The organism is Clostridium sp. 1001275B_160808_H3, from assembly GCF_015550425.1.
GTDB lineage: Bacteria > Bacillota > Clostridia > Clostridiales > Clostridiaceae > Clostridium.
The window spans coordinates 1-115,343 of sequence record NZ_JADNAT010000012.1 but is presented as its reverse complement, the minus strand read 5'-3'; the positions used below and the strand labels follow the sequence as shown (position 1 = coordinate 115,343).

Here is a 115,343-nt window from a genome sequence, read left to right as displayed (position 1 = left end):
GAAATAAAATCCACAATGAAATCACTTATATTTATAGAGGAAGATTATAATGAATTACATTGGGCTCAAGGTAAATTTTATGCATATATATATTCTATTCAAAATAAATTAGAAGAAATAAGCGTAAGATTAAGTTATTTTAATATAGAAACTGAAGAAGTAAAAAGCTTTGATAAGAGATTTAAATTTAATGAATTAGAAGAGTATATTGATTTTATAATAAATGAATATAAGAAATGGATATTATTAAAGTCTAAATTAAATAGTCTAAGAAATGAATCTATAAAAACATTAAAATTTCCCTTTGATAATTATCGAAAAGGTCAAAAGGAGTTAGCAGTTACTTGTTTTAATACAATAAAGGAAAATGCTGTGCTATTTGCTCAGGCACCTACAGGAATAGGTAAAACAATATCTACTATATTTCCTGCCGTGAAATCTTTAGGAGAAGATAGAGGAGAAAGAATAGTATATTTAACTGCTAAAACAATAACTAGGACGGTAGCAGAAGAGGCAGTGAATAAATTAAAGGATAATGGACTTAAATGCAGAAATATTACATTAACATCTAAGGAAAAAATATGCTTTAAAGATAAAACTAATTGCAATCCAGAGAATTGTGAATATGCAGTAGATTACTATGATAAAGTAAATAATATTATATTTGATATGCTGGGAAAAGAAGATGATTTTACGAGAGGAAAAATCGAAGAATATGCGAGAGATAATAAAGTATGCCCCTTTGAGTTATCATTAGATTTGAGTTTATGGTGTGACATAATAATATGTGATTATAATTACGCTTTTGATCCTAGGGCTAAACTGAAACGCTTTTTTGAGGAAGATGTTGATAAAAATATATTACTTGTGGATGAAGGTCATAACCTTGTGGATAGAGCTAGAAATATGTTCAGTGCGGAGATTTATAAGGGTAAGATAATGCAAGCAAGTAAACTTATAAAGGGTAAAGTACCTAACTTATATAAGGTACTAAATTCTATTAATAAGGAATTAATAGAAATACGAAGGGAAGTTCAAGAAAGTGAAAGTAATAGTATTTATAAAAAAGAGCAGTATAAAGATTTATATAAATTGCTGAGAATATTTTTAAAGGAATGTGATGAATACCTTATAAAGTCTGTAAATACAGAAGGCTATGATGAAATAAGAGATTTATATTTTGAAGTAAGAAGTTTCATATCAATTTCAGAACTATATAGCGATGAATACGTAACTTTAGTAGAAGTTACTAAGAATGATGTTAAGGTTAAGTTGTTTTGTGTTAATCCATCTAAGAATTTATCTAAAGTCGTACAGGGAAGTTATTCTACTACAATTTTTTCGGCAACACTAACACCAATTAATTATTATATAGATTTGCTTGGGGGCAATGAAAAGAGCTATAGAATGAAATTACCATCACCATTTAAAAAGGAAAATTTAAAAATCTATGGTCATCCGCTTAATATGAGATTTAAGCAAAGGGAAAATAATATTGATAATCTATGTGAATTGATTTACAAATTTGCAAATGAACAAATTGGTAATTACATGGTGTTTTTACCTTCTTATCAATATTTAAAGCAGATATATCAAAGATACATAGAGTTATATGGTGATAATAATACTATTTGTCAGGATGAAGTCTTAACTGAATCTCAAAAGGAGGATTTCATAAATAAGTTTCAAGATGGTGCAAATATACTAGCTTTTTGTGTTATAGGAGGAATTTTTTCTGAGGGGATAGATTTGCCAGGGAATAGGCTAATAGGAAGTATAATAGTTGGAGTAGGATTTCCTAAAATATCTAACGAAGGAGACATAATAAAAGATTATTATGAGGAAAAGGGATTTGATTATGCATATATATATCCAGGAATAAATAAAGTAATGCAAGCTGCTGGAAGAGTTATAAGGACTGAAACAGATAAGGGGAGAATATTACTCATAGATGATAGATATTTTACTTTAAAGTATAAGAATTTACTTCCAAAAGAGTGGGATATAATTAAATAAAATAATAAAGGGAGAGTATAAATGAGAGTTATTGATTTAAGTCACACTATAAATAAGAATATGACTACATATACAAAAGATGAGAAACCTGAAATATATAATATAGCTACAATTGAAAAAGATGGATTCAATGAGAAACTCTTGAGACTATGTACGCATACAGGAACTCATATAGATGCACCAAGTCATATGATTAACAAAGGAAAAACCATTGAAGAATTTAATATAAGTGAATTTATAGGAATAGCATTTATGATTGATATTTCTAATATTAAGGAAGTAAAGATTAGTGATTTAATTCAATATGAAGAAAAATTGAGAAATTGTGATTTCTTAATATTAAAAACAGGATGGGAGAATTATTGGGGAACCCAAAATTATTTTAATGACTTTCCAAGCCTAACAGAAGAGGCAGCTAAATGGATTTGTGATTTTAGTTTAAGAGGTATAGGAATAGATGCTATTTCAATTGATAAATTTGATAGTATAGATTTTGAAATACACAATGTTGTGTTATCTAGAGGTAAACTCATAATTGAGAATCTAACGAATTTGGATAATATAAATGCTGATGAATTTACTTTAGTAGCTACTCCGTTAAAGATAGAAGATGGAGATGCTTCACCTGTTAGGGCAATCGCATTAACGAATTAATGTTTAAAAAGTACAAATACAATTATAATTTAATTGTAAAATTAGAAATATAGGAAATATCGATAACAGTTATTAAGTATATACCTGTTATCGATATTTTATATTTAATATGAATTAATATAAGTTTCGGTTCTATAAATTAAAGGTTAGTTTATAAAATTGATAGTTATATAGTTAGCTAAAGATTATTTTATATATAAGTTGTAACTAGCAGTAAAGGATTCTCCAACACTAAGTTTTTGAATTCCCTCCTTATCTTTAAACTCTCCATCAAAATTATCAAAATCTGAGTGCCCATACCAAGGCTCTATACAAACAAAAGGCGCTCCTGTTGGTTTAGTCCATATAGCTAAATAAGGAAAACCTGAAAAATCCATAGATAAACTTTTATTATGATTCTTAGATTTTAAACTTATTATATTTGAATCTAAATCACCAAAAACTATAGCATCATCTTTAAATAAATCTAAAGATAAGTTTATAATACTTTCATTATTAAAAAATGGTTTTTTAATACCTGTGAAGTAGCCAGAGTTACCGTTAAGTTCCATTGAATCAGAATTTTCTTTCTTGTTGAACTCAAAGTAATAATCTTCAAATTTTTCTCCGTCCATTAATGGGCACATAAATGCAGGATGTCCACCAATTGAGAAGTAGATATCTTTGTTATCAAGATTTGTAACATTATAACCAACCTTAACTCCATTATCTAAAAGTTCATATGAAAGCTTTAAAGAAAACTTATATGGATATACTTTTAATGTATCTTCAGACCATAAAAGTTCAAATACAATATGATTATTGTCTTTTTCAATCATATTAAATTCTCTAGTCCTTGCTAGACCATGTTGTGGTAATTCATATTTTTTATTATCAACAGTATATTCTCCATTTTTAACTTTTCCAACTATAGGGAATAATATTGGAGAATGATACTTCCAATACTCTGCATTTCCATTCCATAAGTATTCAATTGAATCTTTTTTGCTAATTAAGTTATTAAGTTCTCCACCAAAGGTATCAGCAGAAATTTTTATGTTTTCATTTTCTAATATATAATTCATCATAACACCCTTTCCATTTTAAATAGTTTACATGGAAATTATACTATATTGGAAGTTTTTTAGAAAGAAATAGATAGCTTTGCTTATATATTTTAAATTATTGTAGTATTATATATAAAGTAACAAAAATAAGATAGAATATTATAAATTAATATATTTAATAAATTTGATATATAATATAAAATATTAAATAATAAATAATGTGGTGGTTTAATGAGTAAGGATAAGAATGAGAATAAGAGGTCTGTTATAGATAGCATAATATATTTCATTGTAAAAATTAATAATGATGATATATTTGCTTTAGGGGCTCAACTTGCATATTATTTGATATTAGCTTTTTTCCCATTTTTAATATTTTTATTAACATTAATAGGATTTAGTAGATTAAATTCAGTAGATATTTTAGATGGATTAAGGGCTATATTGCCAAATAATGTTTTTACTTTGGTAGATACTACAGTAATCGAGATAGTAGATACTCAAAATGCAGGCTTATTAGGAGCATCTATTGCTATTACAATGTGGTCTGCATCCTCAGGATTCAGAGCTGTAATAAAGGGCGTTAATAAGGCTTATGATATTAGGGAACATAGATCTTTTATAAAAAGAGCATTTATAGCAATATTTTTTACATTAGCTTTAGCATTAATAATAATGTTAACTTTAGCTATGTTAGTATTTGGAGAAGTAATAGGTAAATATTTAATATCAGTATTTCCATTTCATAATATAATAAAGAATATATGGAATATAAGCAGGTATATAATAGTAATACTTGCGATGATATGGATATTTGCATGTATATATAGATACACTCCAGCTAAAAAGATTCCTTGGAGAGAGGTTTTTCCAGGTGCTATCGTAGTTACTTTGGGATGGATAATAGTTTCGTTAGCATTTTCATATTATATTAATAATATAGCTAATTATTCTAGATTATATGGAAGTTTAGGAGCAGTATTTATATTAATGACTTGGCTCTATATTACATCAATGATATTAATTCTAGGAGCTGAAATAAATTCAGTTTTATCAATAACAAAAATAAAGTAGTTTCAAAAGTTAAGAATCTAAATGGTTTCTTAACTTTTAACTTAGAATAAAATATTTACTTAAAATGAATAATATTTTGTTTATTTTTGTATAGAAAAATACTAAGTGGATATACTCAAAGAAGAAATATTCAGGAGGTGCAAAAATGAATAAAATAGTTTTATTAGGAAAATTAATAAAGGACCCTGAACTTAGAGCATTAGAGGGAAGCGATAAAGTATTTACTAGATTTATAATTGCTGTAGATAGAAATTTTAAGGCGCAAGATGGCACAAGAAAGGCAGATTTAATCCCAGTTACAGTTTGGGGAAGAAAAGCAGAGGTAGTCTGTCAATATATGAGGAAAGGAAGTTATATAAGTTTAAGTGGAAGATTAAGAACTGGAAGCTATGAAGATAAGGACGGAAATAAAAAATATATAGCAGAAGTTGTTGCAGAAGATTTTAAATTCGTAGGAAATAGAAGGCTTGATAAAGAATTAGAACAAACCGAGAATTTAGATAATTTTGCAAATTAAAGCTTAAAATATAAATTAAAATAAATAGTGTAAAAGGGTAAGCAATAAAATAGAGCTTACCCTTTTACATTTAGTATGGTACTTCAAATTAAAATTTATATTGTACCTTTACTTAATACAGTTGACTTATCTTCTTCATTTTGAATTCCATTTATTATTTTAACTGAAGAAGATATATCACCAATTAGTATTCCGCCTACAAGTTTATTGTTAGCAAAGAATAGTTTTGAATATTTATTATTAGCATTATCAACATAACCTATTTTTTCTAAAGTAGGATCATCGAAGTTTATAGTTCCAGCAGAGAATATTTGAGTATTCATTGCTGCAAAGACTGTTGATGAAACAAATTTTTCGAATTTAATATTATCACCAGTAGCATTAGCACCAGCAACTTTTCCCATTTCTATTGCAGCTGGCCAGTTTCCATAATAAACTCCATCTAGTTCAGCTACATCACCACAAGCATAAATATCTTCTACGTTTGTTTGCATATATTGGTCTACAACAATACCTCTATTACATTCAATTCCTACAGGTTGAGCTAAGAAGATATTAGATCTAACTCCAACTGAGTATATAATAGTATCTACATCAATTATCTTTCCACTCTTTAGTTGAATTGATTTAACTCCAGTTTCATCTGCATTTATGAAATCAACAGCTTCTCCTAATAGTACATTGACTGAAGTTTTATTAACTAAGCTTTCAAATAATTTAGAGCCTTCTGTGTCTAATTGACGAGGAAGCATTCTTTCTGCTAACTCAACTACTGTAACATTAATATCACGTTTTTGAATCTCCCAAGCAGCTTCTAATCCTAATAATCCACCACCAATAACAACAACATTTTTTGAATTTGGCAATTCATTTTTTAGGTTTTCTACATCAGATAGTTTTTTGATTGTATGAATTCCCTTAATAGTAGTATAAGTCCAAGAATTTATTTCTACGTCTGAATCATTTAATTTAACTTTAGTTGGAGGAACAAAGTTGTAGCTACCGTTTGCTAAAACTAGTTTATCATAACGAATTCCTTGTTTATTATCTAATTTTATTGTTTTTGTTTCTTTATCTATGCTATCTACATTAGCTCCAAGAATTTCAATTATATTATTTTCTTTATACCAATTCTCTTTTGCAAGATAGAAAGTATCATCAATTTCTTCTGTTATTAAATCAGAAAGTTGAGTTCTAACATATGAATGTTCTGGTTCATTTGATATAAGCTTAATAATAGCACTAGAATTTCTTTCTTTTATAGCTTTCGCAGCATAGAACCCTGCAGCACCATTACCTATGATTACGTAGGTCTCTTCTGTATCAATTGAGTAATTTGTTTCTTCCCTCTTAATTTCAATAAATTGATCGCTTCCAGCTCCGCATACAGGACAAATTTCAGGAACTGTTTCAGATTCGAAGATTTCTCCGCAAATTACGCATTTCCATAGCTTTAGGCCACCTTCTGTAGGGATTTCTTCCACAGTTGTTTTAGTCTTTGTCATAGGTGTAAAAGTCTTCTTACCTACAATAATTTCTCCAAATCCTAATCCGAAATCATAAGCTTCTTTTAATTCATCATCTGATGGTTTGAAATTTATTTTTAGGCTAGGTCCATAAAGTTTCATATTTAATTCTTTAAATCTTGCTTCCATCCTAGGGATAGCTTCGCCACTCCAACCGTATGATCCAAATGCAGCGGCTAATTTTCCACCGTGAACAATTGGATTTAATTTTGAAAGTATATCACGAATTGGCTCAAGTAATTCACCAACTATAGTAGGTGAACCGCATAATAATCCGTCAGATTCTCCTATACTGTTAATTATATCACCCATTTCATGATGTATAACGTTGAATAGTCTAACTTCAATATTTCCAGCAGCTTCTATACCTTTAGCTATTTCTTTAGCTAATGTTTCAGTGTAGCCATATGCTGAAACATAAGGGATTGTAACAATTTTCTTTCCATCTTCAGCTGGACTTGCAGGAGTACTCCACTCTCTATAAGTTTCAACTATTTTCATTGGTTCCTCAACTAGAACTGGACCATGTCCTGGTAAAATCATATCAATTTTTAAGTTTTCAATTTTATTAATAGCTTTTAATACATATGGCTTATATGGTCCAAAAATACAATCGAAGTAGTATTTTAGTGCTTCCATATAATGATCTTTATTTTCAACTTTACTATTTATTATTGCTTCGGATGAATAGTGAGATCCAAATGAATCACAAGTTATTAAAATTTCATCTTCAGGAACATAAGTGTAGATTGAATCTGGCCAATGTAGGAATGGAGCTGAAATAAATTGTAAAGTTTTATTTCCTAAACTTAAAGTATCTCCATCTCCAACTGTTATAGATTCAAAATCTCTATTTGCAATTTTTTTCATGAATTTAATTGCGGGAGCGGAACCTACTACTTTAGCATTTGGTGAAATTTCTAACAACTTAGCAACTGATCCAGCATGATCAGGCTCTGTATGGTCAACGACAATATAGTCAATATTAGAAATATCTATATCTAAATCTCTTAATCTTTCTATATATTCATCAAAAAACTCAGCCTTTACAGTTTCAAATACAGCAGTCTTTTCACTACCTTTAACTACGTATGAGTTATAGCTTGTTCCATAAGGTGTGTACATAATAATATCAAAAATTCTCAAATTTGGGTCAAGAGCTCCAACCCAGTGTATATCCTTTTTAAGCTCTAAAGATTTCATAAATCAACACCTGCCTTAAAATTAATATTATATAATAATAATTATCACAAAAATTATTATATGTCTAATTATTAACAATATCAATAACTATTTAAAATATTTATTATAAATTTACATTTTATATTCTTACATTATATAAAATATTTTTTTTATATTTAAATACTAGCATTAAATATATTTTAACAATAATAAGCTAATATTATTACTAAATCAGCAATATAACTATAAATTAGATAAACCGAATAATGGGAAAAAGACCAAATTCGACAAACGATAAACGATATTTTTAGACAAATATTTTATTTAACTTAATAAAATGTGGATATTTTAAAATTGTTGAGAAAATAATGTAAAAAATTAGAGGAATATTTTGCAAACACGACAAACAATGTTTGACATTCTTTTGATATTATCTATGTTATGTTTTTAATGTAATAGTTAATTGTTCTATTTAGTAGCTTATGAAGGGGGAAATGAAATGTATATTGTTGATAGCTTGTATAATGTTATAAAAAGTGAAGAAAAAGAAAGTAGATATGCTTATAGGATGATAAGTGAGGATTTTTATGGTGGACAAGCTTTTGGTATAGAAGCGGAAAGGCAAGATTTAATAGAAGGAAATGTAATAAATATAGAAAGGGATGAAATTAAGAAGATTTCAAATATAGAAGAAAAAGTTAAAGATCTTCTTAGTTTGATACATGATAATCAAGTATCTCCAATACACCTTGTTGACATATTAGGAGAATATGTTGATGAATATGTATCAGATTTTAATTTGTAATTTTAAAGTAACAGTAAAAATCATATAAAATCTAATATTTATAGTAAAATATAATTAGAGGTGATTTTTATGATAATTGGAATAGGAACGGATATAATTGAAATAAATAGAATAGAAAGAGCTGTAGAAAAGACAAATGGTTTTTTAGAAAGGGTATTTACAAATAAAGAAATAGAAATGTTTAAAGAAAGAAACATGAGGGCAGAAGTAATTGCAGGAAATTTCGCAGCTAAAGAAGCAATAAGCAAATCATTTGGCACAGGCATAAGGGGGTTCTCGTTAAGAGAAATAGAGGTTTTAAGAGATGAGTTAGGGAAACCAGTAGTATTTTTAAGTGATAATATAGATAAATTAATAGGAAAAGAATATAAATTGAATTTATCAATATCACATAATAATACATCAGCAATAGCTTTTGCTATTTTGGAGGAATCATAATGTATATAATGTCAACAAATAAATGTAAAAAAGTAGATAAATATACTATAGATGAGATTGGTATACCAAGCATAGTTCTCATGGAAAATGCAGCAAATGAAGTAGTAAATAAGGTGATTAATTTAAGGGGAAAATTTATTGTTTTTTGTGGAAACGGAAATAATGGTGGGGATGGATTAGCCATTGCAAGAAAATTAATTTTAAATAACAAAGATGTTCATGTAGTTATTATAAGTAGAAATAGCAAATATTCTAAGGATTTTTCTATTAATCTAAATATTTTAAAACAAATTACTACTAATATTACTTATGTATCTACTGATGAAGACATTAAAAGTTTAATACCCATAATTAGTAATTACAACATTACGATAGATTGTATTTTTGGAGTAGGATTAAACAGAAATTTAGATTCTTTTTATGTAAAATTAATTAATATTATAAATGAATGTTCTGATATGAAAGTTAGTATTGATGTTCCTTCAGGGTTAAATGCAGATAGTGGGGAGATAATGGGAGCATCTATAGAAGCTGATATAACTTATACATTTGAAGTGGTAAAAAGGGGATTTATTGAATATAAAGCATTAAGTTATTTAGGGGAACTTAATGTATTAAATATAGGTATCCCAGAGTATGTAAAGAGAGTGAATTCGGAAAATATATTTATTTTAAATAGGGATCAATATTCAAAATTATTGAAAAAGAGAAGTTTATATGGTCATAAAGGAAAGTACGGAAAAATTGCGATTTTAGCAGGTAGTAAGGGATATACAGGAGCAGCATATATAGTTACTGAATCATGCGTTAAATCAGGAGCTGGGTTAACAACTTTAGTATCTTCAAAATATGTACAAGATAAATTAAGTTGTAAGTTGATTGAAGCGATGACTTTAGATATAGAGGAGGTTGATAAGGTAAAAAAAATATTGAATGATTCTGATGTAATTGCAATTGGCCCTGGCATGACTGAAGAAAAAGTATATAAGGATATATTGAGTGATATAGGGAGTTATGGGGATAAGTTTTTCGTAGTTGATGCAGGTGCACTTCAATTAATGTCAAGAGATAAGAATATTATGAATGTTTTAAAGGGGAAAGCGATATTTACTCCACATCCGGGAGAAATGGCAAGGATTATAGGGAAATCTATATCTTTTGTTGAGGATAATAGAATAGAGGTAGCTAAGAGATATGCAAAGGAAAATGAGATTATAGTTGTATTGAAGGGATATAATACTGTAATCACAGATGGTAATGATGTTTACATAAATAATTCAGGTAATAGTAAAATGGCTTCAGGGGGGATGGGGGATTGTCTAACTGGAATTATTTCAGCCTTAATAGGGCAGAGACATTCACTTATAAATTCAGCCTTACTTGGCACATATATACATGGATTAGCAGGAGAATTTGCATCTCATGAAAAATATTGTACAGTAGCATCTGAAGTTATAGAAAATATATCTAAAGTTATGAATTATATAGTTGGTTAAGGATTAAAGTATGAATAAAATCTGATTAAAGCTAATATTAGTAATTATAAATAGTAAAGCTTTAGGAGGATTTATGAAAAAGAAATTATTATTAATACTTATGGTATGTATACCTTTTATATCAATTATTTTAGTAATATTATTTAGAGCTACAGCAGAACCAACTAATGAGGAGATAATAAAATCATTAAAAGAAATAGAATGCTATAGTACAAGAGTAGAATATATAGTGAAAAATGCTAGAGGAGAAGAGAGAGAGGAAACTACACAATATTATTTAAAAGATATTGGTGGAAGAATTGATTTTGGGGAAGATAGATCAAAAATATATAAAGATAATAAAGTTATAGTGAAAGATAGTATTTCAAATAAAGAATATGCTATGGAAGATGATATGGATGAGATACATTCATTAGCCTTTTTAAATAAATTATTATCATATCCCATAGATGAAAATGGAATTAAAGAGGGACAAGAAGAATGGGGAGATACAGCTTATATAGAGTTTACATGTGAAGTGTTTTTAAAAAATGATCATTTAGATAAAATTAAAATTTTTATTGATAAACAAGAAAAAACTCCAATAGGAGCTATTATTTATGATAAGGATGGAAAAGACAGAATAAGAATTGTATATAGAGATTTTGAAAAATTAAAGCAATTAGAAAGCGGATTGCTAGAGTAAATAAAATAAAAATAACCAGTTCAATATTTAAATTTGATATTAGTACACGTTAAGAAGTTAAAGAAAATGGAGTACATAAGTATAAAAAATAGTTTTCACATTAAGAAAAAATAAAAAGCCAGGTAGATAAAAATCAAACAAATATAAAAAAGGGGAAGAAAATAATAATTATAATATTTCTCTTTTAATAAGCTATAAAAATACAAAAAAATATAAAAATAGAAAATTAATCAAAAAAAGTGAAACATAAGTTTTGACAAAGTGACATAATTTGCAATATAATTTATTCATACATAGATTTTTACTACCTGGAGGCAAATTATGTCTAAAAATGTTAAAAACCTACATTTTATAAAAAATGCAGTTAAAATTAAAAAAAATAGTCAATTTATTGAATGTAATTTAATAGAATATAATGAAAATCAATTTAATATGGAATTTTTAAAATTAATGAAAGCTGGCTATGAAGAGATGGCAAAAATTAATTTGGAGCTTTCACAACTTCCTTTCGAGTGCGGATGTGCAGATATTAATGAATATGAGAACTGGCTTTGCGGAGTGTGATATTTCTAATGACGACTATGGTAGTAAAAAGAGGGGATATTTTTTATGCAGATTTAAGTCCTGTTATTGGTTCAGAGCAAGGTGGAATTAGACCAGTTATAATAATTCAAAATGATATAGGTAATAAGTATAGTCCAACAGTTATAGTAGCAGCTATAACATCACAGATTAATAAGGCAAAGTTACCTACTCATGTTGAAATTTCTTCAGAAGAATATGGATTAAATAGAGATTCTGTTGTTTTATTAGAGCAGGTAAGGACTTTGGATAAAAAAAGATTAAAAGAAAAAATAGGGCATATGACAGATGCTGACATGAAAAAAGTTAATAAAGCTTTATTAATTAGTTTAAATCTTGCATAAAGTTTTATTTATTATAAAAGAGTATATTAAATACTTAAGGAACCCACAATGGGTTTCTTTTATTTTTATATAAAAAAGAATAAAGTGATATACTATATGGTAATAGTATATCACTTTTAGCGAAAATATATATCTTATTATAAAAAATAAAATAAATAGTATATACAAAAGAATTATATTATGCTAAAATAATTTTAGAAAATATAGCACAATATAGTTACAGGTAAATTAAAATCTTAGGAGGATATAAAATGATTAAAAATGTTGAAGAATTAAGGTCATTAGCTAAAACTGTACGTGGAGATATAGTTTCAATGTTGACAGAATCATGTTCAGGGCATCCAGGTGGTTCATTATCAGCGGCAGATATACTAACTACATTATTTTTTGGAGAAATGAACATAGATCCGAAAAATCCTAAGGATGCAGAAAGAGATAGATTTGTTTTATCTAAAGGTCATGCAGCTCCTGTTTTATATAGTGTATTGGCGAGAAGCGGATATTTTCCTGTTGAGGAGTTAAATACTTTAAGAAAGATTGGATCAAGATTACAAGGACACCCAAGTATGAAATGCTTACCTGGAGTAGATATGTCTACTGGATCATTAGGTCAAGGTATTTCAGTAGCTGTAGGAATGTCTTTAGCCGGAAAGATAGATAATAAAAATTATAGAGTTTATACACTTTTAGGCGATGGAGAGCTTGAGGAAGGTCAAGTTTGGGAAGCTGCTATGTCAGCAGCTCATTATAAGTTAGATAATTTAACTGCATTTATTGATTTTAATGGATTACAAATAGATGGAGATATAACAAAAGTTATGAATCCTTCACCAATAGATAAAAAGTTCGAAGCTTTTGGTTGGAATGTTTTGGTTATAGATGGTCATGATATAGATGAAATACTTAATGCAATAGAAAAAGCTAAAAATTGCAAAGGAAAGCCAACTGTAGTTGTATGTAAGACAATAAAAGGAAAAGGTGTTTCATTTATGGAGAATCAAGCAGCATGGCATGGAACAGCACCAAGTAAAGAACAATGTGAGCAAGCACTAGCAGAAATTGGAGGTAACAATTAATGAGTAAGAAGATTGCAACAAGAGAAGCTTATGGAAAAGCGTTAGCATCATTAGCAAACGTAAATGAAAATATAGTAGTTTTAGATGCAGATCTTTCGAAATCTACAAAAACTGCAGATTTTAAAGCTGTTTGCGAAGAAAGATTTTTTAATATGGGAATAGCAGAAGGAAATATGATGGGAGTTGCTGCAGGTTTATCTACTTGTGGTAAAGTACCTTATGTGAGCACTTTTGCTATGTTTGCAGCAGGAAGAGCATTTGAGCAAATTAGAAACTCTATTTGTTACCCAAAGTTAAATGTTAAAATATGTGCAACTCATGCTGGATTAACAGTAGGAGAAGACGGGGCATCTCATCAAGCTATAGAAGATTTAGCTTTAATGAGAAGTATTCCTAATATGACTGTAATATGCCCTGCAGATGCTGTAGAAACTGAAGCAGCTATTAAGGCAATTGCAGAATATGATGGGCCATGTTATGTTAGATTGGGAAGAGCAGCAGTGAATGTTATAAATGATGAAAAAACTTATGAATTTAAAATAGGAAAAGGTGTAACATTAACTGAAGGAAATGACGTGACAATAGTTGCAACAGGAATAATGGTAGATGTTGCATTAGAAGCAAAGGAAGAATTAAAAAAAGAAGGAATTAATGCAAGGGTAGTGAATATTCATACATTAAAGCCTATAGATAGAGAAATATTAGTTAAGGCTGCAAAAGAAACAGGTGCTATAGTTACTGTTGAAGAGCATAGCATAATTGGAGGTCTTGGCTCAGCAGTATCAGAAATAATAACAGAAGAAATTCCAGTACCAGTATTAAAGGTTGGAGTAAATGATGTATTTGGAGAAAGTGGATTGCCAAACCAATTATTAGAGAAATATGGATTGACAGCTACTAATGTTGCAGAAAAAGCTAAAAAAGCAATTTCTTTAAAAAAATAATAAGCTTACTATAATAATTTAAAATAGATCACTAAAAATAGCTATATTTACCACTAAAGCTGTAGAATTATCTACAGCTTTTTATTTTAAATTTTAAATTACAATTAATAAAATTAGTAATATAATAGTAAATGAAGTTTATTTAATTATTGTAAGAAAATATTAATATAAGGTTTGGATAGAAAATAATAAAATGAGGAAAAATAATAAAAATTCTCTAAGAAAGGGGGATATATATGAATGATAAAATAAAAGAATATGTATTAATATTGCTAGGGGTATTCTTAGTTGCACTATCTTTAGAATATTTCTTTATACCTAACAATATTGCAGCAGGGGGGCTAACAGGTCTTGCAATAGTAATAAATTATTATATACCAGCTATATCAACTGGGCCTTTAGTATTTATTATGGATTTGTTGTTGTTTGTTGTTGGGTTTATTTTTCTTGGAAAAAATTTTGGAGTAAAGACTATAGTTTCAAGTTTTAGTTTAGCGGGAATGATGACTATAATTGAAAAATTCTTTAATCCTCAAGCTATAACAAATGATTTAATGTTAGCTTCAATATTTGGAACTTTAATTACTGCAATAGGTATGGCTATAGTATTTAATGCTAATGCATCAACTGGAGGTACAGATACAATAGCTAAGATACTAAATAAATTTTTTCACATTGATATAGGTAAGTCTTTATTAGCTGTAGATTTTATAGTAACCTTATTGGGGGCTATTACTTTTGGTATAAATATAGGGTTATATGGACTTCTTTCAGTAATAATTAATGGAATTGCAATTGATAAGGTGATTGAAGGATTCCATGCATGTAAAGAAGTAACGATTATAAGTAGTAAGCATAAAGATATTGCAAAGTTTATAATGAATGACTTAGAAAGAGGATGCACATATTTAAAAGGTGTTGGTGGCTTTACAGAAAAAGATATTTACGTTTTATATGCAGTTTTAGGAAGAAGCGAGTTTATAAAATTGAAGCAATACATAGGAAAAGTAGATGAAAAAGCATTCATAACAGTTGGTGAAGTTCATGAGGTTATGGGAGAAGGTTTTAAAAATATACAATAATAGTTGAGGATGGGACTATTTATTTAGGAGGAGAAGAACAGGACGTATGAAAAAATTAAAAGAATATATTTTATCTACAATAGGAGTAGCAATAGTTGCTTTTGGACTAGAATATTTTTTCTTTCCACTCGATATAGCAGCAGGTGGAGTTTCAGGTTTAGCTTTAGCTATAAACCAATTAATAGATATTAATCCAAGTATATTAGTTCTTATATTTAATTTTATTTTATTTGCTCTTGCATTTTTCTTAATTGGGGGATCTTTTGGAGCAAAGAGTATATATGCGACCATAATGATGTCAGTAATAATGTGGTTTTTTGAAGCGTTTTTTGAGCCAAAAGCAATAACAGATAATTTGTTTTTAGCTTGTGTGTTTGGTTCAGCAGTATTAGCGTTTGGAACAGCAATTACTTTTTATCAAGATGCCTCAACAGGTGGAACTAGTATAATAGCTAAAATTATTAATAAGTTTTTTCATTTACCAATAGGGCAAGGATTATTATTAGCTGATTGTACAGTAACTTTGCTTGCTATATATTCATTTGGTGTAGAAAAGGGGTTATTCGGACTTTTAAGTGCAATATTAATAGGAATATTGGTTGATAAATTTATCGCTGGATTAAATCCTGTTAAGCAAGTATTTATAATTACAAATAAGGAAAAGTTAGTTGTAGATTTTATAAATAATGATATTGATAGAGGATGTACAATATTAGTGGGAAAAGGTGGATATACAAAAGAGAATATGACGGTAGTGTATACTGTATTATCATCAAAGCAATTTATAACTCTAAAGCAATTTATAAAAAATAACAACCCAGAAGCATTCTTAACGGTAAGTGAATCAACGGAAGCACTAGGTAAAGGCTTTGCAGATTATTAAGAATTAATGAAAATTTTGAAGAAAACTGAATAAATATAAGTTTTCTTAGCTATAAAATCATAAAAAAAGTTTTTCCTTAGACTTTGTTATGCTATAATAACGCTATGGGTTTAACAACTTTAAAATAATACGCTGATGCGAGGTGTTGTGAAATGATAGAATTTAAGAATGTATCTAAGCTATATGATAATAATGTTAAGGCTTTAGCAGATGTAAATATAAATATAGAGTCAGGTGAATTTGTATTTTTAGTTGGACCTTCAGGAGCAGGGAAATCAACTTTTATTAAAATGTTAATTAAAGAAACTGATCCAACAGTTGGTGATATAACAGTTGCAGGAAAAAAGCTTTCAACAATAACAAGAAGGCAAGTGCCTTATTATAGAAGAAAGATAGGTATGGTTTTTCAGGATTTTAGATTGATACCTACATTAAATGTATATGAAAATGTTGCTTTTGCAATGAGAGTTGTAGAAGCCTCTCAGAAGGAAATTAGAAAGAGGGTTCCTATGGTACTATCTCTTGTTGGGCTTTCTCATAAGTATAAAATGTTTCCAAATGAATTATCAGGGGGAGAACAGCAAAGAGTTGCATTAGCAAGGGCAATAGTTAATAATCCATCAGTTTTGATATGTGATGAACCAACAGGTAATTTAGATCCAGAAACTGCTAAAGAAATAATGGATTTATTAGAGGATATAAATAGAGCTGGTACAACCATATTAATGGCAACTCATGCTAAAGATATAGTTGATAATATGAAGAAGAGAGTTATTGCTATAGAAAAAGGATGTATAGCAAGAGATACCAAGAGGGGGATGTACGAAAATGAAGATTAATACATTAAAGTACTTTTTTATAGACGCTTTAAAAAGTCTTAAAAGAAATAGAACATTAAGTATAGCAGCAATGATTACTGTACTAATAACATTCTTTATATTTGGTACATTTACTTTATTAGGGTTAAACTTTAATAAGGCAATAGAAGATGTTGCGTCAAAGGTTGAAATTAAGGTTTTCTTAAAAGATGATATAAAGTTATTGGATCAAAGAGAAATAGAAATGAAACTAAATGAACAAGAAGGAGCTAAAGAAGTAATATACGAATCTAGAGAAGAAGCTTTTATAAATTTTAAAGAAAGCTTAAAAGATAATCCAGGATTATTACAAGGATATGATTTACAAAATAATCCACTTCCAAGTTCATTTATAGTAAAACTAGAAGACCCTGAATATGCGAATGGTATTAGTAATGCTGTAAAAGATATGAGTGGTGTAGAAAATATATCAAATCAACAAGATATGATAAATACTATAAGCAAATTTGTTGGTGGGGTTAGGGTAGCTGGTTTAGTATTATTTGCTGTATTTATAGGGGTATCTATATTCCTAATAACTAATACAACAAAAATTACAGTATATTCAAGAAGAAAAGAAGTTGGAATAATGAAGTTTGTAGGAGCTACTGACTGGTTTATAAGATGGCCATTTATAATTGAAGGGATGATAATTGGGACAATTGGTTCATTACTTTCAAGCTTATTATTATATGTATTATATAAATGGGCTTATGGATACATAGTATCAAATATGTTCTTAGTTACATTGGTTTCTCCAGTGTTCGTACTTGGAACATTAACTTGGGTATTCCTTTTAGGTGGGATGATAGTTGGAGCTATAGGAAGTATAGTTGCGTTAAGAAAATTCTTAGATGTATAAAATATTAAATAAAAAGAGAAAATAATTGATATAATTTAAGTGGAGTTTATCTCCACTTAAAACATATTTAAAGGAATCTAGGAGTATAGATAATGTATATATAAGTTAAGAGAATTTTATGAAAGGAAGTATTAGGATATGGAGGATAATAACAGTAGAAGAAGAAGCAATAAATTTAAAAAGCCACTAATTATAGTAGGAATAGTTATAATATTTTTATTTTCAAATGTAATGTTTTTCTATATGGGAAATGTATTTGCATTTAATGGATTAAGTTTAAAAAATGTAAGTGAAGATGTTGCAAAAGATTTAACTGACATCAAAGATGTGAAAAAATATGATTTATTGTTTCAAGTAAGGGATGCACTTCTTGCAAAATATGATGGAGAAATAGACGATAATTCTCTTTTAGAAGCTGCAATTAAAGGGATGACACAGTCACTAAAAGATCCATATACAGTATTTATGAATGCAGATGAATATAAGTCATTTGTAGAGCAAAGTGAAGGTCATTTTGTAGGAATAGGAGCTCAGCTTGGAATTAAAGACGATAAAGTAACAGTTGTCGCACCTATAGAAGGTTCACCTGCAGAAGTTGCAGGATTAAAAAGTGGAGATGTTATATTAAAAGTTGATGGTACAGATATAACAGAACCAAATGTAGAGAAAACAATATCTATGATAAAAGGTGAACAAGGAAATCCAGTAACATTAACAGTTGCTAGAGCAAACTCAAAGGACCTTGACATAACAATAGTTAGAGATGTAATTAAAGTAGTTTCAGTTAGAGGCGAAATAATAGATGAAAATATAGGATATATACAAATATCTTCTTTTGATGAGGATGTAGCAAAGAACTTTAAAGAAAAGATAGTTGAACTAAAAGGTAAAGGTATGAAGGGGATTATTCTGGATTTAAGAGGAAATCCAGGTGGTTTCTTAGGAGAGGCAGTTAACGTAGCTTCACAATTTATACCAAAAGGAGAAGTTGTAACTTATACTATAGATAAATACGGTAATAAACAAGAATCAAAATCTATAGGTGGAGAAGCAGAAGGTGTGCCTTTAGTAATATTAATAGATGGAGGTAGTGCATCAGCATCAGAAGTAGTTACTGGAGCATTAAGAGATTATGGTGCTGGAACTATAATTGGAACAACAAGTTTTGGTAAAGGTGTAGTTCAACAGTTAATAGAATTTAAAGACGGAAATGGTGGATTAAAAGTAACAACTTCGAAATATTATACTCCTAATGGAGAAAATATACACAAGATTGGAATAAAGCCTGATATTGAAGTGACAATTCCAGAAGAAATTTTATCAAAGGAATATGATAGAAGTATAGACCCACAATTTAATAAAGCAGTAGAGGCAATGAAAGATAAGTTAAAATAGGAGGCTCACAGATGGAGTTAGTACTATATACATTAAGAACAGTAGCATATGCCATAATTGAGCCAATGCACATAGTGATGCTAGTAGTTTTAGGAGTAATGTTCTATTTAAAGAACAAAAGAATAACAATAATGCAGAAGATGACTATTGGGGAGAGTATTAACTCCCCTTTAGAACTTACTTTATCACAAATTTCTTTAGGGATAATAGGTGGGGCTATAGTAAGTCTAATTATGAGTAGTTTAGGAATAATATTTAATGAGAATTCTGGGATAGAAATAATGTTTATGATATCAATTTTATTACTATTTATAAAAAAGAGATTTATATGTTTTTCTTATTCTGGAGCAGTCTTAGGAATAATAAGTATTTTATCGGGAATTTTAGCTAATGTAACCAATACTGAATCATATATCAATGTAAACATATTATCACTTATGACATTCGTTGGAATTATGCATGTAGTTGAAGGATTATTAGTTATTTTTGATGGTAGTAGAGGTGCTATACCTGTCTTCTCTAATAGAGACGATAAAATAGTAGGTGGATTTGCATATAATAGATATTGGGCTTTACCAGTGGCTATATTTATAGCTTTTTCAGGAAGTATTTCAAGTGTTACAACATCAGCTGTGGATACTCCAAATTGGTGGCCGATAATAAATAGGGCAGAAACATTATTGATTTTAAGTACTGCTATAATAGGGGCAATACCGTTATATGGAGTTATAGGCTATAATTCTGTATCATTCACTAAAGATAAAATCAAAAAGCCTATTTATTCAGGAATTGGAATATTTATTTACGGAGTCTTATTAACTTTAATAGCACAAGTTTCACAGTTTGGGGTAATTGGACAAATTATTGTCATAGTATTTGCACCATTAGGTCATGAAATAATGATTAAAATTCAAAATAAAATTGAAGAGGCTGGAAAATATCTTTATGTAACAGATAATGATGGAGTTTCTGTATTAGAAGTAGCACCAACTTCACCTGCTTATGAGGCTGGTATAAGAAGAGGGGATAAAATAATAGAAATTAATAATATGAAGACAGTTTCAGAAGTAGAAATATTTAAAATAGTTAGAGATAGCATCCAAAATGTTTCGGTTAAAATTAGAAAAATTTCCGGGGAAATAGTCGATTTAACTATAATACCGAAGAATAAGAGGTTAGGATTGCTTCTTGTGCCGAAAATGGTTAAAGTAGATGATACATTGAGTGTAGATAATAATGATTTTAAAAAAGTATTAGAGCAAATGAAGAGAAAGCGATAAGCTTTCTTTTTATTTAATAAAAAGATTATTATTGATTGTATAAGGCAAATATAAAGGATAAAATATAAACATAATAAATAAAATTTATGGGGGTGAAAAAGATGCCAGAATTTAAGATTGAATCAAAATTTAAGCCAACTGGAGATCAGCCACAAGCTATAGAAAGTATAGTAAATTCAATAAAAAGGGGAGATAGAGGTCAGACTTTATTAGGGGTAACTGGATCAGGTAAAACATATACAATGGCTAATATAATACAAAGAGTTCAAAAGCCAACAATTATTCTAGCTCACAATAAAACATTAGCAGCTCAACTGTGTTCTGAATTTAAAGAATTTTTTCCTAATAATATTGTAGAATACTTTGTGTCATACTATGACTACTATCAACCCGAAGCTTATGTACCACAAACTGATACATTTATAGAAAAGGATGCATCTATAAATGATGAAATAGATAAGCTTCGACATTCAGCTACATCAGCTTTATTAGAAAGAAGAGATGTAATAATAGTTGCGTCTGTGTCCTGTATATATGGTTTAGGTAATCCAGAAGAATACAAAAAGCTAACTATTTCTTTAAGAACAGGAATGGAAAGAGATAGAGATGAGATAATGAGAAAGCTTATAGAGATACAATATGAAAGAAATGATATAGATTTTGCAAGAGGAAGCTTTAGAGTTAGAGGAGATTCCTTAGATATAATTCCTGCATCATCTTCTAACAAAGGAATTAGAGTAGAGTTTTTTGGAGATGAAATTGAAAGAATTAGGGAGTTTGATGTTTTAACTGGAAACATATTAGGAGAAAGAAATCATGTCTCAATTTCTCCGGCATCTCACTTTGCTACTTCTCCAGAAGTTTTAGAAAAAGCTATAAGTAGAATTGAAGATGAATTAGAAGATAGATTAAGAGAACTTAACAGTCAGGAAAAATTATTAGAAGCTCAAAGGTTAAGACAAAGAACTAATTATGATATAGAAATGATCAGAGAAATGGGATATTGTAGTGGAATAGAAAACTATTCAAGAATACTAGATGGTAGGGCTGCGGGAACTCCACCTCAGACACTACTTGATTATTTTCCTGATGATTATTTGATGTTTATAGATGAGAGTCATGTTACTTTACCACAATGTAGAGCTATGTATGCAGGTGATAGATCTAGGAAGGATACATTGGTTGAATATGGATTTAGATTGCCATGTGCATATGATAACAGACCATTAAAATTTACAGAATTTGAAGATAAAATGAATCAAGTGGTTTTTGTAAGTGCAACTCCAAGTCAATATGAAATAGATCATTCAACTAATATAGCAGAGCAAGTCATAAGACCGACAGGATTAATAGATCCAGTTATAGAGATAAGACCAGTGGAAGGTCAAATAGATGATTTATATGCGGAGATTAAGAGGACTACAGAAAAGGGATTTAGAACTCTTATAACAACTCTAACAAAAAGAATGGCAGAGGATTTAACTAAATATTTAAAAGATTTAGGTATAAAAACTACATACATGCATTCAGATATTGAAACAATAGAAAGAATGAAAATTATAAGAGATCTGAGACTTGGAGAATTTGATGTATTAGTTGGGATAAATCTTTTAAGAGAGGGATTAGATATTCCTGAAGTTGCATTAGTAGCAATATTAGATGCTGATAAAGAAGGTTTCTTACGTTCAGAAACTTCATTAATTCAAACGATAGGTAGAGCTGCAAGAAATTCTGAAAGTAAAGTAATAATGTATGCTGATAATATCACTAAATCAATGAATAAAGCCATAAAGGAAACAGAAAGAAGAAGAGAAATCCAAATGAAGTATAATGAGGAACATGGAATTATTCCTCAAACTATAATTAAAGATGTTAGAGAAGTTATTGAAGCTACAAAGATATCAGAAGATAAAGTTGAATATAAGTCTGAGGGTGATAAGAAGGTCTCAGAAAAGGATAAGAAGAAATTAATCAAGAAATATACTGAAGAAATGATGGAAGCAGCTAAGAACTTACAGTTTGAAAGAGCTGCAGAATTGCGTGACATAATTAATGATTTAAAAGGTAAAAAGTAAAAGTATTTATCATGTGAATTGTTAAATTTAGTAATAGAAGGATATAAATATTATACGACAGTGACTTGGAGCTAATCCAAGTCACTGTCGTATAATATTTTTATAGCCTTATTTTTATTGTTACTTGGAAGAATATATTGGATACTAGTTGATTTTTTTAGAATCACTTTTATCAAAAGAGTTATGATCTGTACTTTTTGCTATGCCAAGAACGGTACACATAGTCTTAATATCATGGTGTATTTTATTACAATATATATATTTTATTATTTAATCTAGTTTTTTTGTTACAAATTCTGCTAAGCTAATCCCAGCCTTAAATAAGTCTAATATCATATCTTTATATTCTTAATCAAATCTTCTGCCTTTATTCATAGTGGATATATCCTTTCTTAACTAATTATTATTTTACTTAGTTCTAATAATTGTGACCATTACTTTATACTAACATTAATAGGAAAAATAAGACCATTTTTATCGATAAAAATGGAGAAATTTACATATATGTTTTTACTTATATATAATATAAAAAAAGAGTATTTAACTAATTAGCATAATGTATGTATAATAATTATTGCTTAGCAAATGAGAGTTTTACTTATAAGTAGAAGATAAGATAAATAACAAAATTTTCATGTGAATTATATTAATTAATTTTGAGCAACCTAGGAATAACATAGTAATTATTTTATAGTATACAAATATGTTGCGACAAGAAAAAATTTGAAAGGTAAGGAAGGATAAAGATGACACAAAACAAAAAAAACTTAAATAATAAAAGATATTTTATTGTATTTATTTGCTTTTTAATTCAAGCAATACCATATTGTATATCACAAAACTTGCAAGCTCAAATGCAAGTTCCAGTATCAGAATCAGGAATTATTTCTGAAATAGGATTTACAATGCTATATTTCTCAGGAACAATACCGGTTTTATTTAACCCTTTATTAGCAAAACTATATGATAAGTTTAAAATTAAATATATTTATGTAGCAGGTTTAATTATTGCTGGTTTATCTTTTGCATCTTACGGACTTGCACAAAATGCATTTATGTTTAATGCAAGTGCATTCGTAACTCAAGTTGGTACATTATTATTTACTGGATTATCATTACCTATTATGATGAGTCATTGGTTCCCAGGTGAAGGTAGAGGTACTGCATTAGGAATAGCTTTAGCCGGAGGATCAATCGGTAACGTATTCCTACAACAAATTGTTGTTAAATTCCTTGGAAATTATGGTTGGCAAAAAACTTATATGATCTTAGGTGCACTACTTATGATCGTAGGTATTCCTTTAGCGCTATTATTTATAAGATACCCTAAAGAAAATGAAATTGTAAGAGAAGAAGCTTCTACTACTAATTCAAAAGCTAAGAGAGTAACTTATGAAGGTTTATCAGATGCAGAAAATATGAAAAATAAATATTTCTGGATGTTCTGTGTAGGTGCATTATTTATATGTTTTGCAGCAGTTACTTTAGCAACACAAGCTATACCAGTTTTAACTACTAAAGGATTCTCAGCTTCACAAGTAGCAATGGCTGGATCTGCATATGGAGTTGCTTGCTTAATTGGTAATGTTGGTGGAGGAAAATTATTTGATAAATTAGGTTCATTTAAGCCAATGATGATATCATGTGTAGGGGTATCACTAGGATTATTAGTAATAATTTTCATGCCAGAAGCTAGTGCATTAGGATACTTAGTACCTATATTCTCAGGATTAACAGTATTTACAATAACATCAGGTCCAGCATATATGCCTGCTGATGTATTTGGACATAGAGATGGTACACAAAAATTTGCTAAAGTAGGTATGTTCTATGCTTTAGGTAGTGCTGTATCACCATTATTATTCACAATAGCATCTACTAACTTAGGATTATCAACAGCATCTATAATATTCTTAGCTGTGGGATTAGTAGGATATGCTTTAAATGGATATGCTATTATCAAATCTAAACAAATGTTTAGTAATACAAAATAAATTAAATTTTATTTAATATATGTGTATATAAATTGATTAGTATAATAATATTTTGATTATGTTTTAGTAATAACTGAAAAGTAGTGCTTGTAGAAAAAAGAGGAAAAGAGGCAAATAGTATGGAAAAAATAATATATTACAATGGAACAATTTTAACTGTAAATGATGAAATGCCTACAGTAGAAGCTGTTTTAGTAGAAAATCGACAAGTTAAAAAGGTTGGAACTAAAAATGAAATATTATCATTAAAAGATGATAATACACAATTAGTAGATTTAGAGGGAAAAACTATGTTACCAGGATTTATTGATCCACATGGTCATATTGTTGCAATAGCTCAAACTTTAATGATAACTGATTTAAGTGGAGCAAAATCTAAAGAAGAATTTATTGAAATATTAAAGAAAAAGATGGCTGAAAATCCTCCAAAAGAAGGAGAATGGTTAATTGGATTTGGCTATGATAACACTAAATATGAAAATGAAGAGCATCCAACTAAATTCGATTTAGATAAAATAAGTACTACTACTCCGATATATATAAGCCATGCATCAGGACACATAGCAGTAGTTAACTCAAAGGCTTTAGAGGCTTTTGGATATGTTGGTGAAGATTACGAAGTACCAGAAGGTGGTATAGTTAGAACTGTTGAAGGAAGCAAGGACCCAAATGGTATTTTAGAAGAAAATGCTTGTTTAGATCCAGAAAAGAAAAAATGTATTCCAGCACCATCATTTGAAACTCTTATGAATTGTGTTAAAAAAGCACAAGAAATATATGCTTCATTTGGTATAACTACATGTCAAGATGCAAGTGTTGATGAAGGAATGAATCAATTATTACAAGGCGCTGCTCAAGCAGGTGCATTAATGCTTGATATAGTTGGCTTTGCAGTTCAACATACTACAATGAAGTTATTAAAGAATGAAGGTACTCCTAAGAGAAATTATGTAAATCATTATAAATTATTAGGAGGAAAAACTTGGTTAGATGGTTCACCACAAGGAAAAACTGCTTGGTTAACAAAACCATATTATGAAGTACCAGCAGGAAAAGATGCAGATTATTGTGGATATGGAACTCAAGAAGATGATGTAGTTATAGATTACTTTAAGACTTTAATTGACAACAACATACAAGTGAATGTTCACTGTAATGGTGATGCGGCATCAGATCAATTTATAAGATGCTATAGAAAAGCTTTAGAGTTATCAGGAAATACTACTGACTTAAGACCAGTAATGGTACATTGCCAAACAGTAAGAGAAGATCAATTAGATGAAATGAAAGAACTTGGAATACTTCCAACATTCTTCTTAGATCATATTTACTTCTGGGGAGATTATCACTATGAATCTGTTTTTGGACCTGAAAGAGCTAATAGAATTAGCCCTGCTAAATCAGCTTTAGACAGAGGAATGAATTTTACATTACATCAAGATCCACCAGTAAAAATGCCTAATCAAATGTTAGCAATACACAATGCAGTAAACAGAAAAACTCTAGGTGGTAGAGTCTTAGGAGAAGATTTAAGAATTCCTGTAATGGATGCTATAAAAGCTGTTACAATAAATGGAGCTTATCAATACTTCGAAGAAGACACTAAAGGTTCTATTGAGGAAGGAAAGGTTGCAGACTTTGTAATCTTAGATAGAAACCCATTAGAAGTTAATAAAGAAGAATTAAAAGATATAAAAATATTAGAAACAATAAAAGAAGGTAAAGTAATTTACAAAAATAAATAGATCTGTATATAATAAAAGAAGTTTAATCTATATTAGATGAAACTTCTTTTATTATTTTATAGTATAAGTAAATTGGATGTACTAGCCTTTTATAATTACAATAAGGGATTACATTTATTAATTTATATGGTAAAAAAGTTTGAAGGTATTTGGAGTGATAATTAGTGGAATTACTAGAAAATTGTAATTTATGTCCAAGAAATTGTGGAGCAAATAGGTTAAGTGATAAAAGAGGGTTTTGTGGAGCCGGAGATAAAATAAGAGTAGCAAGAGCTGCCCTTCATTATTGGGAAGAACCATGTATATCTGGAGATGTTGGTTCTGGAACTGTATTTTTTTCTTATTGCACACTAAAATGTGTCTTTTGTCAAAATTATAATATAAGTCAATGCGAATGGGGAAAGGAAATAACTGTAGATAGATTAGCAGGAATATTTATAGAGTTGCAAAACAAAGGTGCTTTAAACATAAATTTAGTTACGCCTACTCATTATGTTCCTCAAATTATTGAAGCTATTAGTATATCTAGAAAAAGTGGTCTAAAGCTTCCTATAATTTATAATAGTAGTGGATATGAAAAAGTTGAAACTATAAAATTATTAAAAGGATATATAGATGTGTACTTACCAGATATGAAATACTTTGATACAAAATATTCAATGAAATATTCTAAGGCTAAGGATTATTTTAAATATGCTAAGGAAGCAATTAATGAAATGGTAAAGCAAGTTGGAGAAGCTAAGTTTGATGAAAGAGGAATAATACAAAAAGGTGTAATAATAAGGCATCTTATGTTGCCAGGATTATTATTTGATTCAAAAAAAATAATAGAACATATTCATAACATGTATGGTAATAAAGTTTATATTAGTATTATGAATCAGTACACACCTCTTGAGCACGTAAAAGCTTACCCAGAGTTAAATAAACCATTAAATGAAAAACATTATGATGCAATGATAGATTATGCATTGAGTATTGGGGTAGAAAATGGATTTATACAAGAAGATGGAACGGACAAGGAAAGTTTTATTCCATTATTTAATTTTGAAGGAGTTTAGAAAAGGGCAAATGCACTTTTCTAATTTTTTTATATTAAATTTTTAAGAGGACTTTATATTTTTATAATTAAGAAGGCATTATTAATGAAAAAAGAAAGAATTAAAAGTGTGAAAAAATTTGATGATGTCTTATTAAGCAACCTTAAAAAAGATTACTTTAAAATATACCAATAGATTATTTGCATTAGTGAGCAGAATTAACAAAGCTTTTATAAATAATTTATTATATAATTGACAATAATTATAATAAAATTTAGAATATAATAAAGAACATTTGTTCGAGGTTAATTTTATAAAAGAAATGAAAAACTAATGTTATAAAATAAGAAGGGGCAAGTTAATATGAAAGATAAAATTATTATAAGAGGTGCAAAGGTACATAATTTAAAAAATGTATCATTGGAAATACCAAGAGATAAATTAATTGTATTTACTGGTCTATCAGGATCAGGGAAGTCTTCTTTAGCATTCGACACTTTATATGCAGAAGGACAAAGAAGATATGTAGAATCATTATCATCATATGCAAGACAATTTTTAGGACAGATGGATAAGCCTGATGTAGAGTATATAGAAGGTTTATCTCCAGCAATATCTATAGATCAAAAAACTACAAGTAAAAATCCACGATCAACGGTTGGAACTATAACTGAAATATATGATTATTTAAGGTTATTATATTCAAGAATAGGAAAACCGTATTGTCCAAAATGTAAAATTCCAATTGAGCAACAATCTGTTGATCAAATTGTGGATAGTGTAATGTCCATTGGGGATAGAACTAAAATTCAAGTTTTAGCTCCTATGATAAGAGGAAAAAAAGGACTTCATGAAAAGGTGCTAGATAACATTAAAAGAAGCGGATTTGTTAGAGCAAGAATTGATGGGTCTATATATGAATTAGCTGAAGAAGAAGTTACATTAGATAAGAATAAAAAGCATAATATAGAAGCTGTTGTTGATAGAGTAATTATTAAAGATGGTATAGAAGGAAGACTAGCTGATTCGATTGAAACTGCATTAAAATTAGCAGATGGTTTAGTAATTATAAATGTAATAGATGGAGAAGATCTATTATTTAGTGAAAATTTTGCCTGCCCAGAATGTGGAATGAGTATAGATGAACTAGCACCTAGATTGTTTTCATTCAACTCACCTTTTGGTAAATGTGATTACTGTGATGGCTTAGGAACTTTGATAGAATTGGATGAAGATTTAATAATTCCTAATAAAGACTTAAGTATATTAGAAGGTGCTATTGCTACCTGGGGAGAAGGTAGATTAAAAGAAGATTCTTGGACTTATGCAATATTAAAAGCATTAAGTGAAGAATATGATCTAGACTTAAGTAGACCAGTCAAGGAACTTAGCAGAAAAGAATTAGATTTATTACTATATGGTACTAACGGTAAGAAAATGAAAGTTATTTACACCAAAGATGGCGTTAAATCACAATATTCATATGCATATGATGGTGAAATAAATTCATTAAAAAGAAGATATAGAGAGACTAACTCTGATATTATAAAGACTGAAATTGAACAATATATGAGTAATAATAAATGCCCTAAGTGCAAAGGTGCAAGGTTAAAAAATGAAGCGCTAGCAGTTAGAGTTGGTGATAAAAATATTTATGAATTCACAACATTATCAATAAAAGAAGAGTTTGAATATATTAATTCTTTAGTTTTATCTGAAAAAGATGAAATAATAAGTGATCAAATAATTAAAGAAATTAAAAATAGACTTAAGTTTTTAATTGATGTAGGACTAGATTATTTAGACTTAGCAAGAAATTCTGGTACATTATCTGGTGGAGAAGCTCAAAGAATAAGACTTGCAACTCAAATAGGATCTGCACTTATGGGTGTGCTATATATTCTAGATGAACCAAGTATAGGACTACATCAAAGAGATAATGATAGATTGATAGGTACTTTAAAGAACTTAAGAGATATAGGAAATACTGTAATAGTAGTTGAACATGATGAGGATACTATAAAAGAAGCTGATTTTATAGTTGATATAGGACCAAGAGCTGGAGAGCATGGGGGAGAGATAATTGCAGCAGGTACTGTGGAAGATATAAAGAAGTGTAAAAACTCTATAACAGGTCAATACTTAATAGGAGAGAAGAAAATCGAAATTCCAAGTGAAAGAAGAACAGGAAATGGAAACTTTATAACTGTTAAAGGTGCTAAAGAAAATAATTTGAAAAATGTAAATGTAAAATTCCCTTTAGGAACACTAACTATGGTAACCGGGGTATCAGGTTCTGGAAAAAGTACGTTAGTTAATGAAATATTATATAAAGGATTAAATAGGTTAGTCAATAGAAGTAAAACTCCTGTAGGAAATCACAAGGAAATAATTGGATATGAAAGTATTGATAAAATAATAGATATAGATCAAAGTCCAATAGGAAGAACTCCAAGGTCAAATCCTGCTACTTACACAGGAGTTTTTGATATAATAAGAGAACTATTTGCATCAACTCCAGAAGCTAAAATGAGGGGATATAAACCAGGAAGATTTAGCTTTAATGTAAAGGGTGGTAGATGTGAAGCTTGTGCTGGAGATGGAATAATAAGAATAGAAATGCAATTTTTATCAGATGTATATGTTCCTTGTGAAGTATGTAAAGGAAAGAGATATAATAGAGAAACTTTAGAAGTTAAATATAAAGGAAAATCAATAGATGATATACTTAATATGACTGTTGAAGAGGCTTTGAAATTCTTCGAAAATCTTCCAAGAATAAAGAATAAGCTAGAAACTTTAAATGATGTTGGGCTTGGATATATAAGGCTTGGGCAACCTTCGACTCAATTATCAGGAGGAGAAGCTCAAAGAATAAAATTAGCATTTGAACTTTCAAAGAGAAGTACTGGTAAAACATTATATATTTTAGATGAACCAACAACAGGGCTTCATATAGATGATGTAAGTAAACTTGTTGAGATACTACAAAGGCTTGTTGAGGCAGGAAATACAGTTGTAGTTATAGAGCATAATTTGGACTTAATAAAGTGCGCAGATCATATAATAGATTTAGGTCCAGAAGGTGGAGATAAAGGTGGAACTATAGTTGCAACAGGGACTCCAGAAGAAGTGAGTGAAGTAAATAATTCATATACTGGGAAATATCTTAAAAAGATGTTAAGATAAGTTAAGTATACTTGTTATTTTTGACTAGAAGTTTTAATATATAATGGTAATAAAATACTGATTTTGAGGTGAAGAGATGGGTTTTTCAAAGCTAATGACATTAGTTTTTGGTGTAGCATTTATGATAATACTTTATTTTATAATTTATTATGCACTAAAAATAATGTACAAGGATGTAAAAGGCAGTGGAAGAAGAAAGCAACCTTCTGCTAAAAAGAATTATGGCATAGAAGTATTGAGCACAGGTGAGAACTCAAACCTAGAAGAAGGATCTATTTTATTGTTAAGAGGAACTATAACTATAGGTAGAAAAGAAGGAAATACAATAAAATTAGATGATCAATATGCTTCTGGAAATCATGCGAAAATCATAGTTAAAAATAATGAGATAGTAATAGAAGATTTAAATAGTACTAATGGCGTTTTTATAAATGATGAAAGAGTTAACGGATATTCAAAGATAAGAGCTAACGATCTTATAAGAATAGGTAGCGCTACATTTAAGGTTATAAGAGCAGAGAAGAACTAGAGGTGAGTTTATGAATAGTGCATTAAAGTTAGAAAAAAGAGTTCTGAAATTAATTTATTTACTATGCTTACTTCTGTTTACTAATTTAGCCTTACTAAAAAAACCATTTGATACTAAAGCATTAATTATAGGTATTATTTTGTGCATAATAATAGGATTTTCACACTATCTAGTGAGACGGTTTTATCCTGATGGGGATAAGTTTATGCTTATATTTTCAAGTATATTAGCTGTAGTTGGAATAGCAGTACTATATAGATTGGAACCTAGTTTTGCTATAAAACAATTAATATGGGCAGTACTTGGAATGATATCATATATAGTCATAGTTGTAGCATTACCAGATTTAAAAAGTTTTGCTAAGTATAAAAAAATATATATGATTATTACTTTAATATTTATGCCCATGGGATTGATATATGGGCTTATATTTAATGTAGAAACATATGGAGCTATGAATTGGGTTTATATAGGACCATTTGGATTCCAGCCATCTGAATTTGGGAAAATAGCACTAGTTTTATACTTAGCGTCTTCGCTTATGACATATGAAAGCAAAAATGTAATTAAAGAAGATTTTAAACAACTAATAGAGCCTGCTGTTGTTGTTATGTATTCATTAGTTTGCATGGTGCTTCAAACTGATTTAGGATCAACTTTAATATTTTTTGGTATATCTGTAACTATGCTATATATAGCAACTTCAAAGAAAAAATATGTTTTTACATGTTTAGGGCTTTCTGCAATAGGAGCAGTAGGAGCTTATGGAGTTTTTGGACACGTACAAAGAAGAGTGAAAATTTGGCTTGATCCATGGAAGTATGCAAGCAATGAAGGATATCAAATAGTTCAAGGTCTATATGCTATAGCATCAGGTGGATTATTTGGAGTAGGGTTAGGTAATGGATATCCTGACTTAATATTCGCAAGCGAGAGTGATTTCATATTTGCTGTCATTTGTGAAGAATTTGGAATGATATTTGCAGTAGGATTAATGATAATATATTTCTTATTGTTTTATAGAGGAATAAGAATAGCATTTTTAACTAATGATAAATTCAGCCAGTTAGCCGCTGTTGGATTTAGTACAATGATAGCTTGCCAAACTTTAGTTATAATAGGTGGAATATTTACTGTTATACCACTTACAGGTATAACTCTGCCACTGATAAGTTATGGCGGTAGTTCTATGTTGACAATGTTCTTTGCATTAGGTATATTGCAAAAAATATCAGAGGAGTATTAAAATATAGAAAAATATATAAAATTGGAATAAAATGTAGTATAGTATAATAAAAGGTAATGATGAGAATCATTACTTTTTTTGTTGTATAATTAGCTATTATAATTTCAAGAAAGAAGTATTTATGGATTTATGGGGGGGAGTATTTTGTCTAAAAAAAATAAAAAAATTACAGATGAAAGGAAAGCTAAAAAGAAGATTAAAGTTAAAAGTAGTAGAAAGTTGATGGCTGGTAATAAAAAAAGATTAACCATAACTCAAAAAATATTACTATTTCTTATTACAATTACTTTAATATCTAGTCTTTCATTGGCTATATATTCATCAGTAATATCCTATAAAAATGAAACAGGTAGGGTTAATGAGGTTTTAGATCAAACAAAGGGATTTGGGAAAAGTTTAACTAGTAAAACAATTGTTGATTTCGAGGATTTAATATATTCTTTAGAAAATGGGATAAAAGATAAGGATAGAGCAAGTAGTTTTATAGATTCATTTATGAAAAATAATTCAGCTGTAACCTCTATAGCTGTTAAAAATGAAAAGAATGAATTTATAACATATTCAGGAGGCTTAAGTAGAGCGTACATAGATGGATTAACCTTTGTTGAAGGTGGGTCAAGGGGAGTATCTTGGTCTAACTCTATAATATCAGGTGATAAAGGTTTTATTACTATTAAAGTTAATATAAATAATAAAGATTATTTTCTTCAGATTTCAACATCAATTTTTCAAGATCAAATTGATGTAATAAATATAGAAGGGATAGAAGTTAATTTAACCGATAGTTTTGGAACAATAATTGCAAGTAATAATAAAGAAAAAATAGGCACAAAAATTAATGATGAGCTTAGTAAAATAATTGATCAAGATAAAGAAGTAAATGAAGTTGCTATAGGTAATAATGAAAAAATATTTACTTATCATAAATTCACAAATGATTTTAAGTTAACAAGTGCATATGATAAGGGTATTTTAATGAAAAGCATTATTATAAATATAGTATCTACGTTAATACTAGCTATAGTATTTTCTGCTATTATAATAGGTATTGCTTCTATTATAATAAAAAAATATTTGAATGCTATAATTGATATAAATAATATGAGTAAGTCAATGGGGAAAAAAGATTTTACTCAAAGATCAAAGATAGATTTAGATGATGAAATTGGTGATGCTATAAAGGAATTAAATAATTCTTTTGATATTCTTACAAAAGTAATGAAGGATAATATTTCTTTATCAGAAGTTTTAACTAAGAACACTACAAAGATAGATGAATCATCTAATGAAATGTATGAAGCTTCTAAGCAAGTTGCTACATCTATTGAAAATATTTCGGTAGTAACACAACAACAGGCCAATAGTATGACTAACATATCCAATAATATCAGTGCTTTAGGAGATTCTATAAAAGAAGTGTCTAAAACTATTGATGTGTTAAATAATTTATATTCAGTATTAAGTACAAATGCGAAAAGTAATAATGAAGGAATGCAAGAGTTATTAGTAGACAATTCAGAACTTCAAAAGTCTATAGGGGATTTATCTAAAGACATATTAGATATATCAGTAAGTATGAGTAAAATAAATGATTTTGTAAATATAATAGATGACATAGCAAACAGTATTAATTTAATATCTATCAATGCATCTATAGAAGCTGTACATGCAGGAGAGTTTGGAAAAGGTTTTGCTGTAGTTGCAAAGGAAATTAACAATTTAGCAGAAAACTCTAAAGGGGCAACTGAGATAATAAAAATTACAACATCAGATATTCATAAAAAGATAAATAGAACGGTTGAAATATTGGAGAAGACGAGAAATGTTTCTATAAAAGAAAGTAATAGTGTGAAAAATACTGTTGATTCATTAAAAGTTATAAGTGATGAGATTATGGTTATGAGGAGTGCTATAGAGTCTATAATAAATTCTAATAGTATCGTAACATCTAAAAAAGAGGAGATATTATATATAGTGGAGAGTAGCGCAGCTTCGATGGAAGAAATTGCAGCTACAACAGAAGAAATTACAGCAATAACAGAAGAGCAATTTGGCTCAACAGAAAAAATATCAAATATGGCTACAAAGCTAAAAGAATTAGCAAAAAAGATGGAAGAAAGTATTGGAGAATTTAAAGTATAATTAAAACTTTTGATGTATAATATAAAAGGAGTATTGCAATATTTACAATACTCCTTTACCTATTACTTAATATGATATATATTTTTGATTTTACAGTTTAAATATATAATTTTATAGTTATAATGATATTAATAGGTTTTACAAAATAAGGAGGGCTTTATGAACGATTTAGCAAAAAGTATAAGAAACATTATGGTGATATTTCTTTTTTGCTTTATAGCATTAATATCATATATAGCCTATTTTCAAGTGTTTAAGGGGCCTGATATAGCAAATGATTCAGGAAATAAAAGACTTTGGGCAAGAAGAAATGAAATTTTAAGAGGAACTATATATGATAAAGATGGAAATCCACTAACTAATAGTATCAGATTAGATAAGTTTAATCAGAGCAGAGAATATGTATATGGAGATTTATATGTTCATGCATTAGGATATATAGATGAAAGATTTGGGATTACTGGTCTAGAGGAAGAATATGATGACGAGTTATCAAAGTACAGTAGTTTTTCAAATGGAATTAGAAATCTACTAAAAGATTATGATTTAAAGAAAGCATTTGAAAATAGAAATGAAGAGAAAGTAGGAAATGGTATAGTAACTACATTAGACTATAATCTTCAAAAAGTAGCTTATGATGCAATGGGAGATTTAAAAGGAGCTGTAGTTGCATTAAATCCAAAAACTGGTGAAGTATTAGCTATGGTGTCAAAACCTACATATGATCCGACTAATTTGGAGCAAGCTATAGAAGATGCGAATACTGGTGTAGATATAGAAAGCAAGTTATTAAATAGAACAATAAATGGACTATATCCTCCAGGATCTGTATTTAAAACAGTAACATTAGCTGCAGCTCTAGAAAATGATCCAAGTATAACTGGAAGAAAATTTAATGATACAGGAAAAATAACTTTTAATGATGGCACAGAACTAAATAATTATATGAAGCAAGCTCATGGTAATTTGGATCTACAGATGGCATATAGAGTTTCAAGTAATGTAGTTTTTGGAACACTAGCAATGGAAATGGGAAATGAAAAGTTGAAGGAAGTAGCAGAAAGATTTGGATTTAATTCTAGAGTGCCAGGTATAGGAATGTCTATTTCTGAAAGTATATTCCCTTCTTTGCAAGATTATGAATTAGGAAACATAGCACAAAGTGGGATAGGTCAGGCAAGTGTATTATCAAGCCCAATGCAAATGGCAATAGTAGCCGCAACAGTTGCAAATGATGGAGTGCTTATGGAGCCTAAGTTAGTAAACAAGATAGTAGATAAGGATGGAAATACAATTAAGGAAATGCCGAGTAAAACTCTAAAAAGTGATGTTATTTCAAAGGAAATAGCAAGTACAATAAAGGATTATATGGGGTATCTAGTTTCTAATAATATATATAGATGGCCAGCTTTTGAAGGAACTAATGCTGGAGGTAAAACAGGTACAGCAGATTATATGTTAGATGATGGCTCAGAAGGAATACCTCATGGATGGTTTATATCAGCAGCTCCATTAGATGATCCTAAAATTGCAGTTGCGGTAATAGTAGAAAAAGGTGAGAATGGTGCAGGTTCAGCAGCTAATATAGCTTCACAAGTTGTAAGGGCAGCTGTTCTTGGGGAATAATAAAGTAAAAGGTCAAGAATTTATTTCTTGCCCTTTTTTTTCTACAAAATTTTAGTTTTTACTTTCATTTTCTCACTATTTAACTTTTACCTCATATATTAAAATAAGGACTTAATTCTTATACTTTCTTTCTAGAAAGCTAAATAACTTCAGAGGTAAAAAGGAGATTTTAGACTATGTTTAGAGTTAAACAATTAGATGTTGAAGGATGTTACTTAATAACACCAACTGTTTCTATGGAAAGCACTTGTGATTTAATTAAAGTTTTTAATGATACTCAATTTAATATATATGGATTAAGCACAGAATTTAAGGAAGAATATTATGCAATAGTAAAGCCTGGAGTTGTAAGAGGAATGCATTTTCAGTTACCTCCAGAAGAACATGATAAACTTATAACTTGTATAATAGGAGAAATACAAGATGTAGTAGTTGATTTAAGAAAAGAATCTAAAACTTATGGAAAGTACACTATGGTTGAGTTAAACGAAGATAATAAGAATCTGATATACGTTCCAAGCGGATGTGCGCATGGATATTATGTAAAAGGTGAAAAGGATACTTTAATTTATTATAAAGTAACAAAACAATTCGTAAAAGAGTTGCGGGGGGGAATACATTGGAGTTCTTTGAATATTCCTTGGGATTTTGACGATGAAGTTGAGGTTGAAAGTGAAGATAAACTTTGGCCTAAATTTGAGGATTTTAATTCACCTTTTTAATAACGAGTAGTTAATAATATGTAATGAATAATTAAGGGATAAACTTATATAGGATATTATTCCTTAATTATTGATTATTGACTATCAGAGTATTAATTGTAAAGAAATTTCCTTTGTTTACTTTCTTATATAGTGATAAAATTTATATTACAAGAAATGCAATTGAAGGGAGGAGTTTGATGTTTGATTTTGATTATCATCTTAAGAATTTACCAGAAAAACCAGGAGTTTATATAATGAAAAATTCTCTTGGTGAAATTATTTATGTTGGTAAGGCAAAAATTTTAAAAAATAGAGTGAGAAGTTATTTTCAAAACTCAAAGAATCACTCAGAAAAAGTTAGAGTTATGGTTAAAAATATTTCTGAGTTTGAATACATAGTAACTGATTCCGAAATGGAAGCCTTGATTTTAGAGTGTAATTTAATTAAAAAACATAGTCCGAGATATAATATAGCATTAAAAGATGATAAGTTTTATCCCTTCATCAAAATAACTACAAATGATGATTATCCAAGGGTATTTGTAACGAGAAAATATGCAAAAGATGGAGCAAAATATTTTGGGCCATATACAAATGGAACTGCCGTTTATGAAACAATTACTTTGATTAATAAAATTTTCCCGATAAGAACCTGTAAATTATTAATAAATGAAGGTGGGGAAAAAGTTAGGCCGTGTTTAAATTACCATATAAAAAAATGTGTTGCACCATGTGCTGGATATGTAACAAAAGAACAATATGGAGAAATGATTAATGATATCATGGATATACTTAATGGTAAGGATAAAACAATAATAAAGGCTTTAAAAAGTGATATGGAAGATGCATCGATGAATCTTGAGTTTGAAAAAGCAGCTAAGTATAGAGATAAAATTCTTGCTATTGAAGCAATAGTAGAAAAACAAAAGATATTTAAAACTATGGAAGGCGATGAAGATTTTATAAATATATATCAAGATGAGAAGGATAGCTGTATCCAAGTGTTCTTTTCTAGGGATGGGAAGGTTACTGGACGTGAACATTTTATTTTTGAAAATACAGCAGATGATAAAATTGGAGAAGTGTTAGAGGATTTTATAACATCCTTTTATGGTGGGACAGCTAAGATCCCTAAAACAATTTATTTACCAGATATAGATGACTCAGAGTTAATAGAGGACTTCTTAACTATAAAAAGAGGTGCTAAGGCTTGGGTTAAAATACCCCAAAAGGGTCAAAAGAAAGATATGCTAGAGATGGTTAGGAATAATGCTAAAATAACTTTAGAGCAATTTAAAGATAAATTCCTTCAAGAAAAAGAAATAAATAGAATATCTTTAGAAGAATTACAATATTTATTAGATCTAGATGAAGCTCCTTTCAGAATAGAGGCATATGATATTTCAAATATACAGGGTGTAGATTCAGTTGGAACAATGGTTGTATTTGAAGAAGGAAAATCTAAGAACAGTGATTATAGAAGATTTAGGATTAAATCTGTAAAGGGAGCTAATGATTATGATAGTATGAGAGAAATATTAGAAAGAAGATTTTCTCATGGATTAGAAGAAATAAAAAAGATTCAAGAGAGAAACTTAAATTTTTCAAGTGGTAAGTTTTCGAGTTTCCCAGATCTTATAATGATGGATGGTGGAAAGGGTCAAGTAAATGTTGCTTTAGAAGTTTTAGAAAAGTTGAATATAAATATTCCAGTTTGTGGGTTGGTTAAAGACGATAAGCACCAAACAAGAGGGATTATATATAATAATAAAGAGCTTATAATAAATAGAAGCTCAAACTTAATGCAAATGATTAGAAGAATACAAGATGAAGTGCATAGATTTGCTATTACTTATCATAGAACATTAAGAGATAAGAGAACGTTACATTCCATACTTGAAGATATCCCTAATGTAGGTGAAAAAAGAAGACGAAACCTACTTATGAAGTTTGGAAGTGTTGAAAATATTAAAAATGCAACTTTAGATGAATTATTAGAAACGCCAAGTATAGATAAAAAAGCAGCTCAGAGTATAATTGATTACTTTACAACTAAGGAAAAATAGTGACAAAATGGTTACAATTTAAGTATTATATATAAATATGCATTTAATGGGTTGTTTATTCAAGAATTTTAATTTATACTATGAAAAGATATTACTACGTGTATTTTATAAGGAGTTAGGTATGAATAAATATAAAGTGTTTGAAGACTTATTTAAAGAATTTTACAAAAGCGAAAATATTATTCTTGATGCAGAAATGAAAAATTACGTTCACTTTAGAGTAGGCGGACCAGCAGATATCCTTTTAATTCCAGAAAAGAAGGAAGAAGTTATAAGAACAATAGAGATTTGTAAAGAAAAAAACATACCTTTCTACGTAGTTGGAAATGGATCTAACTTATTAGTAAAAGACGGTGGAATAGAGGGCGTTGTTATAAAGTTAAATGAAGTGAAAAACATAAAAGTTAATGGAGATATAGTTGAAGCCGAGTGTGGAGCTATGTTAAAAGATGTTTCTAATGCTGCTTTGAAAAGTTCTTTAACTGGATTTGAATTTGCTTGTGGAATTCCTGGAACTGTAGGTGGGGCTGTATTTATGAATGCCGGTGCATATAATGGTGAGATATCAAATGTAATAGAGAGCGCAGAAGTCATTAATAATGAAGGTAAAATATTAACTTTATCAAAAGATGAACTTGAATTAGGATATAGATCTTCTGTAGTAATGAAAAAAAATTATATTGTTTTATCCGCAAGGTTTAAATTACAAAATGGTGATGAGAAGGAAATTAAAGAGGTAGTTGATGATTTAACTTGTAAGAGAGAATCAAAACAACCATTGGAGTATCCTTCTGCTGGAAGTACATTTAAAAGACCTGAAGGATATTTTGCAGGAAAGTTAATACAAGATGCTGGACTAAAAGGGTATAGTATAGGCGGAGCAGCGGTTTCTGAAAAGCATTCCGGATTTGTAATAAATAAGAATGGTGCTACGGCTAAAGATATATTAGATTTAATAGCATATATACAAAGTGAAGTAAAAAGGCAATTTAATGTAGAATTGCATCCGGAAGTTAGAATAATAGGCGAAGATAAAAGATAAATATAATACGATTAAAAGGTTCAAGAGGATTCTTGAGCCTTTTTATTTTAATAAGCATCTATTTAAGTTGGATTATTAAAAAATAAGTAAGAGGTTATTGACAATTTAAATATGGTATAATATACTATATTTAAAGTTAAATAAAAATATATTATATTTTAAGGGGTGCGTGATTTATGAGAAGGTTTTATATTAAAGAGAGGCTATTTTCAATAGGAGCTAAATTTGATATTTTAGATGAATATGACAATATAGTATTTATTGCAGAGGCAGATAAATTTGATATAGGGAAAAATATTAGCATATATGATTCTAATAAAAGAAAAGTTCTATATATGAGGCAACAAATAAGGTTAGGAGCTCATAAGTATATTGCTTATGATGAAAATATGAGAGAAATAGCAACTATAAAAAAAGAATTTATGGTGCCAGAATACAATATTACAGGAACTGTAGGTACAATGAGTATGGAGTCAAATAGCATGTTAGGAAGGCACTATACAATAAAAAAGAATGGCGTAGATATAGGAAAAATTGATAAAGAGCTAACTTTAGGAAGAGACAGATATTCTTTAGAAGTATTAGATGAAAGCTACAATATATTTTTTATAGGGTTATTAGTAATGATAGATATGGTAAGGTTTCATAGTGATAATTAAAAATAAATAGTGCCAATATAAGTCTAATAAAATATTATGATTAATAAAATATTATAAAATTTAATAAAGAGAGGGAAATAATAATGGCTCATGAAGTAGATTATGAAATTTTAGGGAATGAAATGCAGTATGTGGAAATAGAACTAGACCCAAGAGAAACTGTGGTTGCGGAAGCGGGAGCAATGATGATGATGGATAATAGTATTACTATGGAAACAATTTTTGGAGATGGAAGTCAAAAATCTCAAGGAGGCTTCTTGGGGAAACTTGGAGGAGCAGCAAAAAGAGTAATGACTGGTGAAAGTTTATTTATGACATCATTTACAAATTCGGGAGTTTTAAAACAAAAGGTAGCCTTTGCAGCACCTTATCCAGGAAAAATAATGGCAATGGATTTAAGAAAATTTGGTGGTAGATTAATTTGTCAAAAAGACTCATTCCTATGTTGTGCAAAAGGGATTAGCGTAGGAATAGCATTTACTAAGAAACTAGGAACAGGATTCTTTGGTGGAGAAGGGTTTATATTACAAAAGCTAGAAGGGGACGGCTTAGCTTTTATACATGCAGGTGGAACTATTGTAAAGAAAACACTAATGCCAGGAGAAACTATAAAAATAGATACAGGTTGTTTAGTTGCTATGACTCAAAATGTAAATTATGATATACAATTTGTAGGTGGTTTCAAAAATGCTGTATTTGGAGGAGAAGGATTATTTTTTGCAACATTAACTGGTCCTGGAGATGTATGGATTCAAAGTTTGCCATTTAGTAAATTAGCATCAAGAGTATATTCAGCTGCGCCACAAAATATGGGGAAATCAGTTGACCAAGGAAGTGTTCTCGGGTCATTAGGAAATCTCTTTGAAAATTAGTTCTGGAATATTTAACCTTATGTATATATAATTATTTTAAGTTGTTAAATAAATTAAAATTACAACAATAAATAATAAAGGGGGATAGTCCAGAAACTGGACGAAAAAATGAAGTTTAATGTTAGAGATGAAGTTAAAAGATTAGGAAAATACGTAGCAGGAAAGCCAATAGATGAAGTGAAAAGAGAATTTGGAATAGATAGGGTCGTCAAGCTTGCATCTAATGAGAATCCTTTAGGAACTTCGAATAAAGTTAAAAAACTGATGACTGAATTAGTAAATGAGATGAATATGTATCCAGATTCATCTTCCTATGATTTTAAGCAAGCTTTAAGCAGTAAGCTTGGAGTAAATAAGGATATGATATTTTGTGGGGCGGGATCAGATTCTTTAATAAATGTAATATGTGAAGTATTTTTGGATAAAGATGATGAAAGTATAATGGCGGAAATTACTTTTCCTAGATATGAGAGCAATACAATTCTTATGGGTGCAAAACCAATAAAGGTTCCATTAAAAAATAATGGGTTAGATTTAGAAGCTATGGTGGATGCGATAACAGACAAAACAAAGTTATTATGGTTATGTAACCCTAATAATCCAACTGGAGGTATGTTCACTAAACAGGATTTAGATAAAGTATTATATAAAATACCAGAAAATGTAATTATAATAATGGATGAGGCTTACTATGAATATGTTAATTCAGAAGAATATCCTGATTCATTAGAATTATTGAAGGTATATCCTAATATGATAATATTAAGAACTTTATCTAAGGCTTATGGATTAGCTTCGTTAAGATTTGGATATGGAATTGCTAATGAGGAAATAGTAGATTATATTAATAGGGTTATAAATGCATTTGATGTTAATTTATTTGCTCAAAGGGCAGCAGTTGTAGCTATAGAAGATGAAGAGTTTATAAATACTGTTAAAATCTTTAATAAAGAGCAAAGAAATTATTTAACAAAGAAATTTAATGAAATGGGATTAGAATGTATAGAATCGCAGGCTAATTTCATAATGGTTAATGTAAATGGTGATGATAAACCAATACATGAATATCTATTAAGACATGGATATATAATAAGGCCAGGATACTTACTAGATATGCCTGGATGGATAAGAGTGAGCATAGGGACTAAAGACCAAAATGTAGAGTTTTGCAAGTTACTATATGATGCTATAAAAGAAAGAGATAAAGAATAGTTTCAGTAGAGAAGAGTGATAGCTTTTCTCTATTTCTATTTTAAAATAAAAGTAATTTAAATTTTCATATAGTTAGTTTTCTATATATAATAGATACATAGTTAGGTATAAGTATAATATTTATTATAACTTATATAAATAAACTTGATATGTTATAATTTAACTATATAATCTTTGAATTATAAAAGGAGGCATTATCATGAGATTTATAATAGTTACAGGACTATCAGGAGCAGGGAAAACAGAAGCAACAAGAAGCCTTGAAGATATGGGATACTTTTGTGTAGATAATCTTCCTCCAAAGTTAATACCAAAGTTTGCGGAAGCCTGTGTTCAAAGCCAAGGAAAAATAAATAAAGTTGCATTAGTAATAGATATAAGAGGCGGAATTTTCTTTGATGATTTATTTGAAAGCTTAAATTATCTAAAAAAACAAGATTTTAAATATGAAATACTATTCTTAGATGCAACAGATGAAGTATTAGTAAAAAGATTTAAAGAAACGAGAAGAAGTCATCCATTAGCACCTGGAAGCAGAGTTATTACAGGGATTAATGAGGAAAGAAATAGACTAAGAGAAGTAAAAGACAGAGCAGATATAATTATAGATACATCAAAATATGCAATTAGAGATTTAAGGGAAGAAATGAATAAAAATTATGGAGATGTAAAGCAGCCAGAAAAGCAACTTTCTGTAACTGTATTAAGTTTTGGTTTTAAATATGGAATACCAGTTGATTCTGATTTAGTATTTGATGTTAGGTTTATACCAAATCCATTTTACATTCCAGATCTTAAACCATATTCAGGTAATGATGAACCAGTAAAAAAATATGTTCTTGAGCAAGAAGAAACTAAAGGTTTTATAGAGAGAGCAGATGATATGTTGGACTTCTTAATACCTAATTATAAAAAGGAAGGAAAGAGGCAGCTTATAATATCTGTTGGTTGTACAGGGGGAAGACATAGATCTGTAGCTATAGCTAATGCTTTATATAAGAAACTATTAGAAAGAAATTACAATGCTTCTGTTGAACATAGAGATATAAGAGAAGACGTGCATCAAGGAGCTAAAAAGCTATGAGTATAAAGGATTGGTTGAAACCAGGAGTTAGAATTAAAAGATGGCTTTTCTTTGGAATATTTGGGATTCTTTTAATTGCATTTGGATTCACGGAATTAGCAGTACGAAGAGTATATGATTTTTATTATAAAATATTTTATATATTTTTAAATATAACAGGAGTATTTGTTATATATATATCTGTTATAGAAAGTATGAAGTCAATAATAGCGCTTACAAATAAAGGATACATTCACTTATCATTAGATAGTAGAAAGATGGAGAATCTTATATATGAAAAGAGATTACTAGTAAAAGGACCTAAAATTGTAGTTGTTGGTGGTGGCACAGGGTTATCAACTATGCTAAGGGGACTAAAATACTATACATCAAATATAACTGCTATAGTAACAGTTGCTGATGATGGAGGAGGTTCAGGTGATTTAAGAGAAGATTTAGGTATGTTACCGCCTGGAGATATAAGAAACTGTATATTAGCGCTTGCAGATACAGAGCCACTAATGGAGGAATTGCTTCAATATAGGTTCCCAGATGGAAGATTAAAAAATCAAAGTTTTGGTAACTTATTTTTAGCTGCTATGGATGGAGTAAGTGACAATTTTGAAGATGCTGTCCAAAAAATGAGTTCTGTATTAGCTGTAACTGGAAAGGTATTGCCAGTCACATTGGAAGATATGAAATTAATTGCAGAGCTTGAAAATGGTAATAAAGTAGTGGGAGAATCGCAAATTCCTGATGAAGTATTAAGACAAAATTCAAGAATAAAAAAGCTAATGATAGAGCCAAAGGATGCAAAGCCATTGGAAGATGCTATAAAAGCAATAGATGAGGCTGATGCAATAGTATTGGGACCGGGAAGTCTATATACAAGCATAATACCAAATTTATTAGTAAAGGATATTTCAGAAAGTATAAGGAAAAGTGATGCAATAAAGATATATATATCTAATATAATGACTCAGCCGGGAGAAACTCATGGATTTAAAGCTTCAGATCATATAAAGATATTAAAAAAGTATGGTGGAAGAGGAATTGTAGATTATGTGATTGCTAATAGAGGAGATATTCCAGATGATATAAAGAAAAGATATTCATTAGATAATTCTCAATTAGTAGAGTTAGATTCGAAAGAAATAAAGAGTCTAGGAGTAGATGTAGTTGAGGCTTCTTTAGCCAAAATAGAAAAAGGTTATGTAAAGCATGATTCAGAGTATTTAGCTGAAGTTTTAGTAGATACAATAATGGAGAAGAAGTTGCTATATGATAGAAAGAAAATAATAGAATATATGTATGTATCTCAAAGAATTAAAGAGAGAGATAAAATGAATAAAATTAATAAAGGTACTGTACCAAAATAAATTTTGATATTAGCTGATACAAAGGGAAGTTCTAATTCGAGCTTTCCTTTTTGCGTATATAATAAGTAATAAAATAAATTGCTATTTAAGTTTAAAAGATATTTTAAGTAAGTAAAATCAATGGTTTAAAAGAGGGTCGCGAAACGCGACCCTCTTTATAAAAATAAGAGATTAAATTTTATATTAAATAGATTTAAGAGACTACTCATTTTTAAAAGCAATATATTGTAATATTAATGCATAATATGGAAAAATATATAATAATTTGCTAGAATATAGTGTATAGCTGGGAAAAAATATATTGGGAGGTTAAAGTTACAATTAAATTTATTCCAAGCAAATTTATGGGGATAGAGGATGTATTTTATGGATGTATTGATGATATTTATAGAAATGATGTTGGTGGTTCTCTTATATAATGCGGTATTTAATAAAAGTAAAAAGGGTAACTTGCTAAAATATTTTATTATAGTAGTAGTTTGTAGTATCTTATTTTATAATTTAAAAAGTATAAATGGAGTACTAGTTTATATAATATTACTATTAGCAGAAATCATTGCAATAGCGGTGGTTGATAGGAAAGATAAAAGCTTAGTGATAACAGAAATGGTTATATGTGTTGTTATAACATTTATATTACAAACTACATTAGTAACTGTATTATATTTATTTACTAAAAAAACAAAGGAATTAGTTTTTGTGCAGTTAGTTCTTTTTGCTATTAATATATTATTAATTATTATATTTTCTAGGAGATATACAAAAAAGAAAAATTTAGATTTGGAAGAATATATTGAAGATAACCTTTTAATATCAAACATATTTTTAAATATATTTATGTTTTTTATGATATATAAAATTATTTATGATAGTGGAGAATTTTCAAGTTTAATTGTTATAGAAATAAATCTACTTATCTTCATAAATATATTTTTAAATATAAGTTTTTATAGGTCATTACATAAAACTATACTAAAGAATAAAAGTATAGAGGTTAAGAATGCTTACAATCCATTATTGGACGACATAATACAAAATATAAGAGCAAATGAACATGAATATAAGAATCACATAAATATACTATATTCAATGATACAAGTGTCAAAAGATATTCCAGAGTTAAAGAACAGAGCTAAAAAGTATATAGGTGGGTTGGATAATACGAATATATTAATTTCTGTAATAGATATTGAAAGCACGATACTAAAAGCTATTTTATATAGCAAATTAGTTGAATGCGAACAACATGGAATAAAGTTAAACTATTTTATTGATTTTAATATAGAAGAAAGTTGCTTAGATGACTCGGAGATAACAATAATATTAAGTAATTTATTAAATAATGCTATTGAAGCTACTAAAAACTCACTAAAAAAAGAAATTACAATACGGATTAATAAAAGTGAAAAAAATAAAATAGAAGTTATAAATAGTATTTGTGGCTTAAACATATCAAATGAAGAGATAGATAATTTTTTTAAAAAAGGATTTTCTAGTAAAGGAAAGGGCAGAGGATATGGCTTATATAATGTGAAAAAAATAGTAAAAAAATATAAGGGTGATATAAACGGTAGAATAGTTGGAGAAAATTTAGTTATAGAAATATCAATTTAAATTAATATTTAAAGCTATAATTTACATCTAAATTTTTATTATTATTTATGATATAATTACATGATAAGAATAGATAATAAGGAGAAATAGGCCATATGTCATTTTCATCAAAGGTAAAAGGAGAAATTTGCAGACATTCTGAATTAACCAAAGAAGAAGCATTAGCTGAGATTTCAGCAATAATGAAAGTAAGTGGAACAATATCCTTTAGTGGCTTAGGGTTAGCGTTTAGGATTACCACTGAAAATCCAGCATCTGCAAGACATATATTTAGTTTATTAAAAGAACATTTTAATATACATTCAAAACTTATGGTTAAGAAAAGTAATTCATTAAAAAAAAATAATATATATATGGTGCTTATAGAAGAATCTATGGGGGTTAGAGATCTTTTAAGAGATACTGGAATACTAACAGAGGTAGAAGGAGTATTAACTTTAGACTACAGAATAGATGAAAATATGGTTAAGACAGAAGATTTAAAAAGAGCATATGTAAGAGGAGCGTTTATAGGTGGGGGAAGTATAAGTAACCCTGAAAAAACTTATCACTTAGAATTCGTTACTCATAGTGAAGATTATGCTAAGGATTTATCGGTTTTAATAAATACTTTTGGACTAAATTCAAAAGTAATACAAAGAAAAAATAGTTATATTATTTATCTAAAAGAAGGGGAGCAGATTTCAAATCTTTTAGGAATAATAGGAGCACATACATCATTATTAGAGTTAGAAAATATAAGAATAATGAAGGAAATGAGAAATAATGTTAATAGGCTTGTAAACTGTGAAACAGCAAATTTAAGCAAGACAGTAAACGCTGCAGTAAGACAGGTGGAAAGCATAAAGCTAATTCAAAGAGAAATAGGGCTTCAGAGATTGCCTAAAAACTTAAGGGAAATAGCAGAACTTAGATTAAGCTATCCAGATGAGTCCCTTAAGGAACTTGGTGAAATGTTAGATCCTCCTGTAGGAAAATCAGGCGTCAATCATAGATTAAGAAAAATAGAAAAAATTGCTGAAGAAGTTAGGTCAGGAACATATTAAATAATTAATAATTGACAATTAAAAATGGATAATTGATGAGATAATCCAGCTTAGCTAGATTATAACAATATATAATAGATGATTGATGATGCATGATTAAAGATATAATATATTGTATTTAGACTATATTAATTAAGGAAATTTCATTAGGACTTCTTCCTAAATTATGAATTATGCATTATCAATTATCAATTGAAAGGACGGTGTTTTAGTTGAGTAAAAAATTTACCCATCTACATCTCCATACTGAATATAGTTTGCTTGATGGTTCAGGAAAAATAAAAAAAATAATAAGTAGAGCTAAAGAGTTAGGAATGGAAAGTATAGCTATTACTGATCATGGTGTTATGTATGGTTGCGTGTCTTTCTATAAAGAAGCTATAGAACAAGGGATTAAACCTATACTTGGATGTGAGATATACGTAGCTGCAAAGTCTATGGATATTAAAATGAATGATAAGGAAAATAGTACCCATCACCTAGTATTATTGGTTAAAAATGAAGAAGGATATAAGAATCTTATGGAAATAGTATCTCAGGCATCTATAAGAGGATTTTATTATAAACCAAGAGTTGACCATGAGTTTTTAAGAAGTCATAGTAATGGACTTATTGCTTTAAGTGCTTGCTTAGGGGGAGAGGTTCAGTCATGGCATCTTAAGGATAATTATGAAAAAGCTAAAGAAGTGGCTCTTTTGTATAAAGATATTTTTAAAGATGGATTTTATCTAGAGATACAAAATCATGGAATGGATGAACAAAGAAAAGTTACAGAAGCAAACATTAAGTTATCGAAGGAAACAGGAATTCCTTTAATTGCTACTAATGATGTTCATTACATAAATCAAAGAGATTCTGAGTCACATGATGTACTTATGTGTATTCAGACAGGAAAGACTATTGATGATCCAAATAGAAGGAGATATCCGTCAGATCAATTTTACTTAAAATCTCCAGAACAAATGTGGGATATATTTTCTCATATACCAGAAGCTTTAGAGAATACAACAAAAATTGCAGAGGAATGCAATTTTGATTATGAGTTCCATGTATCAAAATTACCTAAATTTCCAGTCCCAGATGGTATAGAGCCATATGAATACTTAAAAAGTGTATGTTATTCTGGGCTAATAGAAAGATATGAGGTATTTAAGGAGTTTTTAAATAAACCACTAAATGTGGAAGAACTTGTGGATTATTATAAAACAAATGAAGAAGCTTGTGGATATATTGAAAGATTAGAATATGAGTTATCAGTAATAAAGCAAATGGGATATGTAGATTACTTTTTAATAACTTGGGATTTTATAAGATTTTCTAATGAAAATGGAATTCCAACTGGACCTGGGCGTGGATCAGCAGCAGGTTCAATAGTTGCTTATACTTTAGGTATAACAAAGATAGATCCAATAAAATATAGTTTGCTTTTCGAAAGATTTTTAAATCCTGAAAGAGTGAGCATGCCTGATATAGATTCAGATTTTTGTTATGAAAGAAGACAAGAGGTTATTGATTATGTTGTTGATAAGTATGGAGTAAATAACGTTTCGCAAATAATAACCTTTGGAACAATGGCGCCTAGAGCATGTATAAGGGATGTAGGAAGGGCTATGAATTATTCCTATGCAGAAGTAGATAGAATAGCAAAAATGATTCCTACTATGTTAGGCATTACTATTGATAAGGCATTAGAAATAAATCCTGAACTTAAAGCTGCATATAATAATGAGGAAAGAGTAAAGGCTTTAATAGATGTAAGTAAGGATTTAGAAGGATTACCTAGACACTCATCAACTCATGCTGCTGGTGTAGTTATAGCATCCAAACCATTAGTTGAATACGTACCGCTTCAAAAAAATGAAGACTCTATAGTAGCTCAGTTTGATATGACTACTTTAGAAGAACTTGGATTGCTAAAGATGGATTTCCTTGGGCTAAGAACATTAACAGTTATGAATGATGCTGTTAAAATGATTAAAGAAAATCAAGGAATTGATATAAATCTAGATAAGATTAATTTTGAAGATAAATCTGTATATAAAATGATTGGAGAAGGGAAAACAGCAGGTGTATTCCAATTAGAATCTCCAGGGATGACTTCCTTTATGAAGGAATTAAAACCAGATTGCTTAGAGGATATAATAGCAGGAATATCATTATATAGACCAGGTCCTATGGGAGAAATTCCAAGGTATGTAGAATGTAAACAAAACCCAGATAAAGTTGAATATGAGGTTCCAGAGCTAGAAGATATTTTAAATGTTACTTATGGAGTAATGGTTTATCAAGAGCAGGTAATGGAGATAGTTAGAAAGCTAGCTGGATACTCCATGGGAAGAAGTGACCTTGTAAGAAGAGCGATGTCTAAAAAGAAGCATAAGGTCATGGAGGAAGAAAGAAAAAACTTTATATATGGAGTTGTGGATGAAAATGGGAATATAGAAGTTCCTGGATGTAAAAGAAATGGTATATCAGAAGAATCTGCAAACAAAATATTTGATCAAATGATGGATTTTGCTTCTTATGCATTTAATAAGTCTCATGCAGCTGCATATGCTGTTATAGGATATCAAACTGCATATTTGATGAAATACTATCCTGTTGAAACTATAGCAGCAATGCTTAATTCAGTAATGGGAACAAGTGAAAAAGTAGCACATTACATAAGTTTTGCAGAAAGCTTAGGGATACAAGTATTACCGCCTGATATAAATGAAAGTTATTCTAAGTTTACAGTTAAAGGTGATAAAATTAGGTTTGGTTTGGCTGCAATAAAAAATGTAGGATATAATGTTGTGGAAACTATTGTTGAATCTAGAAATACTAAAGAGAAGTTTGAGTCTTTGATGGATTTTATAAATAAAATAGATTTATCATCTATAAATAAAAGGGCAATAGAAAGTCTTATAAAGGCTGGAGCTCTTGATTGTTTTGGTATATTTAGATCAAAGCTTTTAGCTGTATATGAAAAGCTAATGGATGGTGTATCTAGTGAAAGAAAAAGAAATATAGATGGACAAATTAGTCTATTTGGAATGGAAGAAGAAATTGAAGTGCCTGAAATAAATTATCCAAATATAAAAGAGTTTGCAAAGAAAAATCTTTTGGCTATGGAAAAGGAAATGACAGGATTATATTTATCAGGACATCCTTTAGATGAATATGCGGATAGCTTAAAAGTTCAAACTACTACTAATATAGATAAGGTATATAAATCTTATGAGATAATAAAAGAAACTTTTAATCAGACTGATTTACCAGAGGATATAATACATGATGAAGAAAGAGTTATACTTGGAGGTATAATTGCTGAATCAAATCAAAAAATAACAAGAAGTAATACTATGATGGCATTTTTAAAGCTTGAAGATTTAACAGGTATCATAGAAGTTATAGTATTCCCTAAAACTCTAGACAAGGTTAGGGATTCTATTAAAGAAGATAATCTAGTAGTAATAAAGGGAAGAATAAGCATAAAAGAAGATGAATTACCAAAACTTATATGCGAAACAGTAGAACCTTTAGAGAAAATTAATACTACAAAGGTATATATTAGATCAAATAATTTAGATGATGGAAGAAATTTAATGAAAGAATTAAGGTCAATGCCTTTAGAATATAAAGGTGATACTACCGTATATATCTTTACTGCTAATGATAGAAAAAATTATAGAATGCCAAAAGATATGTGGATAGATTTGGAGTCTGATGCAGTTAATTATTTTAAAGAAGTAGCTGGAGAAGAAAATGTCAAAGTAATAGAGTAATAATAAAGAGAAAAGAGTAAAATCTTTTCTCTTTATTATTAAATATATTTTTATATATAAACTTTAATAATTTATATATAAAAACAAAAAATTTATAATTAATAATTTAATAAAAAATTATAAATTAAGCTATAAATTATATTTAATTAGGTTATAATATAAGTAAGAAGGTATAAAAAAGTCGATAAAAATCATAATATTGTATTTATTTTAGTTGCATAAACTTTGTGTAGCAAGTAAAATAAATAAGGTGATAAAAATTAGTAAAAAAATTTAAATTAATACGGTGCAATAAATAAAAATTATTATAGTAAATAAAAAATGGATAATTCCACAGAAAGTGGGACAACCTTTGTCCCGGTGGTGTTAAGGAGGAAACAGCATGAAAAAAATAGCTATTTTAACTAGTGGTGGAGATGCTCCAGGAATGAACGCAGCAATAAGAGCCGTTGTAAGAACTGCTTTACATCATGGTATTGAAGTAATGGGCGTTCAAAGAGGATATAGTGGTTTAATTAATGGAGAATTATTTACTATGGATAGATCATCAGTATCAGATATTATCCATAGAGGAGGAACTATCCTAAGAACTGCTAGATGCCTTGAATTTAAAAAAGAAGAAGTAAGAGTTAAAGCTACTAAAATATTAAAAGCCTATGGAGTAGATGCTTTAGTAGTAATTGGTGGAGATGGATCATTTACAGGAGCTAAGCTTTTATCTAAGTTAGGTGTAAAAACTGTAGGATTACCAGGAACAATAGATAATGATTTAACTTATACTGATTTCACAATAGGATTTGATACTGCTTTAAATACAGTAATAAATGCTATAGATAAGATTAGAGATACATCAACTTCTCATGAAAGAGTGTCAATAGTGGAAGTAATGGGAAGAGATTGTGGTGATTTAGCTTTATATGCTGGTATAGCAGGTGGAGCAGAATATATAATAACTCCAGAAAAGGGATTCTCAAAAGAAGAACTTTGCAAAGTAATATTAGAAGGTAAACAAAAAGGTAAGATTCATAACTTAGTTTTACTAGCAGAAGGAGTAGGTGGAGCTCAAGAGTTAGCTAAATATGTTGAAGGTGTTACAGGTATTGAAACAAGAGCAACAGTTTTAGGTCATATTCAAAGAGGTGGAAGCCCAACAGCAACTGATAGAGTTTTAGCATCAAGAATGGGTTCTAGAGCAGTAGAAGTTCTTTTAGAAGGTAAAACATCAAGAGTTATAGGAATAAAAAACAATGAGATAATTGATCAAGATATAGATGAAGCCTTAGCACTAGATAGAAAGTTTGACGAAAAGTTATTTGAAATAGCAGATGAAATTTCATCTTAGAATTAATCTTTGATTTATTACTCAACATATAAATATATTAATAATATTTTACTAAGATAAAATAAACTATATACGTAAATTAAAGGAGTGTTATTACATGAGAAAAACTAAGATGATTTGTACTATTGGTCCAGCTAGTGAAAATCCAGAAGTATTATCAAAAATAATTGAAGCAGGAATGAATGCATCAAGACACAACTTCTCACATGGAGATCATGCAGAACATGCAGAAAGAATAAACTTAGTTAAGGATTTAGCTAAAAAACACAATAAAGAAATAGCAATAATGTTAGATACTAAAGGACCAGAAATAAGAACTGGAAAATTTGAACCAAAGAAAGTAGAATTAAAATCAGGTGATGATTTTGCAATATACGCAGGTGGAGATGTAGTTGGAGATACAACTCAATGTACAGTTACATACGAAGGATTAGCAAATGACGTTAAACCAGGTAATGTTATATTAATAGATGATGGTTTAGTTGGATTAGAAGTTCAATCTATTGAAGGAAATAAGATTAACTGTAAGGTTATGAATACAGGTTTTGTAGGAACTCATAAGGGAGTTAATGTTCCAGGAGTTTCAATCAAATTACCAGCATTAACTGAAAAAGATATAGCTGATTTAAAATTTGGTTGTGAAATTGGAGTTAACTTAGTTGCTGCATCATTCATAAGAAAAGCATCAGATGTAGAAGCTATAAGAAAGATATTAGTTGAAAATGGTGGAGAACATATTCAAATATTCTCAAAGATAGAAAACCAAGAAGGTGTAGACAATATAGATGCTATATTAGAAGCTTCTGACGGAATAATGGTTGCTAGAGGTGATCTAGGAGTAGAGATTCCTATGGAAAAATTACCAGCAGTTCAAAAGATGATAATAGAAAAATGTAATAATGCAGGTAAGCCAGTTATAACTGCTACACAAATGTTAGATTCTATGATAAGAAATCCAAGACCAACAAGAGCAGAAGTATCTGACGTTGCTAATGCTATATATGATGGAACAGATGCTATAATGTTATCAGGAGAATCAGCAAATGGAGATTGGCCAGTAGAAGCTGTTCAAACTATGGCTAAAATAGCAGTAGAAGCAGAAAGACAATTAAACTATGAGATAGCTACTTCAAGAGCTAAAAAGCACATACCAGCTATAGCAGGTGTTATATCAAGAGCTGCTGCAAATGCTGCATATGAATTAAAAGCTTCAGCTATAATAACATCAACTCAAAGTGGAGCAACTGCAGGAAGATTATCTCAATGTAGACCAGATTGTCCAATAGTTGCTGTAACTCCAGATGAAAAAGTAGCTAAGAAATTAGCATTATGTTTCGGAGTTTATCCAGTTGTTTCAGGACAAATGGAATCAACAGATCATATGATGGAAGAATCAGTTAAAGTTGCACAAACTAATGGATTTGTTAAGACAGGTGATACAGTTGTAATTGCTGCTGGAGTTCCTGTAGATAAGATAGGAGCTACTAACTTATTAAAAATAAGCGTAGTAGAATAGTAAAATAGAAGCCTTTTGGCTTCTATTTTTTTGCTTATAAATAAAAGATTTGAGATATATGAGAATGAATATCAATTAATACAATAAAAGTATTAAAATAGTTATAAATTAGATAAAATTTTGTGTAAATATTGTAGTAAATTAGATAATTAACAAAATGTTAATAATTATATTGATAATATTTAAGTTATAATGTATATTATGATATGAATAATGTAATACTATTAAATGGAATTAAATGGCAACTAATTCTGACTTAGGCATCTTGTGATGCCATTTTTTTTGATTAAAATAATTATATCATTTACTTAATATTATACATATAGTTTAGTATGAATTGCTTTGTTATTAAATTATATGTTTTTTGTGTTTTACATATTTTTATGCTATTATAAGATGAAACTTTAGGGATAGTTAAAATTTTATGTATAAGATTTTAAGAGGTGATTATTTTGATTGAAAAAAATAATGAATATATATTAGATATAGTGGGTGTAGGATATGAGGGTGAAGGAATAGCTAAAGTAGATGGATATCCTATATTTATAGAAGGTGCTATTTTAGGAGAAAAGGTCAAGACATTAATAGTTAAGGTTAAGAAAAATTATGCATATGGGAAATTACTAGAGGTTATTGAAAAATCTGAGCAAAGAGTTGAACCAAAGTGTAAAGTGTATAAAAGATGTGGTGGATGTACAGTTCAACATATGAGTTATAAAAAACAGTTAGACTATAAATTTGAAAGAGTAAAAGATTGTATGACAAAGATAGGTGGATTAGACAGCTCATTAGTAGAATATCCTATAGGCATGGAAGATCCAGAAAGATACAGAAATAAGGTTCAATTACCTGTAGGTATTGTAAATGGAGAACTAAGTGTTGGATTCTATGCACCAAGAAGTCATAATATAATTAACTTAGAAACTTGTTTAATCCAAGATAAGGTTGCTGATAAAGTTGCTAAACTTACGAGAGAATGGATGATAAAATATAATATATCAGCTGCTAGTATTGATGGAGTTTTTAATAAAAATGGATTAATAAGACATATAATGATACGTAAGGGATTTACTACTAAAGAAATTATGGTAGTTTTAGTATCAACTAAAAAGAATATTCCTCATATAAATGAATTTATAAATGAAGTTAAAAATAATATAGATGGTATAAAAAGTATAATTTTAAATGTAAATAGTGAAAATACAAATGTTATTTTAGGTCAAGAATGTATAACTTTATGGGGAGAAGATACTATAACTGATTATATAGAAAACTTTAAGTTCAATATTTCACCACTTTCATTCTTCCAAGTGAATCCTGTACAAACAGAAAAATTATATTCAAAGGCCTTAGAATATGCTGGATTGACAGGAGAAGAAACTGTTTTTGATGCTTATTGTGGAACAGGAACAATTACACTTTTCCTTTCACAGAAAGCAAAAAAAGTTTATGGAGTTGAAATTATTGAACCAGCTATTATTAATGCAAGAGAAAACTCTAGAATTAATAATATAGATAATGCAGAATTCTTTGTAGGAAAATCAGAAGAAATAATACCTGAATTAATAGAAAAGGGCATAGTGCCAGAAGTGATAGTTGTTGACCCTCCGAGAAAAGGGTGTGATATAAAGCTTTTAGATTCTATAGAGAAAGCAAAACCAAGAAGAATAGTTTATGTTTCTTGTGATCCAAGTACATTAGCTAGAGATTTAAAGATATTAGAAGAAAAAGGATATAGAACAGAGGTCGTTCAACCAGTTGATATGTTTCCTCATACTTCACATGTTGAATGTGTTGCGCTTATAGAGAAGAAATAGGTTAATATCAAATATTTTAAAAGGTTTTAACTAAATATTGAATTGTATTTTATGCTCCCCCAAACTAATGATTTGGGGGATTTTTATTATATCATTAAATATTTATCTAAAATGTCACTATTGACATATGGTTAAAGTTTATATAGTATATATAATATGCAATTTATATGTCACTGTTGACATATTATTTATACCTAAATAATTGAGATAACTAAAGTTAATATTATATATAACTAAAGATTTTATTATAATCTGCTATAGAAAAATATAGCGATATAAGTATTTTGATTTATATAATATAAGTATTTAATTATTTATGTACATAGGAGATGATATCATGAATAAATTGTCTTATGGACTTCTAAGCTTATTATCAACTGAGCCAATGAGCGGATATGATTTAACACAAAAACTAAATAAGTTTTGGCGTTCTACTCATAGTGCTATATATCCAATACTTTCAAAATTGGAGGAAGAAGGATATATACAGTTTACTCTAAAAAAGCAAAGTGGAAAGCCAGATAAAAAGATATATAATCTTACGCTTAAAGGTAATGAACTGTTACATGATTGGTTCATATCTGAAACTAATGAAGAAGTCACAAGAGATGAAATGACTTTAAAATTATATTGTATAAAGTTTATGAATGAAGAGGCAGTAGAAAAGCTTCTTAATGAGCTTGAGACAAAAGTTAATAAAAGAATCGAACAAAGTAAAGAATCCATAGAAAAAATCAAGCTCAAATCCAAAGAGAATCCTGAAGAGGGAAAATCATCATTATTTGGAGCTTATATTTTAACTCAAAGAAATTTAAATGTAGCTAAATTAAATCTTCAGTGGTGTGAATGGGTAAGGAATTTATATGAAAGCAAGGACCTCGATTTTTTAGAGGAAGACTTTAATTTAGATAGGATGATGAACTAATGAAAGAAAGAGATTCAAAAGAAAAATCTATTAATAAAGATATATATGGAAAAGAGTATAATAAAACATTACTTATAATAGCAATAATGATTGGATCATTTGTTACAATACTAAATCAGACATTATTGTCTACTGCATTACCTCAGATAATGAAATATTTTAAGATAAATGCAAGTACTGCACAGTGGTTGACAACTGCATTTATGCTTGTTAATGCTATAATGATACCTTTGACAGCATTGCTGCTAGAAAAAATATCAACTAGGAAGTTATTTATGTTTTCTATGGCTATGTTTGGTATAGGGACCGTTATATGTGCTATATCCCCCAACTTTACAATACTTCTTATTGGAAGAATAGTTCAAGCTGCTGGAGCAGGAATAATATCACCTTTGGCAAATACTGCTCTTCTTATGGTTTTTCCTCCTGAAAAAAGGGGTTCAGCAATGGGGATGTATGGTCTTGTTATATGTTTTGCCCCAGCTATAGGACCGACTTTATCTGGAATAATAATTGATATGTGGAATTGGCATTATTTATTTTATATTTTAATACCTTTAGTAGCATTAGATATAATTTTTACAGCTTTTTTTATGAAGGATGTTATACCATTAAAAAATCCTAAGATAGATTTTATTTCTATCCTTCTATCAACATTTGGATTTGGATTGGTACTTTATGGCTTTAGCAATGCAGGGAATAAAGGTTGGGGTGATATTACTGTTCTTACAACTATAATTGTAGGAATAATTATAAGTGCTTCATTTATATGGCGTCAGTTAGCTATGGAGCATCCGATGCTTGAAATGCGTGTTTTTAAATCAACTACATTTACCTTAACAACTGTAATAGGAAGTATTTTAAATATTGCATCAGTGGGAGCAAGTATTGTATTGCCGATTTTTCTGCAAAATATACTTGGAAAATCAGCTTTTACAAGTGGACTAACACTTTTACCAGGGGCACTCCTAATGGCGGTAACCATGCTTATATCTGGGCGTTTATTTGATAAGTATGGTGTAAAGAAATTAGCTATACCAGGCATTGTTTTACTTATTATTGCTTCTTTCCCATTTGCAAGGTTACATAGAGATACACATGTTATAATTATTGCTATGCTATATACAATTAGATGTATTGGAATCGCACTTGTTATAATGCCTATGCAAACAGCTGGAGTGAATGATTTATCAAATAAACTATTAGCACATGCTTCTGCTGTGGTTAATATGGCAAAACAAGTGGCAGGATCTCTTGGAACTGCAGTACTCATAACTATAATGTCTAATGTTACTACTTCTAATGCACCAGATAATGCCCTTGCGACAACAAATGTAGCATTATATAAATCAGAGATGCTTGATGCCTCACTGAAGGGTGCTAATACTACATTTATTTTTGTTATAGCTATTACAGTAATTTCTTTAATTATGTCATTATTTATAAAGAATAAAAAGAAGAGTAGAACACTTACTAAAAAGGGTAATATAGATCAGGAATTAACAGTAGAATTCTAAGTTAAAAAACAGTTTAATTAATTTAATGTATAAAAGTATACTTAAAAAGCATCTCTAACGAGATGCTTTTTATAAATCATAATTTTTGAACATTTACAGCCATGGGACCTTTTTCATTTTCTTTAATATCAAAGGTTACATTCTCGCCTTCATGTAAAGACTTTTCAGAACCTTTTTCTTTGATTTGAGAATGATGCACAAACACATCATCACCTTGATTGCATGATATAAAGCCATAACCTCTTTCGTAATCAAACCATTTAACTACTCCTGTTATTTCTGCCATGATTTTTTCCTCCTTACTTGAGCTATCATTAAATAGTATTTGTCAAAATTTATATTTTAACACTTTGATAAATAAGGAATTTAAATATAGTATAGCTCGATTTGTAAGTATTGTCGTTGCATTTAAGTAAGGTTATGATAAACTTTTTTAATTATCTAGTAAATAGTTGATTTTATATAGATATTTTATTGACACAACTTTATTTTGAATATATAATTAAGCCAATCTAAAATATGAGGTGATTATATAAAATGTTAATTTAGTCTTATTCAATAAGTTAAAATCAATACAAATAAAATGGTGAGCATCTTCTGAATAAAAGGTGTGAGTTTTAGTGTTGTATAAAACTGCTAATTTAGTTTGGATGGGATTAAAAAGCATTATATTACCTTATATAAAGTACAGATTATACTTATAAGCTTGTATAACAATACTGTATTTAATATGATATTATGTGGTAATGGTATGCCCCTCCAAATTGATAGTTTGGAAGGGCTTTTTGTTTTAATTTAAACATGAAGAGGTGATAAATATGACGATTACAAGTATACAAAATGATTGGAAGAAAAATTCAATACTTTTTCTAACAAGCCAAACTATATCTTTATTTGGTTCAATGCTTGTTCAATACGCTATTACTTGGTATATTACTTTAACAACACAATCAGGAGCTATGATGACAATATCTATTATATGCGGATTTTTACCTTCCTTTTTTATTTCTCCATTTGCAGGAGTATGGGCTGATAGATACAATCGAAAAATGTTAATAGTTATATCAGATTCTTTGATAGCAATATCTACATTAATTTTAGCTATAATATTTCTTCTAGGTTATGATTCTCCTTGGATGTTATTTTTAGTTTTAGCTATAAGATCATTAGGAACAGGAGTTCAAACACCGGCAGTTGGCTCCTTTATACCACAAATTGTACCAGAAAATAAGCTTAGTAAAATAAATGGAATAAATAGTAGTATACAATCATTAACAATGCTAATATGTCCTATGCTTAGTGGAGCATTATTGAGTATAGCTACAATTGAAACAATATTCTTTATAGATGTTATAACTGCAATGATAGCTGTTTTTACATTGTTAATTTTCCTTAAGGTGAAAGCTCATTCTAAAGCTTTGGAAGCGCAGCATAATAGCTATTTTGATGATATGAAAGAAGGTGTTAAATACATTAAGAACCACAGCTATGTAAAAAAGTTCTTCTTATTTTGTACTATTTTCTTTATTTTAGCAGCACCAATTTCTTTTTTAACGCCATTACAAGTAACTCGTAGTTTTGGAAATGATATTTGGAGACTAACAGCTATAGAAATTACATTCTCAGTAGGAATGATGGTTGGTGGTATAATTATGGCATCTTGGGGAGGATTCAAGAATAGAGTATATACTATGATTTTATCCACTGGTATTATAGGACTTGGTACATTTCTTTTAGGTGTTATTCCAATATTTTGGCTATATTTAGCTATTATGGCTATTGTGGGAGTGGCTATGCCTATTTTTAATACGCCATCAACAGTTTTATTACAAGAAAAGGTAGAACCAGATTTTCAAGGAAGAGTTTTTGGAGTACTTGGAATGATTTCAAGTATTATGATGCCAGCTGGTATGATGATATTTGGGCCTCTAGCAGATGTTATAAAAATAGAATGGTTACTTATAATCACAGGAATATTCTTGTTTGTTCAAAGTGTTTTTATGTTTAAAGATAATGTGTTAATAGAAGCCGGAGAAAGATTAAATTAAACAATTTAATTAGATAACAATAATATATTTATAAGAAAGTTAAGTTGTTTAAAAGTAAAAAATGCTCTATAGAATAGACTGTAGAAAAGTCTGTTCTGTAGAGTATTATTTTTTATCAAAATAATAGTAGGCTTAATAGTAGGCTTTGGCGAGAGCACCTGTTAAAGTGTAGTGGGATTTTATGCCTCATTAAAAAAATTATTATTTTGCATAAAAATCAGAGGAAACTGTAGAATTATAACTAGTCCTCTGGAGATAGAGATTTTGTATCGTGTCATTTATAGTAATTTTTATAATATTTAGAAAAATTGCGAAGTATATATTGACAGCTAAAACAAAAAGGTATAGACTATATATAATTTAATAAATGCCTCACTTTTATATGTGAGGTAGAGGCGCAAAATTTAACAGTCTTTAGTGGAGCTTGAGAATGCTATGAAACTATGGAGAAGGAAATTTTGCCGAAGCTTGTAATATTTCTCGATATTGCTTGCTGGGTCTGCAGTTAAGAACTGCAGGACTGTCTTAATAAACGTCCCGGTTTATTAAGTTGTGCTATCTCAAATGGGAAAGATGAGGATTAGGTTATCTGTAAGATTAAACCTGAGCTTTGCTCAGTTATTTTTTTATAGAATCTTATCTGAATATTTAAGATAGCACCAACCCAAGAATTTAGGGTTGGTTTTTTTATTATAAAAAAAAGGAGAGGATTTACTATGAAGAAAAAACTATCATTATTAATTTCACTATCATTAGTAGCAATGCTAATACTAACAGGTTGTGGCTCAGGAAAGTCAGAAAAAAATGAAAATGTATTTAGGGTAGGTATGGAAGCGGGATATCCACCATTTAACTGGACACAAATGGATGATTCAAATGGAGCAGTGAAAATAGAAGGAAGTTCAGAGTATGCAGGTGGATATGATGTTGAAATTGCAAAGAAAATAGCAGAAGGATTAGGTAAAGAGTTAGTAATTGTTAAAACTGAATGGGACGGGCTAGTACCTGCATTAACTTCAGGGAAAATAGATGCAATAATAGCAGGTATGTCTCCTACAGCAGAACGTAGAGAAACTATTGATTTTTCAAATAATTATTATCAATCACAATTAGTTCTAGTTGTTAAGAATGATGGGCAGTATGAAAATGCTAAAACTTTAGCAGATTTTAATGGAGCAAAGGTTACAGCTCAATTAAATACATTCCATTATTCAGTAATAGATCAAATTGAAGGTGTAAAAAAACAAGAAGCTATGGATAATTTTCCAGCTATGAGAGTGGCTCTTGAATCAGGTGTTATTGATGCATATGTATCTGAAAAGCCAGAGGCTGTAAGTGCTCAATCAGCAAATGGAAACTTTAAAATGATTGAACTTCAAGATGGTTTTGTCACTAATCCAGAGGATACACAAACAGCAGTAGGTATCAAAAAGAATAGTGATTTAACAGAAAAAGTAAATGAAATTTTATCAGGAATATCAGAAGAAGAGCAAGTAAATATAATGGGGGATGCTGTTAAAAATCAACCAGCAGCTCAATAAATTTTATAGAATGGGTTATTATATTTTATAACCCATCCTAAACTTATAACTTGCTTTTATTTTAGGAGGATTGAAATGAGTATTGAATGGATAATAAAAATACTTCAAGATAATTTACCAATGTTCTTACGAGGGGCAGGTATGACACTTTTAATTTCTATAATAGGAACCTTAATAGGAACTTTAATAGGTCTACTTGTTGGTGTTATAAGAACAATTCTTATTCCAGAGAGAGGTATAAAAAAAGTATTTCTTAAAATCATAAATATAATTCTTTCTATTTATATAGAATTCTTTAGAGGAACGCCTATGATTGTACAAGCTATGGTAATTTATTATGGGTCTGCACAATTTTTAGGAATAGATATAAATAAAATAGTAGCAGCATTATTTATAGTATCTATTAATACAGGTGCATATATGTCAGAAATAGTAAGAGGTGGTATAGTATCAATAGATAAGGGACAATTTGAAGCAGCTCAAGCTATTGGAATGACTCATTCTCAAACGATGATTAATGTAGTATTACCACAAGTAATTCGTAATATTTTACCAGCAACAGGAAATGAATTTGTAATTAATATAAAAGATACATCAGTTCTTAATGTAATTTCTGTTTCTGAGTTATTTTTCCAAACTAAATCAATTGCGGGAAATAATTTTAGATATTTTGAATCTTTCTTTGTTGCATGTTTTATTTATTTCATAATGACTTATACAGTAACTAGAATATTAAGAGCAATAGAAAGAAAGTTAGATGGACCAGATAATTACATTATGGCAGGAAATCAAATGCAAGTAGAAAGACCTGAAGATATGTTACGTAAATCAAAAGGTAATGTAGTGGGATAATGGAGGAGACGTTATGGATAAAGTAATTGATATAAAACATTTGAATAAATCTTTTGGATCTCATGAAGTATTAAAGGATATTAATTTTTCAGTAGATAAGGGCGAAGTTGTTTGCTTAATAGGGTCTTCTGGATCAGGAAAGTCAACATTGTTGCGTTGCATAAACCTTTTAGAAAAACCAACTGCGGGTGAAATAATATATAATGGAGAAAATATTTTAGACGATAATCATAATATATATAAATATAGAACTAAATTAGGAATGGTTTTTCAGCAGTTTAACTTATTTAACAATCATAATGTATTGAGTAACTGTGTAGTTGGACAAATGAAGGTATTAAATAGATCAAGGGAAGAAGCTGAAAAAGTTGCTATGAAATATTTAGAGGTTGTTGGTATGCAGAATTATGTAAATGCTAAACCGAAGCAATTATCTGGAGGACAAAAGCAACGTGTTGCAATTGCAAGAGCATTATCAATGGAACCAGATGTTATTCTTTTCGATGAGCCAACATCAGCTCTTGATCCAGAAATGGTAGGAGAAGTTCTTAAGGTTATGAAAGAACTTGCTGAAACAGGTCTTACAATGTTAGTCGTAACACATGAAATGGGATTTGCTAAAGAAGTAGCTGATCGTGTAGTATTTATGAATAATGGTATTATAGAAGAAGAAGGAACTCCAGAACAAATATTTAATAATCCAACAAAAGAACGTACACGTGAATTTTTAAAACGTACTTTAGGAAATATATAAAAAGTACTACTATCAAGTTTTGATAGTAGTATTTTTTTTATTATAAAAGATTACTAGTAAAGCGGAAATAATAAAAGTTTACTATAAATTATTAAATAATTTAATAAACAAATTCAAGATATAAGTAACATATAATAATAATGAAAGATTTATGAATGTAACAATATTTTAAGGATATCATAGTATAAATACTGTGATAAATAGATCTGGAGGATTACATGAATTCATTTTATAGAGGCAAAATGCGAAGTGATAGTGAGGTTAAAAGTTTTCCACCACAACATCAAGATGTTCAACCAGGAATAGAATCAATAATGAATCCAAGACCTATATTTGATGATCCTAATTATATAGGTAGTGGAAAATTAAAGGATAAGGTTGCGATAATAACTGGTGGGGATAGCGGAATTGGAAGAGCTACTGCAGTTGCATTTGCAAAAGAAGGAGCAAAAGTAGCAATAGTATATTTGTATGAAGAGGAAGATGCAGATGAAACTAAAAGATATATAGAAAAATATGGTAGTGAATGCTTAAATTTAGAAGGGGATATTAGTGAAGAAGACTTTTGCAAGGAAGTTGTGGAAAGAACAATTGAAAGATTTAGTAAGATAGATATATTAGTAAATAATGCTGGAGTTCAATTTCCTCAAAAGAGTATAGAGGATATAACAGCTGAGCAGTTAGAGTTAACTTTCAGAGTCAATATTTTTTCTATGTTTTATTTAACTAAAGCAGCATTACCTTATTTAAAAAAGGGAAGCTCTATTATAAATACTACATCAGTTACAGCATATCAAGGACATAAAGAACTTATAGATTATTCATCCACTAAAGGAGCAATAACAACATTTACTCGTTCATTATCTCAATCTCTAGTAGACAAAGGTATAAGAGTTAATGGGGTAGCGCCGGGACCAATTTGGACTCCATTAATAGTATCTAGTTTTTCAGCAGAAGAAGTATCTACTTTTGGATTGGACACCCCTATGAAAAGAGCTGGCCAGCCTTATGAATTAGCACCAGCTTATGTATATTTGGCATCTGATGATTCAAGTTATGTAACTGGACAAGTTATTCATGTAAATGGAGGGACAATGGTAGAAAGTTAAATAGTCACTTTTATAATAAAGTTGATGTGGTATATAAGTGATGCTATAATTTATGGTATATCATGTTAAAAGGCTTCGAATTATATCGAAGCTTTTTTAATACAAATAAAGATGCATTTAGGGGGAAATAAAAAAGTGTCGAGTTCTTTACAAACTAAAAAATCACTGGCAAAGTCTTTAAAAAAATTAATGAAAGTAAATCCATTACATAAGATATCAGTAAAGGATATAGTTAAAGATTGCAATGTAAATAGACAAACCTTCTATTATCATTTTCATGATATATATGAACTTGTAGAGTGGATATATAAAACTGAAGCTATTGAAAGTATAGAAGAGTATAAAAGTTATAGTACATGGATCGATGGGTTTTATAAAATATTTTTATATATAGAAGATAATAAGGAATTTTGCTATAACACATTAAATTCATTAAGTAGAACTCACTTAGATATGTATCTTTTTTCAGTAATAAATGATTTACTTATGGGGGTTATTAATGAAGTATCTAGTGATATGAGCGTAAAATCAAAAGATAAGAAATTCATGGCAGATTTTTATACACATGCATTTGCAGGGTTGGTAATACAGTGGATGAAAGATGGGATGATGGAAGAGCCTAAAATATTAATAGAAAAATTGAAAGAATTACTTGAGGGTAGCTTTATGAGGGCATTAAAAAGATATGAAGAAATGGGTTAATAACTTTTATATAGTTGTATTTTGCTTTTTAATATTTGGATTTACTTATTATTCTATAATAAGTTTTACAAATAAAAACAATTTAAAAATAGAAAATGGCTATTTAAATTTATCAGATGTTAATTTAGATGAAGGACCATTTTGCATAGAAGGAGAGTGGGAATTTTATTTTAATAAGCTTCTTTATACTGAAGATTTCATTGATAATATTGAAAGTTTTCCAAAACAATACATACGACTTCCTAGCAATTGGGCAAAATATAAGGATGCAAATAATGAGAGTTTACCTTCTGAGGGAAAAGCTACATATAGAATTAAAATAAAGGTTAATGAAGAACAAGAGGACATTGGAATTAAGCTTAATAATATTTGGGGTAAAAGCAAAATTATAATAAAATCAAAAAATAATTTTTTAGAAGAGAATGAATTTAGCAATAGTATTGTAAGAATGAAGTTATTTAATGTAGATGACACAGAATTTGAAGTACTCATACAATTAGAAAATTCTAATTCTTTAAAAAGTGGTATACTTAAATCTATTTATATAGGTAGTGAAAAGAGTATTACTAATTTTAGAGATAAATATTTAATAATAGACATTAGCTGTGTAATTAGTTTCCTAATGTTAGCGTTTTATTTTTTTAATAGAGCATGTCAAAAGAATGAATTAATTTTAAATTTATCATTAGGAGTATATAGTATTAGTGCTGCATTATTTTTATCTATGAGTGATGAGATATTAATAACTAAAATATTTAGCAATTTGTCTATGGAAAGTATATCAAACCTAACTATGATTTTAGGAACTATATCTGCAAGTTCCTTAATTGTATATATAAATGAATATTATAAAATAGGATTATCAAAGAAGATAATAAAGAAATTCATTTTTGTTTATATTATAGCTTTAATAATTATTTTTTCTTTAAATATATTTAAAAAATTAGACTTTGGTAAGATGCATGCCTCAGTAGGGATAATTATTATATTATTTGCTACTGGTATCATAATTAAAAGTATAATAAATAAGATTGAAGGTACAAGATTTAATATATTAGCTCTTATAAGTATGCTTTTAATGATATTAGTAGGTATATACAATACCTTTAACTCAAAACAAATAAATTTTTTATTTCCGTTTTACGTGATTATATTTACTATAAGTCAAGCAATGTTATTATCAAATAATTACTTTAACTCAGTAAAAGAAATAGAGAAGCTATCAAATGAATTAAAAATATTAGATAAAAGAAAAGACGATTTTTTAGAAAGAATTTCTTATGAATTAATGCTTCCTTTAAAAGGTATATTAAATATATCTAATGCTCTTATAGATGGAGTTGCAGGAACATTGACAAATGAGCAAGAAGAAAACATAGAAATGATATCTGCTACATCAAATAGATTAAGCATATTAATAGAGGATATTTTAGATTATTATAAGTTTACTAATGGATATATAAAAAATAAAAGAGAAATTGTTAATGTTAAAAGTATTCTTTTTTTAGTTATAAATATTATAGAGTATTCTTTTAAGGATAAACCTATAATTATAAAAAATTCAATGTGTCCTGAAACTATAACAGTGAGTGGAGATGAAAATAGGCTTAAACAGGTATTTTATAATTTAATAGATATATTATTAATATTTACAGATAGAGGATGCTTAACTATAGAGTTGAAGAGTATAGACAATAAAGCAATAATATCTATAAAGAATAAAGAGCTATATATTGAGGATGGAGAAGCTATAATTAATAGTATGAAAAATATAAATTGGAGCAATAGGATATATACTGATAAAAAAAGATCTGATATAGGACTATGGGTATCCAGTACAATAATAGCTCTTCATGGGGGAGAAATAAAATTTAGTTCTACAAGGAAATTAGGAACAGAATTTTTAATCGTTTTACCAGTTATTAATAATATCGATAAAAATAAAGAGGATTCGAATATTTATTTAGAAGAGAGTGCAAGATCGCAAAAGGAAAATATAAATGTTAATAAAGGTAATAGCCATTCAATCTTACTTTTAGAAGCTAATGAAATAAATAATAAAGTTATTAATAATTCTTTGAAAAAAGAGGGGTATATTGTAAATAATATAGAATCATCTGAGAAATTGCTTGATTTAATGGACAAGGGAATTAAGAATGATTTGCTAATAATTAATGCATTCCTACCAAATACATCAGGATATAATTTATTAAGAAAAATAAGAAGTAAATATGATTCCATAAGTTTACCTATACTTATGATAGTAGATAAAGCATATCCAGAAAATATATCATTAGCTCTTTATTTAGAGGCAACAGATGTACTTGTTGAACCATATGATATAAGCGAACTTAGAGCAAGAGTTCATACATTAATACAGTTAAAAGACTCTGTATCTGCCTTAGTAGATTCAGAAATGGCATTTTTAAAAGCTCAAATAAAGCCTCATTTTATATTTAATGCATTAAGTGTTATATCATCATTAATAACAAGAAATCCAATTAAAGCTAAAGAGTTACTTTTAGATTTTAGTGATTATTTAAGAAATAGCTTCGATTTTAGCACAGGTGATAACTTAGTTGCTTTATCAAAAGAAATAGAACTTACAAAGGCCTATGTAGCAATAGAAAAGGAAAGATTTAAAAGTAGGTTAAAGATAAATTTTGATATAGAAGAAGATATAAAAATAAAAATCCCTTCATTAATAATACAACCAATTGTTGAAAATGCTATAAGGCATGGAGTCTTAAACAAACTAGAGGGTGGAAATATAAATATAATAATATATAAGGAATCAAAGACTTTGATTATCAATATAAAAGATGATGGAATAGGGATGCAGGAAGAAAAGGTAAGGAAAATCATGGACGGGCAAGATGATAAGGCTGGAGTTGGAATAAAAAATATTAACAGTAGATTAATTAGAACATATGGAGAGGGACTAGAAATAAAAAGTATCATAGGGCATGGAACAGAAGTAATAATGAAAATTCCAATAGGTTGATAAAAGGTTTAGTAGAGGTGGAATATGATAAGAGCAATAATAATCGATGATGAAGAAAATACTATAGAAGAAGTTAAAGAAATTATTGAGAATTTTAAAAGTATAAAAGTAATATTTACTGAGAATAATCCATTTGAAGCATTAGAAACAATTAAAAATAATGATATACAAGTAGCTTTTGTAGATATAGACATGCCTGGTATGAATGGAATAACATTAGCAGAAAAAATAAGTAGTATAAGACCTAATATGGAAATAGTTTTTATAACAGCATACAATCAATATGCATTAGAAGCCTTTGAAGTCAGTGCGATAGACTATATATTAAAACCAGTAAGAAAAGAGCGTTTAGAAAAATCAATAAATAAGATTCTTAAGATAGTAAATGAGCATCAAGTAGAAGAAGATAGTATGATAAAAATAAGAACATTTAATAAGTTTGAAGTAACAATTAATAATATTCCCATAAAGTGGAGGACTTTAAAAGATAAGGAATTATTCGCATACTTAGTTGAGAGCATAAATAGACCTATACATAAAGAAAGAATAATAGAAGATTTGTGGCAAGATATAGATATAAAAAATGCTTTAATATATTTGCAAAGTTCAATTTATAGAATAAGGAAAATATTAAGTAATGCAGGTTACATAGATTGTATAAAATATGCAAATAACTGTTATACAATGAATAAGATTAAATTAGACTGTGATATTTGGTTATATAAAGATTATACAGATATTAATTATGAAATATGTGCTTTTAATATAAACATATATGAGAGTATATGCGATTTATATAAAGGAGATTATTTAGAAGAAGAGGGATATATATGGTCTATAAATGCATCTGAAAATATTAAGAAAAAATATTTAGAATTGCTTAGAAGACTAGGAGAATATTATATTAATATTGAAAATTATGATAAAGCCATTGAGTATTTGGAGAAAATAATAGATATTGATCCTAACTTTGAAGTAGGTGTTAAGCTTTTATTTAAAGCATATTATGACAAAAATGATATATATAATTTAAATAAACAGTTTTTAAAAGCATATAAAATATCTAAAGAGAAATATGGATTAAATTTAAATGAAAGTTTAGTAACTTATTATAATAAACTTAAGTAAAAGCTCTAATACAGGGCTTTTACTTTTTTTTGAAAGTATATAATAATTATTATTAATAAATATAAATTGTTCAGAATTTGTTTAGAATATTATTGTAATATGTGGATATACAAAAAAATAATAAAAAGGAGAATAAAGGATGAGGAGAAGCTTAAAAAATAAGAAAACTCTTGCATTAACTTTAGTAACATTATTTATATTAAATTTGATTGATGTTGGAAATATTGTTAAGGCAGAAGATAACAATGTAAATATTTCTTTGAAACCTCAGTACAATGCTGATATAGTTCTTACAGTTGAAGATTCAAATGTAGATCCATCGAATTTTGAAAAAGATTTAAGAAGTAAGCTCCAGGAACTTGGGGTAAAGGATTCTAGAATCAAAATAACTGGATTAAGGGCTGAGGAAGTAAGTGCTGAAGATACCTTTGCCTGGAAGATATATGATCATAAAGGTAACTGGGGAGAAATGAATTATCCAAATGGAGATGGGAAAGCGAATCCAAAAGATAATCAGCATATTATAGTAAAAGATTCAGGAAAAAATATAACTTTCTATGGATATGGACAACCTGGCTACAAGGATTTCATGTTTATGGAGAATAATTCTATGTCTAAAAAGACTTTTGATTTTGAAATTAATGAAAGTGGAATAAATTATCATAGCATGGAAGGTGGAGGATTCTTATTTAATTCTAAAATAGAAAATGGACTCCTAAGTGGTTATTGTATTTTATTTACCGAATACGGCATTAATTTATATAAGGTTATTAATATAAATGCTGAAAACTTCCATAATGAAGATTATGAATTAATGAGTCAATATCCAGGAGTAACATTAGTTAAAAACTATTCAAAGGATTCATCATCAAATCATACTATAAAAATAGAAGTTACAGAAGATACAATTAGTATGTGGGATAATGAAAACAAAACTATAGATTCAGAAAAATTAGATTCTAAGTTTGGTAATAGTTTTGGACCTATAGCTAGTTATGCGTCACATAATTGCAATATTTTATCATATTTTTCATTTAATAATCTAAGTATGCAAACTACTAATACAGTTAGATTTAAGGACTTAATAAGGCAACCTAAGTGGGATCTAAACTCAAAGAGATTTGTTGTAAATTTAAATGATACATCTGATGAGGATTTCCATAATGAGAGTACATATTCAGAAATTCAATCAAGAATAATTAGTGAAAATATTCACTACATAGGTTGGGGGACAGACCAAAATAAATCAGAAGCAAATGATTTAGTAAGTAAAAATAATGAAAATGGACTTTATGTTGATAATTTAGATTATAATCAATCAATAAATAAAATAGCTAGTTATATTTATGATAATTTAAAACAACAAAGTTCAGGAGAAACAAAAGTATTAATAGGACAACCTATGGATATAGATGTAACTCCAGAAAGCTTAAAACAAAATACTGCAGATGAGCAATATCCTTATGGCGGTTGGAAGCTAAACCATGATGAAACATATTATGAAAATGATACGGGTAAAGCAACATTTGATGGGCAATATATGGACAATTTAGATATGATATTCGAGAAAACTGGTAAATATGATATAACTTTCAAGGATAGTATAGTTAGCCCAAATGAAGTATATGCTCATAGAAGACCTATTGCAAATTTTGATGCTAATGTAGTAAAGTCAGATGAAGTTTATAATATAGAAATTAATGAAAGCTCTTATGATGAGGATGCTAAGAGTCAAGAAGATAAAGGAATTAAGGAAAAGATATGGAAATGGAGAGAAGCTGCAGCAAGTACATGGAATAGTGGATTAATTCCACAAGACTTAGAAGTTGATAAACAATACTTAGTAGAGCTACAAGTAAAGGATTATGATGATGTTTTAAGTATACCTTTAGTTAAATATATTTCAACTAAAGATGATGATACTGAAAAACCATTAGCTAATTTTATATTAACACCATCAATGTTCTATAAACCATTAATGAAGAACATAACGATGATAGATAATAGTTATGATCCACAAGGTAAAGAAATAACTGATAGGTTATGCACAGTAGAAAAAGATGGCAAAGTAGTATATTCAGGAGCAACTCCTATGATTGACTTTTCTGATAAGGAAGAAGGAGAGTACACAGTTTCCTTAAAAGTAAAGACTACAATTTGGTCAGAAGGTTTTTCAAGAACATTTACTGTAAAAGATGTACAAGATCAGGTAAATGAAGCAAATGGAGACGTATCTATAATATATGCTCAAGGTGATAATGAAGACAATGTAACTCAAAATTTAACATTGTCAACTACTGGAATGAATAACACCTTAGTTAGATGGAAATCAAATGATGTTTCGATAACTCAAACAGGAAAAGTTTCAAGACCAGGATTTTTAACTGGAGATAAGGTAGTAACTTTAACTGCAACGTTATATAACAATGGAGTGACTTCAACCAAAAAATTTGATGTTAAGGTTAAAGCATTACCTAATAATATTCCTACAGTTCAGGATTCAGAAAAGATTGGATATATAAATCAAAGTATACAGTTTGAAGATAATGATTTTATATCTAATTATAACGATATTGAAAAGAGTAATGAAGTATCAATAAAGGTTATTTCGCTACCTTCAAATGGAAAACTTGTTAATGATGGAGTTGATGTTAAAGAAAGTGATGTTATTTTAATTTCTGACATTTCAAAGATTACATTTGTACCATCAAAAGATTTCGTAGGTACTTCAACATTAGTTTATCAAGGATTTGATGGGGATGATTATTCTCAAGATGCTAAAATGACCATAAATATTAAAGATAATATTCCGCCAGTTGTAACAACACTATCTATAGAATCCAGTAATAGCAATAAAAATTATGCTAAGGAAGGAGATACTATTAAGATTAAATTTACAACAAATAAGATACTATCTGAAGCTCCTAAAGTAAATATTTTAGGTAATGAAATTATAGCAACTAGTACTTCTGAAAAATCATATGAGATAGTTTATAGTGTTAAAGGAGAAGATTTACAAGGGGTAGTAACTTTTGATATAAGTAAATTAAAAGATAATTATGGAAATGAATCTGAAAATATAAGTAATACTACAGACAATAGCTATGTTATAGTAGATACAATTGCACCAGTTATAGATGGTGCAGTTGAAGGAAGAAGTTATAAACCAGGTGTTATAATAACTTCAAATGAAGGAACATTGACTTTAAACGATTCACCTTTTGTTTCAGGAAACAAGATAGATAAAGATGGGATATATACGGTAAATGCAGTTGATACTGCTGGAAACTATAGTAAATTAAGCTTTGAAGTAGATGGAGTTCCACCAATAATATCAAATGTAAAAGATAATACAAATTATAATGTTTCTGTAAAGCCTACACTTAATGAAGGTGCGGCATTATTAAATGGTAAAGAATTTGTATCAGGAACAGAAGTTTCTAAAGAAGGAACATATAATTTAGTAGTTACAGATAGAGCAGGAAATGTTTCAATAGTTACATTTGCTATTGATAAAACACCACCTATGATTCAAGGGGTAATTGAAGGTGGACAGTACAATAAAGATGTAAATCCTACTTTTGATGAAGGAACAGCGACATTAGATGGTAAACCATATAATAGTGGAACTTCTGTAACTACTGAAGGTACTCACACTATATTAGTTACAGATAAAGCTGGAAATAAATCGGAGGTAACATTTATTATAGATAAAACTGTACCTATAATTACAGGGGCAGAAGATGGAAAGTACTATAATAATGATAGAAGAGTTGAATTTAATGAGGGAGTAGCACTATTAGATGGAAAGGAATTTACTAGTGGTACTATTATAAAAGATGAGGGTGAGCACTTAATAACTGTAGTAGATGCTTCTGGAAATCAAAAAAGCATTAAATTCGTAATAGATAAGACTACTCCGGAAATATATGGGGTAGAAAATGAAGTTAGCTACAAAGATAAAGTAGTTATAACATTTAATGAAGGAGAAGCTTTATTAAATGCGAACAAATTCAATAATGGCTCAGAAGTTACTGAAGAAGGAACTTATACTATAGTTGTTACTGATAAGGCAGGAAATTCTATTACAAAGACATTTGTAATAGATAAAACAAAGCCAGTTGTTACAAAGATTAAAGATGGTGAGACATATAAAGAAGATATGATTCCAGAATTCAATGAAGGAACAGCAACACTAAATGGAAAACCTTACACGCCAGGAAATAAGATAGATAAAGATGGAGAGTATATTTTAGTAGTAACTGATAATGCAGGGAATGAAACAGTAGTTAAATTTACAATTGATAAATCAATGCCGTTAACTTTAAATATTAATGGTAAAGTTTACTCTGCTAAGGGTGCTGAAGAAAATGCTAAATTAATTCTTGTTGATGTAGATGGCAGAATAGTTGATACTACAACTTCTTCTAAGGATGGAGGTTATAGTTTTAAAAATGAAAAAGTAGGACTTTATAAGGTAGTAGCTAATAAAGATGGAGCAGAACAAAGTGTGGATGTAAATTTACAACCATCTAAACCAACAGATAAAGAAAAAGTAGTAGATATATACTTATCAAAATATAAAGTAATAATAACTGCCGATCCAAATTCAATAGTTGGAGATGGAGAAGATAAAACAACATTAAAAGTTACAGTTTTAGATGAAAATAATAATCCAGTACCTGAAAAGAGTGTAACATTAGAAGTTTCAAATGGATCACTACTAAATGGAGATACAGTTATAACAGATAAAAATGGTAATGCTTTATTTACGTTACAATCTTCTAAAGTAACTGGTGATGATATGATTACAGTAACAGTTTCAGCTAAAGTAAATGGGCTAGATGTTCCTGTACAAAACAATGCAGTACTTCATTTTGCACCAGGAAGTATAAAGGGAGTAATTGTTGATAATAACACAGGTTTACCTATTTCAGACGCAGTAGTAGAGGTATCAAAAGACTTTGATAATAATGGAATACCAGAATTCTATGCAAAGGTAACTACAAAAGAAGATGGTAAATATAAAATTGCAATACCAAAAGGAAATGTAGCATATGATGTTAAGATAACAAAACCTATAAAGATAGGTAATCAAACAAAAATGGTAACGTTCCATCAAAAAACTAATGCTGGATCTGTTACATCAGAAGGAAAAGAAAATTATAATGCATCTAACACTGTTACAGGACTTCTTTTATTACAAAATCCTAACGGTGATATTAGTTCAATTGATGATTATTCAAACTATAAGATAATGATAGTAGATGAAAATGGAAACTCAGTTAGCGGAATCATTGAGGAAGGGGATCTAAATGACAAAGTTAATAGAGGAATATTTAATTTTAGTGGATTAGAAAAAAATAAAGTATATTATGCAAATGTTTATTATAATTTATCAAATGGATTAAAGATAAAAGTTGGTTCTTCAAAAATAAGAGTTAACAATGATGGAGAATTAAATATAGCAACTTGCTTAATAGATCCATATGGAGATATCATAGATAAAGAAACAGGAAAATTAATAGCTGGAGCTCAGGTTAAATTATATTATGCAAATACAGAAAGAAATAAAGCGAATGGAAGAAAGCCGGATACATTAGTAGAATTGCCAACTGTTAATGATTTTCCTCCAGCTAATAATTTAAACCCTCAAATTAGTGATGCTAATGGTAAATATGCTTGGATGGTATTCCCTTATACTGATTACTATATAGTAGCTACAGCAGATGGTTATGAAAAATATGTAAGTGATAATATTTCGGTAGAAGAAGAAATAGTCAGACATGATATACAAATGGAACCAATAAAAGTTTCAGAAAATAACAATATAGATACAATTACTAATGATTCTAGAGGAAATGATAATTCAGAAAATAGTAAATACGATACATTAGTAAATACAGGATCACAATTTGATAGTAAAGCACTAATAGTTTTAGGTGCTATAATGATAGTATGTGGTATATGTATATACAGAAGAAAAGAAATGATTAAGTAATATTTATTAAAGTTGACATGAATAAAAGTTTACTTTAGGTATAAAATGATAATCAAAAATAGGACGATCTATTCTTAATGGATAGGTCGTTTATTATTATATTTAGCTTATTCTGTAAAATAATATTAATATTTAATATTGAGTGATAATAGAGGGATATAGCTAAAGTTATTTATAATGTGTTATAAAAATAACTATTATAGACAAGTTGTATTAAAAGGTTTACAATTTGTTTGGGGAATATTATATAAAATATAAGTATTATTTACTAAAAGTAAAATAAATAGTATTTATAATTCAATATACAAAAATGTGTATATTGAATTAAGAAAATAGATGTTTTCTTAATTTATATGAAGAATTTAGAACATAATAAATCAGGGGAGATGAATATATGAACACTATAGTTTGTATCAAACAGGTACCAGGAACATCAAAAGTTGAAGTTGATGAAAAAACAGGAGTCTTAAAAAGGGATGGAATAGATACAAAGATGAATCCATACGATCTTTATGCATTAGAAACTGCCTTTAATATTAAAGAGAAAAAAGGTGGGAGTATAAGTGTAATAAGTATGGGGCCACCTCAAGCTATGGAGGTAATAAGAGAAGCTTTTTCAATGGGAGCTGATAATGGGGTATTAATATCAGATAGAAAATTTGCAGGTGCAGATGTTCTAGCAACATCATATACAATATCGCAAGGGATAAGAAAAACAGGAGATTTCGATTTGATTATTTGTGGTAAGCAAACAACAGATGGAGATACAGCTCAAGTTGGACCAGAGATAGCTGAGTATTTGGGGATCCCTCATGTGGCTAATGTTAGAAAGATATTAGAAGTAGAAAATGATTATATAACAGTAGAAATGGACATGCCTAATACAGTGGAAATTGTTGAGGTTAAATATCCTTGCTTATTAACAGTAGAAAAGGATATATTTGAACCAAGGTTACCGTCATATAGAAAAAAGATAGAATCAAAGGATAGAGAAATTAAAGTAATATCATTAAGTGATTTTGAAGATAAAGATGAAAATAAATATGGTTTGAATGGTTCTCCAACTCAAGTTGAAAGAATATTTCCTCCTGAATCTAATTCTAGTCATGAGAAATGGAATGGGAATTCAGATGAAATAAGCAAAAATATATTTAATAAGCTAAAAGAATTAAAGTTTATTTAGGAGGAATATATATGTCTAAGTTAGTTGTAAATCAAGATAAAGTAGTAAATATAGATGAGATTATTAAAATTTGTCCATTTGGAGCTTTAGAAAATATTAATGGTAAATTAGATATTAATTCTAATTGTAAGATGTGTAAGTTGTGTGTGAAGAAGGGACCCAAAGGTGCTGTAGAATATATAGAAGAAGAAAAAGTATTGATAGACAAGAGTAAGTGGAATGGAATAGCAGTATATGTAGATCATGTTGATGGAGATATACATCCTGTTACATTTGAACTTATAGGAAAGGCTAGAGAGTTAGCTAGTAAAGTAAAACAAGAAGTATATTGCATATTTATAGGTCATAACATAATTAAAAAAGCAGAAGAATTATTACATTATGGAATAGATAAAGTATATGTATATGATAATGATAGTTTAAATAATTTTAGAATAGAACCATATACAGCGATGTTCGAAAGTTTCATAGATGAAGTTAAACCATCTGTTATATTAGTTGGAGCAACTACTGTTGGAAGGTCACTAGCACCAAGAGTAGCAGCAAGATATAGAACAGGTTTAACAGCAGATTGTACAGTTTTAGATATAAAGGAAAACACAGATTTAATACAAATAAGACCAGCTTTTGGCGGAAATATAATGGCTCAAATAATCACTCCAAATTCAAGACCACAGTTAGCAACAGTTAGATATAAGGTTATGTCTGCACCAGAGAGAAATAAAGAATCTACAGGAAAGTTAATACTTTGTGAAGTTAATAAAAACAAGTTGTATTCAAATATTAATGTAAAAAGTGTAGAAGTTAAAAAGAAGGAGCATAGCATATCAGATGCTGATGTTTTAATTGTAGCTGGAAGAGGAGTAAAGTCAGAAAAAGACATGAATATGATAAGAGAGTTAGCAGATTTACTTGGTGGAGAAGTTGCTGTTACAAGACCATTAATTGAATCAGGATGGGAAGATGCTAGTAAGCAAGTTGGATTAAGTGGAAGAACTGTTAGAGCTAAATTAATAATAACATGTGGAGTCTCTGGAGCAGTTCAATTTACTGCAGGTATGAATAATTCTGACTATATATTTGCTATAAACAATGATGAAAAAGCACCAATATTTAAGGTCGCACATTATGGAATAGTAGGAGATATATATGAAATAGTCCCTAAATTAATTAAAATGATTAAGGGAATTGGAGGGGAAGAATATGCAATATAATAAAGTTTTAGAAAAAAATATAGAGGAAATAAAAGCATTAATAAATGATAATGATAGAATCTTTTATGGGGAAAATATAAATGAAGATTATAGCCATGATGAATTAGGTTTTGTTAGAAAGTTTCCAGAAATAGTAGTTAAGGTTTCCACTACTGAAGAAGTATCAAATATCATGAAGTATGCTTATGAAAATAATATACCAGTTACAGCAAGGGGATCTGGAACTGGGTTAGTTGGAGCGTGTGTACCTCTTAATGGAGGAATAATCATAGATTTAAGCGGGATGAATAACATATTAGAGTTAGATGAAGAAAATTTAACGCTAACAGTAGAGCCTGGGGTTTTACTAATGGAAATAGGAAAGTTCGTTCAAGAGCATGATTTATTTTATCCACCAGATCCAGGTGAAAAGACAGCTACAATAGGAGGCAATATAAGTACTAATGCAGGTGGAATGAGAGCGGTAAAATATGGAGTAACAAGGGATTATGTTAGAGGTCTAGAGGTTGTTACTCCAAAAGGAGAAATTATAAACTTAGGAGGAAAAGTTGTTAAAAATAGTTCAGGCTATAGTATTAAGGATTTAATAATAGGATCAGAAGGAACATTAGGAATAATAACTAAAGCAACTCTGAAATTATTACCTTTACCTAAAAAATCTATAAGCTTATTAGTTCCATTTAAAGAATTAGAAACTGCAATAGAAACTGTACCTAAAATAATTAAATCAAAAGCAGTACCAACAGCTATTGAGTTTATGCAAGGTGAAGTAATACTTGCAGCAGAAGAATATCTAGGTAAGAAATTTCCAGATCATAGTTCAGATGCTTATTTATTATTAACTTTTGATGGTAATTCAAAAGAGGAAATAGAGAAGAATTATGAAAAAGTTGCAGATATATGTTTAAGTGAAGGAGCTATAGATGTATTTATATCAGATACAGAAGAAAGACAAGAGGCTATTTGGTCTGCAAGAGGAGCTTTTTTAGAAGCTATAAAGTCATCTACAACTGAAATGGATGAAGTAGATGTAGTAGTTCCAAGAAATAAGGTTGCTGGGTTTGTAAAGTTTACTCATAAGCTTCAGGATGAGTATGAAATAAGAATAAAGAGTTTTGGACATGCTGGAGATGGAAACCTACACATTTATATACTAAGAGATGATTTAAGTGAAGATGAATGGCAAATAAAACTTAATAAAGTAATGAAAAGAATGTATGATAAGGCTAAAGAATTATCGGGACAAGTTTCTGGAGAGCATGGTATAGGATATGCAAAAAAAGAATATTTGAGTGATTCTTTAAGTGATGAAAATATCTCAATCATGAGGGGAATAAAATCAGTATTTGATCCTAAGAATATATTGAATCCAGGGAAAGTATGCTATTAAGATATAAATGAAGTAGTCTTAAAAATATATTTAATGTAAAAATTAATTTAGTCATTTCAAGTAAGAGTATTATATTGGGCAAGTTAATTTATTATTTTTATAAAGGGGGTCGCGAAACGCGACCCCTTTTATAAACCGGTAATTTTACTAGCTTAAAAGAGTTTTAAAAATTAAATAGAAATTTTTATTTATTATTTAACTAGAAGAATATATAGTTAAATTCATTAGGTTAGAATAAATACTTATATAAAATATATGCTTTTATAAGAATCTTATAGTAGTTAGTTAAATATAATATAAAGATAGGTACGATATGGAGGGTTAGATATGAAGGGAAGTGAAGAGTTTTATACTTTCAATAACTATTTAAAGAACGATGGGGGATTAATTACAGCTTCAATGGAAGACTACATAGAGATGATATATAGATTATCAGAGAATAAAGGATTCACAAGGGTAGGTGATTTATCAAAAGCTTTAAATGTAAAGCCAGCCTCAATAACAAAGATGGTAAAAAAATTAGATGAATTAAATTTAGCCAGCTATGAGAAGTATGGTTATGTAAAATTAACTGAAAATGGCAGTGGTTATGGTGAATATTTATTAAATAGACATAATACAATAGAAAAGTTTTTAAAAATATTAGGGGTGTCAAAATACTTATTACAAGAAACAGAAAAAATAGAGCATGTTTTAAGTAAAGAGACTTTTGATAGAATGATAAATTTCATAGAAGTAGTAGAAAAATATCCAGATATAAAAGAGAAAATAGATGGTAATTTTATAAAAAGTAAAAATTGATTGTTAACTATCAATTTTATTAATCACCTTATTTTTAATTTGTTTAATTACTAAAATTAATGGAATAATAACATATGAGGTGATATTTTTATGAAATCCGTTTGGAGTAAAAGTTATGATATTAAGAAAAGAAATCATTTAAAGGGAGATATAGAAGTAGAGGCAGTTGTTATTGGAGCTGGTATAACAGGATTATTAACAGCATATATGCTAAAGGAAAGGGGGGTAGATGTTATTGTTATAGATAGGGGGAAAATATTGAATGGAAATACTAAGAACACCACAGCTAAGATAACAATACAACATAATATAATATATGATAAGCTTATTAAGGAATTTGGTGAAGATAATGCTAAAAAATATGCTAAGGCCAATCAATTAGCTATAGAAACATATCAAGAAATAATAGATAGTAATAATATAGATTGTGATTTTGAGAGAGAAGATGCATATGTTTATAGTTTAGATAAACCTGAAAAAATAGAAAACGAATATGAAGCTGCAATAAAAATTGGTATAGATGCAGAATTAGTAGATGAAATTGAATTACCCTTTAAAATAGCAAAGGCTGTAAAATTCAAGAATCAAGCACAATTTAACCCTGTAAAATTTTTAAACTATATAGCTAAAGAATTAGTTATATATGAAGACACTAAAGCTTTAGACATAAAAGAGGACACTATTATAACTAATCATGGAAATATAAAAGCTAAAAGTATTGTAGTAGCAACTCATTTCCCAATTATTAATACACCAGGATATTATTTTATGAGAATGCATCAAGAAAGAGAACATCTAATCGCACTTAAAGATGCTCAGATTATTCATGGAATGTATGTGGATGAAAATGAGGGAGGATATACATTTAGACGATATGAGGATCTACTAATTTTGGGGGGAATCTCTAAGAGAACTGGAGATAATGAATTAGGTGGATCTTATGATAAGCTTAGAGATTTAGCTAATAAATTGTATCCTAATTCAATAGAAAAATATAACTGGTCAGCTCAAGACTGCATGACTTCTGATGGAATTCCTTATATAGGGATTTACTCTAAGGAAATGCCAAATGTTTATGTAGCTACTGGATTTAATAAATGGGGAATGACATCATCTATGGTTTCAGCAATAATTATTAGTGATATGATAGTTGGTGTGGATCATGACTTTTACGATATATTTTCTCCAAGTAGATTTGATATGAGTGCATCAATAAAAAATCTAGTGAAGGATGGATTTGAAACAACATATAATTTTATAGCGCAGAAAATACATATACCAATGCAAACAATAGAACATGTAAATAATGGTGAAGGTGAGATAGTTATCTATAATGGAGAAAAAGTTGGAGTATATAAAGATGAATCAGGAGAAGTTTATACAGTTTCAACAAAGTGCCCGCACTTAGGCTGCGAGTTAAAATGGAATGCGGATGATTTGTCTTGGGATTGTCCTTGCCATGGATCAAGATTTGATTATAAAGGGAATTTATTAGATTCACCTTCCATAAAGGAATTGAAGTATGAAGAATAAAAATTCATATAGTAATAAGAAAGGATTTTTTGAGGGGTGGTATTTTAAGCAGCAATTTGGTGATAATAGCATAGCTTTTATTCCAGGTATAAATATTGATAAAAGTGGGCTAAAGTATGCATTTATTCAAGTGATAACTAATGACAACTCTTATAATATAAAGTACGATTATAAAGATTTTTCAATAAGCTATGATAAATTAACTATTAAAATAAGAGATAATATATTTTCTAAAAAAGGATTGATATTAAATATAGTTAGTAGTGGGATAAAAATAAAAGGTAAGTTAAGCTATGATAATATTACTACAATTAAAAATGATATAATGGGTCCATTTGCTTTCTTTCCATTAATGGAATGTAGTCATGGAGTAATAAGTTTACATCATATAGTTAATGGAAAATTGAATATAAATAACGAAGAAATAATAATAAAAGACGGAATAGGGTATATTGAGAAGGACTCAGGAAAATCATTTCCTAAATCATATTTATGGATTCAATGTAATAGTTTTAAAAATACAAAGTCAAACATCATGGTTTCTATTGCAGATATTCCATTTTTAGGATTTGAATTTAAAGGATGTATTGCATCAATTTTATATAAGGAAAAAGAATACAGATTAGCAACTTATAATGGAGTTAAAATATTACATTATAATGAAAATGGTTTGATTATAAAAAGGGGAAAATATAAATTGGAAGTAGAAATAAATGAGAATTACCCTCAAAAACTACTAGCTCCTGATGGTGGAGAAATGATAAGAACAATTTATGAAAATATATCTTGTAAAGCAAGGTTTAAATTTTATAAGAAAGATAATTTACTTTTTAACTTAGAGAGTCAAAAAGCTAGTTTTGAGTATGTTAAGTAAAAAGGGACTTAGTAATACTAAGTCCCAAATAAATTACATTGATTTATGGAATGTTCTATTTATAACATCTAATTGTTGTTCTCTTGTTAACTTAATGAAGTTTACAGCGTAGCCTGAAACTCTTATAGTTAATTGAGGATATAATTCTGGATGATCCATAGCATCTAATAGAGTTGCTCTATCAAATACATTTACGTTTAAGTGATGAGCATTTTGACCAAAATATCCATCCATTAATGAGCTTAAGTTTCTAATTCTATCTTCAGGATTCTTTCCTAAAGCATCTGGAATTATTGAGAAAGTATTTGATATACCATCTTGTGAATGCTCGTATGGTAATTTAGCAACTGAGTTTAATGATGATAATGAACCGCTGTTATCTCTTCCGTGCATTGGGTTAGCTCCTGGAGCAAATGGTTCTCCAGCTTTTCTTCCATCAGGAGTAGTACCAGTCTTCTTACCATAAACAACATTTGAAGTTATTGTTAATACTGATTGAGTATGGTAAGCATTTCTGTAAGTCTTGTTTTGTCTTATTTTATTCATCATATTTTCAACAAGATATACAGCTATATCATCAACTCTATCATCATCATTTCCGTATTTAGGGAAATCACCTTCGATTTCGAAATCTACAGCGATACCTTCATCATTTCTTATTGGCTTAACTTTAGCATATTTAATAGCTGAAAGTGAGTCAGCACAAACTGATAATCCAGCAATACCACAAGCCATTGTTCTAAATACGTCTCTATCATGTAAAGCCATTTGTAACTTTTCATAAGAATACTTATCATGCATGTAGTGAATAACATTTAAAGTATTAACATAAAGGTTAGCTAACCAATCCGTCATTATTTCAAATTTATCCATTACTTCTTCGTAATTTAAATACTCACTAGTTATTGGAGCTAGTTTTGGACCAACTTGCATTCCATACTTTTCATCTCTTCCGCCGTTTATAGCATAAAGTAAAGTTTTTGCTAAGTTAACTCTAGCACCGAAGAATTGCATTTGCTTACCAACTTTCATTGCAGATACACAGCAAGCAATTGCATAATCATCTCCCCAATAAGGAGCCATTAAATCATCGTTTTCATATTGAACTGAACTTGTATCAATAGAAACCTTTGAACAGAAATCTTTAAATCCTTGAGGTAATCTTGTTGACCAAAGTACTGTTAAATTAGGTTCTGGTGATGGTCCTAAAGTATATAGTGTATTAAGAATTCTGAAAGAGTTCTTAGTAACTAATGTTCTTCCATCTAATCCCATACCACCAATTGACTCAGTAACCCAAGTTGGATCTCCTGAGAATAAATCATTATATTCTGGAGTTCTTAAGAATTTAACAAGTCTTAATTTCATAACGAAATGGTCAACTAATTCTTGAGCTTCTTCTTCAGTAATTAATCCTGATTTTAAATCTCTTTCAATATATATATCTAAGAAAGTTGAAGTTCTTCCAAGTGACATAGCAGCACCATTTTGGTCCTTTATTGCACCTAAGAATCCAAAGTATAACCATTGAATAGCTTCTTTAGCATTTTTAGCTGGTCCAGATATATCAAGACCATAAGTTTCAGCTAATCCTTTTAATTCTTTTAAAGCAACTATTTGATCAGAAAGCTCTTCTCTTAATCTAATAATATCTTCATCTATACATCTAACTTCTAAGCTCTTTTTTTGAGCAATTTTATCTTCTATTAATCTGTCTACTCCATATAGAGCAACTCTTCTATAGTCACCAATTATTCTTCCTCTACCATAAGCATCAGGAAGACCTGTGATAACACCAGATTTTCTTGCTAATCTCATTTCGTCAGTATAAGCATCGAAAACACCTTGATTGTGAGTTTTTCTATATTTGCTAAATATTTCTGAAATTCTTGGGCTTACTTCGTAGCCATAAGATTTTGCAGCATTTTCAGCCATTCTAATACCACCAAAAGGCATTACAGCTCTTTTTAATGGAGCATCAGTTTGAACACCAACTATTTTTTCAAAAGCTTTATCTATATATCCAGCCTTATATTCGTTAATACCAGAAATAGTTTCAGTATCAACATCTAAAACCCCACCATTTTCTCTTTCTTTTGTAAATAATTCACTAACCTCATCCCATAACTTTTTTGTAGCATCTGTAGCACCAACTAAAAAGCTATCATCCCCATTGTATGGAGTATAGTTTAATTGTATAAAGTTTCTTACATCAACAGATTTAGTCCATTGACCTTCTTTAAAATTGATCCATTCTTGCTTCATATAATGCACCCCTTTTTCTAACATTTATAAACATTAACTTTTATTGGAAGGAATTCTCAATAAATAATATTTATCACGTAAATTCTAACATTAAAATGCTCTTATTGCAATAAATTAATACCTAAACAAGACGATGGGAATAAAAAAAATTAATTAATAAAATATATTGAATAATAGATATTGTCGATATATAATATTAAGGATATAAATTTAATTTTTGGAGGATCTTATGGCTGGAGATAGAAAGATTTGCAGATGTAGAAATGTAAGTTATTTAGATATAAGAAAAGCAATGAAAAGTGGTGCGAGAACTTTAGATGAAATAATGGATCAAACTGGAGCTGCAACTTGTTGTGGCGGTTGTACAAGCCAAATTCAATCAATTTTAGGTTCTGTATGTGGTTGTAATAATGTATCATTAGAAGACGTAGTAAATGCGGTTAATAATGGTGCAGACACAGTTGAAAAAGTTGGGGAAGTAACTAAAGCAGGAACTACTTGTGGAAGATGTAAGGGGTTAATCGAAAATATTATTGAATTAAAAAGATAAAGTATATTTTGCTATTAATTACACGAAAATAAACCTTAGGGAATAAAATCCTTAAGGTTTTTCTTTTTAAATAGTATAAAATATAGATAATTATGAAGTAAGTGGTTATAAATATATTTATATAAATGAAAATGAATGAAAGTGAATGAAAATGAATGAAAGTGGTTGAAATTGATTTTGAAAAGTTGTATTATTTAGTTGGGAGTGATGTTGGTGTTAACTGAAGAAAGACATAAGATTATATTAGAAGAGATTAGAAAAAAATCTGTAGTATATGTAAATGAACTTGTAAAGATGCTAGACACTTCGGAATCTACAATAAGGAGAGATTTAAATTTTCTAGATGAAGTCGGAAAATTGAAAAAGGTTCATGGTGGGGCAACTACATTAGAAAGAGAGTTTCATACTAAAGATGATTTAGTATCTATAAGGGAAACGCTAAATATTGATGATAAAGCTATTATTGCAAAATATGCAGCAACTCTTATTAAAAAAGACGATTTTGTATATATAGATTCAGGTACAACAACAAATTTAATGATTGATTTTTTACAAGAGAAAGAAGCAATATATGTTACTAATGGAATAAATCAAGCAAATAAATTAATAAGTAATGGATTTAGAGCTTATATACTTGGCGGGGAGATAAAAGATTCAACAGAAGCTATAGTTGGAGTGGAAGCTATAAATAGCTTGAAAAGATATAATTTTACTAAAGGTTTCTTTGGAACAAATGGGATATCTGACTATAGAGGATATACTACTCCTGATATAAAAGAAGCATTAGTTAAAGAAGAAGCTCTAAAAAGAACAAGGAATCCATATATTTTAGCAGATAAGACTAAATTTAATGAAATTAGTTGTATAACTTTTGGAGAAATAGAGGAAGCAGTGATAATAACAACAATATTAGAGAATACTAGTTATTGTGATAAAGCAGAAATAGTGGAGGTTTTAAAGTTATGATATATACTATAACTTTTAATCCAGCATTAGATTACATAGTAAGAGTCCAAGACTTTAAACTAGGTAAAGTGAATAGAACTTCTTATGAAGAAGTTTATGCTGGAGGCAAGGGAATAAACGTTTCTATAGTACTAAAGAATTTAGGTGTAGAAAATGTAGCACTTGGATATATTGCGGGTTTTACTGGAGATGAAATAGAGCGTAGAATAAAAGATTTTGGATGCAATACAGATTTTATAAAGCTTAATAATGGAATGTCTAGAATAAATGTTAAATTAAAATCTAATGAAGAGTCAGAAATAAATGGCCAAGGTCCTAATATTTCAGATAAAGATCTAGAGGAACTATATGAAAAGCTAGAATTATTAAAATCAGGTGATATTTTAGTTTTAGCAGGTAGTATTCCTGCAACTCTTCCTAAAAATATATATGAAGTAATAATGGAAAGGTTATCTAATAAAGGTATAAAGTTTATTGTTGATGCAACGGGTGAACTTTTATTAAATGTATTAAAATACAAGCCGTTTTTAATTAAGCCTAACCATCATGAATTAGCAGAATTATTTAATACTACTATAGAGAATGAAGAAGATATAGTGATTTATGCCAAAAAGCTTAGAGAAATGGGAGCCAAAAATGTTTTAATTTCTAGAGCGGGTGATGGAGCTATATTTGTAACAGAAAATGATGAAATAATTAAATCAGATGTACCTAAAGGAAAATTAATTAATTCAGTTGGAGCGGGAGATTCAATGGTAGGAGGCTTTATAGCTGGATATCTAAAAAATAATAGATTAGAAGAAGCTTTTAAAATGGGGGTTGCCACTGGAAGTGCAAGTGCATTTTCAGAAGGGTTAGCAACAAAAGAAAAAGTTTATGAATTGTTGAATCAAATATTATAATTTGGAGGATTGAAATGAAAATTACAGATTTATTAAATAAAAAATCTATAGCAATAAATCCTAAAGTTACTTCTAAGGAAGGAGCTATTGATAAATTAGTTGACTTAATGAGTTTATCAGAAAATTTAAATAATAAAGGTGAATATAAGAAATCTGTTTTAGCCAGAGAAGAACTTAGTACAACTGGTATAGGAGATGGAATTGCTATACCTCATGCTAAAACAAGTGCAGTCAAGGATGCTGGATTAGCAGCAATGGTAGTTAATGATGGAGTTGATTATGATTCTTTAGATGGTCAACCAGCAAAGTTGTTTTTTATGATTGCAGCACCTGATGGAGAAAATAATCTTCATTTAGAGGTTTTAGCGAGATTATCAACTATGCTAATGGATGAAAACTTCAGAAATGGATTATTAAATGCAAAATCTGCAGAGCAGTTTATAAAATTAATAGACGATTTTGAAAACGAAAAGTTAAATAAAGATAAAGTGGAAAGTAAAGATGGATATAAAGTTTTAGCTGTAACAGCATGTCCAACAGGAATAGCTCATACTTATATGGCAGCAGAAAGCTTAGAAGGAAAAGCTAAAGAAATGGGTGTTTCAATTAAGGTAGAAACTGATGGTTCGGGTGGAGCTAAAAATGTATTAACAGCAAAAGAAATAGATGAAGCAGAATGTATTATAATTGCAGCTGATAAAAAAGTAGAAATGGCAAGGTTTGAAGGGAAAAAAGTAATTCAAACTAAAGTTGCAAACGGAATACACAAAGCAGAAGAGTTGATAAATAGAGCTACTGCAGGAGATGCACCAATTTATCACCATAATGGAGCAAAAACTTCAGAAGAAGAATCATCAGGAGAAAAGGATAGTATAGGGCATCAAATTTACAAACACCTTATGAATGGGGTATCTCATATGTTACCATTCGTAATAGGCGGAGGTATTTTAATAGCTTTAGCATTCTTATTTGATGACTATAGCATTGACCCAGCAAATTTTGGTATGAATACTCCATTCGCAGCCTTCTTAAAAACAGTTGGTGGAACAGCGTTTGATTTCATGTTACCTATATTAGCTGGATATATAGCTATGAGTATAGGTGATAGACCAGCTCTAGCAGTAGGATTTGTTGGGGGTATGCTTGCTAATAAAGGTGGTTCGGGTTTCTTAGGGGCCTTAATAGCAGGTTTTATAGCAGGGTATTTAATAGTTGGATTGAAGAAGTTGTTTGAAAAGTTACCAAATAGCTTAGAAGGTTTAAAACCGGTTTTATTGTATCCTTTCTTTGGAATTTTATTGATCGGTGCAATAATAATGTTTATAATCAATCCACCAGTGGCAGCTGTGAACAATGGAATTACTAATGTTTTGAATAATATGGGTGAGAGTAGTAAGATATTACTTGGTGCAGTTTTAGGTGGAATGATGGCATTTGATATGGGTGGCCCTTTAAATAAAGCTGCATATGTATTTGGGACAGCATCATTAGCTAGTGGACAATTTGAAATTATGGCAGCAGTAATGATTGGTGGTATGGTACCTCCTCTTGCCATTGCTTTATGTACTACATTCTTTAAAAAGAAGTTTACAGCTAAAGAAAGACAATCTGCAGTAACAAACTATATTATGGGATTATCATTTATAACAGAGGGAGCTATACCTTTTGCAGCAGCGGATCCATTAAGAGTGATACCATCTTGTGTGCTTGGTTCTGCAACAGCAGGAGCTTTGTCAATGTTCTTTGGTTGTGCTTTAAGAGCACCTCATGGAGGTATATTTGTTCTTCCAGTTATAACTAATCCATTAGGTTACTTTTGTGCTTTAGTTATTGGATCATTAGTAGGTATGATTGTATTAGCGGTATTAAAGAAAAATAAAAATTAATTATAAAAATTAATTATAAAAAATAGTTGTAAGTTTAATCTTATAACTATTTTTTTTTGATAAGTATATAAAATGTATTATTATGGTAATAATAATGAATGATATTAGTGTAAGTAAAAATGAATTAAAGGTAGAAAAATAAATTAAGGAAATGAAAAAATGAAGGAATATTTAGAAAAAAGCAAAAATAAAATATTTATTGAGGTTATTTATTGAGTATCCAATTTGCTAATTAATCTCAGATGTAATATAATGGAAAAGTGGTTAAATAACTAAATCTATAGGTAGGAGAGTGGATAAAATGAAGAGTTTAAAGGGAACTAAAACAGCAGAAAATTTAATGAAATCTTTTGCTGGAGAATCACAAGCAAGAACTAGATATACTTATTATTCAAGTGTAGCAAGAAAGCAAGGATATGTACAAATTGCAAACATATTTATGGAGACTGCAGAGCAAGAAAAAGAACATGCAAAAAGATTTTATAAATTTTTAAAAGATGATTTTGCTGGAGAGGCTATAGAAATCAATGCTGGTTATCCAGTAGATTTATATGATGATACAGCCAAAAATTTAAGAGCAGCAGCTAAAGGAGAACATGAGGAATGGTCTCATGATTATCCAGAATTTGCAAGAGTAGCAAGAGAAGAAGGATTCCCAGCTGTAGCAGTAGCATATGAAAGAATAATAGAAGTAGAAAATATGCATGAAAGAAGATATAATAAGTTATTAAAAAATATAGAAGAAGGAAAAGTATTTAATAAGGATGAATCAGTTTTATGGAAATGTACTAACTGTGGATATATCTTTGAAGGTGAAGAAGCTCCACAAGTATGTCCAGCATGCTTACATCCACAAGGATACTTTGAATTATTTGCAGAAAACTATTAAAAATATTATATGAAAGGCTTAGGAGCTAATATTCCTAAGCTTTTTATATATTAAAATGTAAAAGTTCAAAGTTTTAAAATGTGATTATAGATTTTATTTAATATTTAAACCTTTAAAAAGTATGTCCATTCTATATATCTCTTAAACTTAAATATATAAGTTCTAATTGAGGCAAGGGAATAATTGAATTATATATGATCAAATTTATAAAAGAAAAAAATAATTGTGGAATATATATTTGTGTATTATGTATAATTAATATAATCAAAGAACAATATTTTAAAATTGGAAGGTTAAAATGATGATTAACTCTTTAAAAAAAAGATTTACAATTATATATAGTATCCTTGTAATAATAATTATATTGGTAGGATTATTTGCAGTTATTAATATGTATAATATTAATAAATCTACAAATGGATTAATTACTAATAATTATAAAAGTATTAATACAAGTAACAAGATGATTGATTGTATTAATAGTCAGGATAAGGCTATATTAATATACTTGCAAGGAAATAAAGATGAAGCATTAAATTTATTTCATGCAACTGATGATGAATTTTATAAATGGTTTTATGTTGAGAAAAGTAATATAACGGAGCCTGGAGAATTAGAATTAGTGGATAGAATAAACTCTCAATATATAGAGTTTAGTAAGTTGTTTTCTGGGCTACAAGATTATAATAATGGCCAAAATCATGATGAATTAGTTCAAATTTACTATCAAAAAATATCACCACAAATAGATTTGCTAAATAAAAGTTTGAAAGAATTATTTGAATTAAATGAAGATATTATGCTTAAAAAAGAAGGTGCTCTTAGAAGTAGTTCAGAATCATCCATATACTTCATTATATTTATATCACTTGGAGGAGCTATAATTGGAGGATCAATAGCTATGTTCTTTACCAATAGATATTTCAATCCAATACATTTATTAATAAATACAATAAAATCTGTAAAGGCAGGAGACTTAAATAAGCAGTCACCTGTAATCTATGATGACGAAATAGGATTATTAGCAAAAGAATTTAATAATATGACAAATAGATTATATGATTTTGAAAAGAGCACAGAGGGAAATTTAGTCGCTGAAAAAAATAGATCTTTAAGCATAATTAAAAGTATATCAGATCCGATAATATTGTTGGACGATAGATTTAGAATTAAATTTATAAATGATGAAGGAAAAAGCTTCTTTAATATTGATGAAGAACACTGCATTGATAAAAGTTTCTTTGAAGTTATAAATTTATCTAAGGTTTACAAATATATAAAGGAATCTATTAATAAAGGTAGTGAAAATAGAGAGGAATTAATTGAAATAAAAAGAAATAATAAAAAATATTTTTTTAATATAACTTCAACTATAATAAAAGGATCAGAAGAGAAGATTGATGGGGTAGTAGTATTATTTAAGAATATAACTGGACTGAAGGAATTAGAAATTATAAAAGCAGATTTTATCGGGACAATATCTCATGAATTAAAAACGCCATTGACATCAATAATGATGGGAGTTGGACTTATAAATGATAGTAATATAGGATCATTAAATAGCAAGCAAAGAGAAATTTTAGAAACTATAAAAGAAGATGTACAGAAATTAAATGATTTAGTATCAAATTTATTAAAGATATCACATATCCAATCAAACAAGACTTCTTTTAATATAAGAAATAATGATATTAAAGAATTAATAAAGAATTGCTTGTATAATTTTATTCCTTTAGCAAAAGAGAAGGGAATAGAATTGAAATTAAATTTAGAAGAAAGATTGCCTGATGTTATGATGGATGAAGAGAAAATAAAGTGGGTATTGAATAACTTGCTATCTAATGCTGTTAGATATACAGAAAAAGGTTCTATAAAAATAGATGGATATATTAAAGAAAATAATATATGTGTATCTGTAACAGATACTGGAAGAGGAATTCCAAGTAATTATTTAGAAAAAGTATTTGAGAGGTTTGTTAGAGTAGAAGGATTTGAAATACCAGAAGAGAGTACAGGGCTTGGATTATCTATAGCAAAAGAGATTGTAGAGATACATGGGGGGAAAATATGGTGCGAAAGTAAGGTTGGATATGGAAGTAAATTTATATTTACTATTCCACTATCCTAAAGAAGTAGTTTAGGAGTGATTATATGAAAAGAGTTTTGGTAATTGATGATACAAAGAATATAAGAATATTATTAAGTACTTGTTTAGAATTAAGGGGTTACGAGGTAATCACAGCAGATAGTGGAGCAGAGGCGTTAAATATAATAAATAATACAAATGAAGTAATAGATTTAATATTTTTAGACATTAGGATGCCAGGAATAAGTGGAACTGAAGTGTTAAAAAATATTAAAGAGATTAGAATAAATTGCCCTGTTGTTATAATGACAGCTTTTGCAACAGTAAAGAACGCAATAGAATGTACTAAGTTAGGTGCAGTAGTATATCTTCAAAAGCCATTTTCACCTGACAGAATAAACATTGTGTTAGATGAAATAGAGGGGAAAAGTATACAAAACAAAAATGAAAGTAATTTAGATTTAATTATAGCAGAAGTAAGAAGCCTTTTAGCTCAAAATGATATGGATAAATACAATAAAATACATGAATTATTGAAGGAAATAATAGGGATGGATCCATATAATAAAGAAGTATATTTAATGATAAGTAAGTTTAATGGACTAATTGGAAATAAAGTAGAAGAGCAAAGATTTAAAGATATATATGAATTGTTTAATTAGGAAATTTAAGTACGACTAGGGAAGAAGGTATGTACATATTTTAAATAATGGGTTTTAAATATATTAGATATTATATATAATTTAATAAAGGATAATTTTATTAAATAAGGAATTATATTGTAAGGAGGGATTGATAAGATGTTTTTGAAGGAGTTAAATAAAGAAGAATCTATAGCTTTTATAAACTTAGTTTCTATTTTTGCTGATGTAGATAATAAATTTGCTAAAGAAGAAAAAGTTCTGTTAAAAGAGTATAAGGAAGAATTAGGATTAAGTGATTCGGAAGTGCATCATATGGGATATGATGAAGTTTTAGAAATAATAAGAAAATCTAATGATAGGGCAAAAGCAATTGTATATTTTGAATTAGTTGGACTAGCATTGGTTGATGGGGAGTATGAAGATGAAGAGGTAGATTTCTTAGAAAATCTAGCTTCAGTATTAAGTATTTCTAGATCAAAGAAGATTGCGATTGCAAATTACTTTTATAACTTTAAAGAAGTATACAATTTTACTACTGTAGATGCAGATAATAATATAGAATTACTTAAGGAACAAGCAGAAAGCATTTTAAAATAAAAATGCAAGTAGATTTGTATTAAAGAATTTCTAATGGATAAAATAACACTATAACCAAATGGAGGTGTTATTATGAATGAAGAAAATGATGGAATGATTGGAAGACTACCTATAAATATAAATAAAGAAGTACCAACACCAAATAATGATGCAGAGTCAATAAAGGCCTTAATTAAGAAGTCTGGAGAAGTAGTAGGATATGAACTTTCAAATGGCGAAAGAGTATCAAAAGAAGAAGGCGTTAAAATGGCTAAGAATGGTCAAATATCTGGAGTTGCAGTTGGAGTTTCAAAGAAAGGTGAAGAATATTTAAGAAGTCTTCCAGACCAAAATGAAAATAATAATTTAAGTTCGCTACCAACTGTAGAGTAATTTAAAGTAAGATATAAAAATTTTTTATATCTTACTTTATTCTTATACAGTTAATAGATAAGAGTTTTTAATATTAAAAATGAATATTAGGTTACTTATTCACAAAGAGTTTACTTTTTTGCCAACATAGTTTTATTGAAAACAATATATTAATTATGTAGAATTAAATTGATTAAGGAAAGTAATTAATTATAGGGGAGAAAATAAATAAAATTATGGTTATTTTTTTATTAATAGCATCAGTATTTGCATCATATAAATTAGCGGAAGAAAAAGGCCAAAATAAATTAATTTGGGCTATAATAACAGCATTAGTTGGACCATTTGTATTAGCTATTCAGTATTTGATGTCATACTATAAAAATAGTTATTCTACAAAATAGATAATTTAAATTATAAAAGCAATAGGTTAAATAAGAATGACAGTAGGAAGAAGTGTTTTATACAAATCTACCTACTGTCATTTTATTATAAAGCTATTTTCATTAAATAAAATTATAAAAATAGTATAATCTTTTACATTAGTATAAAAGATAGAAATATATAATATACGGTATTAAAAAGATTAAAGGAATATTTATTGTGTAAATAAACATTAACAAGTGGAAAAGTGTTAAAACTGTGGAAAGTTATCCACAAAATGTGGACAACTTGGAAAAACTGTTGAAAACTTTTTAAAAAGGTATTGACACAATATATATGGAAAGAATATACGTTTGTAACAATATGATGATTTTTGATGAAGAACACTAATATATGTAGGAGAATGTAACAGTTAATAATTTTATAATTTGGGTAACAAAATATAGTTATGCACAGTTTGTACAAAATGTGGATAAAAACTGTGGATAATGTTACAATAATACTATAAATATAGGAAAAATAAGAGCTTTAATAATTTTACCTGTGGACAACTTATGATTTTAGAAGTGCTGTGGATAAAATATATGAAAAAAAATGTTGAAATTACATTTGTGATTTTGTTTAAGGAGAAAAATATGAAATATAATAAGAATATATATGAAGCAATATTTAAAAGTAGGCCTAATAGGTTTAATGCAAATGTCATATTAAATGGAGAGGAAATAGTAGTTCATGTTCCAAATACAGGAAGATGCAGAGAAATCTTAAAAGAAGGAACAAAAGTATTTTTAAGAGAAGAATTAAATCCTAGTAGGAAAACAAAATATGATTTAATTGCAGCAATGAAAGGGGATATATTAATTAGTATAGATTCTCAGATACCTAATAAGGTTGTTGATGAGGCTTTAAATAATAAAAAGATTGATACTTTACATAAATATACTAAAATTAATAGAGAAAAAACTTTTGGTAAAAGTAGATTTGACTTTAAGTTATCCACAAAATATGATAGTGAAGTATATTATTTAGAAGTGAAAGGAGTAACCTTAGAGGATAACGGACATTGTAGATTTCCAGATGCTCCTACAGAGAGAGGTGCAAGGCATATATTAGAGCTAATAGAAGCAAAAAAACAAGGATTTGGAGCAGGAATTTTATTTTTAATTCAATTAGATAATGTTAATACTTTTTCGCCTAACGATATAACTGATTTGGAATTTGGAAATGCATTAAGATTAGCAAAAGAAAATAATGTTGATATAATGGCATATAACTGTAAGGTTGAAAAAGATGGAATTGAAATATATAAAAAAGTTGATATAATATTATAATTACTATATAAGATATAAGATATAAGATATAAGTTTAAAGAAAGATTATATATTTGAGTTGTTATTTAGAAAAATAGTTATTTAGTTAAATAAGAGGTGTATTATGAAGTACAAATTTTGTCCTTTATGCGGTAGAGGATTAGAAGAAAAGTATAGTTGGGATGAAGGCGGTGTACCGTATTGTTCTCATGACGATGTGATGTTTTTTGATACTCCAAAGCCATGTATAATGGTGGCAATAATTAAGAATGATGAAATATTATTATTGAAGCAAAGTTATATATACAAAAATTCTAAGGTATTGTTAACGGGATATGTAGATAATAATGAAACAGCAGAAGAAGCAGTTTATAGGGAAGTAAAAGAAGAGGCTGGAATTGATATAAATAATATTACATATATGGGTTCTGATTATGTAAAAGATAAGGAAATTTTAATGATAACATTCATGGCAGATTTTGTTTCAGGTGAAATTAATAAATCCGATGAAGTAGAAGGTATGGGTTGGAGTAAGCTAGCAGATGCATTAGAGGAAATGAAAGAGGATATAATTGGTACAAGGGTTGTAAAAAAGGTCTTGGAGATAAGAGAAGCTAAAAGTATATAAATGATTATATAAATAGTAGAGCCTTTGGAATAGCTGTAGAAGGAAATTAAAGCAAATCGAGGCGTTTAAAAAACAGTAAATAGATTTATGTATAAATCTATTTACTGTTTTTTAATTACATAATGCTTAATAATCAGATTCATATATTTTAACAGATAAAGTTCTATCATTATAATTTATTTCAGCCTTATTTATCATAATTCCAACTAAAGAAAGCTCTCCATATAATTCACATTCTCCATCTAAGCTATAATACAGAAAAGTTTCTTTTTTATATTTTGAATAAATATAAACATTTTTCAAAATTATTATTTATGTTAAAAATTAAAATAAATATATTGATAAAAATGAATTAATCTAATAAAATTATTTAGTTATATGTATCTTAATATATATTTGAGGTAGTATAATATAATTATAGCTTAAAAAAATTAGAGTTAAATATAAAATAGGAGGAGTTTGGTATGGATGGGAAGAAAATTAAACAAGTACCAGAGATAAAAGGATTATTAAGAAGTCATGTTATAGAAGTACCTTCTTGTATAAGAGATTGTAGTGGAATAAAAATATTTGGAAAAAGAATAAAGTCATTATTATTTACTACAGATGTTGCCATAATAAGAAATACCAATGCTGATGCTATAATAGCAGTATATCCCTTTACTCCTCAACCACTTATAACACAAGCCTTAGTTATGGCAGCAGATGTACCTGTATTTTGTGGTGTAGGTGGCGGAATAACTCAAGGGAAAAGAGTAGTTAATTTGGCTTTAGATGCAGAATTTAAAGGTGCAATGGGAGTAGTTGTAAATGCTCCTACAGCAAATGAAATTATAGAAAAAATACGAGAAACTATAGATATTCCTGTAATTGTAACTGTAGTTTCTGAATGTGAAAATGTTGCTGAAAGGATTGGATCTGGGGCAACAATATTAAATGTTTCTGGAGGTAAGAATACACCTAACATTGTGAGGAAAATAAGAGAGCAATTTCCTACATTCCCGATAATTGCAACTGGTGGACCGACAGAAGAAACTATAATGAGAACTATAGAGGCTGGGGCAAATGCAATAACATATACTCCACCACCATCTGGCGATGTGATGGGAAGCCTAATGGATAAATATAGAGATCAAAATTAAAATTAATAATTTATAAATTCATAAAGTTGTAGAATAATATAACAAAAGATGTATAATAATATATATGGCTAATTATCAGGGTAGAGGTGCTGTTATTAATAGTATTTATAATGAGCTTTGCAAAGTGATGATTTATAAAGAAAGGATTAATAGCCGAAGAAATAGATTATTGCAAGAATCTATTTTTGGTTGTACATATAACATGTGTGCAACTGTCACGAAAGTGGAGAGCTACAGGCAATAATTATAAATTATTAATTTTATTATTATATGCTAAATATTTTATAGCTTTAATTTCACTTAAGGAAATCTGCCACTATGGATAACCATAGTGGTTTTATTTTATAATTAATGAAAGTATATTTGGAGGAGATTATATGAGATTATTTGGGGCAAGCAAAATAGAAGAAAATGATTTAGTAATTGGGGGCGTAAAGGCAAGGGATTTAGTAAAAGATTATGGAACACCGTTGTATGTAATGGATGAACAACTTTTAATAGATAATTGTAGGGATTATATAAAATATTTTAAGGTTAATTCTGAGAATAATAGAGTAGCTTTTGCAGGAAAATCATTTTTGACATTAGAAATGTGCAGGCTTATAGATCAAGAAGGGCTTTATTTAGACGTTGTTTCTGGGGGTGAACTATATACAGCATATAGGGCTAACTTTCCTATGGAGAAGATATATTTTCATGGGAACAATAAGACTTTAGAAGAAATAGAGCTTGGAATTAAATTGGGAGTAGGAAGGTTTATAGTAGATAATCTATGGGAAATGGCAAAGATAAATGAAATATCCGAAAGGTATAATAAGATTCAAAAGATTTATTTAAGACTTACACCAGGAATAGAAGCTCATACTCATGACTATATTAAAACTGGACAGATAGATTCAAAGTTTGGATTTGCACCAGTAGGTAATATAATAATGGATGCTGTAAAGAAAGCTTTAGAATTACAAAATATAGAATTAGTAGGGCTTCATTGTCATATAGGATCACAAATTTTTGAGACTGAGCCATTTGGTGATGCATCAGAAGTGATGATAAATTTTATAAATACTATAAGACAAGAAACAGGTTATATGATTGAAGAATTAGATTTAGGTGGAGGATTTGGAATTTATTATTCAGAAGGCGATAAGCCAAAAGAAACAAAAGAATATTGTGATACTATATTAAATAGAGTTAATGAAGTGTGCAGTAAATTATCACTTAAAAAACCTATTTTGACAATAGAACCAGGAAGATCAATTGTAGCTAATGCAGGAACAACTTTATATAATATAGGATCAATTAAGGAAATACCAGGAGTAAGGAAATATTTAGCTGTAGATGGTGGCATGACAGATAATATAAGACCTGCTTTATATGAAGCAAAATATGAGGCTATAGTAGCTAATAAAGCAAGTGAAAGTATGGAGGATAAAGTTACGGTAGCTGGTAAGTGTTGTGAATCTGGAGATATTTTATTACAAGATATAAACCTTCAAGAAGCAGAAAGTGGAGATATACTTGCAGTTCTATCAACTGGAGCATATGGATTTTCTATGGCTAGTGGATATAATAAAAATTTAAGACCAGCAGTTGTATTTGTAAGAAATGGTGAAGCAAAAGTTGTATGTAAAAGACAAAATTATGAAGAATTATTAATTAATGAAGTATAATATTAGTATAAATAATAGGGTAAATGAAAATCATTTACCCTATTTTTAATAATATATATTCTATTTAAATTTTCAACAAATATGATATACTAGAATATAAGCTAAAAAAGCGAGGTGAGTAATAACAGGAGCATTATGGAGAAAAAGGAATATATAGTTGATAGAATTGAGAGCGATTATGTTGTGTTAGAGATAGAATATGATAATTTAATTAATGTCAAAAAAAGTGATATAATAGGAAGTGTAAAAGAAGGGGATATTTTAATTAAAAAAGATAACTTCTATTTTATAGATGAAAAAGCTACTAAATTAAGACGTGAAAGTATTAATACTATGATGAAAGGATTATGGGAAGAATGAGTGAGAGTAATAATATAAATGAAGGAATTGATATAGAAGAAGGTAAGAAAGATAGTGATTCTAAAAAAAATTTTATTAGTGAATGGGGAATTCCAATAGTTTCAGCTATAATATTAGCTTTTCTTATAAATAAATTTCTATTATTTAAAGTTTTAATTCCATCAGAATCAATGGTACCTACATTGAATGTTGGAGATAGACTTTTTGTTACACGAGTATATAATTTAGAAAAGCTTAAACGAGGGGATATTATAGTATTCAACTCAGAAGAGCTTCAAGAGTCATTAATAAAAAGGTTAATAGGATTACCAGGAGATAAAATAAAAATAGAAAATGGTAAGGTATTTGTAAATGGAGAAGAGTTACAAGAAGATTATATAGGTGCTGAAGACAATTTTAATGGAGAGTATGAAGTACCCGAAGGAAAATACTTCTTCTTAGGAGATAACAGACTTTGGTCAAAAGACTCTAGGTACTGGATTAATCCATATATTGATGGAGAAGATATAAGTGGCAAAGCTCAAATAAAAGTGTATCCTTTTGATCAAATTGGTAAAATAAAATAGATATACAAGGAAAGGAAGAGCAATGGAAAATAAGAATACAGAAGAAAATAATAACAATAATAAAAAGCAGCATACATTATTCTATGCAGTAATGGCATTTCTGTTTTTATACGCATTCACTTCGACTAAAAATCTTATGACAACTCGAGAAATAAGTTATAATGAATTTTTAAATATGGTAGAAAATAAGCAAGTAGAAAGTGTTGTAATTTCATCTACAGAAATAAAAATACTGCCTAAAAGTGATGAAAATACTAAAGAAACAGGAAAATTATTATATACTGGCAATGTTGATGATCCTAATTTAATAAATATTTTAAATGAATCTGGAGTAGAGTTTAAAGGTGAGCCTGTACAAAATAATTTTATAGTAGACTTTATTCTAAATTGGATAGTAATGCCGATAATACTTTTCTTTATATTTAGATTTATAGCTGGAAGAATTGGTAGAAAAATGGGATCATCTCCTATGATGGGGATGGGAATGGGAAAAAGTAATGCAAAAATCTATAAAGAAAATGATATAAAAATAACTTTTGATGATGTGGCAGGGCAAGATGAAGCTAAAGAATCATTAAAAGAGATAATAGATTATTTAAATAATGCTAGTAAGTACACAGAAATAGGTGCTAAACTTCCTAAAGGAGCTCTTTTAGTTGGTCCTCCAGGAACGGGAAAGACATTATTAGCAAAAGCAGTAGCGGGCGAAGCAAATGTTCCATTTTTATCAATATCAGGATCAAACTTTGTAGAGATGTTTGCGGGAATGGGAGCAGCGAAAGTAAGGGATCTTTTCCAAGAAGCAGAAAAGAATGCTCCGTGTATCATATTTATAGATGAGGTAGATTCTATAGGTAAAAGTAGAGATTCTCAAATTCAAACAAATGATGAAAGAGAACAAACACTAAATCAATTATTAACGCAAATGGATGGATTTGATTCAACTAAAGCAATAGTTGTTTTAGCAGCTACAAATAGACCAGAAATATTAGATAAGGCGTTATTAAGACCAGGAAGATTTGATAGAAGAGTAATAGTAGATAGACCGGATTTAAAAGGAAGAATAGATATACTAAAAGTTCACTCTAAAGGAGTAAAACTTGGAGATGATGTAGACTTACAAGAAATTGCAAAAAGCACTCCTGGAGCAGTAGGAGCAGATCTTGCTAATATAGTAAATGAAGCAGCTTTAAGAGCTGTAAAGCATGGTAGAGAATTTGTAATGCAAGAAGATTTAAGAGAAGCTGTAGAAGTTATAATAGCAGGTAAAGAAAAGAAAGATAGAATTCTATCTCCTATGGAAAAGAGAGTAGTGGCATTCCATGAAGTAGGTCATGCGCTTGTTGCTGCATTATTAGAAAAAACAGATCCAGTTCATAAGATAACTATTGTTCCTAGAACGATGGGAGCATTAGGATACACAATGCAATTACCAGAAGAAGAAAAATACTTAGTATCAAGAGATGAATTAACAAGTCAAATAATGGTTATGCTAGGTGGTAGATCTGCTGAAGAAGAAGTATTTAATTTAGTTTCAACAGGAGCTTCAAATGATATAGAGAGAGCTACACAAACTGCTAGAAGTATGGTTACTATTTATGGAATGACAGATAAATTTGATATGATGGCCTTAGAATCTGTTCAAAATAGATATCTAGATGGAAGAGCAGTAAGAGAATGTAGTGATGAAACTTCAACTTTAGTAGATGAAGAAATACTAAGAATAATAAAAACTTGTCATGAAAATACTAGAAAGTTATTAAAGGAAAATAGAGATTTACTTGATAAAATTTCAGAGTATCTATTAGAAAAAGAAACTATATTTGGTGACGAATTTATGGAATTTGTTTATGATAAGTATCCAGAATTAAGAGATAAGAAAAAGAAAAAAGTTGAAGATTCAAATGAAGTTATAGACGTAGAAGAGATTACAGAAGTTTAAAATAACGTAAAATGGATAAATTAATGAAAGGGTGTACAGGATTTGTTGTTACACTCTTTCTTAATAATATAAATTTAAAATCAAAGGGGGATCAGCTCTTGGATAAAATAGAATTATTAAAAGAAGAGGATAACTTAAAAAATACATTAAATATTCTTAGTGAAGAAACTTTAAAATATATAGAGAAGAGAAAAAGTATTTCAGAATATATACTTGATTATAGAAAAAAATATATCGAAGAATATAGAGATGATGAAGATAAGTTAATGGAGTATTTTGATCACGAAAGATATATTAAAGAAGAATCATACAAAATGATAGATAAAAAACTAGGAGAATTTGTTAAACTTAAAGAGTCACCATACTTTGGAAAAGTTGGGTTTATAGATGATGGATATTCTGAAGAGTTATATATAGGTAGATATGGATTAACTCCAGAAGGAAGTTATGATCCTGTAATAGTGGATTGGAGAGCACCAGTTGCATCTTTATTTTATAAAGGAATGATTGGAGAAACTAGCTATAAAAGCCCACAAGGAGAAATTCCAGTAGATATATTATCAAGAAGACAATTAATTGTAAAAAGGGCTAAATTAGAGGGGTATTTTGATTCTGATATAAATATACAAGATGAGATATTACAAATGGTTCTGTCATCAAATTCAGGAGAAAAACTTAAAGATATTGTAAATACGATACAAAAAGAACAAGATGAAATAATAAGAGCTGATAGAAACAAAGCTGTGGTTGTAAATGGAGTTGCAGGTTCAGGAAAAACTACTATAGCTCTTCATAGAATTGCATATCTTTTATATAATTTTAGGGAGCAATTAACAGATAAAGTTCTTATTTTGGGACCAAATGACATATTCATGGATTATATTTCAGAGGTATTACCTAATTTAGGCGAAACAGCAGTTATTAACGAAACATTTTTATCTTTCGCATATAAAGAAATAGGATTAAATGAACCTGTAAGAGATATAACATCTTATTTAGAACAAGTATTAAAAGGTAATGAAGAAATAATTGAAGATATAAGATATAAGTCATCAAATAGATTCATAGAAGCTCTTAATAAAAAAATAGAAGATATTGAAGAAAATTATTTTGAAATAGATACAGTAAGATTTTTAGATGAAGAAATAGTTTCTATAGATGAAATAGAAGAGCTTTTTGAGAAGCATTATAAATATATGCCTATATTTAGACGAAGTCAAAAAATAAAGAGAATATTATTTTCAAAGATAAAAGATAAGAGAGACGAAAAAGTAAGAGAAATCAATTTAAAGGCACAAGAAGAAAAATCAAAGCTATCTGCTGAAGAGTTAGTAATTGAAGAAAATAATATTGAATTCAGAAGAAGAATTGCGATAAGAGATATAGTAAGAGAAGTTATGAAATCTAAGGCTGAAATAGAAAATTGGATAGAAAATGAAAGCATTATAGATATATATAAAGGATTTTTAAATATCGAAACTCTTTCATATTTAGATTTAGCTGGTATCTTATATTTAATGATAAAATTAGATGGGAAAAAATCTTATACTGAAATAAAACATATAGTTATTGATGAAGCTCAGGATTATAATATGCTACAGTTCCTAGTTTTAAAAGAGTTAACAGGATGTAGGAGTTATACTATCGTTGGAGATTCAAATCAAAGACTTATGAAAGCGGAAGAAGTACCTGCTATGCTTAAATTAAAAGAAGTCTTTGGTGGATTTTTTAGTTTGTTTGAATTAAAGAAGAGCTATAGATCAACTTATCAAATAATGGAATATGCAAGTAAGCTTTTAGATGAAAATGCAGTTGTTCCATTTGTAAGAAAAGGTGAGTTTGATGTATTAGAAACAACAGTTTCAAAAGATGATGAAGAAGATTTAATAGATGTAGTATTAAATTTATTAGAGGATTATCAAGAAGAAAAATATGAAAATATAGCAATAATAACAAAAGGAAAAGAAGAATTAAACCTTATATCTCCAGAACTTAAAAAGTATACAAGTATATTGGCATTCAATGGTGGAGATGTAGTGTATAAGGGTGGAAAGGTATTAATACCATCTTATTATGCTAAGGGGTTAGAATTTGATGCTGTAATAATTGTTGATTTTGATGAAAATACCGACAATTTAATTAAATATATAATGTGTACTAGGGCATTGCATAGATTATCAGTTGTTAAGGTAAGATAAGTCTTATAAAAGTGTTAGATATTTAAATTAGAAAAGTATATATAAAGATAGTTCGAAAAATATAGTAAGTTTCTGCTTACTATATTTTTTTATTCAAAATTATTTTATTTGTGAAATATCACAATATATTTAATTTTTTATTAGTCATAATTTAAGAAAAATATGTATTAAGGATAATAATATTGAAATAAATAAAAAAGATATTATAATAAAACCATAAACCTTTGTAAACGATATTCAATAAGGGGGTTGAGGTATGGAGTGCTTTTATGAACAGTTTCAAACTAAAGATTATGGAAGTTTAGAAAAGATATTAAATATTTTATCTAAGGTTTCGTTAATTTTTGCAATATTGTTTGCAGCAATGTTGAATTTGGTGTTTGCAGTAGTTTTTGGGCTAATATACTTAGGAGTCTTCATTTTGTCTAGGAAGCTTATAGTTGAATATGAATATGAGCTTACAGGAGATGAATTAGTAATATTCAAGATAATGAATAAGAGTAAAAGAACAGAAATAGGAAGTTTTAATATTAGAGAAATATCAAGTGTTAAAAGTTCAGAAAGAATGGACAAGAGTAACAGTAAAATTGTTAAAGCTTATTTAGAAGAGTCTGGATTAAAAAACATGGTTTATATGGCAAAAACATCTAAAGGTGTTGTAGGATTTCAATTGGCTATGGATGAAAACTTAACAAATTTAATTAAAAGAGTTAATCCATTAGCGTTTTATTAATATATAAATTTGGAGGAGAAGATTATGGCAGGTTTAAGTTTGAAAAATATTCAAAAAGTATATGAAAATGGATTTAAGGCAGTTCAAGATTTCAATTTAGATATTGAGGACAGAGAATTTATAGTTTTCGTTGGACCATCAGGATGTGGTAAGTCAACTACACTAAGAATGATTGCTGGATTAGAAGAAATATCTGGAGGAGAATTATACATAGATGATAAGTTAGTTAATGATGTAGCTCCAAAAGACAGAGATATAGCGATGGTTTTCCAAAACTATGCATTATATCCTCATATGACAGTATATGAAAATATGGCGTTTGGATTAAAGCTTAGAAAGTTACCAAAGCAAGAAATAGATACTAAAGTTAGAGAAGCAGCAAAGATACTAGATATAGAACATCTTTTAGATAGAAAGCCAAAGGCTTTATCAGGTGGACAAAGACAAAGAGTTGCTATGGGAAGAGCTATAGTTAGAAGTCCTAAAGTATTCTTAATGGACGAGCCTTTATCAAACCTTGATGCTAAATTAAGAGTTCAAATGAGAATAGAAATTTCAAAGTTATATAATAAATTAAATACTACATTTATATATGTAACACATGACCAAACAGAAGCAATGACTTTAGGAACAAGAATAGTTGTTATGAAGGATGGAGTTATCCAACAAGTTGCTTCACCAACTGAAATATATAACCATCCAGCAAATCTTTTCGTTGCAGGATTTATAGGAAGTCCTCAAATGAATATGACATACGGACAAAACCTTGTTAAGGATGGCAAAAACTATGTTAAAGTATTTGATAAATTAATCGAGATTCCAACTGAAAAGGCTAAGATAGTAAAAGAAAAGAATGCTGAAAACTTAGAAGTTATAGTTGGTGTAAGACCAGAGAATATATATCATTCAAAGGAAGAGCTAGCAGCTGAAGGAGTTGTTACTTTCAAAGGAGAAGTTGATTTAAAAGAAAACTTAGGTGCAGAAACATATATTCACGTTAAAAAGGATGGAGCAAACTTTATAATTAAATCTAGAACAGGTGTTGATTATAAGATTGGAGATTCAATAGAATTTGGATTTGATTCCAATAAAATTCATTTATTTGATAAAGAAGAGCAAAATACAATATTCTAGTATAAATTAGTAAATTTAAAATATAATATAGTAATTAAAGATAACAGGCTTAAGGATAATAAAATCCTTAAGCCTGTTAAATAATTTATAAAGATAAATGGGAGGAGTCTAGTGAAGATAATAAAATTAATAGTCTCAATAATTATCATTATAATTATATTAACTACTATATATAGTTTATCTATTATGAACATAAAAAATACTAGTATTTTTTCTTGGAGTACTAAAGTAATAAAAAATAATGATTTAGGCAATATGTATAAGGTTATTAATGATCTAAATATATCTACAGTTTATCAAAACTTATCAGGATTAACAGTTGATGAAATTAGTGGATTTATAGAAAATATTAAATCTAATACTCAAGCAGAGGTATACTTTTTAACTGGAGATGCAAATTGGTATAAAGATGTAAATAAGTTTATTAAAAGAATAGAATTTATAAATGATTATAATGAAAAAGTTGATAATGATTTAAAGATTAAAGCAATAGTGCTAGATGTAGAACCTTGGACATTAGATGAAGGATGGGATGAAGATGAATATATAAAGATGCTTCATAAGTCATATTCATATTGTAAGAAGTCTGATTTAGAATTAATCAATGTTATACCATACTGGTTAGAAAAAGATATTATAGAACAAATAATAATTAATTCGGATGAAATAGCTGTAATGAATTATAATATAGAAAAGCCGGTGAAAAATATAAAAGATGAAGTTAACTTAAGTAAAATGTATAATAAGAAGATTAATATAATAGCAGAAACACAAGCACCGAATGATAAATATGGTGTTACAGATAATACTACTTATTATTACAAAGGATATGATGCATTAAAGAGTGATTGGAGAAAAATAAAAAAAGAGTATAAATATAAAGGAATATCATTTTCATACCATGATTATAGTAATGTTTTAAAGTTTATATATAAATAATAAAGTAAAAGAGATTGATATACGATTAAGAGTGAAAAATTTAAAAGGGGCTAGGGAAACGCGAGCCCCTTTTAAGTTGTTGATTTTACTGACTTAGACGAGTTTTTCGTTGTTTTTTTTATTAACTTTTTTATCCTTTCGCTAATTCACTTTTGCATAAATAAGCTTACATGAATTATAATATTAATTATCTATTATCAACTATTAATTAAAAAGAAGTTGTTGCACTAAATAATTAGTGAATAGTCTCTTTTTAATCTATGAATTTATTTATTATTAGTATAATTTTTTTCAGCTTGCTCCCAGTTAACTACATTCCACCAATTATCTATGTATTCAGCACGTCTATTTTGATATTTAAGATAATATGCATGTTCCCAAACATCTATTCCTATAATAGGAGTTAAACATGAAGATATAGGACTATCTTGGTTTGCAGTAGATAGAATTGACAACTTACCATCTTTATCAGATACTAACCATGCCCAGCCAGATCCAAATCTACCTAACGCAGCTTCTTTAAATTTAGTTTTAAAATTATCATAAGATTCAAAGTCTCTATTAATTGCATTTAATAAGTCTCCTTTAGGATTTTGATTTTTAGTAGGAGACATTATAGACCAAAAGAATTCATGATTATATACTCCACCTGCGTTATTTTTAACAGCTTCTCTAATATCATCTGGTACTGATTCTAAATCCTCTAGCAATCCTTCTAATCCTTTAGAGTACAATTCAGGATATTTAGAAATGGCTTTATTAAGATTATCAACATAAGCTTTTTCATGTTTATCATGATGAAGCATCATAGTTTCTTTATCAATATAAGGCTCTAATGCGTCATAAGCATATGGTAATGGTTTAAGTTCAAATTGAGCATCACCTAAATTATTACTTTTTACTAAAGATGCAGGAATTAATGTTATAAAGGAAATAATGGATAGAGTTACTAAAAGTAATAAACTATATTTATTTTTTGTTTTCATAATTATTCACCTCATGTTCTAGTATTGCCTAAAGTGATAATTTTATAAATGAAATGAGTAAGTGATATAATAAATATATTAAAGGTTAGCATTTAAATTGAAGTAGGAGGAATTATGGAAGCGTTAATAATGAACAATCCAATAAGTATTGTATATTTTAGTGGATCAACTTGTGGGGCTTGTGATGCAATAAAAGAAAAAATTTTATATATTATTAAGGATTATAATGAAATTAAATTTCTTGAGATTAATGCAATAGAAAATAAGGTGTTAGCATCTCAATATGATATATTTTCTTTGCCTATTTTATTGCTATTTATTAATGGGAAAGAAACACTAAGGTTTGGAAGATACTTTGATATATTAGAATTTAAGAATTCAATAAATAGATATTATAATTTAATTTATAAATAAAGATAGAGAAGGCTAAATACCTTCCCTATCTTTATTTTGCTAAATTTCTAATTTTCATCTTCATCAATTAAATCATCAAGGCTAAGCAATTCCTCTTCTGAATTTTCATTAAGTGAGCTATTATTCTTATAAGTAATTTGATTAATAGCTTGATATATTTTTTCTAAAAGATAATTTTGTATTCTTCTAGCCTTATATGTTTTATTAAAAATAATAAAACTCCATATTCCTATGATAGAAAAAGTTATCATAAATAAAGCACCAATGCTATAAAAAACTATTTGAAAAATTTGAACAGCTAAATCCATATAAATATTACCTCCAAATTTTATATAAAAATATTATAGCATACAAATTAATATAGTTTAGAACAAATTCGAATAAATGTATAAAATTTCATATTAATGTTTACTATTAACCTTAGATGTCTATAATTTAGAAAGATACTAATCATAAGGAGAAGCATATATGAAGAAAGTAATATTATTAGTGGCAACAACTGCATTATTAATAGGGTTTTTGTTAGGATTTATAGAAGTGGTGAATCAAGAGACAGCTCAAAACAAAGAAATATTTACATATTCAGTATCTACTGTGCCAACAGATTTTAAATCTGTAGGAAGTTTAGATAAGAGAATACAAGATATAGTATGTGCAACTAGTAGGGGATTAGTTGAATTAGATGATTCTAAAAATATAGTTCCTTCCTTATCAGAAAGTGTTGAGGTAAGGGATAATGGATTAGAATATGATTTTAAGATAAGGTCAGATATTTATTGGAGTGATGGAACTAAGATAACACCTAAAGATATAGTGACTTTTTTTAGGGAGATATTAACAGAAGAAGAAGAGGAGAATATAGGTGCTTTATTAAATGTATATGGAGCAAAAGCGTTTAGGGATGGAACAGGATCTTTTACAGAAAATGTAGGGATAACTTCAGGAGATAGTAATGTTATTTTTAGATTAAACTCAAAAGATGATAAATTTATTGAAGAATTAACAACACCTCAATATAGGCTTAGAAAGAACGTTTTATTATGGGAAAATATAAGACAAAATTATGGTGAGTTAATTTATTCAGGATACTATAGTATTTCAGATATGACTATTGATGAATTGACCCTTAATAGAAATAGCGGTACAAATACAGATATGGTTGCAACAATTAAGATAGTTGCAGATGAAGGTGAAGAATTAGCTATGGCAGCTTTTGAAATTGGGGGAAGAGATATAGTTATAAATCCACCTAAGAGCCAATTAAGTAGATTAAGTAGTGAGGATAGATTAATAACATTAGAATCAAATAAAGCTATGTATTTAACATTTAATCCTAATAGTGACTCTATACCAATAGAGGGGAAAAAAGATATATATGGATTATTAAATAAATCTATAGGACAGTATCAATTGGAAAATAGTATGTTCATAGAATTAGCTGAAGGAAGTTATTTCAGAGAAGATAAAGGGGACTTAGCTAAGCTTCAAGCTAGAAAAGTTATGAGTAATAATACTGTTGAATGGAATAAACCAGATGAAATTTCATTAGTTGCCGAAGAAGGCACTCAAAATAAGGAAATTTGTGAATATATATCAAACTGGTTTTCAAACAATACAGATATGTATTTAAGTTATAAATTAATTACGAAAGATGAAATGAATTCTATTAAAGATGTTAACTATTATGATATAGCATTAATTCATGGTGATTCAAATTTTTCAGGAGATAGTTCTATATACAACGCATTAGTAAATTTTCTTCCAGATAAGTATAAAAATCAATTGTTATTAGCAAAAACAGAAGGCGAGAGAGTAGAATTATTTTCAAAATTAGAAGATGATTTATTTAACACATATCAAGTTTTACCATTAGCTTTTTATAATGATAATATAGCTATAAATAGTAAAATAAAAAATATGCTATTAGATGGTAATGGAAATATAGATTACAGTAAAATAGAAAAATCATAAAGACTGGGCTTTGCCCAGTCTTTATGATTTAGTTTGATTATTTAATTCTCGCTTTGATCATTAGAAGGATCTAATAACTCTTTATTTTCAACTTCTACAAACTCTTCATCTTCAACTTCTGATATATCTTTTTTTGATAGATTGTCTTCATCATTTTCATCTTCTATAATAGGATTATTGGAATCATTTCTATAAGAAGATTCATGGTCGAGTATGTTTACTTCACGCATAAAGTCATCTTTAAATAGGAAAATTATTAATTGATATATATACATGTTTTTAAAGCTGTCAAAAGATGATCCTGATGGTGAAAATGAATCTCTTTTTTTAGAGTAAGAAATACTTTTGTTAAAAATTGGAGCTATACCTAAGCTTGTAGGTGTTGAAGTTGTAGGCATTCTAAAAAAGTTTTCTTCTAACATATCAGCTGAATTTAAGGTTAATCCTTTATATCTCTCTGCATCATCTAGAGTAGGAGCTTCAGGCCAAGCGGTAATTAAACCAGAATTTATAAAATATTTTCTGTATAATGATGAAATCATATTTCTATACTCATTATATTTATTGAATTCCTTTGAATACATAACAATAGCTAAGAAATAGAAGACAATATCAAAACATGAATATTTCAAATCCTTTTTACCAGAAAGCTTAAGAAAAACTTCCTTTTCATCATCATATAAAGACACTAATTTATTAATAATTTCTTTGGCTTTTTCATTAAATGTAATCATTTGAGTATGTTTAAATGACAACATTAAGTTTATTGAGAATAGGCATGTAAAATCTAGAGAGTCAATATAATAGTCCTTTTCATCAAATTTATTAATAAGAAAATCTGTTAAATCTATTATTAAAACTTGAGCATCAGAATTTTTTGAATGACTATAAAAAATATTTATTGCAGTAAGGATTTTACATATTTCTTCAAATGAACATTCATATATTTTCTCTTTAAACTCATTAAGCATTTCTAGTATTTCGAGTGAAAACTTATTATAGTCTTCTGAAATTTCATCTTCTGGATATAATATTGAATATAAGTTATAAGCAACCATCATAAAGGCTTGATCAGAAAATTTAAATTTATTATTTTTATCTGTAAGGTTAAATCCTTTATGGTTATTCTCAGAAAGATTTTTTTTCTCGGTGAAAATTCCTTCATTGTTTCTTAAGTTCACTGAATAAAAATCAAGTTGTTCCCTAGATAACTTTTTATATATTTTAGAGTAAGAGTATAATTTTTCATCGGCATCTTTAAATCTTGAGTAATAAGTAGTTAAATCAAGTATGCTTGTAGTCATTAATGCATTAGTTATTGGAGAAATATCCTTTTTAAAGGAAGATTCATCAAATCCATTGTAATTTTTACTATGAATATAGTTTGGAGAAGATTTCCTATATATACATAGTAGTGGAGAAAAGTTACCAGATGTGGTAATATCAATGGAGGATGATGTTTTTTTATAATTTTTAACTGAATCAACTAATCCACATTTTGACTCAAGAACTAACGTCCTTATGGCCTCCTTAGACAAGTGAAAAAGTTGGCCGTTAATTTCTTTTTGAGATAGTTTATTCATTCTAAAAAATGGTCCTATATATCGCAATTTCTTCACCTCTTCATTAATCCTTATATTAATAATATGAGGATAATGCTAAAATAGTGCATAAATTTTAATAATATTAAGAATTGGAGGTAAAATCATGAGAATAGATGGAAGAAAAAATGAACAAGTAAGAACGACTAAGATAACTAGAGGATATACAAAGTATGCAGAGGGATCTGTATTAATAGAAGTTGGTGATACAAAAGTTATTTGTACAGCATCTATAGAAGATAAGGTTCCACCATTTTTAAAAGGTCAAGGTGAAGGATGGATAACAGCTGAATATAATATGCTTCCAAGATCAACTGGTACAAGAAAAGTTAGAGATATAGCTAGATTAAAGGTTGATGGAAGAACTATGGAGATACAAAGGTTAATAGGAAGAGCTTTAAGATCAGTAATGGATTTAAAAGCACTTGGTGAAAAAACAATATGGATAGATTGCGATGTTATACAAGCAGATGGCGGAACAAGAACTACATCTATTACAGGGGCGTTTGTAGCTTTAGTAGATGCTGTAAATAAACTACATAAGGAAAAGCCTTTTGAAGTTTATCCAATAAGAAAGTTTGTAAGTGCAACTAGTGTTGGTATATTAAACGACGAAAAGATTTTAGATTTATGTTATGAAGAGGATTCTAACGCTAAGGTAGATATGAATGTTATTGCTACGGATGAAGGTGAATTTATAGAAATTCAAGGAACTGGAGAAGAATCACCATTTAGTAGAGCTGACTTAAATGACTTATTAGACTTAGCTCAAAAAGGTATAAAACAAATGGTACAAATACAAAAGGATGCTTTAAAGATGGATGCGCTTTGGATAGGTACTGGAGGAAAATAATGATATGAAAAAGCTAATAATAGCAAGTAATAATCAAGGGAAGATAATTGAGATAAAGAAGGTTCTAGAAGGTATGCCTATTAATGTTTTTTCATTAAAAGATATCGGGTTAGATATAGATGTTGAAGAAGATGGAATAACATTTGAAGAAAATGCAAAAAAGAAAAGTGAAGAGATATATAAAGAGTTGATAAAAAGAGGGGAAAGTAATTTTATAGTAATGTCAGATGATTCCGGTTTAGAAGTTGAATATTTAAATGGTGAACCAGGAGTATATTCAGCAAGATATGCTGGAGAGCACGGAAATGATAAGAAAAATAATGAAAAATTACTTAGTAATTTAAAGGGCGTTAGTTATGATAATAGAAATGCTAGATTTATTTGTCAATTAGCATTAATAAATGATAAAAATATATATAAATCAGTAACAGGAACTGTAAATGGCTATATATTAGAAGAAGAAAGAGGCTGTGATGGATTTGGATATGATCCACTATTCCTATATGAACCTTTTAATAAGACTTTTGCAGAGCTTACAATGGAAGAAAAAAATAATATATCTCATAGAGGAATTGCGCTTAAGAAAATAAGTGCAGTTATAAAGGAGTTTCTATAGGAGGAAATTATGAAGATTGCTGTATTAAGTGATTCTCATTATGAAGCTTCATCTATAAATGCTATAAAAAAATATTTATCAGACGTAGATATCATATTACATTGTGGAGATGGAGCTCCAGATACAAAAATGTTATTAAATGATTTTAATGGTGAAGTATATGCAGTTAAAGGGAATTGTGATATTTCCACTGAGTATCCTATTGAAAGAATAGTAGACATAATGGGATTAAAGATATATATGACTCATGGGCATATGTATAATGTAAAGAATGAATACAATACTATATTCTATAAGGGTAAAGAAGTCGGAGCGGATATAGTGCTTTTTGGGCATTCTCATAAAGCTTTAATAAATGAACATGATGGATTAACTATGATGAACCCTGGGAGCATAACATTACCTTATGGAAGAGCGAAGAAGACATTAGGATTTATAGAAATATTAGAAAATAAAAAGACTAATATATATTTAAAAGAAATAGAATAATATTTTTTTGCAATCCGTTATTAATTTACAATATTATTAAATATCTAGTTAAATCTCCAAAATTCTCTTATATAGATTATTTTTTAAAAAATGTATTGACGGATTGCTAATCCTATTGTAGAATAAACATTGTCGCTGAGAGATATTAAAGATATCGGGGTGTGGCGCAGATGGGAGCGCGCGTGGTTTGGGACCATGAGGTCGCAGGTTCAATCCCTGTCACCCCGACCACTTTTAAAATAAATATGCGGGTGTAGCTCAATGGTAGAGCCCTTGCCTTCCAAGCAAGTTACGTGAGTTCGATTCTCATCACCCGCTCCATAAAAGTGGTTAAAAAATATGTTGACAAGTGACAAAGAATGATATAAAATAATTTATGTTCTTTACAAGAATAAGCGTGTTTAGCTCAGCTGGATAGAGCAACGCCCTTCTAAGGCGTGGGCCAGGAGTTCGAATCTCTTAACACGCACCATCAACACCGGGGTGTGGCGCAGATGGGAGCGCGCGTGGTTTGGGACCATGAGGTCGCAGGTTCAATCCCTGTCACCCCGACCACTTAAAATTTAATATGCGGGTGTAGCTCAATGGTAGAGCCCTTGCCTTCCAAGCAAGTTACGTGAGTTCGATTCTCATCACCCGCTCCATTAAACATAATATAATAATGGTAATATGCGTGTTTAGCTCAGCTGGATAGAGCAACGCCCTTCTAAGGCGTGGGCCAGGAGTTCGAATCTCTTAACACGCACCAGATATGCGTTATTAGCTCAGTTGGTAGAGCACCTGACTCTTAATCAGGGTGTCCCGGGTTCGATCCCCTGATAACGCACCATTGTGGTGAACGTAGTTCAGTTGGTAGAGCGCCAGTTTGTGGCACTGGTTGTCGTGGGTTCGAGTCCCATCGTTCACCCCATACGCTGGGATATCGCCAAGCGGTAAGGCACCGCACTTTGACTGCGGTATTCGTAGGTTCAAATCCTGCTATCCCAGCCAACTTGGTTTACTAGCTCAATCGGTAGAGCACTTGACTTTTAATCAAGGTGTACCGGGTTCGATTCCCGGGTAAGCCACCAATATATATGCAGATGTGGCGGAATTGGCAGACGCACTAGACTTAGGATCTAGCGCCATTGGCGTGGGGGTTCGACTCCCTTCATCTGCACCATATATATTGAATCAATAATAAAAATAAGCGGAAGTGGCTCAATGGTAGAGCGTCACCTTGCCAAGGTGAATGTTGCGGGTTCGAGTCCCGTCTTTCGCTCCATA

The 115,343-nt window shown here is 28.8% G+C and carries 92 protein-coding genes, 12 tRNA genes and 2 riboswitches (1 of these 106 running past the window's edge); of the genes, 96 read left to right on the top strand and 8 right to left on the bottom strand.

Annotated features, from left to right (window positions below; all coding sequences use genetic code 11):
• A protein-coding gene (locus I2A75_RS10690; protein WP_195264455.1) for an ATP-dependent DNA helicase crosses the window boundary here: on the top strand, positions 1-2,016 show its 3' portion. It extends 273 nt beyond the left edge of the window; 2,016 of the gene's 2,289 nt are visible here — the last part of the coding sequence; its start codon lies beyond the left edge, outside the window; its stop codon occupies positions 2,014-2,016.
• Positions 2,017-2,037: 21 nt separating this feature from the next.
• Positions 2,038-2,670, top strand: a complete 633-nt coding sequence (locus tag I2A75_RS10685) for a cyclase family protein (RefSeq protein WP_195264454.1) — start codon at positions 2,038-2,040, stop codon at positions 2,668-2,670.
• 185 nt (positions 2,671-2,855) lie between these two features.
• Here the strand turns inward: I2A75_RS10685 and I2A75_RS10680 are convergent, their stop codons facing one another.
• Positions 2,856-3,734 (bottom strand): aldose 1-epimerase family protein, encoded by an 879-nt coding sequence (locus I2A75_RS10680; RefSeq protein ID WP_195264467.1) that lies wholly within the window; start codon positions 3,732-3,734, stop codon positions 2,856-2,858.
• A gap of 213 nt (positions 3,735-3,947) precedes the next feature.
• On the opposite strand from I2A75_RS10680, the gene I2A75_RS10675 reads away from it, so the two are divergent.
• Positions 3,948-4,790 (top strand): YihY/virulence factor BrkB family protein, encoded by an 843-nt coding sequence (locus I2A75_RS10675; protein ID WP_195264453.1) that lies wholly within the window; start codon positions 3,948-3,950, stop codon positions 4,788-4,790.
• Positions 4,791-4,935: 145 nt separating this feature from the next.
• A complete protein-coding gene (locus tag I2A75_RS10670) occupies positions 4,936-5,307 on the top strand; it encodes a single-stranded DNA-binding protein (protein WP_195264452.1) in 372 nt (123 codons plus the stop codon).
• Positions 5,308-5,402: 95 nt separating this feature from the next.
• Here I2A75_RS10670 and I2A75_RS10665 read toward each other — a convergent pair whose 3' ends face one another.
• A complete protein-coding gene (locus I2A75_RS10665) occupies positions 5,403-8,036 on the bottom strand; it encodes an FAD-dependent oxidoreductase (protein WP_195264451.1) in 2,634 nt (877 codons plus the stop codon).
• Positions 8,037-8,514: 478 nt separating this feature from the next.
• On the opposite strand from I2A75_RS10665, the gene I2A75_RS10660 reads away from it, so the two are divergent.
• The 39 genes from I2A75_RS10660 to I2A75_RS10470 all read left to right on the top strand — a co-directional run bounded on the left by I2A75_RS10660 (position 8,515) and on the right by I2A75_RS10470 (position 58,871).
• Positions 8,515-8,820: a DUF6514 family protein gene (locus tag I2A75_RS10660; protein WP_195264450.1), complete on the top strand. Its 306-nt coding sequence runs from the start codon at positions 8,515-8,517 to the stop codon at positions 8,818-8,820.
• A 69-nt stretch (positions 8,821-8,889) separates the two neighbouring features.
• Positions 8,890-9,258, top strand: coding sequence for a holo-ACP synthase (gene acpS / locus I2A75_RS10655; protein ID WP_195264449.1), 369 nt, complete (start codon positions 8,890-8,892; stop codon positions 9,256-9,258).
• Positions 9,258-10,754, top strand: coding sequence for an NAD(P)H-hydrate dehydratase (locus I2A75_RS10650; protein WP_195264448.1), 1,497 nt, complete (start codon positions 9,258-9,260; stop codon positions 10,752-10,754). Before acpS ends, I2A75_RS10650 begins: the two co-directional genes overlap by 1 nt.
• A 73-nt stretch (positions 10,755-10,827) precedes the next feature.
• Positions 10,828-11,439 carry a germination lipoprotein GerS-related protein gene (locus I2A75_RS10645; RefSeq protein ID WP_195264447.1) on the top strand — a complete coding sequence of 204 codons (612 nt, stop codon included), beginning with the start codon at positions 10,828-10,830 and terminating at the stop codon, positions 11,437-11,439.
• Between the two features lie 321 nt (positions 11,440-11,760).
• Positions 11,761-12,003: a hypothetical protein gene (locus tag I2A75_RS10640; RefSeq protein ID WP_195264446.1), complete on the top strand. Its 243-nt coding sequence runs from the start codon at positions 11,761-11,763 to the stop codon at positions 12,001-12,003.
• A gap of 8 nt (positions 12,004-12,011) precedes the next feature.
• Positions 12,012-12,365 (top strand): type II toxin-antitoxin system PemK/MazF family toxin, encoded by a 354-nt coding sequence (locus I2A75_RS10635; protein ID WP_035284811.1) that lies wholly within the window; start codon positions 12,012-12,014, stop codon positions 12,363-12,365.
• 251 nt (positions 12,366-12,616) lie between these two features.
• The gene (locus tag I2A75_RS10630) at positions 12,617-13,441 is read left to right on the top strand and encodes a transketolase (RefSeq protein WP_195264445.1); all 825 of its coding nucleotides are present in this window, start codon (positions 12,617-12,619) and stop codon (positions 13,439-13,441) included.
• Entirely contained in the window at positions 13,441-14,385 is a 945-nt protein-coding gene (locus tag I2A75_RS10625) for a transketolase family protein (RefSeq protein ID WP_195264444.1), read from the top strand. The genes I2A75_RS10630 and I2A75_RS10625 overlap by 1 nt, the downstream gene beginning before the upstream one ends.
• A 236-nt stretch (positions 14,386-14,621) precedes the next feature.
• Positions 14,622-15,467 carry a YitT family protein gene (locus I2A75_RS10620; protein ID WP_195264443.1) on the top strand — a complete coding sequence of 282 codons (846 nt, stop codon included), beginning with the start codon at positions 14,622-14,624 and terminating at the stop codon, positions 15,465-15,467.
• A 46-nt stretch (positions 15,468-15,513) separates the two neighbouring features.
• Positions 15,514-16,350: a YitT family protein gene (locus I2A75_RS10615; RefSeq protein WP_195264442.1), complete on the top strand. Its 837-nt coding sequence runs from the start codon at positions 15,514-15,516 to the stop codon at positions 16,348-16,350.
• A 152-nt stretch (positions 16,351-16,502) separates the two neighbouring features.
• Positions 16,503-17,189 (top strand): cell division ATP-binding protein FtsE, encoded by a 687-nt coding sequence (gene ftsE, locus I2A75_RS10610; RefSeq protein ID WP_195264441.1) that lies wholly within the window; start codon positions 16,503-16,505, stop codon positions 17,187-17,189.
• Positions 17,179-18,069 carry a permease-like cell division protein FtsX gene (gene ftsX / locus I2A75_RS10605; protein ID WP_195264440.1) on the top strand — a complete coding sequence of 297 codons (891 nt, stop codon included), beginning with the start codon at positions 17,179-17,181 and terminating at the stop codon, positions 18,067-18,069. Before ftsE ends, ftsX begins: the two co-directional genes overlap by 11 nt.
• 138 nt (positions 18,070-18,207) lie before the next feature.
• Positions 18,208-19,464, top strand: a complete 1,257-nt coding sequence (locus I2A75_RS10600) for a S41 family peptidase (RefSeq protein WP_195264439.1) — start codon at positions 18,208-18,210, stop codon at positions 19,462-19,464.
• Positions 19,465-19,475: 11 nt separating this feature from the next.
• A complete protein-coding gene (locus I2A75_RS10595) occupies positions 19,476-20,744 on the top strand; it encodes a PDZ domain-containing protein (protein WP_195264438.1) in 1,269 nt (422 codons plus the stop codon).
• A gap of 101 nt (positions 20,745-20,845) precedes the next feature.
• Positions 20,846-22,819, top strand: a complete 1,974-nt coding sequence (uvrB, locus tag I2A75_RS10590; protein ID WP_195264437.1) for an excinuclease ABC subunit UvrB — start codon at positions 20,846-20,848, stop codon at positions 22,817-22,819.
• Between the two features lie 746 nt (positions 22,820-23,565).
• Positions 23,566-24,813, top strand: coding sequence for an MFS transporter (locus I2A75_RS10585; RefSeq protein ID WP_195264436.1), 1,248 nt, complete (start codon positions 23,566-23,568; stop codon positions 24,811-24,813).
• A gap of 119 nt (positions 24,814-24,932) precedes the next feature.
• On the top strand, positions 24,933-26,558 hold the full coding sequence (locus I2A75_RS10580) for an amidohydrolase (RefSeq protein WP_195264435.1): 1,626 nt from the start codon (positions 24,933-24,935) through the stop codon (positions 26,556-26,558).
• 164 nt (positions 26,559-26,722) lie between these two features.
• Entirely contained in the window at positions 26,723-27,619 is an 897-nt protein-coding gene (locus tag I2A75_RS10575; RefSeq protein WP_195264434.1) for a radical SAM protein, read from the top strand.
• Between the two features lie 342 nt (positions 27,620-27,961).
• Positions 27,962-30,787: an excinuclease ABC subunit UvrA gene (gene uvrA / locus I2A75_RS10570; RefSeq protein ID WP_195264433.1), complete on the top strand. Its 2,826-nt coding sequence runs from the start codon at positions 27,962-27,964 to the stop codon at positions 30,785-30,787.
• 76 nt (positions 30,788-30,863) lie between these two features.
• Positions 30,864-31,316, top strand: a complete 453-nt coding sequence (locus I2A75_RS10565) for an FHA domain-containing protein (RefSeq protein WP_195264432.1) — start codon at positions 30,864-30,866, stop codon at positions 31,314-31,316.
• A gap of 10 nt (positions 31,317-31,326) precedes the next feature.
• The gene (locus I2A75_RS10560; protein ID WP_195264431.1) at positions 31,327-32,562 is read left to right on the top strand and encodes an FtsW/RodA/SpoVE family cell cycle protein; all 1,236 of its coding nucleotides are present in this window, start codon (positions 31,327-31,329) and stop codon (positions 32,560-32,562) included.
• A gap of 144 nt (positions 32,563-32,706) precedes the next feature.
• The gene (locus I2A75_RS10555) at positions 32,707-34,704 is read left to right on the top strand and encodes a methyl-accepting chemotaxis protein (protein ID WP_195264430.1); all 1,998 of its coding nucleotides are present in this window, start codon (positions 32,707-32,709) and stop codon (positions 34,702-34,704) included.
• A 159-nt stretch (positions 34,705-34,863) separates the two neighbouring features.
• Entirely contained in the window at positions 34,864-36,330 is a 1,467-nt protein-coding gene (locus I2A75_RS10550) for a penicillin-binding protein 2 (protein ID WP_195264429.1), read from the top strand.
• Positions 36,331-36,506: 176 nt separating this feature from the next.
• Positions 36,507-37,052, top strand: a complete 546-nt coding sequence (gene rfbC / locus I2A75_RS10545) for a dTDP-4-dehydrorhamnose 3,5-epimerase (protein ID WP_195264428.1) — start codon at positions 36,507-36,509, stop codon at positions 37,050-37,052.
• Between the two features lie 179 nt (positions 37,053-37,231).
• Positions 37,232-39,100, top strand: a complete 1,869-nt coding sequence (gene uvrC, locus I2A75_RS10540) for an excinuclease ABC subunit UvrC (protein ID WP_195264427.1) — start codon at positions 37,232-37,234, stop codon at positions 39,098-39,100.
• Between the two features lie 121 nt (positions 39,101-39,221).
• Entirely contained in the window at positions 39,222-40,142 is a 921-nt protein-coding gene (gene murB / locus I2A75_RS10535; RefSeq protein ID WP_195264426.1) for a UDP-N-acetylmuramate dehydrogenase, read from the top strand.
• A gap of 176 nt (positions 40,143-40,318) precedes the next feature.
• Complete coding sequence (locus I2A75_RS10530; RefSeq protein ID WP_195264425.1) at positions 40,319-40,801, top strand: LURP-one-related family protein; 483 nt, start codon at positions 40,319-40,321, stop codon at positions 40,799-40,801.
• 83 nt (positions 40,802-40,884) lie between these two features.
• Positions 40,885-41,673 carry a TIGR00266 family protein gene (locus I2A75_RS10525; RefSeq protein ID WP_195264424.1) on the top strand — a complete coding sequence of 263 codons (789 nt, stop codon included), beginning with the start codon at positions 40,885-40,887 and terminating at the stop codon, positions 41,671-41,673.
• A gap of 108 nt (positions 41,674-41,781) precedes the next feature.
• On the top strand, positions 41,782-42,885 hold the full coding sequence (gene hisC, locus I2A75_RS10520; RefSeq protein ID WP_195264423.1) for a histidinol-phosphate transaminase: 1,104 nt from the start codon (positions 41,782-41,784) through the stop codon (positions 42,883-42,885).
• A 199-nt stretch (positions 42,886-43,084) separates the two neighbouring features.
• A complete protein-coding gene (gene rapZ, locus I2A75_RS10515) occupies positions 43,085-43,969 on the top strand; it encodes an RNase adapter RapZ (RefSeq protein WP_195264422.1) in 885 nt (294 codons plus the stop codon).
• Entirely contained in the window at positions 43,966-45,327 is a 1,362-nt protein-coding gene (locus I2A75_RS10510) for a gluconeogenesis factor YvcK family protein (protein WP_195264421.1), read from the top strand. Before rapZ ends, I2A75_RS10510 begins: the two co-directional genes overlap by 4 nt.
• 366 nt (positions 45,328-45,693) lie before the next feature.
• Positions 45,694-46,941, top strand: a complete 1,248-nt coding sequence (locus I2A75_RS10505) for a GHKL domain-containing protein (RefSeq protein WP_195264420.1) — start codon at positions 45,694-45,696, stop codon at positions 46,939-46,941.
• Between the two features lie 95 nt (positions 46,942-47,036).
• The gene (whiA, locus tag I2A75_RS10500) at positions 47,037-47,987 is read left to right on the top strand and encodes a DNA-binding protein WhiA (protein ID WP_195264419.1); all 951 of its coding nucleotides are present in this window, start codon (positions 47,037-47,039) and stop codon (positions 47,985-47,987) included.
• A gap of 212 nt (positions 47,988-48,199) precedes the next feature.
• Positions 48,200-51,754 (top strand): DNA polymerase III subunit alpha, encoded by a 3,555-nt coding sequence (locus tag I2A75_RS10495; protein WP_195264418.1) that lies wholly within the window; start codon positions 48,200-48,202, stop codon positions 51,752-51,754.
• 382 nt (positions 51,755-52,136) lie between these two features.
• Positions 52,137-53,096: a 6-phosphofructokinase gene (gene pfkA / locus I2A75_RS10490; RefSeq protein WP_195264417.1), complete on the top strand. Its 960-nt coding sequence runs from the start codon at positions 52,137-52,139 to the stop codon at positions 53,094-53,096.
• Positions 53,097-53,193: 97 nt separating this feature from the next.
• Positions 53,194-54,612, top strand: coding sequence for a pyruvate kinase (gene pyk, locus I2A75_RS10485; RefSeq protein ID WP_195264416.1), 1,419 nt, complete (start codon positions 53,194-53,196; stop codon positions 54,610-54,612).
• A 452-nt stretch (positions 54,613-55,064) separates the two neighbouring features.
• The gene (gene rlmD / locus I2A75_RS10480) at positions 55,065-56,429 is read left to right on the top strand and encodes a 23S rRNA (uracil(1939)-C(5))-methyltransferase RlmD (protein WP_195264415.1); all 1,365 of its coding nucleotides are present in this window, start codon (positions 55,065-55,067) and stop codon (positions 56,427-56,429) included.
• A gap of 337 nt (positions 56,430-56,766) precedes the next feature.
• Positions 56,767-57,354: a PadR family transcriptional regulator gene (locus I2A75_RS10475; RefSeq protein ID WP_195264414.1), complete on the top strand. Its 588-nt coding sequence runs from the start codon at positions 56,767-56,769 to the stop codon at positions 57,352-57,354.
• Positions 57,354-58,871 (top strand): DHA2 family efflux MFS transporter permease subunit, encoded by a 1,518-nt coding sequence (locus tag I2A75_RS10470; protein ID WP_195264413.1) that lies wholly within the window; start codon positions 57,354-57,356, stop codon positions 58,869-58,871. The genes I2A75_RS10475 and I2A75_RS10470 overlap by 1 nt, the downstream gene beginning before the upstream one ends.
• Positions 58,872-58,947: 76 nt before the next feature.
• Here the strand turns inward: I2A75_RS10470 and I2A75_RS10465 are convergent, their stop codons facing one another.
• Positions 58,948-59,157, bottom strand: a complete 210-nt coding sequence (locus tag I2A75_RS10465; protein WP_195264412.1) for a cold shock domain-containing protein — start codon at positions 59,155-59,157, stop codon at positions 58,948-58,950.
• 532 nt (positions 59,158-59,689) lie between these two features.
• Here I2A75_RS10465 and I2A75_RS10460 point away from each other — a divergent pair.
• From I2A75_RS10460 to I2A75_RS10390, 15 genes are all read left to right on the top strand, one after another.
• Positions 59,690-60,919, top strand: a complete 1,230-nt coding sequence (locus tag I2A75_RS10460; protein WP_195264411.1) for an MFS transporter — start codon at positions 59,690-59,692, stop codon at positions 60,917-60,919.
• Between the two features lie 382 nt (positions 60,920-61,301).
• A riboswitch (Lysine riboswitch) is annotated at positions 61,302-61,485 on the top strand.
• Between the two features lie 150 nt (positions 61,486-61,635).
• On the top strand, positions 61,636-62,460 hold the full coding sequence (locus I2A75_RS10455) for a transporter substrate-binding domain-containing protein (protein WP_195264410.1): 825 nt from the start codon (positions 61,636-61,638) through the stop codon (positions 62,458-62,460).
• A gap of 75 nt (positions 62,461-62,535) precedes the next feature.
• Positions 62,536-63,312, top strand: coding sequence for an amino acid ABC transporter permease (locus I2A75_RS10450; protein ID WP_195264409.1), 777 nt, complete (start codon positions 62,536-62,538; stop codon positions 63,310-63,312).
• 13 nt (positions 63,313-63,325) lie between these two features.
• Positions 63,326-64,066, top strand: coding sequence for an amino acid ABC transporter ATP-binding protein (locus I2A75_RS10445; RefSeq protein ID WP_195264408.1), 741 nt, complete (start codon positions 63,326-63,328; stop codon positions 64,064-64,066).
• 218 nt (positions 64,067-64,284) lie between these two features.
• The gene (locus I2A75_RS10440; RefSeq protein ID WP_195264407.1) at positions 64,285-65,175 is read left to right on the top strand and encodes an SDR family oxidoreductase; all 891 of its coding nucleotides are present in this window, start codon (positions 64,285-64,287) and stop codon (positions 65,173-65,175) included.
• Between the two features lie 135 nt (positions 65,176-65,310).
• Complete coding sequence (dhaS, locus tag I2A75_RS10435; RefSeq protein ID WP_195264406.1) at positions 65,311-65,877, top strand: dihydroxyacetone kinase transcriptional activator DhaS; 567 nt, start codon at positions 65,311-65,313, stop codon at positions 65,875-65,877.
• A complete protein-coding gene (locus tag I2A75_RS10430) occupies positions 65,861-68,881 on the top strand; it encodes an ATP-binding protein (protein WP_195264405.1) in 3,021 nt (1,006 codons plus the stop codon). The genes dhaS and I2A75_RS10430 overlap by 17 nt, the downstream gene beginning before the upstream one ends.
• Positions 68,882-68,905: 24 nt before the next feature.
• Positions 68,906-70,009 carry a response regulator gene (locus tag I2A75_RS10425; protein ID WP_195264404.1) on the top strand — a complete coding sequence of 368 codons (1,104 nt, stop codon included), beginning with the start codon at positions 68,906-68,908 and terminating at the stop codon, positions 70,007-70,009.
• A 139-nt stretch (positions 70,010-70,148) separates the two neighbouring features.
• Entirely contained in the window at positions 70,149-76,010 is a 5,862-nt protein-coding gene (locus tag I2A75_RS10420) for an immunoglobulin-like domain-containing protein (protein ID WP_195264403.1), read from the top strand.
• Between the two features lie 394 nt (positions 76,011-76,404).
• Positions 76,405-77,193, top strand: coding sequence for an electron transfer flavoprotein subunit beta/FixA family protein (locus tag I2A75_RS10415; protein ID WP_195264402.1), 789 nt, complete (start codon positions 76,405-76,407; stop codon positions 77,191-77,193).
• Between the two features lie 11 nt (positions 77,194-77,204).
• A complete protein-coding gene (locus tag I2A75_RS10410) occupies positions 77,205-78,407 on the top strand; it encodes an electron transfer flavoprotein subunit alpha/FixB family protein (RefSeq protein ID WP_195264401.1) in 1,203 nt (400 codons plus the stop codon).
• Complete coding sequence (locus I2A75_RS10405) at positions 78,397-79,797, top strand: FAD-binding oxidoreductase (RefSeq protein WP_195264400.1); 1,401 nt, start codon at positions 78,397-78,399, stop codon at positions 79,795-79,797. The genes I2A75_RS10410 and I2A75_RS10405 overlap by 11 nt, the downstream gene beginning before the upstream one ends.
• A 327-nt stretch (positions 79,798-80,124) precedes the next feature.
• A complete protein-coding gene (locus I2A75_RS10400; RefSeq protein WP_195264399.1) occupies positions 80,125-80,598 on the top strand; it encodes an iron dependent repressor, metal binding and dimerization domain protein in 474 nt (157 codons plus the stop codon).
• A gap of 90 nt (positions 80,599-80,688) precedes the next feature.
• On the top strand, positions 80,689-82,131 hold the full coding sequence (locus I2A75_RS10395) for an FAD-dependent oxidoreductase (RefSeq protein WP_195264398.1): 1,443 nt from the start codon (positions 80,689-80,691) through the stop codon (positions 82,129-82,131).
• Positions 82,121-83,005 (top strand): tocopherol cyclase family protein, encoded by an 885-nt coding sequence (locus I2A75_RS10390; protein WP_195264397.1) that lies wholly within the window; start codon positions 82,121-82,123, stop codon positions 83,003-83,005. Before I2A75_RS10395 ends, I2A75_RS10390 begins: the two co-directional genes overlap by 11 nt.
• Positions 83,006-83,038: 33 nt before the next feature.
• Here I2A75_RS10390 and pflB read toward each other — a convergent pair whose 3' ends face one another.
• Positions 83,039-85,270: a formate C-acetyltransferase gene (gene pflB, locus I2A75_RS10385; protein ID WP_195264396.1), complete on the bottom strand. Its 2,232-nt coding sequence runs from the start codon at positions 85,268-85,270 to the stop codon at positions 83,039-83,041.
• Positions 85,271-85,499: 229 nt separating this feature from the next.
• On the opposite strand from pflB, the gene I2A75_RS10380 reads away from it, so the two are divergent.
• The 12 genes from I2A75_RS10380 (at position 85,500) to I2A75_RS10325 (ending at position 96,463) form a co-directional block, all read left to right on the top strand.
• Entirely contained in the window at positions 85,500-85,820 is a 321-nt protein-coding gene (locus tag I2A75_RS10380; protein WP_195264395.1) for a (2Fe-2S)-binding protein, read from the top strand.
• A gap of 213 nt (positions 85,821-86,033) precedes the next feature.
• Positions 86,034-86,786: a DeoR/GlpR family DNA-binding transcription regulator gene (locus tag I2A75_RS10375; RefSeq protein ID WP_195264394.1), complete on the top strand. Its 753-nt coding sequence runs from the start codon at positions 86,034-86,036 to the stop codon at positions 86,784-86,786.
• Positions 86,783-87,688 carry a 1-phosphofructokinase gene (gene pfkB, locus I2A75_RS10370; protein WP_195264393.1) on the top strand — a complete coding sequence of 302 codons (906 nt, stop codon included), beginning with the start codon at positions 86,783-86,785 and terminating at the stop codon, positions 87,686-87,688. The genes I2A75_RS10375 and pfkB overlap by 4 nt, the downstream gene beginning before the upstream one ends.
• A 14-nt stretch (positions 87,689-87,702) precedes the next feature.
• Complete coding sequence (locus I2A75_RS10365; RefSeq protein ID WP_195264392.1) at positions 87,703-89,574, top strand: fructose-specific PTS transporter subunit EIIC; 1,872 nt, start codon at positions 87,703-87,705, stop codon at positions 89,572-89,574.
• 301 nt (positions 89,575-89,875) lie between these two features.
• The gene (gene rbr / locus I2A75_RS10360; RefSeq protein ID WP_195264391.1) at positions 89,876-90,463 is read left to right on the top strand and encodes a rubrerythrin; all 588 of its coding nucleotides are present in this window, start codon (positions 89,876-89,878) and stop codon (positions 90,461-90,463) included.
• A gap of 298 nt (positions 90,464-90,761) precedes the next feature.
• On the top strand, positions 90,762-92,591 hold the full coding sequence (locus I2A75_RS10355) for an ATP-binding protein (RefSeq protein ID WP_195264390.1): 1,830 nt from the start codon (positions 90,762-90,764) through the stop codon (positions 92,589-92,591).
• 23 nt (positions 92,592-92,614) lie between these two features.
• Complete coding sequence (locus I2A75_RS10350; protein WP_195264389.1) at positions 92,615-93,211, top strand: response regulator; 597 nt, start codon at positions 92,615-92,617, stop codon at positions 93,209-93,211.
• Between the two features lie 138 nt (positions 93,212-93,349).
• Positions 93,350-93,790 carry a hypothetical protein gene (locus tag I2A75_RS10345; RefSeq protein WP_195264388.1) on the top strand — a complete coding sequence of 147 codons (441 nt, stop codon included), beginning with the start codon at positions 93,350-93,352 and terminating at the stop codon, positions 93,788-93,790.
• A 72-nt stretch (positions 93,791-93,862) separates the two neighbouring features.
• A complete protein-coding gene (locus I2A75_RS10340; protein WP_195264387.1) occupies positions 93,863-94,162 on the top strand; it encodes a DUF3892 domain-containing protein in 300 nt (99 codons plus the stop codon).
• A 215-nt stretch (positions 94,163-94,377) separates the two neighbouring features.
• Positions 94,378-94,545: a hypothetical protein gene (locus I2A75_RS10335; protein ID WP_207733804.1), complete on the top strand. Its 168-nt coding sequence runs from the start codon at positions 94,378-94,380 to the stop codon at positions 94,543-94,545.
• Positions 94,546-95,160: 615 nt separating this feature from the next.
• The gene (sfsA, locus tag I2A75_RS10330; RefSeq protein WP_195264386.1) at positions 95,161-95,856 is read left to right on the top strand and encodes a DNA/RNA nuclease SfsA; all 696 of its coding nucleotides are present in this window, start codon (positions 95,161-95,163) and stop codon (positions 95,854-95,856) included.
• A 103-nt stretch (positions 95,857-95,959) separates the two neighbouring features.
• Entirely contained in the window at positions 95,960-96,463 is a 504-nt protein-coding gene (locus I2A75_RS10325) for an NUDIX domain-containing protein (protein ID WP_195264385.1), read from the top strand.
• 126 nt (positions 96,464-96,589) lie between these two features.
• Here the strand turns inward: I2A75_RS10325 and I2A75_RS10320 are convergent, their stop codons facing one another.
• Positions 96,590-96,766 carry a hypothetical protein gene (locus I2A75_RS10320; RefSeq protein ID WP_195264384.1) on the bottom strand — a complete coding sequence of 59 codons (177 nt, stop codon included), beginning with the start codon at positions 96,764-96,766 and terminating at the stop codon, positions 96,590-96,592.
• 161 nt (positions 96,767-96,927) lie between these two features.
• Between I2A75_RS10320 and I2A75_RS10315 the strand changes: the two genes are divergently transcribed.
• From I2A75_RS10315 to I2A75_RS10275, 9 genes are all read left to right on the top strand, one after another.
• Positions 96,928-97,605 carry a hydrolase gene (locus I2A75_RS10315; protein WP_195264383.1) on the top strand — a complete coding sequence of 226 codons (678 nt, stop codon included), beginning with the start codon at positions 96,928-96,930 and terminating at the stop codon, positions 97,603-97,605.
• Between the two features lie 73 nt (positions 97,606-97,678).
• Positions 97,679-97,847, top strand: a riboswitch (Lysine riboswitch).
• Positions 97,848-97,982: 135 nt separating this feature from the next.
• On the top strand, positions 97,983-99,275 hold the full coding sequence (gene lysA / locus I2A75_RS10310) for a diaminopimelate decarboxylase (RefSeq protein WP_195264382.1): 1,293 nt from the start codon (positions 97,983-97,985) through the stop codon (positions 99,273-99,275).
• Between the two features lie 135 nt (positions 99,276-99,410).
• A complete protein-coding gene (locus I2A75_RS10305; RefSeq protein WP_195264381.1) occupies positions 99,411-99,635 on the top strand; it encodes a DUF3006 domain-containing protein in 225 nt (74 codons plus the stop codon).
• Positions 99,632-100,201: a signal peptidase I gene (gene lepB, locus I2A75_RS10300; RefSeq protein WP_195264465.1), complete on the top strand. Its 570-nt coding sequence runs from the start codon at positions 99,632-99,634 to the stop codon at positions 100,199-100,201. Before I2A75_RS10305 ends, lepB begins: the two co-directional genes overlap by 4 nt.
• A gap of 22 nt (positions 100,202-100,223) precedes the next feature.
• The gene (gene ftsH / locus I2A75_RS10295) at positions 100,224-102,143 is read left to right on the top strand and encodes an ATP-dependent zinc metalloprotease FtsH (protein ID WP_195264380.1); all 1,920 of its coding nucleotides are present in this window, start codon (positions 100,224-100,226) and stop codon (positions 102,141-102,143) included.
• Between the two features lie 98 nt (positions 102,144-102,241).
• On the top strand, positions 102,242-104,341 hold the full coding sequence (locus I2A75_RS10290; RefSeq protein WP_195264379.1) for an AAA family ATPase: 2,100 nt from the start codon (positions 102,242-102,244) through the stop codon (positions 104,339-104,341).
• A gap of 256 nt (positions 104,342-104,597) precedes the next feature.
• Positions 104,598-105,074 carry a hypothetical protein gene (locus tag I2A75_RS10285; RefSeq protein WP_195264378.1) on the top strand — a complete coding sequence of 159 codons (477 nt, stop codon included), beginning with the start codon at positions 104,598-104,600 and terminating at the stop codon, positions 105,072-105,074.
• A 24-nt stretch (positions 105,075-105,098) separates the two neighbouring features.
• The gene (gene ugpC, locus I2A75_RS10280; protein ID WP_195264377.1) at positions 105,099-106,208 is read left to right on the top strand and encodes a sn-glycerol-3-phosphate ABC transporter ATP-binding protein UgpC; all 1,110 of its coding nucleotides are present in this window, start codon (positions 105,099-105,101) and stop codon (positions 106,206-106,208) included.
• 111 nt (positions 106,209-106,319) lie between these two features.
• Positions 106,320-107,147 carry a hypothetical protein gene (locus I2A75_RS10275; RefSeq protein WP_195264376.1) on the top strand — a complete coding sequence of 276 codons (828 nt, stop codon included), beginning with the start codon at positions 106,320-106,322 and terminating at the stop codon, positions 107,145-107,147.
• Between the two features lie 266 nt (positions 107,148-107,413).
• Here the strand turns inward: I2A75_RS10275 and I2A75_RS10270 are convergent, their stop codons facing one another.
• Entirely contained in the window at positions 107,414-108,133 is a 720-nt protein-coding gene (locus tag I2A75_RS10270) for a superoxide dismutase (protein WP_195264375.1), read from the bottom strand.
• 114 nt (positions 108,134-108,247) lie between these two features.
• Between I2A75_RS10270 and I2A75_RS10265 the strand changes: the two genes are divergently transcribed.
• The gene (locus I2A75_RS10265; protein WP_195264374.1) at positions 108,248-108,547 is read left to right on the top strand and encodes a thioredoxin family protein; all 300 of its coding nucleotides are present in this window, start codon (positions 108,248-108,250) and stop codon (positions 108,545-108,547) included.
• A 47-nt stretch (positions 108,548-108,594) separates the two neighbouring features.
• On the opposite strand, the gene I2A75_RS10260 is transcribed toward I2A75_RS10265, so the two are convergent.
• The gene (locus I2A75_RS10260) at positions 108,595-108,855 is read right to left on the bottom strand and encodes a Vpu (RefSeq protein ID WP_195264373.1); all 261 of its coding nucleotides are present in this window, start codon (positions 108,853-108,855) and stop codon (positions 108,595-108,597) included.
• Positions 108,856-109,015: 160 nt separating this feature from the next.
• Between I2A75_RS10260 and I2A75_RS10255 the strand changes: the two genes are divergently transcribed.
• Positions 109,016-110,518 carry an ABC transporter substrate-binding protein gene (locus I2A75_RS10255; protein WP_195264372.1) on the top strand — a complete coding sequence of 501 codons (1,503 nt, stop codon included), beginning with the start codon at positions 109,016-109,018 and terminating at the stop codon, positions 110,516-110,518.
• A gap of 41 nt (positions 110,519-110,559) precedes the next feature.
• On the opposite strand, the gene I2A75_RS10250 is transcribed toward I2A75_RS10255, so the two are convergent.
• Entirely contained in the window at positions 110,560-112,101 is a 1,542-nt protein-coding gene (locus tag I2A75_RS10250; protein ID WP_243242145.1) for a hypothetical protein, read from the bottom strand.
• A gap of 124 nt (positions 112,102-112,225) precedes the next feature.
• On the opposite strand from I2A75_RS10250, the gene rph reads away from it, so the two are divergent.
• From rph to I2A75_RS10175, 15 genes are all read left to right on the top strand, one after another.
• Complete coding sequence (gene rph, locus I2A75_RS10245) at positions 112,226-112,972, top strand: ribonuclease PH (protein WP_195264370.1); 747 nt, start codon at positions 112,226-112,228, stop codon at positions 112,970-112,972.
• 4 nt (positions 112,973-112,976) lie between these two features.
• Positions 112,977-113,588 (top strand): XTP/dITP diphosphatase, encoded by a 612-nt coding sequence (locus tag I2A75_RS10240; protein ID WP_195264369.1) that lies wholly within the window; start codon positions 112,977-112,979, stop codon positions 113,586-113,588.
• A 9-nt stretch (positions 113,589-113,597) separates the two neighbouring features.
• Positions 113,598-114,077: a metallophosphoesterase gene (locus I2A75_RS10235; protein WP_195264368.1), complete on the top strand. Its 480-nt coding sequence runs from the start codon at positions 113,598-113,600 to the stop codon at positions 114,075-114,077.
• 155 nt (positions 114,078-114,232) lie between these two features.
• A tRNA-Pro gene (locus I2A75_RS10230) sits at positions 114,233-114,308 on the top strand.
• 16 nt (positions 114,309-114,324) lie between these two features.
• Positions 114,325-114,398, top strand: a tRNA-Gly gene (locus tag I2A75_RS10225).
• Between the two features lie 74 nt (positions 114,399-114,472).
• Positions 114,473-114,549: transfer RNA gene (locus I2A75_RS10220), tRNA-Arg, on the top strand.
• 7 nt (positions 114,550-114,556) lie between these two features.
• Positions 114,557-114,632, top strand: a tRNA-Pro gene (locus I2A75_RS10215).
• A gap of 15 nt (positions 114,633-114,647) precedes the next feature.
• Positions 114,648-114,721: transfer RNA gene (locus tag I2A75_RS10210), tRNA-Gly, on the top strand.
• Positions 114,722-114,748: 27 nt separating this feature from the next.
• A tRNA-Arg gene (locus tag I2A75_RS10205) sits at positions 114,749-114,825 on the top strand.
• A 5-nt stretch (positions 114,826-114,830) separates the two neighbouring features.
• Positions 114,831-114,906, top strand: a tRNA-Lys gene (locus I2A75_RS10200).
• Positions 114,907-114,911: 5 nt separating this feature from the next.
• Positions 114,912-114,987 (top strand) — tRNA-His (locus I2A75_RS10195).
• Between the two features lie 5 nt (positions 114,988-114,992).
• Positions 114,993-115,067, top strand: a tRNA-Gln gene (locus I2A75_RS10190).
• A 4-nt stretch (positions 115,068-115,071) separates the two neighbouring features.
• A tRNA-Lys gene (locus tag I2A75_RS10185) sits at positions 115,072-115,147 on the top strand.
• 8 nt (positions 115,148-115,155) lie between these two features.
• A tRNA-Leu gene (locus I2A75_RS10180) sits at positions 115,156-115,239 on the top strand.
• A 27-nt stretch (positions 115,240-115,266) separates the two neighbouring features.
• Positions 115,267-115,341: transfer RNA gene (locus I2A75_RS10175), tRNA-Gly, on the top strand.
• Positions 115,342-115,343: the final 2 nt, after the last annotated feature.

Bases quoted from the DNA above. Each gene is read 5' to 3' on its own strand.
- I2A75_RS10350 (WP_195264389.1), top strand. From the start codon at position 92,615: ATGAAAAGAGTTTTGGTAATTGATGATACAAAGAATATAAGAATATTA.
- I2A75_RS10425 (WP_195264404.1), top strand. From the start codon at position 68,906: ATGATAAGAGCAATAATAATCGATGATGAAGAAAATACTATAGAAGAA.
- acpS (WP_195264449.1), top strand. From the start codon at position 8,890: ATGATAATTGGAATAGGAACGGATATAATTGAAATAAATAGAATAGAA.
- pfkA (WP_195264417.1), top strand. From the start codon at position 52,137: ATGAAAAAAATAGCTATTTTAACTAGTGGTGGAGATGCTCCAGGAATG.
- I2A75_RS10405 (WP_195264400.1), top strand. From the start codon at position 78,397: ATGCAATATAATAAAGTTTTAGAAAAAAATATAGAGGAAATAAAAGCA.
- I2A75_RS10525 (WP_195264424.1), top strand. From the start codon at position 40,885: ATGGCTCATGAAGTAGATTATGAAATTTTAGGGAATGAAATGCAGTAT.
- I2A75_RS10650 (WP_195264448.1), top strand. From the start codon at position 9,258: ATGTATATAATGTCAACAAATAAATGTAAAAAAGTAGATAAATATACT.
- I2A75_RS10645 (WP_195264447.1), top strand. From the start codon at position 10,828: ATGAAAAAGAAATTATTATTAATACTTATGGTATGTATACCTTTTATA.
- whiA (WP_195264419.1), top strand. From the start codon at position 47,037: ATGTCATTTTCATCAAAGGTAAAAGGAGAAATTTGCAGACATTCTGAA.
- I2A75_RS10260 (WP_195264373.1), bottom strand. From the start codon at position 108,855: ATGGATTTAGCTGTTCAAATTTTTCAAATAGTTTTTTATAGCATTGGT.
- I2A75_RS10530 (WP_195264425.1), top strand. From the start codon at position 40,319: ATGAGAAGGTTTTATATTAAAGAGAGGCTATTTTCAATAGGAGCTAAA.
- rapZ (WP_195264422.1), top strand. From the start codon at position 43,085: ATGAGATTTATAATAGTTACAGGACTATCAGGAGCAGGGAAAACAGAA.
- ftsX (WP_195264440.1), top strand. From the start codon at position 17,179: ATGAAGATTAATACATTAAAGTACTTTTTTATAGACGCTTTAAAAAGT.
- I2A75_RS10365 (WP_195264392.1), top strand. From the start codon at position 87,703: ATGAAAATTACAGATTTATTAAATAAAAAATCTATAGCAATAAATCCT.
- I2A75_RS10410 (WP_195264401.1), top strand. From the start codon at position 77,205: ATGTCTAAGTTAGTTGTAAATCAAGATAAAGTAGTAAATATAGATGAG.
- I2A75_RS10455 (WP_195264410.1), top strand. From the start codon at position 61,636: ATGAAGAAAAAACTATCATTATTAATTTCACTATCATTAGTAGCAATG.
- ftsE (WP_195264441.1), top strand. From the start codon at position 16,503: ATGATAGAATTTAAGAATGTATCTAAGCTATATGATAATAATGTTAAG.
- I2A75_RS10460 (WP_195264411.1), top strand. From the start codon at position 59,690: ATGACGATTACAAGTATACAAAATGATTGGAAGAAAAATTCAATACTT.
- I2A75_RS10665 (WP_195264451.1), bottom strand. From the start codon at position 8,036: ATGAAATCTTTAGAGCTTAAAAAGGATATACACTGGGTTGGAGCTCTT.
- I2A75_RS10380 (WP_195264395.1), top strand. From the start codon at position 85,500: ATGGCTGGAGATAGAAAGATTTGCAGATGTAGAAATGTAAGTTATTTA.
- ugpC (WP_195264377.1), top strand. From the start codon at position 105,099: ATGGCAGGTTTAAGTTTGAAAAATATTCAAAAAGTATATGAAAATGGA.
- uvrC (WP_195264427.1), top strand. From the start codon at position 37,232: ATGTTTGATTTTGATTATCATCTTAAGAATTTACCAGAAAAACCAGGA.
- rfbC (WP_195264428.1), top strand. From the start codon at position 36,507: ATGTTTAGAGTTAAACAATTAGATGTTGAAGGATGTTACTTAATAACA.
- I2A75_RS10685 (WP_195264454.1), top strand. From the start codon at position 2,038: ATGAGAGTTATTGATTTAAGTCACACTATAAATAAGAATATGACTACA.
- I2A75_RS10475 (WP_195264414.1), top strand. From the start codon at position 56,767: ATGAATAAATTGTCTTATGGACTTCTAAGCTTATTATCAACTGAGCCA.
- I2A75_RS10450 (WP_195264409.1), top strand. From the start codon at position 62,536: ATGAGTATTGAATGGATAATAAAAATACTTCAAGATAATTTACCAATG.
- I2A75_RS10340 (WP_195264387.1), top strand. From the start codon at position 93,863: ATGAATGAAGAAAATGATGGAATGATTGGAAGACTACCTATAAATATA.
- I2A75_RS10285 (WP_195264378.1), top strand. From the start codon at position 104,598: ATGGAGTGCTTTTATGAACAGTTTCAAACTAAAGATTATGGAAGTTTA.
- I2A75_RS10465 (WP_195264412.1), bottom strand. From the start codon at position 59,157: ATGGCAGAAATAACAGGAGTAGTTAAATGGTTTGATTACGAAAGAGGT.
- I2A75_RS10315 (WP_195264383.1), top strand. From the start codon at position 96,928: ATGGATGGGAAGAAAATTAAACAAGTACCAGAGATAAAAGGATTATTA.
- I2A75_RS10600 (WP_195264439.1), top strand. From the start codon at position 18,208: ATGGAGGATAATAACAGTAGAAGAAGAAGCAATAAATTTAAAAAGCCA.
- I2A75_RS10345 (WP_195264388.1), top strand. From the start codon at position 93,350: ATGTTTTTGAAGGAGTTAAATAAAGAAGAATCTATAGCTTTTATAAAC.
- rbr (WP_195264391.1), top strand. From the start codon at position 89,876: ATGAAGAGTTTAAAGGGAACTAAAACAGCAGAAAATTTAATGAAATCT.
- I2A75_RS10325 (WP_195264385.1), top strand. From the start codon at position 95,960: ATGAAGTACAAATTTTGTCCTTTATGCGGTAGAGGATTAGAAGAAAAG.
- I2A75_RS10390 (WP_195264397.1), top strand. From the start codon at position 82,121: ATGAAGAATAAAAATTCATATAGTAATAAGAAAGGATTTTTTGAGGGG.
- I2A75_RS10510 (WP_195264421.1), top strand. From the start codon at position 43,966: ATGAGTATAAAGGATTGGTTGAAACCAGGAGTTAGAATTAAAAGATGG.
- I2A75_RS10445 (WP_195264408.1), top strand. From the start codon at position 63,326: ATGGATAAAGTAATTGATATAAAACATTTGAATAAATCTTTTGGATCT.
- I2A75_RS10250 (WP_243242145.1), bottom strand. From the start codon at position 112,101: ATGAATAAACTATCTCAAAAAGAAATTAACGGCCAACTTTTTCACTTG.
- I2A75_RS10335 (WP_207733804.1), top strand. From the start codon at position 94,378: ATGGTTATTTTTTTATTAATAGCATCAGTATTTGCATCATATAAATTA.
- rph (WP_195264370.1), top strand. From the start codon at position 112,226: ATGAGAATAGATGGAAGAAAAAATGAACAAGTAAGAACGACTAAGATA.
- I2A75_RS10670 (WP_195264452.1), top strand. From the start codon at position 4,936: ATGAATAAAATAGTTTTATTAGGAAAATTAATAAAGGACCCTGAACTT.
- uvrB (WP_195264437.1), top strand. From the start codon at position 20,846: ATGCCAGAATTTAAGATTGAATCAAAATTTAAGCCAACTGGAGATCAG.
- I2A75_RS10565 (WP_195264432.1), top strand. From the start codon at position 30,864: ATGGGTTTTTCAAAGCTAATGACATTAGTTTTTGGTGTAGCATTTATG.
- I2A75_RS10265 (WP_195264374.1), top strand. From the start codon at position 108,248: ATGGAAGCGTTAATAATGAACAATCCAATAAGTATTGTATATTTTAGT.
- I2A75_RS10615 (WP_195264442.1), top strand. From the start codon at position 15,514: ATGAAAAAATTAAAAGAATATATTTTATCTACAATAGGAGTAGCAATA.
- lepB (WP_195264465.1), top strand. From the start codon at position 99,632: ATGAGTGAGAGTAATAATATAAATGAAGGAATTGATATAGAAGAAGGT.
- I2A75_RS10560 (WP_195264431.1), top strand. From the start codon at position 31,327: ATGAATAGTGCATTAAAGTTAGAAAAAAGAGTTCTGAAATTAATTTAT.
- I2A75_RS10660 (WP_195264450.1), top strand. From the start codon at position 8,515: ATGTATATTGTTGATAGCTTGTATAATGTTATAAAAAGTGAAGAAAAA.
- I2A75_RS10635 (WP_035284811.1), top strand. From the start codon at position 12,012: ATGACGACTATGGTAGTAAAAAGAGGGGATATTTTTTATGCAGATTTA.
- I2A75_RS10235 (WP_195264368.1), top strand. From the start codon at position 113,598: ATGAAGATTGCTGTATTAAGTGATTCTCATTATGAAGCTTCATCTATA.
- I2A75_RS10680 (WP_195264467.1), bottom strand. From the start codon at position 3,734: ATGAATTATATATTAGAAAATGAAAACATAAAAATTTCTGCTGATACC.
- I2A75_RS10240 (WP_195264369.1), top strand. From the start codon at position 112,977: ATGAAAAAGCTAATAATAGCAAGTAATAATCAAGGGAAGATAATTGAG.
- pyk (WP_195264416.1), top strand. From the start codon at position 53,194: ATGAGAAAAACTAAGATGATTTGTACTATTGGTCCAGCTAGTGAAAAT.
- I2A75_RS10440 (WP_195264407.1), top strand. From the start codon at position 64,285: ATGAATTCATTTTATAGAGGCAAAATGCGAAGTGATAGTGAGGTTAAA.
- I2A75_RS10395 (WP_195264398.1), top strand. From the start codon at position 80,689: ATGAAATCCGTTTGGAGTAAAAGTTATGATATTAAGAAAAGAAATCAT.
- I2A75_RS10270 (WP_195264375.1), bottom strand. From the start codon at position 108,133: ATGAAAACAAAAAATAAATATAGTTTATTACTTTTAGTAACTCTATCC.
- I2A75_RS10400 (WP_195264399.1), top strand. From the start codon at position 80,125: ATGAAGGGAAGTGAAGAGTTTTATACTTTCAATAACTATTTAAAGAAC.
- I2A75_RS10355 (WP_195264390.1), top strand. From the start codon at position 90,762: ATGATGATTAACTCTTTAAAAAAAAGATTTACAATTATATATAGTATC.
- I2A75_RS10625 (WP_195264444.1), top strand. From the start codon at position 13,441: ATGAGTAAGAAGATTGCAACAAGAGAAGCTTATGGAAAAGCGTTAGCA.
- lysA (WP_195264382.1), top strand. From the start codon at position 97,983: ATGAGATTATTTGGGGCAAGCAAAATAGAAGAAAATGATTTAGTAATT.
- I2A75_RS10580 (WP_195264435.1), top strand. From the start codon at position 24,933: ATGGAAAAAATAATATATTACAATGGAACAATTTTAACTGTAAATGAT.
- I2A75_RS10430 (WP_195264405.1), top strand. From the start codon at position 65,861: ATGAAGAAATGGGTTAATAACTTTTATATAGTTGTATTTTGCTTTTTA.
- I2A75_RS10550 (WP_195264429.1), top strand. From the start codon at position 34,864: ATGAACGATTTAGCAAAAAGTATAAGAAACATTATGGTGATATTTCTT.
- pfkB (WP_195264393.1), top strand. From the start codon at position 86,783: ATGATATATACTATAACTTTTAATCCAGCATTAGATTACATAGTAAGA.
- I2A75_RS10620 (WP_195264443.1), top strand. From the start codon at position 14,622: ATGAATGATAAAATAAAAGAATATGTATTAATATTGCTAGGGGTATTC.
- I2A75_RS10630 (WP_195264445.1), top strand. From the start codon at position 12,617: ATGATTAAAAATGTTGAAGAATTAAGGTCATTAGCTAAAACTGTACGT.
- I2A75_RS10640 (WP_195264446.1), top strand. From the start codon at position 11,761: ATGTCTAAAAATGTTAAAAACCTACATTTTATAAAAAATGCAGTTAAA.
- sfsA (WP_195264386.1), top strand. From the start codon at position 95,161: ATGAAATATAATAAGAATATATATGAAGCAATATTTAAAAGTAGGCCT.
- murB (WP_195264426.1), top strand. From the start codon at position 39,222: ATGAATAAATATAAAGTGTTTGAAGACTTATTTAAAGAATTTTACAAA.
- I2A75_RS10505 (WP_195264420.1), top strand. From the start codon at position 45,694: ATGGATGTATTGATGATATTTATAGAAATGATGTTGGTGGTTCTCTTA.
- I2A75_RS10415 (WP_195264402.1), top strand. From the start codon at position 76,405: ATGAACACTATAGTTTGTATCAAACAGGTACCAGGAACATCAAAAGTT.
- uvrA (WP_195264433.1), top strand. From the start codon at position 27,962: ATGAAAGATAAAATTATTATAAGAGGTGCAAAGGTACATAATTTAAAA.
- I2A75_RS10420 (WP_195264403.1), top strand. From the start codon at position 70,149: ATGAGGAGAAGCTTAAAAAATAAGAAAACTCTTGCATTAACTTTAGTA.
- I2A75_RS10585 (WP_195264436.1), top strand. From the start codon at position 23,566: ATGACACAAAACAAAAAAAACTTAAATAATAAAAGATATTTTATTGTA.
- I2A75_RS10675 (WP_195264453.1), top strand. From the start codon at position 3,948: ATGAGTAAGGATAAGAATGAGAATAAGAGGTCTGTTATAGATAGCATA.
- pflB (WP_195264396.1), bottom strand. From the start codon at position 85,270: ATGAAGCAAGAATGGATCAATTTTAAAGAAGGTCAATGGACTAAATCT.
- I2A75_RS10595 (WP_195264438.1), top strand. From the start codon at position 19,476: ATGGAGTTAGTACTATATACATTAAGAACAGTAGCATATGCCATAATT.
- I2A75_RS10305 (WP_195264381.1), top strand. From the start codon at position 99,411: ATGGAGAAAAAGGAATATATAGTTGATAGAATTGAGAGCGATTATGTT.
- hisC (WP_195264423.1), top strand. From the start codon at position 41,782: ATGAAGTTTAATGTTAGAGATGAAGTTAAAAGATTAGGAAAATACGTA.
- ftsH (WP_195264380.1), top strand. From the start codon at position 100,224: ATGGAAAATAAGAATACAGAAGAAAATAATAACAATAATAAAAAGCAG.
- I2A75_RS10470 (WP_195264413.1), top strand. From the start codon at position 57,354: ATGAAAGAAAGAGATTCAAAAGAAAAATCTATTAATAAAGATATATAT.
- I2A75_RS10255 (WP_195264372.1), top strand. From the start codon at position 109,016: ATGAAGAAAGTAATATTATTAGTGGCAACAACTGCATTATTAATAGGG.